Source organism: Rhizobium sp. NFR07, assembly GCF_900111905.1.
Taxonomy (GTDB): Bacteria; Pseudomonadota; Alphaproteobacteria; order Rhizobiales; family Rhizobiaceae; genus Neorhizobium.
In genome coordinates this window covers 575,992-691,334 of record NZ_FOKM01000001.1, presented here as the reverse complement: position 1 = coordinate 691,334, position 115,343 = coordinate 575,992, and the positions used below count along the sequence as shown (strand labels likewise).

Sequence of the window (115,343 nt, the reverse complement as noted above, 5' to 3'; positions counted from 1 at the left end):
AGAGGCGATTACGGGGCAGGATCTGGTGGAATGGCAGATCCGTGTTGCATCGGGTGAGCCGGTGCCGCGCAGGCAGGAGGAACTTGCGATCGATGGCTGGGCCATGGAAGTGCGGCTTTATGCCGAAAACCCGGCAACCGGCTTCCTGCCCTCCATCGGCTGCCTGGAGCATCTGCGCATTCCGGAAGGCGTTCGCATCGACAGCGGCGTCGAGCAAGGCGACGAGATAACGTCCCATTACGACCCGATGATCGCCAAGCTGATCAGCCATGCCCCTGGCAGGCAGCAGGCCGCGCGCATGCTCGCCGGCGTAGCGGCGGGCGTGGAGGTCTGGCCAGTACACACCAATGCCGCCTTTCTGGCGCGAACGCTGAACCACCCGGATTTCCTTTCGGGTGCCATCGATACCGGCTTCATCGAACGCCATCTGATGGATCTCATGCCATCCACCGAGCCGGATGAGCGGGTGCTGCAAGCCGCGGCCTCCGCGCTTCTTGGCGCCGTGGCGCAGGAGCCATGGACCACGCTCACCGGTTTTCGCATGAATGCGGAAGCATCCCGGCAGGTGAATATCGAAGTCGCCGGCCGGCCCTATATCGTAAACCTCGACCAACCGGCGCGAGGGAGCGGCAGCGTCATAAAGGACATTGTCTTCATCGACGGCGAGGCATGGCCCTTCGGCTCGCGTCGTGCCGATCACGCAGGGGGCGGGCAGAACCTGACGGACGGCTCGATCATCGCTCCGATGCCCGGAACCGTGATTGCGGTGTCGGTCAGGCAAGGCGACCGCGTTTTGCGGGGACAGCCTCTCGTTATCCTTGAGGCCATGAAGATGGAGCAGGCGCTCAACGCGCCTTTCGACGGCACCGTTGCAGAACTCAGGGCAAGCCCCGGCGCACAGGTTACCGAGGGTGTCCTGCTGGCGCGCATCGAAGGAGAGGACTGATGGCCGGACGCTGTTTCGAGGACTGGACCGTCGGAGACAGGATCATCCACGAGATTCACCGCACGGTGACGGAAACGGATAATCTCCTCTTTTCCACCATGACCCATAACCCGCAACCGCTGCATCTCGATGCCGAAGCGGCAAAGGCGAGCGAATTCGGCCAGATCATCGTCAACGGCACTTTCACCTTTGCCCTGATGGTCGGGCTTTCCGTCAGCGACACCACACTTGGCACGCTGATCGCCAATCTCGGTTACGATAAGCTTGTCATGCCCAAGCCTGTTTTCATCGGCGACACCATGCGCGCCGAGACGGAGGTGACCGAGCTGAAGGAAAGCCGCTCGCGCCCCACGGCCGGCATCGTGACCTTCCGCCATGAGTTGATCAACCAGCGCGACGAGGTCGTCTGCCGATGCCTTCGCTCGGCACTCCTCACCCGGAGGCCGCAATGAGATTGCGCTCGTTGCTCTTCGTGCCCGGCGACAGGCCGGAGCGGATGGAAAAGGCGCTCGGGCTAGATGCCGACGCACTTATCCTAGATCTTGAGGACGCCGTGGCGCCTCAGGCAAAGCCCGAGGCAAGGAGGATGACGGCTGCCTTTCTGCGCTCGTCCGAGCGGCGGACGAGACTTTTCGTCCGCGTGAATCCGCTCGACAGCGGCCTTGTCGACGACGATCTCGCAGCAATTCTCGATGCGAAACCCGACGCGCTCATCCTGCCGAAGGCCGAAGGCGCCGCGAGCGTCGAGGCGCTCGCGGCAAGGGCGCCGGGTATTCCCATCCTGCCGATCGCCACCGAGACACCTGCGGCGATCTTCGAGATCGGCAGCTATCGTAGCGTCCGGAAACTGATTTTAGGCCTCACCTGGGGTGCGGAAGATCTGCCGGCGGCAATTGGTGCGACAAGTTCTCGCGAGGAGAATGGCCGCTATACTCCTCCCTACGAGATGCTGCGCTCGTTGACATTGTTCGGAGCGCATGCCGCCGGCGCCCAAGCCATCGAAACGGTCTATCCGGCCCTCCAGGACCTGGAGGGCTTGAGGGCATTTGCGCGGCGCGCAAGACGGGACGGATATGGGGGCATGCTGGCGATCCATCCGAAACAGATCCCGGTCATCAATGAGGCCTTCACTCCGACGGCCCAGGAAATGGAAGAGGCCCAGGCGATTGTCGATGCGTTCGCAGCCCATCCCCAGACGGGAGCACTGCAGCTCAACGGGCGCATGATCGATGCGCCGCATCTGAAGCAAGCACGGCGTTTGCTCGACGATGCTGAAGAGTGAAGGACAATGTGAGCCCTGAGAAGCGGTCCGCATGAAAACCCTCATGTCGAGCGATGACGTGCTGGTGAGTATGTAAACTCCATGGCACGAAACTTGCTTAATTACCGCCGTCGAAAGGGATCGCGGTGGAACTCAAGCATATTCGTTACTTTGTAAGCGTCGCCAAACATAAGAGCTTCAGCAAGGCAGCGTTGGAATTGACGATCGCTCAGCCCGCGATCAGCCGCCAGATACAACTCATCGAAGAAGAGCTCGGGGTAAAGGTTCTCTTTCGCACGACGCGAGGCGTCGAACTTACCGAAAGCGGCGAGGAATTTTACCGAAGAGGTATGGAAATACTTGAGAGTGTAGATGACCTGTGTCGATCGGTCCGCTCACGGGCGGGGACGCCCAAGGGCAAGGTGGCGATCGGCATCCCGCCTTCCTGCACCGAGCTCCTGGCACCTCTGATCGTCAGCCATTGTCAACAACGGTTGCCGGAGGTCGAGTTGCGGATCATCGAAGGGCTGACGGTTTTTCTAGAGGATCTACTCGGTGCCGGGCGCATTGATATTGCAGTTCTTTCCGGGATACCGGCCAAGACGTCGACCCTTTATTCAGCTTTTGCCGAGGAAGAGATGGTGCTTGTCGGAACCGAACGGCTGCTCGGCAAAGACGGCGAAGGCGATATCGGTCTGGAAGAGCTCTGCCAGCTCAGCTTGATCATGGCCAAGTCGTTCAGGGCAGGGGTTGCTGAGCAACTCGGCATCAAGAACGATCTGCTGCGTTGCGCGATGGAGATCGATAGCGTCCCCGCCACGAAAAAGATCGTGGCCTCAGGGCATTACGCAACCATTCTACCGCGCTCCCTGATTACCCCGATCGATCGAGAATGCGGGGTCATGGTGCGCAGCATTGCATCCAGACCAAGCCGTAGCCTTTTTATCGGCGCCCATCCACGGTTGGCGACGTCCTCGGCAATCAAGGGAGTGCGCGACGTCCTGCTCGGTTCCGTGCGAAATGCCCTCGACGAAGAGTTCGGAGAAGAGCGCCCTTATCGCGCGCGGCTGTGATCAGCAAAAGCGTTCCTCGCTCAGACTGCCCCGGCATAAGACTTATATCGGGAATGTCTTGGCGAGGTTTTGAAAACGTCGCTACCGTTAACTCCAGTCGGCGGGCCGGGTTCGACAGAAGGTAACCAGGCTGCTCGATCACGTGTCCACCGCTTTGGATTTCTTCAAGCCACGATCGACATCGCGCCTTCCTCCTAAACAAAAAAAGGGAACAGCAATGAAAATGAGCCGCAGGACAGTGATCGGTGTAGGTGCCGCATTGTGGTTAGGCCTAGGCACGGCGGGATACGCGCAGGACGCCGACAAGGTCACAATTGCCCTCAGCACCACCGATCAGGACATTTCCTACGAGCCCTACGGGCCTCTTCCCGCACAGCTCGGCCTTTTCAAGGATCAGGGGCTCGACGTGGACGTGCAAACCGCTGCGAGCACGGGCCAGGTCATTCAGCTGCTGCTGTCCGGAAAGGCGCAATTCGGCCAGGTGTCGCCGGACGCGCTGCTGCTGACTGCAGACAACGGTGATGTTCCGCTCAAGATGGTCTTTATCCTGGTGCGCAAGATGATCTATTCGGCCGCTGTGCTGCCGGATTCCAAGATTGCCAACTACGGCGACTTCAAAGGCAAGACAATCGGCTACCCCGCCTACCTGCCATCGCTGGTTTCCTACATGGATAATCGCATGGCCGACTACGGGACCTCGACGAAGGACACCAAGGAAGTCGATGCCGGATATGGCGTTACCTCCATGGAGGCTCTGAAATCCGGAACCGTTGACGCCTTTGTCGCCTGGCCTGGCCTTTTTGCCGCATATGAGAATGCCGGTTATAAGTTCCGCGTCCTGCCCGAAGCGGAATGGCAGTCGCAGTATTATGGCATCGGCCTCGTGGCCCGTGCCGACTTCATCGAAAAGAACCCCGACGTCGTTGCCAAAATCGGACGCGGGCTGGCGCAGTCATCCGTTTTCCTCAAGCACAACGCTGCAAGCGTCGTCGACACGTTCTGGAAGGCTTATCCGGAACGCGCTCCGCTGCCGGGTGAGGACAAGGAGACACGGCATAAGCAAGAGCTCAACATCCTGTCGGCCACGATGAACCAGATGCGCATCGACAGTCTGGCCGACGATTTCAAATGGGGCTCCCAAGACAAGGAAACCTGGGATCGCCATTTGGCGCTCCTTAAAAAGACCGGACAGGTCAAGAACGATATCGACGTCACCAAGTATTTCACCAATGAATTCAGTGACAAGTATAACGACTTCGATCGTGCCGCGATCGTCGAGAAGGCAAAGTCGCATTAGGACATGACCACGCTCAACACTCTCGACAAGCCCGTGTCAAAAACTGCGGCGATCAACGTCTCGGCGATATCGAAAACGTTCAAGTCGCGTAACGGCGAAGATGTCGTCGCTTTGGCCGACACCGACTTCAAGCTCAACCCGGGCGAATTCGTGTCGATCGTCGGCCCGAGCGGATGTGGCAAATCAACCGTCATGCGCATTATTGCAGGCCTGATCGAGCCGACCAAAGGTGCGGTCTTCCTGAACGGTGCGGTCATAGACGGGCCATCCGAGAGTGTCGGTATTGCATTCCAGCGACCGGTTCTGCTCCCTTGGCTGACAGTTGCGCGCAACATAGCTCTGCCTGCCGAACTGGCGGGAAAGATGCCGAAAAACAAAATCGAGGAGCGGGTCAACTCGCTTCTCGAAATGATCAAGCTTCCCGGTAGTGGCAGCCGGTATCCATCCGAGCTGTCCGGGGGCATGCAACAGCGTGTCTCCATTGCCAGGGCGCTGATGGCGGAGCCAGCCGTACTTCTCATGGATGAACCGTTCGGCGCGCTCGATGCCCTGACCCGCGAGCACATGCATGACGAACTGCTGGCTATCTGGAGCCAGAACCGGTCCACGGTGGTGTTCATCACCCACGACATTACCGAAGCTGTCTATCTGTCCGACCGGGTTCTGGTGATGGCGGCGAAGCCCGGCAGGGTGATCGCGGATATCAATATCAATCTCCCGCGACCCCGCAGGGCCGACTTGAGAGGTGATCCCGAGTTCGCACGCATGAGCGCTGCCATACGCGAACTGATACCTCATTGACGACACGCTCGATGTCAAACCTGCACCACCGAAAGCACAGAAAAGAGCCGTCGTGTCTATAAAAGCTGCAGCAAACTTCGTCTTCATCAAGGTCATTCAGGTCGTGGCGGCGGTCATCGTCTGGGAATTGACCGTCACGGCCCTGGATGTGGATCCGCGCATCGTACCCGCGCCGGACGCCGTCGCCTCCATGCTATGGGCACAGCTCATCAGCGGCGCGATAATCCAGGCCGGCTGGATCACCCTGCAGGAGACCGTTATCGGTTTTGTCATCGGCGCGACGCTTGGAATTGTTCTGGCCGTGCTGTTGTCGGAGATCGACATCCTGAGAAAGATCCTGCAGCCTTATATCGTAGCGCTGCAGGCTGTACCGAAGGTGGCGGTGACGCCGCTTTTCCTGATCTGGTTCGGCTTCGGGATGGAATCGAAGATTGCGCTCGTCGTCACCATCCTGTTCTTCCCCGTCCTGGTCAACACCATGGCCGGGTTGGCAAGCACGAGCGAAGACCAGATTGAACTGATGCGGGCTTACGGTGCCACGCGCTGGCAGATGCTGACCCGCCTGAAGGTCTATGTGGCAATGCCTTATGTCTTCGCGGCATTCGAGGTCAGTCTGGTCCTGGCACTGACCGCCGCAGTGGTGGCTGAATTGCTCGGCTCCGGAACGCTCGTCGGTCTGGGAACGCTGATCAAGATCTACGACGCAAGGATGAATTCGGCAGGCATGTGGGCCGTTCTCATTGTCCTGTCGCTGCTCGGGGTCATGCTGCACGGCACCGTCATGCATGCCTCCAAATGGCTGATCCGCTGGGATCGCAAGGCCTAGTCGCACTTTGGCGCGGCTTGCCGCCGCGCCTGCCCACAACCGGAAATGAAATCAACAGGAGATAAGATCATGGCAAAGCGAGCAATCGCTGTGGGAGACGTGTTGTCTGCCTTCGAAGCCTATCCGATTGCAGTCGAGGCTGATGGCCTCCTTTATATCAGCGGGCTGCGCGGTGGCCGCGCTGACGCGGCGCCGACGCGTTTCGATCAACTGCCGGCCGACTTCCAGACGCAGGCTCAGGGCTTCACCATGGCTGATGCCATGGAGGGTGCTTTCTCCGCGGATGCCTGGACCGTGCACGAAAACCTTGAGAAGGTCATGGTTGCCGCAGGCAGCGATGGAAGCCAGGTGCTTCGTCAGCATGTCTGGCAGAAGGACAAGCGCTTTTTTCCGCAATATGAGCGCGTTCGTATCGAATGGCAGAAGGTGCCGTCACCGAGCTCGGGTCTCGGCGTAGCCGACATCGCGGGCCGCTTCGGCCGCTATTACGGCATCGACGCACTCGGCGTCGTGCCCGGCCTGAACGCACGGTATCCCGAGCGTGCGACGGTCAGAACCTTCGACAACAAGGATCTGCCGAGCGCCTCCTACTATTCGCAGGCCGTGCGTTGCGGTCCCCTTGTCTTCCTTGCGGGCCATATACCGATCCAAACCGACAAGCCCGGCAAACCGGTCGTGCGCTCCTACGACGACGTGCCGGAAGAAGGCCGCGTGCTGATGACCGGTCGCAGCCATCCCGACAGCCGCCACGGGCCGATCGCAACCCAGACGTGGTACACCTACGATCGCATTCGCGCCAATCTTGAGGCGCAGGGCCTGTCGATGAACGACATGATCCAGGTGACGATCTTCCTGCAGGACATCCGCGACTTCGGGGCCTTCCACAAGGTGCATCGTCATTTCTTCCCCGAGGGCGGGCCGGCGATGACAGTGACCGGTTTCGACGAGGTCGGGCACCGCGGCACACTGATCGAGATCGAGCCGACCGCGCTGGATCCCGAATACCAGATCGAAGCCAGACCCGTGTCATGGCCGGTTGCGGCGCCTTTTGCCGGCCCCGCAGCGGTCGTCAGCGGAGATGTGGTGTTCTTTGCCGGCATGCTCGGCCTGAACGGCCATGGCCATCTCGTCCGCGATGCGCGTGACATCGAGGATGATGCAGGCCAGAGGATTGTTGCCGATCTGGAAGCGCGCGAGCGCGTCCCGGGTCTTGCGGCTCAATGCTGGGCTGCCTGGACCTTGCTCAAGGATACGATGAAACTTGCGGATCTACCGCTCGAGGCATTGACCAAGACGACTGTCTATCTTGCCGATGCGGAAGACTTGGCAATCTACGAAGCCGTTCGCTCGTGTTTCATCAGCAAAGATCTACCTGCGTTCGACTGCGTCGTGGTCCACGGTCCAGGGCCGGTCGCTGAGGCATTAATCCAGATTGAAGCGATCGCATCGACAAATCCCTGATGATCGATCTTTCGCATTTTGCAACATGGGCCTTCGTTCTGGCGAGTGTCGTTGTCTTCGCCGGGTCGATGCTTCAGGCGGTGACGGGTTTCGGTTTCGCGATGTTCGCAGCACCCCTGCTTGCGGTCATCTCGCCTGAACTCGTTCCTGGCCCGGTTCTCCTCTTGACCCTCATCTTCACGATGGGGGTCATCCGGCGTGAGTGGGAAAATGTCGATTGGCCGGGCGTCGGCTGGATCCTGCTGGGTCGCCTTCCGTTCACGCTGTTAGCGGTTTTGGTCATGGGATACATCTCCAAGGATACCACGACTGTTGTATTCGCGATTTTCGTCCTCTCGGGCGTAGTGCTCAGCCTCACGCCTGTCCGAATTGCCCCAAGCGCTCCCGCGCTCATTATTACAGGCGGTTTGGCTGGGTTTTTCGGCACGATCACATCAATCGGCGCGCCGCCTCTGGCGTTGATTTACCAGCATCAGAAAAGCAGCACTGTCCGCGGAACTTTAGCCGTCAATATCGTTGTTGGCTGTGCATTCTCGCTGGCGATGCTTGTCGTGTTCGGCAATCTTAGTCGGGAGGACCTGCTGCAAGCGTCTGCGCTTGTGCCTGCATCACTGATTGGACTGTTCGCATCATCCCTTATCGTCCGGCGGGTGAATGATGCGATCTTGCGCCGTCTATTGCTTGCGATCGTAGCGTCGGCTGCCGTATTCGTGCTCTGGCGCTCGGTGTGAAAGGGAATGCACGGCCAAACAGAATGCCGGCGTTTCCGCGCAGCGCTTCTACAAACGAAGACTAGCCGCCCTTCGGCTGGCGTGGGTCGTTGTGGCATTTTACCAAAAGGTGCGGTCTTCGGGACGTCCTTATGGCGTCGATATCTTCCTGGGTTGAATAGTCTCAACCGCAAAGCGTTCGAATATATCGACCTGTCCCATCTGTCCGCCCTTCAGCATCAGGTTGATCCCATCACGGTCGGGGTCGTCGCTGCGGCCGATCGAGACTGCCACGCCAGGCGATATCTGGCCACCATAGGCGAGGCCCCAGAGGTTGAGGCTCTGGGCAATGTGGCTTGAGGTATCGCCGCCCGCCGCAATCAATCGACGAACCGGCACTTCTGACAGCAGGCGGTCGGCCAGGCGGCCAACCGCCTGCGCCAGCCTGGGATCGGCCCCCGATATGGACGTTGTCGTGTCGGGCATTGTCGTGAGAAGCACATTGCGTTCGCCCCGCAACAGACGAGTGGCCTTGGCCGTGATTTCTTCTCTGTAACGTTCTTCGGCAACCAAACGTGCAGCATCCAACTTGATGCGAACGAAGGATGTCGCTGCATCGACCTGCTGGCGGGTCAATGGTGAGAGCGAGCCGGCTATGCCGAGCACCGGCCCCTCACCGGGAAAAAATAGCGGCGAGGTGACCTTGTTCTGGTCACCATACATTGCCTCGACAACGCTGCTTGCCCCGACGACCAGCAGGCTCTCGTTTCGGGTTCGCCGTCCAAGCTCCTGGCCGATGATCCGGATATGAGACTCCTTGAGCGCATCGAACAGGATGTTCGGCTGCTCGCCGGTGGCGATTTTGCCTTCATCCAGTGCCATCCAGTCGACGAGCCCGACGTCATCAGCGCCGAGCGCCTCCAGATGGTGGCGCAGGTCCGCCTCCATCATCGGCGTTGACGGATGCCGGCTCATCGTTGGATGGCGATCGAGGCGATAGATGTTTTCGCCGGAACCTGCTGCGGCGAAAAGATTGCCGAAGGCGCAGAAGCGGCCAAGCGACGGTTGGCCGCCGAGGATCAGGACCTGTTTCTGGCTGATGAAGGCGCGAAGAACCTGTATGGCCGTCGCGATGTTTCCGACCCCGGCGGCGCTGTCAAAGGTGGAGCAGCATTTGTAGTGCAGGAGCCTGACGCCCTGGGCGGCGAAGAATTCTCCGACGGGGCGTAACTCCTGCTCCATCTCGCCGGGGCTCATGGACCTGGCTGCACCCGCGATGCCAATCGCTTCAAGCGCGCCGGCCTGCGCGAGATGGGACGCAGTTGGTGGTCCGAGAAAAAGGAAAGCCTTCACCCCTCGCGTGGAAAGCGAAGCGAGTGTGTCCGTGGCGCCAGTAAAGTCATCTCCATACCAGCCGTAAAGCGCAGGCGGCGGCTGGATGCTCATGCTGCTTGTCCGAAAAACTCTAGCGCTTTGTGCAACGGTTCCGAGTTCCGAGCGGCATCTTCCAACGTTCTGCCATCCTTCATGGCGCGGAACGCGGCGCGAATGCTTTCAATCCCATCCGCCGGCCCGCCGGGATGTCCCATGATGCCGCCACCTGCCATGAACAGGAAATCGTCGCCGGCGGCCGCCTTCCAGGTGGCTGGAACCGTTCCTGCCCATTGCCCGGAGGAAAATGCCGGCAGGACGCGGTCGTCGGATCTGTCATCGAGCGGTGCAAGGCACATCGCGGTGCTATCGATCACCTCGCGGTTTTCCTGTGCGAATTTTCCGTCGAGTCCATGCACATGCATGTGATCGACACCGGCAAGCCGCCACAGAACCTGATAGGCACCGAAGCCGATCCCCAGAGCCTCACAACGCGACAGTGCGCCAAAACCGTTGCGATGGCCATGCAGCGCGAGATCGGTCGAGCGACGCAGCGTCTCGACGGCAGAAAAACCGCACCAGTTGAGATTGGCCATGACGCAGGTGCCACCGTTCTGCGCAACGAGATCGGCATGGCGGCGCATAGCGTCGGTCTCGTCGGTGATGTTGAAGGCAATCATCACACGGCGCCCGAGCTTGTCCTGCGCACGTTCGACCGCCGCCATGACCGCGGGGATCCGCCCCGCGAGCGGGGCATGGAGCGGATCGGCGCATATCTCGTCATCCTTGATAAAGTCGATGCCGGCTGCGCAGAGCCGCTCCACCAGTTTAGCCGTGTCCTCTGCCGTCAGCCCGACATTGGGCTTGATGATGGAGCCGATCATCGGACCCTCATTGACGCCCGTCAGCCGACGCGTGCCGGCAATGCCTTGCCTCGGCATCGCAAATTGCCGGCGCCAGGAAGTGGGCAGGGTTATGCTTTCCAGCCGCATCCCGGTGACTTCTCCGAGATCGTAGAGGTTGCCGGCGACGGTGGAGGCGAGCGCCGCGAGATTGACGCCGACATTGTCGATCGGGAAGCGGATCTTCACCGTCGCGCGATGCGGTCTTGTCGTCACGCCGCGGCGGGTAAGCCATGCGCTTGCCAGCGTCGTATGGTCGATCTCCCCCAGATCGACCACCTCAAGCACCTCTGCACGCGCGCGGCCCCTCAGATCGTCAGTCTCTCCCTCGACCCGGATGAATGTGCCGGACGATTGTTCCCCGGCCATGATCTCGGCTACCTTCATCAGCGAAAGCGGCGTCTCGATCAGATAGTCGGCGGTGAAATGCGTGTCCGTCACTGTCGTGCTCAAATCTTGGAGAGATCGGGGAAGGGGCGCACCGGCTCGTTGCCGGTCCAGTCTTCCGATGCCTTGCGGATCGCATCGAACATGCGACCTTTCGGACCGGCGACTTCGGAGAGTTCGATGACTGTGCCCGGATGATAGTGGGTGTCGAAATAGACGAAGCGGCCGTTCTCACCGACTTCGCCCTCCATCACCACCTTGAAGCCATCCCTCGTCAGCCGATCAAGATCGGCATCGAACGTATCGGTCCAGTAGGCGACGTGCTGCAAGCCGAGATGGCCGGCATCGCGGAAGTCCTTGTACATGGAGGGCACGTCGTTGCGGGTCTGGATCAGCTCGACCTGCAATTCGCCGGAATTGGCAAGCGCGACGGAATTGTGCGGCTCGTATCGCTCTCCACGATACCGATAGTTCTCGATCGGTACCCGCTCCTTGTAGAAAAAGGGACCGACGCCGAGCGTGCTGGTCCAGTAGTCCATTGCCGCCTCGATATCATCGACGACATAACCCGCTTGGCGAATTTTCCCGAAAAAACGGCTCATCTGATGTTCTGCGCCCGACTTATTGATGGATTTTGATGGGCGGCGAGCGCGACCTCGCCGCCAGTTAGGCTCAGGCGAGCGACCCTACGACGCTTTCAAGCGCGCCCCAGGCTTCGTCACCGAATTCCTTGCTCCACTTGGCATAGAAGCCGCCTTGTCTCAGTTTGGCGCGGAAGCTTTCCGTATCGACCTTGTTGAAGGTCATCCCGGCCTTTTCGAGATCGGCCTGAACCCCGGCATTCAGCGAGGCAATGTCCTGGCGCTGCTTCAGGCCCGCCTCATTCAGGGCTCCTGCGACGATAGTCTTGAGGTCGTCCTTGAGATCCGACCACTGGCGGCCGTTGGCAATGAACCAGTAGCCGTCCCAGATATGGTTCGAAAGCGCGCAGTTCTCCTGCACTTCGTAGAGCTTGGCGACCTGGATGATCGGCAGCGGGTTTTCCTGCGCGTCAACCACCTTCGTCTGCAGTGCCGAATAGACTTCGGAGAACTGCAGGCTGGTCGGCGATGCGCCGAGTGCGGAGAACATGTCGATCGACAGCGGGCTGACCGGGACGCGGATCTTCAGTCCCTTCATGCCGTCGGCGGTGGTGATGGGAACGCCGCTCGTCGTCGTTTGACGAAAGCCGTTGTCCCACATGGTTTCCAGCGCGTAGAGGCGCGAGCCCTCGATCTTCTGGCGAACCAGCTTGCCGACCGGCCCGTCCATTGCCTTCCACACCTGCTCGTAACCGTTGAAGGCGAAGCCGACCGCGTTCAGTGCTGCGGTCGGGACTAGTGTCGCGATGACCAGCGAGGACGGCGTGAAGAAGGTGAGTGCGCCACCGCGAACCTGCGACAACATATCGGTATCGCCGCCGAGCTGGTTGGCCGGAAAGATCAGCATCTCGACCTTGCCGTCGGTCTCCCTGGCGATCCGATCCGCAGCCTCCTTGGCACGGACATTCAGCGGATGGCTGAGCGGCAGATTGTTGCCATAGCGCAGCTGGATCTCGGCAGCGCCTGCAAGGCGCGGAATCGAGAATGCCGCACCTGCGATTGGAGCTGCGGCAATGCCTTTCAACAGGCTTCTGCGATTGAAATGAGTGACCATCATTTTCCCTCCCAAGAAAATCCTCTTCCCAAGTCAGAAATTCGATCATATGAATGATGAAGTCAAACATGATTTATGATGTAAAATGATGTGATTGCGATGCTGCAGGAAGGTATTGAGCCATCCGAAATCAGCCGTCGGCCGACAATCGTCGACGTCGCGCGCCAGGCCGGGGTATCGACCGCGACCGTTGACCGCGTCCTGAACGGCCGGCAGGGGGTGCGCGTGCCGACGGTGCATCGCGTGATGAAGGCGGCAGCCGATATCGGCTATGTCGATGCGGACAGCATCGGCACGGGCATTGAGGCTGCGCCCTTGCAAATATCGTTTCTTCTGCCGGCCGGCACCAACCGGTACCTGGCGCATCTTGGCAGGCTGGTGATCGAGCAGACCGCACTTTTCCAGAGGAACGGCATCAAGCCGAGCGTCGAATACATCAAGAGCTTTAACCCGGAGGCTCTGGCTGCGGCGCTTCTACGTCACGGAAGGTCGGCGGACGGCATTGCCTTCATGGCGCTCGAACATCCGACCGTGCGCGAGGCTGTCAACAAACTGGCCGAGCGTGGCGTGCCGACCGTGACGCTGATATCCGACATCGCCAATGCGCAACGCTCTGCCTATCTCGGCCTCGACAATCGCTCGATCGGCCGGCTCGCCGGGGACCTGATCGCCCGCTTCGTCGGCAAGGCGCCAGCCAAGGTTGCGATGATCGCCGGCAGTCTCAGCTATCGGGCCCATGAGGAACGCGAGATGGGCTTTCTCCATGTGCTGCAGGAAGGCCATCCGCATATCGAGGTCGTCGGCATCCGCGAAGGCCAGGACGACGAAGCGCTCAATTTTCGCCAGATGCGCATGCTGCTCAGTCAGCACCCTGATCTCGCCGGCATCTACAATATCGGCGGTGGTGCAAGCGGTATCGGCAAGGCAATCAAGGATGCGAGGCGCGAACAGTCGGTGATCTTCATCGGTCATGGCCTGACGCCGGATACGCGGGCTTTCCTAATCGACGGCACGATGGATGCCGTCATCACCCAGAACCCGCAGGATACGATTGGCCGGGCCATCCGCGTCTTCGCCAACCTGCGCGATGGTCGGCCGGCGGAAGAGGATGTCGAGCCGCTGCGAAGCGAGGTGATCTTCCGGGAGAACCTGCCGTAAGGCTTGAAATATGAAATCTTGATCTGCGCCTGGAGGAGGCGGTGGCGGCGAGGAGGCTGCCATGAGGAGGAGACAAATGGCCATGAGTTCCGAAATAGTGGACGATCTGCCGGCAATGGAAATGCAGCAGGTGATGCCAGGTTCACGCTGGATGCGTCCGGTCGAGGTGATCTGTGCGAGCTTGCTAGCCTTTATCATCGTCATCCTGCTGATCGGCGTCGCGGCGCGTTACCTCTTTTCCTCGCCGATCATCTGGGTGGACGAGACCGCTTCCTTTGCGTTTCTCTGGCTTGCCATGCTGGGTGCGGCAATCGCCATCGATCGGCATGAACATCTGCGCCTGACTGTCTTTCTTCACCTGCTCGGCGAACGCAAGCAGGCATTCGTGGCAACCGTCGGGCTCCTTCTGACCGCGGTTTTCCTGGGCAGCCTTCTTTACCCGGCAGTGGATTACGCGATGGAGGAGAGCTACGTCACCTCCGCGTCTCTGCTGATCCCGATGAGTTTTCGCGCATCGGCCCTGCCGGTCGGACTCGGCCTCATGTTGGCAATCGTCATCACGCACGGCGTGCGGATCGGCAGCGTTCGGATGCTGCTTGCGGCGGCCGCCCTGGTCGGGGCGGTGGGCGGATTACTCTTTGCGCTCGAACCCGCGTTCTCCTTTCTGGGCAACTGGAATATCGTGCTCTTTCTGGTCTTCGGCGTCGGCTTGCTTCTTGCGATGGGCGTGCCGATCGCATTCTGCTTCGGCCTCGGTGCCCTTTCGTTTCTGACCTTCACCACCTCCATGCCGACCTTCGTCATCATCGGGCGCATGGACGAAGGTATGTCGAGCATCATCCTTTTGTCGGTTCCGATCTTCGTCCTGCTTGGCTGCGTTCTTGACGCGACCGGGATGGGCAAGGCGATTGTAGAGGTGCTCGCTTCGTTGCTCGGCCATGTGAGGGCCGGCATGTCCTATGTATTGCTCGGCTCGATGTTCCTTGTCTCCGGGATTTCGGGATCCAAGGTTTCAGATATGGCGACGGTTGCACCGGCGCTCTTTCCGGAAATGAAACGCCGTGGGCACAAGCCGCCGGAAATGATCGCGCTTCTCGCCACCGGTGCCGCCATGGCCGAAACCGTCCCGCCCTCGATCGTGCTGATCGTGCTCGGTTCGACGGCGGGCGTGTCGATCGCCGGCCTCTTCACTTCCGGATTCGCCATCGCCATGGTGCTGCTTCTGGTTCTGGCCGTCCTCGCCCGCTGGAAGTCGCGACATGAATCCATGGAGGGTGTCCGTCGCGCCTCGCTCAAGACGGTGTGGAAGGCAGTCGTCATCGCGGCACCGGCGCTGCTTCTTCCCTTCCTGATCCGCAGCGCCGTCGGCGGCGGCGTGGCGACAGCGACCGAGGTATCCACGATCGCTGTGCTCTACGCACTGATCATCGGCGCAACGCTTTATGGCGGCATCAGCCTGAAGAGGCTCTACGGTATGCTGGTCGAGACGGCTGCCCTTTCCGGCGCCATCCTCATCATCCTCGGTTGCGCCTCGGCCATGGCCTGGACGCTGACACAGACAGGCTTTGCTTTTAAGCTGGCCCAAGCCGTTACGGATCTTCCGGGCGGCTGGCTGACTTTCATGGGTGTGACGGTGTTGATCTTCATGGTGCTCGGTTGCGTCCTTGAAGGCTTGCCTGCGATAGTCCTGATGGCGCCCATCATGTTCCCAATCGCAAAAACGCTCGGCATCAACGACGTGCATTACTCGATGGTGGTGGTGACGGCGATGAATGTCGGCCTGATCGCGCCGCCGATCGGGATCGGTTTCTATATCGCCTGCAAGATAGGCGGCGTGCCCCCGGACGATGCGATGAAAGCGATCTGGCCGTACATTGGCGCGCTACTGATCGGCCTTGCGCTAATCGCCGTCTTTCCGCTTCTTTCGACTGCGCTTCTTTGAGCGGCAAGCTTGCGTCTTCGCTAGGTCGCGGGCGTTAATGTGTGGGAGTGGGCAGATAACGCGACCGAAGTCTCGGATTCCGGTCGCCTTGAGTATTTCTGGCCCGTTTCGTCAGGAGCAGATCGCCTCAGCCTCGATCTCGACCTCGTAATTACCGACCAGATTGCCGGCTTCGATCAGAGTATTGGCCGGCAAGACGGCTGAAAATGCTCGACCATGCGCGCGCGAAACCGGTTCCCACTGGTCGGCGTCCCGCAGATAGACCCGCGTCCGCACAACATCCTCCATGCTCCCGCCGAGCGCGGAGATCGATGCGGCGATCTTATCGAGAATATAGGTCGCCTGCGCGCCCGGATCGCCCGGCGCGACACAGCGGTCAGAGGAATGGGTGGCTGTCGTGCCCGATACGAGGATCCGGTCGCCGATCCTCACGGCGCGACTATAGCCTGCGATCGATTCCCATATGCTGCCGGAAGACACCCGAAGCCGGCCCGGCCGGCCGGGGACGGCTTCGGGTGTGTAGATGGACGGGATCGCGTCGAGATGGTGGCTGAGGTCGCCGGAGGCGGTGAGAAAGGGCGGCTTGCGATATTCGTCGCCGCAATCACCCGGGATCGGCGTCGTATCCGCAAAGGCGGTGGCGAGCGCTCGCCTGTCCTCGTCGTCGAGCCTGAACGAGAAGACCTTGAGGTTGTCGTTGCGATGTTCGTTTTCTCCAAGCCGCGCGCCGATGATTGTGGCTGCAACAGACCTGTGTTCAAGTATCCAGCGGCTGGCGACATTCGAGACGGAGACCCCGTGTTTCCGGGCGATTGCGCTCGCGGCGAGAAGAATGCCCTGAAAGGCGTCCCAACCGCCAGCGGTATCAATGAACCGCTTGTATTTCGAGCGGCTCCAGTCAGTAATCTCGGTCGGTTCGGGTTTGCCGACCCATCTTTCCGAAAGAAAACCGCCGCAAAGCGTGCCGTAGGCGAGAAGCTTGACGCCGCTCCTGTCGCAAAGATCGGAGAGCTGGCCGGATGCACGCCGGTCGACCAGCGAGAACGAGACCTGGTTGGTGGCAATCTCGATACCGTCGGAAAGCGCTACGGCGAGATGTGCGGCATCGAAATTGGTGAGGCCGAGCGCCGAAATCAGGCCCTCTTCCTTCATGCGCTGCATCTCGTGCAGGGCGTCCAGCCATGCGGGATGTTCGAAGCTCCACCAATGGAACTGCAGCAGGTCGATCCGATCGACATCAAGCCGCCGCAGACGCTCCTCGACGCCACGGCGTACCACCTCGCGGGTCATCGGCCCCGGTTCCGGGCACCATTTGGTGAAGGCGACCGGACGCTTCGGAGCGTCCGAATAACGGGAGAGAAGTCGGCCGGTGATCAGTTCCGCCGAACCGTAGTGGTCGGCCATGTCGAACGTATCAAATCCCGCTTCAGCATAGGCCTGCAATGCATCGGCGCCGGTCTCCGGATCTATCACCGTACCGTTCTTCTCGATATCGGCCACCTGCCACAAGCCGCAGACCAGGCGGCTGATCGACAGGCCGCCGGCAATCGAGATACGTTCGGGGGACTGGCTCATGAGATCACTCCTCGGATTTCGGTTTGATGCGTCCGGCAATTGGCGACCGGCCTTCGCCGATAATGCCGCGGGGACGCAGAAGCAGGATGAGGCACAGGCCGACACCGATCGCGACGATCTGGAACGACGAGGCGCGTGCCTGCTGCTCCGGTGGCACGAAGGCTGAGACTGCGGCAGCGGTCAGAGCCCAGAGGCCCCAGACCAGGATAGCACCGAGAATGGCGCCTCGATTGTTGCCCGAGCCGCCGACGATCAGCATGGCCCAGACCTGGAACGTCAGGATCGGCAGGTAATTGTCCGGCGCGATGAAGCCGATGAAATGCCCTTGAACCGCGCCCGCCAGCCCCATGATCGCGCCACCAATCGCAAAGGCCTGCAGGCGGAAGCGGATCGGCCGCTTGCCGAGCGCCTGGGCGGCGATCTCGTCCTCGCGGATCGCCCGCAGGACCCGCCCCCAAGGGCTTTTTGCCAGATGTTCGAGCGCGAGATAAAGGCCGAGAACAACGACGGCCGTCAGGGCCAGATTGGCCAGGCTGAAGGCAAGCGGACTTGCGGCGAGGCCGCCGAAGGGACGGGGGATGAAGCCTATGCCGAAAGCGCCGCCTGTAAGCGGCTGGATATTCAGAACGCAGAGCTGGACGGAAACGGCGACGCCGAATGTGGCGATTGCCAGGTAGTCTGAGCGAAGCCGGATCGTCAGCGCCCCGACCAGCCAGGCGGCAAGACCTGCGACAAGCACGGCTCCCAGCCAGCCGACAGCGATCGGCAAGTCGAACCCACCGAGCCGATCCGGCGTTTCCGGCGTCGTCAAAACCGCGGAGACATAGGCCCCGATCGCGACGAAGGCTGCGATGCCGACATTGAAGAGGCCCGTCTGACCCCATTGAATGTTGAGACCGAGGCACATGATCGCATAGGTCAGTGCCATGGTGAGGAAGAAGGCGCCATAGGCGAGGAGGTCGAGGCTCATGCCGCCCTCCCGAACAGGCCACGCGGCCGTACGAGAAGAACGATCACGAGGATGACGAATGAGACGGCAGCGCGCCATTCCGCGCCGACGAGCTGCACGGCAAGCGCTTCCGAAAGGCCGACGATCAGGCCAGCGAGCATGGCGCCCGGCACGCTGCCAATGCCGCCGAGGATGGCCGCTGCAAACAACGGCAGAAGCAGGTCGTGTCCGAGATAAGGCCGGATCTGCACGAGAAGCCCGGTCATGATACCGGCGATGCAGGCAAGCGCTGCACCAAGGAACCAGACGACACGGATCATCTTGCGCACATCGACGCCGGCAATGCCGGCCAGCGCAGGGTTTTCGCTGACAGCCCGCATTGAACGGCCGATGCTCGTTCGCGTCATCAGGAGGTGGACGGCGATGACGGCGATCAGGGTCATGCCAAGCGACAGAAGCTGGTCCGGCGTGGCGCGCAGGCCGCCGCCAAGCTTGATCGCGATCTGCAACGCCTTGGTGAAATAAGCGGGCTTCGAGGTGAAGATGAATTCAAGCAGGCTGCGCAGCGCCAACGACGCACCGAAACTCGCCATGACGAGAATGATAACGGCGCTACCGCGGCGCCTTAGCCGGCCGAACAGAAGCGCATCGACGGCGAGCGCCAGCAGCCCGGTGAGCAGTATTGCAAGAACAGTTGCGATCGGCAGCGACCAGCCGAAAGAGAATGGTGCTATCGGCTTCAGGAGCGTGGTCGAGACCATGCCGATCGTGCCGCTGATCGCCATGGCGAGATAGGCGCCCCAGGAGAGAAGCTCGCCATGGGCGAAATTGGCAAAGCGCAGGATCGAGTAGGTCAGCGTGACGCCGATCGCGCCGAGCCCGATCATCGCACCTGCGATAAGGCCATCCATCACGAATTGCGGGGTCATGGCAGCTCGGCCTCCCGGGAATGGTTTCGTGCATGCCCCGTACCGAGATAGAGCTTCGCGAGTATCGGATCGTCGAGCAGCGCGGTGGCTGCGCCCTCATGGCGGATCTGACCCTCGACCAGAATAACGGCGCGGCTGGCGATCTTCAGCGCCGCCTTGACGTTCTGCTCGACCAGAATGACGGTGACGCCGGTGGCATTGATACGCTGCAGCATCTCGAAGACCTCCGAGACGATCTTTGGCGATAGCCCTGCAGATGGTTCGTCGAGAATGATGAGTGGCGGATCGACGATCAGTGCCCGGGCTACGGCCAGCATCTGGCGTTGCCCGCCGGAAAGGGCGCCGGCGAGCCGCGACGGAGCGATTGCAAGATCGGGAAAACGGTCATAGAGCGCCCTGATCCTGTCTGGTCGAACGGGCTTCGGCAGAACCGCTGCCGCAAGCTGCAGGTTTTCGTGGATGCTGAGTGTCGCGAAAATGTTCTCCGTCTGTGGAACGAAGGCAAGGCCCTGCGTGATCTTGCGATGCGCGGGCACATCCGTGATGTCGCGACCGGCAAGTGTGACGCTGCCGCCATGGATCGGCGCCACGCCGGCAATAGCCTTGACGAAGGTCGATTTTCCGGCACCGTTCGGGCCCAGAACGACCAGAAGCTCGCCCGGTGCGACGGAAAGATCGACGCCGCGGACGATCGGCAGGTCCGGTTCGTAGCCGGCGACAAGTGCGCGCGTTTCTAGCGCTGGCGTGGTCGTAACTAGGCCGGTCATGCCGCGCCTCCGAGATAGGCCTCGATCACGGCCGGATTGGCCGAAACAGCTGCCGGGGTGCCCTCGGCAAGCGGCTTGCCCAGTGCCATGGCGACGACGCGGGAGCAGAGGCGCGAGACCATATCCATATTGTGCTCGATCAGCAGGATGGACGTGCCCTGCCCATTGAGCATGATGACCCGTTCCATGATGGTTTCAAGCAGAGCCGGATTGACCCCGGCGGCGGGTTCGTCGAGCAGGATCGCCTGTGGATCCGCCATCAGGATCCGGGCGAGTTCGAGCAGTTTTCTCTGCCCGCCCGACAGGACCTTTGCCGGCTGGCTTTCGAGGCCGGAAAGCGTGACGAAGTCCATCAATGCGCGGGCTTTCTCCTTGGCCGCCTTTTCCTGTTGGCGTACATGCCCGGGGCGCAGAAAGTTGGCAAACAGCCGCTCTCCATCCTGCCCCTGCGCACCGGCGAGAACGTTGTCGAGCACGCTCATCTCCAGAAACGGGCGCGGGATCTGAAACGTACGGCCGATGCCGCTCTCGATGCGCCTTTCCGGGCTGTCTTGCGATACGTCGCGCCCACCGATCCAGATCTCGCCGGAGGTCGGCTTCAGCGAACCGGCAATGAGATTGAAGAGCGTCGTCTTGCCGGCGCCGTTAGGGCCGATCAGCCCGACCATCTCGCCGGCGCCGAGCTTCAGCGACATGCCTGAAACGGCCGTCATGCCCTGGAAACGCTTGACCAGGTTGCGCGCGTCGACGACGGCCGCTTGGGGGACGGCTCGATTTTCATGAGGATCGGACAAAGGCAGCGACATCGACGAAGAAAGGTTCTTGATTTGATGATTGATGTTTGATCAAACTTTACTGCCGGCGGAAAAGCAACCGGAAAAAAAACATTCCGGCCGAGGCAAAAACAGGGAGAAGTGGATGGCGGTTCTGGCACGGCAGCCGCGACAGAGAGGCAAGGGTGGCGCTGCACGCGATGCGCTGGCGCCTGTCGGCCGGGAAACACTTCATGAGCGCGTCTACACCCGGCTGCGCCGCTCGCTGATAATGGGCATGTTCGATGCCGGTGACGTGCTGCGCATCGTTGACCTTGCCGAACGCTTGCAGACCAGCACGATGCCCGTGCGCGAAGCGCTGGGCCGGCTTGTCTCGGAACAGGCGCTGGAAGCGCTGCCGAGCCGTTCAGTGCGTGTGCCGCTTATCACCCGCGACAAGCTCGACGACCTTGCGCGGGCGCGCGTCCTCATCGAAGGGCAGATGGTGGTGCTTGCGCTACCCAACCTGACGGAAGACGATTTCGCCGTTCTCAAACAGATCAATCGCGATTGTGACGCAGCCTTCGAACGGCATGGCAAGGATATCGGCCAGGTCACGTCGGAGCTTAATCAGCGGTTCCATTTTCACATCTACGAGGCGGCGCGTTCGGCCGTGCTGATCCCGATCGTCGAAAGCCTGTGGCTGCAGTCCGGGGCGATCATCCGCAAGGCCGCCCATATCCATGACGAGCATGGTGGACTGGCGGCGACCGATCACCACTGGGCGCTGATAGAAGCGCTGGAACGGCGCGATCCGACAGCTGCGCTGCAAGCCCTCACCAACGATATCAGCCGTTCCTTCGACCTTATCCGTGGCCGATTGAATGAGGAAGAGGCAACGAAAGAGGTAAGCGATGGTTGACCGGGGCGACGAGTTCGAGCTCTTTGACCTCAGGGTCGATGTCATTATCCCGGAAGGCGGCGCTGTCTATTGTGGCGCAAGACCTGGTGATCATTTTACCCTTGAGGGCGAGATGCTGCATCTGCCACCGGGGCAGGGGATCTCGATCTATTCACTTTCATCCGTCTTGCCGCTTCTGGCCGCCAAGCAGCGCCCGACCCACAGGAATGACTGGATGACGACGGACGGGGACATAGCCTGCCCGGACCCGAATTGCTCGACGCGTTTGAGGATCACCCGTACGGGCCTGCGTCGCTTCAGCCATGCCGAGACCACGGCAGTGCCGTTGTCCGCTCCATCGCAAACACCGTTAAACGACGAATAGGTAAGACGACATGCAACGCATCACCATCGCGCCGAATTACGAGATCTCGCGGGTCATCCGCGGTGGATGGCAGATGGCCGGCGGCCACGGGCCGATCGATGGCGAAACGGCCTTGGATGACATGGTTGCCTTTGCCGATGCAGGCATCACCACATTCGACTGCGCTGATATCTATACCGGTGTCGAGGAACTGATCGGCAGGTTTCGGCTACGTTACGCCGATCTGCGAGGGCAGGAGGCTTTGTCGAAGATCAGGGTTCATACGAAATTCGTGCCCGATCTCACGGTCCTGCCGAATATCAGCAAGGCCTATGTCGAAGGCGTCATCGACACGTCGCGCAAGAGGCTCAACCTGGAGCGGCTCGATCTCGTGCAGTTTCACTGGTGGGCCTACGACATTCCCGGTTGGCTGGAGACCGCCGTCTGGTTGAAAGAATTGCAACAGGCAGGCAAGATCGACAAGGTAAGCGGCACCAATTTCGACAGCGACCATGTCGAGGCAATCATCGGCGCCGGCGTGCCTTTCACCTCGCTGCAACTGCAGTATTCGCTGCTCGACCACCGCCCGGAAAAGCGCATGGTTCAGCTTGCTGCGGCAAACGATTTCGCGCTTTTCTGCTACGGGACAGTGGCTGGCGGCTTCCTTGGCGACCGGTGGCTGGGCAAGCTGGAGCCTGAACACCCGCTCGAGAACCGCTCGCTCACGAAATACAAGCTGATCATCGACGATTTTGGGGGCTGGGACCTGTTCCAAGCCCTCCTTTCAACGCTCCGAACGATCGCCGATCGGCACGGCGTTGATATCGCCACGATTGCAAGTGCGGCGATGCTGACGCGACCGGGTGTTGCCGCTGTCATCGTCGGCGCGCGCAATCGCGATCATCTCGATTCCAATCTCGCGATCGCGGATATCCGCCTGACGGCGACGGATCGCGCCGAAATCGATGCGGTTCTTGCCGAGGCAATGCCGCTTGAGGGAGACGTCTACACGCTGGAGCGCGACCGCGAGGGGCGCCACGGCAGCATCATGAAATACAATCTCAACAAAGGGGAATGACAATGAGAAAATCAATTCTGCTTTCCACCGTGATCGCCAGCCTTGCCGCCTCGACGGCACCTGCGCTTGCCGCCGATTGCGACATCACCGTCGGCCTCGTCATGGAACTGACTGGCCCTGCCGGCGAATACGGTCAGGCCGGTGCCAAGTCTGTCGCCATGGCATTCAAGGATTTTAACGATGCCGGCGGCGTCGGTGGCTGCAACATCGTCGCCGATACGCGCGACAGCCAGAGCCAGGGCAATGTGGCCGTCGACCAGGCGACGCAGCTCGTCAACATCAAGAAGGTGCCGGTCATCATTGGCGGGATCATCTCATCCGTGTCGATACCGATCCTGACCTCCGTCACCGCGCCTGCCGGCGTCGTACAGGTCTCGCCGGCTTCGTCCTCGCCGACGCTGACAGCGCTCGGCCGCGACGGCAAGACCAATGGCGTGTTTTTCCGTACCATCACGTCGGATGCGCTGCAGGGTACGGCGGCTGCGAAATTCGCTATCGACCAGGGTCTCAAGAAGATCGCGATCATCAATGTCAACAACGACTTCGGCGTCAACATGGTGAAGGAGTTTTCGACCGCCTATGAGAAGCTCGGCGGTACGATCACCACCACGACGCCCTATAACGAAAAGCAGTCGAGCTATGCGTCGGAAGCAAGCGCCGCCATGGCGGGAGATCCCGATGCGCTCTATCTCGTCAGCACGCCGGTCGATGGAGCGACGATCGCCCGCGCCTGGGTGTCCGGCGGTGGCGAGCAGACGTTTCTCTTGAACGATGGCATGAATTCGAAGGATTTCATCGAAAGCGTCGGTGCGCAATATCTCGAGAATGCCTACGGCACCTCTTCCGGTACCAGCCCGACCGCCTCGACGGAATATTTCAACACCCATTATTCAGCCTTCTCGGGCGGAATTTCGCCATCCGCGCCGGCCGCTGACCGCTCCTATGATGCGGGTGCGATCGTGGCTCTGGCGATCGCCAAGGCCGGCAAGTCGGATGCCGCTGCCATCAAGGCAGCCATGCCGCAGGTCGTTGCCGAAGGCGGCACACCGATCCATGCCGGCAAGGCGGAATTCGAAAAGGCGCTTGCCCTGATCAAGGAAGGAAAGCCTATCAAATATGAAGGCGTCATCGGTCCAGTCAGCTTCGACCAGTACGGCGACATTACCGGCCCGTTCCGTTTGTGGAAGATCGCCGATGGTGAAGTCACCACAGTCGGCGAGATGAGCGCCGAGGAGGTCGGCAAGATCAAGGCGGCTCAGTAATTCTAGATCCGGGCATGGCCGGTACCATGCCCGGTATTCCGGCTCGGCTCGGCACGTGCCGGGCGATGGCTGTGGAAACGATGGACGTGATCGCGAGGTCTCACGCATCAAGACCCGCAGTACAATTCAACATTCGTAATTTAGACATATCTCAGGTTGTAGTAATAATTAATTATACTATAAAGTGGTATTTATTCCGCGCAGACAGAAAAACGTGGCCATGAGGGCAAAGCACCTCTGTCGTATTTGAGACTTCTGTCGATTTTCAAAAAAATGATTGCTCGCGTCGAACAGCAAGCATTCGCCAGTGGTCTCGCAATGCCGTTTTTAATCGAATTTGCGGGGATACAATGTCTTTTTTGAAGAATACCAGCATCCGTTCCAAGATCCTGTCGGTAATAATTCCGCTTTGCGTTGTCGGGTTCGGGGCATCGAGCCTCCTGTCCTTCAACTACAAGGCGGCTGATGCCGACTATACGAGATTCATTTCGACCGACAACGCCACGGCTGTCGATATCGGTCGCGCCAATCGCGCACTGGCCGCTACGGTTTATGGCGCCAACAGGGTGATGTTCTACCAGGCAGGTAGCCCCGAATTCAAAGCCGCAAGTGAGTTCTACAGCAGTACCGCAACGACGCTGGTGAAGCGTCTGGCGGGCATCAGGTCGGCTCTGCCGGGCAAGGGCGCCGAGCTCGATGCGATGATCGCCAGGGTCGATGAACTCGTTGCACTGACGAACGCGTCCCTGAAATTTGCCGCCGACGGCAATGGCGAACAGGCGAAAGTTACGCTCGCACAGGTGGACAAGTTGTTCGTGCCGCTTTCCAAGGATATCGCCACCTTTCTGGACAATGTCAGCGCCGAAATTGTCGATACAAGCAAGACGCTGACGACGAACACCGACAAGACGATCGTCACGTCGATGGCAACATTGTCCGTTGTTTTCGTACTCGGCATCATTGCTGCACTTCTGATAGCGTCGAAGGGGATTACCACCCCGATCGCCCGGCTTCGTGCGCGGATGAACGCGCTCGCCGAGGGAGATACGGAGGCTGCCGTCGAGGGACAGGATCGCCGCGATGAGGTCGGGCAGATGGCAGCAGCAGTTGCTGTTTTCCGCACCAATGCGATCGAGCGCGCCCGTCTGGAACGAGAGGCTGGTGAGAACCGCTCGCTGTCGGAACGCGAGCGTACCGAGCGCGAGGCCGAGAGGGCGAGGGAAACCGCGGATATTCAATTCGCCGTCGACCAGCTCGCAATGGCTCTCGGTCGTCTCGCCGACGGTGATGTCGCCTACCGGATCGACAATCCGTTCGCGCCCCATCTCGATACGTTGCGTACGGATTTCAACGGCTCGGTGAGCAATCTGAACGACACGCTTCGTGCCGTCGGCAACAATGCTCGCGGTATCGACGCGGGTGCCAGCGAAATCCGCACCGCCGCAGATAACCTCTCGAAGCGCACCGAGCAGCAGGCGGCCTCGGTCGAGGAAACGGCAGCGGCGCTCGAGCAGATCACCACAACGGTCAAGGACGCCAGCCGGCGTGCCGACGAGGTCGGCAATCTGGTCGCAAGAGCACGTGAGGGGGCGGAAAGATCCGGTCAGGTCGTGGGCAGCGCCGTGACCGCGATGAATGAGATAGAGCGCTCTTCGGCAGAAATCACAAACATCATCAGCGTCATCGATGATATCGCGTTCCAGACCAATCTTCTGGCGCTGAACGCCGGTGTGGAGGCCGCGCGTGCAGGAGATGCCGGCAAGGGTTTTGCCGTCGTCGCGCAGGAAGTCCGGGAGCTGGCGCAACGCTCTGCGCAGGCCGCCAAGGAGATCAAGGCGTTGATCAATACGTCAGGCGAGCAGGTGCGTGTCGGCGTAACCCTCGTCGACGAGACGGGTGAGGCTCTGAAGGTGATCGTTGCTGAGGTTCAGGAGATCAATCGGCACGTCGCCGCCATCGTGGAGTCATCCCGCGAGCAGGCGACCGGACTACAGGAAATCAGCAACGCTGTGAACACGATGGATCAGGGCACCCAGCAGAATGCCGCAATGGTGGAAGAGTCCACTGCTGCAAGCCACGGTCTGGCACGGGAAGCCGCTGCACTGAATCAGTTGCTGTCGCGTTTCAATCTCGGCGAAGGTACGTCGGTTTCCGTCGCACCTGCCATGAAGCCCGCTCCGGTTTCTGCTGCATCTCAACCTGCCGTGTCGCCGGCCCGCGCACTCGGGCGCAAGCTGAGCAACGCCTTCGGTGCAGGATCTGCGGCTGCTGTTCAGCCGGCTTCCTGGGAGGATTTTTAACCGCGATAGGCATGCGACGTAGAAATCAGACGGGCGGCCAAGGCTGCCCGTTTTTCGTTTCAACAGGGACCAGGAGAACGGATGTCGCGGACAACGCCCGCCTGCAGCTCTTTACCGCCCACGAAAAAGGCCGGCGAAGTGATCAGACTTCGCCGGCTTTAAATAGCACTAGTCGGTCGCGTCCCGCTTATTCAGCCGCGAAATAGCCGATCATGTAGCTTTCGGAGCCGATTTCGGTGACCCGACCCTTCACCTCGTTCGTCGTCAGATCGACGATCCAGACCATGCTGGAGTTGTGACCGTCCTTCGGCGGCGCTCCGGTAATTGCCGCATATTGGCCGTCCGGTGTGATCGCAACGCCGCGCGGGCGAGATGGCTTGTCGCTACCGGTCGAAAGCGGAATGCGGGCGAGGGTGGCCTTTTCGCCTGCAAGAGCCTTGGCGACATCGATGATGTCGATGTTATTGGTACGGAAGTTGGTACTGACGATTTTTGTACCGTCCGGAGTGAATGCGCCGACGAATGGCCGTGAGGACTCGTTTTCGTCATCGGTACCAACACGCACGCGGGCGACTTCTGCCGAGGCCGGGTCGGTCCCGGCTTTCAAAACGTCGATGATCGAAATGGTATTCGCCTCCTTGCCGTCCTGCGGATTTTCGCGGGAGGCCTGCGCGACCAGTTTGCCGTCCGGGGACGTGCTGATGCCGAAACCGCCGGCCTGTACCGGGATGCGGCCGATTTCCGCATTCGGCTCACCGGCGATCGCTTTGGCAACGTCGATCACGGACACGTCATTGCTGCCGCCGTTGGCGGTGAAGATCAGGCCGGACTTTCCGCCTAGCGGGCTCGCTGTCACACCATTCGTATCCGGGAAGCAGCCGAACCGTGCGTCGGGCGCCGACTTGGCCATGTCCGCGGGTGGGCAATCGTGCCCAGGCTTTCCATAGGCCTGCTCGACCTTGTGGACGACCTTGCCTTTGGCGAGATCGATGATGTTGATATGCCGTCCGCCGTCCTCCAGGCCCTGCGCTTCTGCGTGGGCGAGAGCCGCGTGAGTTCCGCCCGGCAAAATAGTGAAGCCGGTGGCGCCGTAACCTTCGCTGTCGATCCAGCCCTTGACTGCGTGAAGCGTTTCGTCCGCCTCCTCATCCAGTGCCTTCGTCAGGTCGACGACCGTGACGGATCCGCGATGGCCATGCTGGAACTTGGCAGTGTCCGCAGCCGCGGTGGCGCCGGAATGGTTGGATATGTAAGCCGTGCGGTAATCGGGTGCGATCGTGACGATGATCGGCTGGCCGCTGGCAATCTGCTTCTCGCCGTTCACGACGATATCTGGAGTTACCCTCAGGCGGTTCACCACCGCCTTGGATGTACCGTCATTTGCCGGGTCGATCGCCTTCTCGAGGTCGATGACCAGAACGATATTGTCCCACCGGCCGCTCGCTAGAAAATAGTCCTTGGACATTGCAGGTGTCGTTCCGATAAGCATTCCCATGCCTAAACTTGCTGATTTCCAGAATAAATTCATCTCAAGAATACCCCTTTAAAAAGCCGTCCTGCCGAAAGGCAGGGGGTAAAAAGACCGGATCAGGGCCGGCCGCCTTCTATCCGGCGAGAAATGCAAACCGGACAGAGTAGCCGGGAGGTCAGGGGGCGAGTGTGAATGTCCGCCTCACGCCTCTACAGCCAACCCAAACCTAATCTTAAGATGATCAAGTGTCATATTTGATTTGCTGTGCGGCGAGCTACGTCGGGATGCGGTTAACGCCCCCGTATGTCTGAGGTGGCAATTTGATCGAAACCGCGGCTACCCGGAATGATGTGAGCGTTCGCTCCGTCTCGCTCGGCTCTGACCGCCCTTGTGAGGCTTAACTGAAACGACTTATCCTTATTGTTGCATTTGTGGCAATAAATTCGAAACAATTACCATAATTGTGTGAGGGGCAGGCTGACGGCAATATCACTCCTGTCAGACGAACACAGCGTCGCCTGAAATTTTCAATCACGAAATCGCAGGACGCGGGATGACCAAAACTTTCACTTCCATGACACGCCGGAGTGCTCTGATGTCAGCAGGCACCATGGTCGCCATGGCGATTTCACCTTCTCTCAGCTTTGCAGCCGATACTGCTCAAACAACAAACTCAATCGAAGGAACCAAGACAATGGCATATGTAACCACCAAGGACGGCGTCGAGATCTTCTATAAGGACTGGGGTCCGAAGGATGCTCAGCCGATCGTTTTCCACCACGGCTGGCCGCTGTCGTCGGACGATTGGGATGCCCAGATGCTGTTCTTCCTCTCGAAAGGGTTTCGCGTTGTAGCCCATGACCGTCGTGGCCATGGCCGTTCCGCCCAGGTTGTCGACGGTCACGACATGGACCATTACGCTGCCGACGCCTTTGCCGTCGTCGAAGCGCTCGACCTGAAGAATGCCGTCCATATCGGCCATTCCACCGGTGGTGGCGAAGTCGCCCGTTACGTTGCCAAGCACGGCCAGCCTTCCGGCCGTGTTGCCAAGGCGGTTCTCGTCTCCGCGGTCCCGCCGCTGATGCTGAAGACGGATGCAAATCCTGAAGGCCTGCCGATCGAAGTTTTTGACGGCTTCCGTTCGGCGCTTGCCGCTAACCGCGCGCAGTTCTTCCGCGACGTCCCGGCCGGTCCGTTCTACGGCTTCAATCGCGAGGGCGCCAACATACAGGAAGGCGTTATCCAGAATTGGTGGCGTCAGGGCATGATGGGCGGCGCAAAGGCCCATTACGACGGCATCAAGGCCTTCTCGGAGACCGACCAGACCGAGGACCTGAAGGCAATCACCGTCCCGACGCTCGTCCTGCATGGCGAAGACGACCAGATCGTGCCGATCGCCGACTCGGCGCTGAAATCGGCCAAGCTTCTGAAGAACGGCCAGCTCAAGACCTATCCGGGCTTCTCGCATGGCATGCTGACGGTGAACGCCGACGTGCTGAACGCCGATCTGCTGGCCTTCGTCCAGTCCTGACCAATCCCGGAGCCGCGACGCGAGAGCGACCGCGGCTCCGATCCTTTGCCATTCGTGCCTAACTTCGGAAGATGACGATAATGCTGCTGACCCCCGAGCTTGTTGCCCTGACGTTGCGTGACGTTCAAGACGATGGCCCGGAGCCGGGCTGGACGCCGCTATCAGATGCGGAACTTGAGCTTCTCGTCGATAGAATAGAGCAGGAAGCGGGCAGCGAGCCGGTCCGGGTCTTCGCCTATGGATCGCTGATCTGGAATCCCGAATTCGAGCCGGCGGCCCGAATGCGCGCGACGGCTTACGGCTGGCATCGCTCGTTTTCGTTGAAGATCGAACGCTGGCGGGCGACCAGCGAGCAGCCCGGCCTGATGATGGCGCTCGAGCGTGGTGGACGATGTGACGGCGTCCTGCTCCAATTATCAGGGAAGCGCCGCCGCCAAGATCTGCGTGCGCTCGTTGCGCGCGAGATCAAGTACCACGAAGTTGCTGACATGGTGCGCTGGGTCCGGGTTCAGACAGCTGAAGGCCCGAAACGGGCCCTGACGTTCTGGGCAAGCACCCGGCGATCCGGCCTCACCGCGCCATTGTCGACGGAAATCACTGCGACCCTGATCGCCAAAGCCTGCGGGGAGGGCGGATCGTGCGCGCAATATCTGCGCAACACGATTGTCGACCTCGAAGCGGAGGGGATCCGCGACCGAAACCTCTGGCAGTTGCAGGCGTTTGTCGCCGAACGGATCAAAGCAGGGCAGGCGGGCTGACGCGGCCGGCCGGATCGCGCTTCAATCCAGCATGACCATGTGCGCCGGAACCTGTTCTTCAAAGAACTTGGAGAAGGAGGCGATCCGGGGCGGCAGGGCCTGATAGGGCGGATAGTATAGGGTCAGCCACAAGTCCGGCGGCGCCCAACCCTTAAAGACATGAACCAGGCGCCCGGTATGCAGGTGCTCGGAAATATGGAACCCGGGTAGCATGGCAACGCCCGCGCCGCTCGCGGCCATGTCGGCCAGCACTTCGCCATTATTGGCGCTGAAGGCCCGTCCGGCCGAAATCGTCATGCTCGATCCGCCGTCCGACAGAACCCAGTTCTCCCGCCGGCTTTCGCCGCTATAGGCGAGGCAGTCGTCGGGCGTCAGCTCGTTCGGGTGCTGCATGGATACGAACCGGCTTCCCGGCGCGGCGACGAGGATGCGCGGCACCACCCGGATCTTGCGCCAGATCGTGAACTTGTCCGAAGGCTGCGACGAGATGCGGATCGCCAGATCGTAATCGTCATCGACGATGTTCACCAATCCATCCGACAGCGAGATCTCGAAGCTCATCTTCGGATAGCGTTCCTTGAAGCCGGCGAGAATCGGCGGAAGCACGGCCTTGCCGAACCATGTCGGCGCGCTGATCCGCAGTCGCCCCTCATCGCCCTTATGGGCATTCATCACATCCCGTCTTGCCTCTTCGAGCGTCTTCACCGCCGGCTGAACCTGCGCGGCGAAGATCGCACCATCGGTGGTGAGGGAAACCTGCCGCGTGGTGCGCACGAAGAGTTGCACGCCCAGTTCGGTCTCAAGTGCGGCAATCGCACGCGTGACAGCCGCGGGCGTCATGTCGAGCTCGCGGGCCACCTGAGCAAAATTCCGCTTTTCGGCAGCGAGCAGGAAGATTCTGAGAGCTTTGTAATCGTTCATCGTGATTGTTTCGAAAAATGCAATTCAGTCGCGAGAAATATTGCAATTATCGGCGCTGATCAACGGGATTATCTTCATACCAACACATGAAACATGGTTCAATTGAAAGGCATCGACATGATCAAGGATATCAAGGGACTGCATCACGTGACCTCCATGGCATCTGATGCGCGGCAGAACAACCGTTTCTTCACCGACACGCTGGGCCTGCGCCGCGTCAAGCAGACGGTCAATTTCGACGACCCGAGCGTCTATCACCTGTATTATGGCGATGAGAATGGTTCGGCCGGGACGGTCATGACCTACTTCCCGTTCCCGAACATGATGCTGGGTCGTCCCGGGGTCGGTGAAGTCGGCGAAACGCAGTTCTCCGTGCCGGCCGGTTCGCTGAAGTTCTGGCAGGACCGCTTCACTGCCCAGGGTGTCAACGGACTGGAGATCGATACCGTATTCGGCGCCAAACGGCTTCGCTTTATGGGACCAGACGGAGACAGCCTTGCGCTGATCGAAACGGCCGACGACAGCCGCGCGCCATGGCTCGCCGACGGCATCCCGGGCGATGCCGCCATTCGCGGTTTCGCCGGCGCCCGCTTCAACCTGCACGATACGGCGGCTACCGAGGAGCTGCTCGGCTTCATGGGCTATGAGCGCGCCGAAAAGGAGGGCGACGTCACCCGCTTCATCATTCCGGGCGGCAACGGGGCAGATACGATTGATCTCGTAGCGCTGCCGAAGACGCCTTTCGCCCGTCAGGGGGCCGGTTCGGTCCATCATATCGCCTTTGCCGTCGACAATCGAGAGAAGCAGCTCGAGGTGCGCAAGGCGCTGATGGATACCGGCTACCAAGTTACGCCGGTCATCGACCGGGACTATTTCTGGGCAATCTATTTCCGCACGCCCGGGGGCGTGCTGTTCGAGGTGGCTACGAACGAGCCGGGCTTCAACCGGGACGAGGATACCGCGCATCTCGGCGAGGCGCTCAAGCTCCCGAGCCGATACGAGGATTTCCGCGATGAGATCGAGGCCAATCTCGTGCCGCTGGCAGCCTGACCTCCGGCGTGAAATTTTTGCGGGAAGATGAATTCGGAGCGTCGCGATCCTTTGATCGCGGCGCTTCAGTGCGTCCTGCGCGAACGGCCGTAGTGATGGACTATGTGAGCTTTCAGGGCGATGGCAACTACAGATTTGGCGAATTCACAAGGCCCGGCACGCACTTAGCGCGAAAACCTCTCACAATATGGGAGCGGCAAGCGCTTCCGAAAAGGAAACAGCGGGCTCGTTGCTGATTGTTGCCAATATCGAAATTCAATCTCAATTAATATTGCAATTCCGCGCCATAAGCCACTGCGTTAGATTTCCCTTCAGCAGCCAAGACAACGAGTGAACGGCTCCCCTCAAGGAACCGGGAACACTCCAAGGATTGCAGAACGAGCGTCGTGCCACGGCGTCCGATCGACCGCTGCTGCCCATTCCAGACACCGCAGAGGCGGTCCAACAAACGAAGAGGAATTGACCATGTCCAAGCTCGAAGTCCTGACCCCGGCAAACAGCCAGCTCATCTTCATCGACCAGCAGCCTCAGATGGCATTCGGCGTCCAGTCGATCGACCGTCAGACCCTGAAGAACAATGTCGTCGGTCTCGCCAAGGCTGCCAGGATCTTCAACATCCCGACCACGATCACCACCGTCGAGACCGAAAGCTTCTCCGGCAACACCTTCCCGGAACTTCTCGCCGTCTATCCGGAAAATGACATCCTCGAACGCAGCTCGATGAACTCCTGGGACGACCAGAACGTCCGCGACGCGCTTGCGAAGAACGCCGCCGACGGCCGCAAGAAGATCGTCGTCTCCGGCCTGTGGACCGAAGTCTGCAACACCACGTTCGCGCTCTCGGCTCTCCATGACGTTCCGGAATATGAGATCTACATGGTCGCCGACGCCTCCGGCGGCACGTCGTCCGACGCCCATAAATACGCGATGGACCGCATGGTGCAGGCCGGCGTGATCCCGGTCACGTGGCAGCAGGTTCTCTTGGAATGGCAGCGCGACTGGGCCCGCCGGGAAACCTACGATGCTGTCACCACGCTGGTGAAGGAACATTCCGGCGCCTACGGCATGGGCATCGATTATGCCTACACCCACGTCCACAAGGCAACAGAGCGCGTCAGCCATGGCAAGCGCATCGGCCCGAACCCCGCCAAGTAAGGGCCTGACCAGACCGCTCCGAGAACCCCGTCGGAGCGGTCCTTTCTTAACCGTGGAGGACAACCCCATGAAAATCTATCTGATGTCTCTCGGTGCAGGCCTGCTGGTCGGCATCGTCTACAGCCTGCTGAACGTCCGCTCTCCCGCCCCGCCGGTCATCGCGCTGGTCGGCCTGCTCGGCATTCTGGTCGGCGAGCAGATCATTCCGCTCGCGAAAACCCTGTGCAGCAAGGAGCCTGCAGCAATCTCGTGGATCAACCAGATCAAGCCGCACATGTTCGGCCATCTGCCCAAGGGCAGTGAACGGACCGCCGATCTGGCCCGCAGCCAGAGCGCATCTACAGAGGAGAGAAGCTGATGCCGACACGTAGAACCCTTCTCGGCGCGGCGTCCAGCCTCGCCTTTCCCTCGCTCTTCTCGTCGGCCCGCGCTGCCGATCCCGTTAGAACCGGAGCCGCCACCATGCATCCCGACACCATCCTTCACAACGGCCGCGTCACCACGCTCGACCGCGCCAACCCCAATGCCACGGCAATCGCCATCAGGGACGGCCTGTTCCTGGAGGTCGGGTCCGACAACGAGATCATGCGTCTTGCCGGCCCGGATACGAAGATCGTCGACCTCAAGGGCAAGCGCGTCCTGCCGGGCCTCATCGACAACCACACCCATGTCGTCCGCGGCGGCCTGAACTACAATATGGAACTGCGCTGGGACGGTGTGCGCTCGCTTGCCGACGCGATGGACATGCTGAAACGGCAGGTCGCGATCACGCCCGCACCGCAATGGGTCCGCGTCGTCGGCGGCTTTACCGAACATCAGTTTGCCGAAAAGCGCCTGCCGACGATCGAGGAGATCAACGCGGTTGCGCCCGACACGCCGGTCTTCCTGCTGCATCTTTATGATCGTGCGCTGCTGAACGGAGCCGCCCTGCGCGCCGTCGGCTATACCCGCGACACGCCGAACCCGCCGGGCGGCGAGATCACCCGCGATGTCAATGGAAATCCGACCGGCATGCTTCTCGCCAAGCCGAATGCCGGCATCCTCTATTCGACCCTCGCCAAGGGGCCGAAACTGCCCTTCGATTACCAGGTCAACTCCACCCGCCATTTCATGCGCGAACTCAATCGTCTGGGCATTACCGGCGTGATCGACGCCGGCGGCGGGAACCAGAACTATCCGGACGACTACCAGGTCATCCAGAAGCTTTCGGACGAAAACCTGCTCACCGTTCGCCTTGCCTACAATCTGTTCACCCAGAAGCCGAAGGAAGAGAAGGAGGACTTTCTCAACTGGACGCAGTCGGTGAAGTACAAGCAGGGCAACGACTATTTCCGGCACAATGGCGCTGGCGAGATGCTGGTATTCTCCGCCGCCGATTTCGAGGATTTCCGCCAGCCGCGCCCTGAAATGGGCCCGGAGATGGAAGGCGAACTGGAAGAGGTCGTGCGGGTCCTGGCCGAAAACCGCTGGCCCTGGCGCATGCATGCCACCTATGACGAGACGATCTCCCGCTCGCTCGATGTGTTCGAGACGGTCAACAAGGACATTCCGCTCGAGGGCCTGAACTGGTTCTTCGACCATGCGGAAACCATTTCCGAGCGCTCGATCGACCGTATCGCGGCGCTTGGCGGCGGTATCGCCACCCAGCATCGCATGGCCTACCAGGGCGAATATTTCGTCGAGCGCTACGGCCACGGGGTGGCGGAAGCGACGCCGCCGATCCGCCGCATGCTCGACAAGGGCGTCAACGTCTCGGCCGGTACGGATGCGACCCGCGTCGCCTCGTATAATCCGTGGGTATCGCTCTCCTGGATGGTGACCGGAAAAACCGTCGGCGGCATGCAGCTCTATCCGCGCGCCAATTGCCTGGACCGCGAGACGGCGCTCAGGATGTGGACGGAAAAGGTCACGTGGTTCTCCAACGAGGAAGGCAAGAAGGGCCGCATCGAAAAGGGCCAGTTCGCCGATCTCGTCGTGCCGGACAAGGATTTCTTCTCATGCGCCGAGGACGAGATCTCGTTCCTCGTCTCGGAACTGACCATGGTCGGCGGCAAGATCGTCTATGGCGCGGGTGACTTCAGGGCGCTCGACGAGAACGCCGTTCCGCCGGCGATGCCCGACTGGTCTCCGGTCCGCAAATTCGGCGGTTATGCGGCCTGGGGCGAACCGGAGGGCGCCGGCGCCCGCTCGCTGCGCCGCACGGCAATCTCGACCTGCGGCTGCGCCAGCGATTGCGGCGTGCATGGCCATGACCATGCCGGTGCCTGGACATCGAAGCTGCCGGTCGCCGACCTCAAGGGCTTCTTCGGCGCGCTGGGCTGCTCCTGCTGGGCAGTCTGATCTGTCTTCCCGCCCGGGCGGCCACGCCGCCGCCCGGGCGCGTTCTATAATTTCAATAATCGCAATTAAATCGAAATTATTGATGCAATTGTTGGTGGCGCGGCAAGCAGCCAATATCGCTCCATCAACCGCAGCCGCTCGATCAGAGCGGCGAATATGGAGGAGCAGATTTGACCTACCAATCCCCTATATCGAATCCCGTTCGAAGCAGTCTGGCCCGCCTTATGGGCTCCCCGGCCGTGCGAACGGTATCGCTGCTGGCGCTCTGCGCCGCCTATATCCAGGGCCCACTCACCAAGATCTCCGACTTTGGTGGCGCGCTCGCCGAGATGGATCATTTCGGCCTCCATCCGGTGGCCTTCTTCGCCGTCACCGTCATCGTCTTCGAACTCGCGGCATCCGCCATGGTGGTGTCGGGCTTCCTGCGCTGGGCCGGGGCCCTGGCGCTTGCGGGCTTCACACTTCTTGCGACCTTCATCGCCCTTCGCTTCTGGGAAATGGCCTCCGGCATGGACCGCGTGATGGCGATCAATGCCTTCTTCGAACATCTCGGTCTCGCCGGTGCCTTCGTCATCGTCGCTGCAATCGATCTTACCAAGGGAGCAGGCAAATGAGCGCTGCAAAATCCTCCGGGGGCAGCTTTGCTCCCCTCGCACAGCCCGTCTTTGCGGTCCTCTGGGTCGCAACCGTCCTCGGCAATACCGGAAGCTTCATGCGCGACGTCGCGAGCTCGTGGCTGATGACGGATCTTTCCGCATCGCCTGCCGCGGTCGCCATGGTCCAGGCAGCCGGCACCCTACCGATCTTCCTTCTCGCCATCCCGGCGGGTGTGCTCACCGACATCCTCGACCGTCGCAAGTTCCTAATCGCCGTCCAGCTCCTGCTGGCCTCCGTCAGTGTCTCGCTGATGGTTCTTGCCCAGACCGGCATGCTGTCGGTCAGCGCGCTGATCGGTCTAACATTCCTCGGCGGCATCGGTGCCGCGCTGATGGGCCCGACCTGGCAGGCGATCGTGCCGGAACTGGTCAAGCGCGAGGATGTGAAGAGTGCCGTGGCATTCAATTCGCTCGGCATCAATATCGCCCGCTCGATCGGGCCCGCCGCCGGTGGCCTGCTGCTCGCGGCCTTCGGAGCGGGGGTCACCTATGGCGCCGACGTTGCCAGCTATTTCGTGGTGATCGCGGCTCTCGTCTGGTGGCCGCGGGCGAAGAATGTCAATGACGCGCTTCAGGAGAACTTCTTCGGTGCGTTCAGGGCCGGGCTTCGCTACACCCGCTCCAGCAGGCCGCTCCATGTCGTTCTCCTGAGGGCCGCGATCTTCTTTGCCTTCGCCAGTGCCGTCTGGGCGCTTCTTCCGCTGGTTGCCCGGCAGCTGCTCGGGGGTGACGCGAGCTTCTATGGCATCCTGCTCGGCGCGGTCGGCGCGGGTGCGATCGGCGGAGCCCTGGTCATGCCGAAGCTGCGCGAGCGACTGAGTTCAGACGGACTGCTTCTTGGCGCGGCGCTGACCACCGCAATCGTCATGGGGGTGCTCTCGCTCGCCCCGCCGAAGTTCGTCGCCATCATTGCCCTCCTTTTCCTCGGTGGCGCATGGATTACCGCGCTCACCACCCTCAACGGTGCGGCACAGGCCGTTCTTCCCAACTGGGTGCGCGGTCGCGGCCTTGCCGTCTACCTGACCGTTTTCAACGGCGCGATGACCGCCGGAAGCCTGGGCTGGGGTGCAGTGGGCGAAGCCGTGGGTATCCAGACGACGCTCATCATCGGAGCGGTTGGTCTTGTTGCCGCGGGCTTCATCATGCACCGCGTGAAGCTTCCCGCAGGCGATGCCGACATGGTGCCATCCAACCACTGGCCCGAGCCGCTCGTGGCTGAGCCGGTCGCCCATGATCGCGGTCCGGTCCTGATCCTGATCGAGTACAGGGTGGAAAAGCAGCACCGCAGCGCCTTTCTGCACGCGATCGATCACCTGTCCAGCGAACGCCGCCGGGATGGTGCCTATGGATGGGGTGTGACGGAGGATTCGGCCGACCCGGAGAAGATCGTCGAGTGGTTCATGGTGGAATCCTGGGCCGAACATCTTCGCCAGCACAAGCGGGTCTCCCACGCCGATGCCGACCTGCAGGGCAAGGTGCTGAGCTTCCATATCGGCCCGGACAAGCCTGTTGTCCGCCACTTCCTGACGATCAACCGGCCCGGTGCCGCATAACCGAAACAGAAAGGGCAGGGCGGTTTCGGCCGCCCGTTCCTTTAGGTCGAAAAGCGCAATTAATTCCCAACAACTGATGCGATCGTGGCCGCACGCATAGGGCTGCAAGACAGAGGCTGATCCGCGCGGCACACGATCGCGGCATCATCACCATTTGGGATCTTGACGATGAAACTTCCTTCTCTTCCGACCCTTTTGAGCTTCAACGGCGGCTATGTTGACACGCTCGGCTTCCTGTCCCTATCGGGATTGTTCACGGCGCATGTCACGGGCAATTTCGTGACCTTGGGCGCAACCATGGCCCATGGCCTGGATGGGGCTTGGTCGAAACTGCTGGCGCTCCCGATGTTCTGCCTTGTCGTGTTCACATCGCGGCTGGTCTGCCTCAAGCTGCAAAGCCGGGAGGTCTCGCCCATCCGTCCCATGCTTGTGTTCGAGCTGATGCTGCTTGCCGCCGTTGCCGTCATGGCGCTCATCTATGGACCATTCCGCGGCGACAACAGCAACATCACCTTTGTGGTCGCGCTGACCCTTGTATCGGCCATGGCGATCCAGAACGGCCTGCACAAGGCACATCTCGCCAAGGCTCCGCCGTCAACACTTATGACCGGAACGACGACGCAGATCATGCTCGATCTCGCCGACATCCTCGCAAACTCGAAATCCGGCGAGATTGCTGCAGCGAAGGCGCGGGTGAAGAAGATGGGAACCGCCGTGTTTACGTTTGCCGTCGGCTGCGGCGTCGCCGCTGCCGGCTTCATCTTCGCTCCGGTGGCGGCGTTCAGCCTGCCGGTCATCCTCGCGGTCATCACTCTGTTTGCAAGCAGCGCCGAGGCCGAGTCCTGACTGCTGCAAAGAACATTCACACCTTGCTAGCCTCCTTTAGGCATCTCGGTCTCAGAAACCGTATCAAGTCGAGCCGCATCACGATTGCCGTCGGGGTTCTGCAGGTGGAAAGCCCACCCAATTACAACGACGAAGGCGAGTGTCACAAACGAGCAGGATTGAAAGATCGACATATCGATAGGCTCCAATGACAGCAAAATGACGGTCAAGGTTGAGCATAGGGAGGTTTGAAGCACGAGCTGCGCACTTCCTATCATTGGATAACCTCCCGCTCTCAATCGGTGCCCGGACAAGGCGTGATCGGTCAGCGGTAAACAGAGCGTCGTCCGTGCGGCGTGCCAACCTGCTCGGCTGTACTCGTTTGATTAGTTCGTGCGCGATCTTGAGAGTATCTGCATAGCGGCAGTCCGGCCGATCGCGTGAAATGAATCCCATGCGTTGCTTGAACAAAGCTCGGCGAAGTCGTCGAGGCTAAGGGATTATCCCGGGGTTCGTACATAGGCGCAGGAGAGGACCGCTATGACCGATACGCGAGACATATGTACATCACCGTCGACCCCGCGCCGGCGGTTCCTGATCGGATCAGCCTTGACCGGAGCCGCGCCGCTGATTGCGCGGAGCGAACCGGTCGCAGCCGCAGAACCCGCTGATACAAGTGATCTACGCAAGCCCACGAGCGTTGATATTCATGTCAATGGCCGTCCGTTTCACCTTGAGCTCGACACGAGATTGACGTTGCTCGACGCGCTGCGCGAAGAGATTGGGCTGACAGGCGCCAAGAAGGGATGTGATCACGGGCAGTGCGGTGCATGCACGGTACTGATCGATGGTCGGCGCGAACTGTCCTGTTTGACACTCGCGGTTTCGGCCCAGGGCCGTGACGTGGTCACGATCGAGGGATTGGACGGCGGCGGCGGCGATCTGCACCCGATGAAGCAGGCGTTCATCGACCACGATGCGTTTCAGTGCGGTTACTGTACGCCCGGCCAGATCCTCTCCGCAGTCAGCTGTGTCCGCGAGGGGCACGCCGGCAGCCCCGAGGAAATCCGCGAATATATGAGCGGTAACATCTGTCGATGCGCAGCCTACCCCAATATCGTCGCTGCGATTTCGCAGGCAAGCGAGCAGATGGGAGAGTGATGGCATGCAACCGTTTCATTATTCCCGCCCGGTATCGCTCGCCGAAACGATCGTTTCGGGCACACAGAAACACTCACGGAATGCCGAGGCAACCGCAACTTTCCTTGCTGGCGGAACGACGCTCATCGATCTGATGAAGCTGGATGTCATGCGGCCGAGCCATGTCGTGGATCTCAATTCGTCAGCTCGCGAATTCTCGGCGATCCGCTTCGATGGTTCGACATTGCGCCTTGGTGCTTTTGCCAAGATGGCGACCGTTGCTGACCATCCCGACGTCATCAGCCACTTTCCCGTTATCGCTCAGAGCCTTTCGCTTGCCGCCAGCGCCCAGTTGCGCAACATGGCGACGCTTGGCGGAAACCTTCTCCAAAGGACCCGCTGCGCTTATTTCCGCGATCCGTCATGGGCAGCCTGCAACAAGCGATCGCCTGGCAGCGGCTGTGCCGCGATTGGCGGCGTTAACCGCCAGCATGCCGTGCTGGGAACCAGCAAACACTGTATCGCAACCTATCATGGCGATTTTGCACAAGCCCTCATGGCGCTGGACGCGGCCATCATGTTGATCGGTCCGGATGGGGCCAGAAGCATGCCCTTTGCATCGCTCCACCTTCAACCCGGCAACACGCCCCACCTTGAAACCAGCCTCCGCCCTGGCGAAATCATCACGGAAATTCTCGTTCCCGACGGCCCTTGGACCCGTCGTTCACGCTACGTGAAGGTTCGCGATCGCCAATCCTACGAATTCGCTGTCGCATCGGTGGCTGTAGCATTGGCGTTGGAGGGCAGTATGGTGACGGATGTCAGGATCGCTTTGGGCGGGTTAGCAACCACGCCTTGGCGCGCAGTCGATGCGGAAGATCTCTTGCGCGGTCGGAGGTTGAACGAGGCATCCGCAACAGAAGCGGCCAGAACTGCTTTTGCAGGCGCGGTGGCCCAGGCTCACAATGCATTCAAGATAAGTGTCGGGCAGTCTGCGATTGTGCGGGCATTGCTCGAAACCGCAGCAATGGAGGCGCACCGTGGCTGATACCCGATTTCCGCAGGCGACCGGGACGATGGGGCAGCCCTATCGCCGCTATGAGGCGCTTGAGAAAGTGAACGGCTCGGCGACTTACGCCAGCGACGTGAAACTTGCGAAAACAGCGCACGCCTATCTTCTGACGAGCCGGATTGGGCGCGGCGTGATCCGGTCGCTCGATCTGGTCGAAGCGAGAGCTATCCCCGGTGTCATCGAGATTCTGACACATCAGACTGTCGGCGAAAGCATCAGACAGACCCAAGCGCTGTATACAGGCGGATATGTGGCGGATTCCGTCCGGCCGCTCGGTTCCGCGGAGATAGCCTATTGGGGCCAGCCGATCGCCATGGTCCTGGCGGAGAGTTACGAGATCGCACGCGAGGCGGCGCGAAAGATCGGTGTCTCCTACGATGTCTCTGAACCGGCATCCAGCTTCGATTCCGCCGGGGTGGATATGACCGCGCTGGAGCCGATGAACTTGGGCGTTGGCGATTTCAAGGCTGCATATGCCAATGCTGCAGTGAAAATCGACGCGCGTTACTCAACTCCTGTGCAGCACCACAATGCGATGGAGTTATTTGCGACCCAGTGCGTCTGGGATGGTAATCGTCTCACCGTTTATGAGCCAGGGCAGTATCTCAACAACATCAAATACGGACTGGCGGAGCAGCTTGGCATTGATCCGGAGCTCATCCGGGTCGTCAATCCATATGTGGGTGGTGCTTTCGGAGCAAAGGGATTTCTGACGCAACGCACGGCGTTGGTCGCCATTGCCGCGCGCAGGATCGGCAGACCCGTCAAGCTGGTAGCAACCCGCGAGCAAGGCTTTTTCCTGTCGGCATACCGGGCAGAGACCCGACATCATGTGCAATTGGCCGCCGATTCGACGGGTCGGCTGATCGCCAGCAGCCATGAAGGCTGGGAAGTCACTTCGCGTGCGGACGTGCTGGCGCTCGGCGGAAATGCCATCACCCTGAGGCTTTATGGGTGCCCGAACATCGAGGGCCGTGTGAATGTTGCAAAGACGGATCGCTCCACGCCGGGCTTCATGCGAGGTCCGGGAGAAGTTCCCTACGCCTTTGCATTCGAATGTGCGCTCGACGAGCTCGCTTATGCGCTCAAGATGGATCCTGTCGAGTTGAGGCGTGTCAACGACACCAAGGTCGAACCGATCGCCGGCCTGCCCTATACCAGCAGGTCGTTGATGCAGTGTTTCGATGCCGCAGGCGCGGCGTTCGGGTGGGCAGGAAAAACCGCTGCGCCAGGGTCGATGCGCGACGGCGATTGGCTCCTTGGCTGGGGATGCGCAGCGGCTTTCTATCCCACGCAGGCGGGTAATTCCGCAGCACGCGTGCGGCTCAGTTCCGATGGGCGGGTTCACGTGTCCAGCGCCGGCCACGAGCTTGGACAGGGCATGTACACGATGATGGCGCAGGTCGCGTCTGAGCAACTCGGCGTGCCGATAGAACACGTCACCGTCTCCCTTGGAGATACCGATCTGCCGCCGACCATCGTCGCCGGCGGGTCAGCCGGAACGGCAAGCCTTGCCCCAGCGATCATGTCGGCTTGCGATGCGATCCGTCGACGGTTGCAGACCGGCGGTTCTCCGGCCGCAGATGTGATGACTGCAATGCGGGCATCGGGGCTCGGAAATATTGAGGAATTCGCCGAGACACGTGCCCACGGACTGCCGCCGGAAAGCGTTCAGGGCATGTATCGAGGAAGGGTTGCGATGAGCGGTGGTGTTCATTTGCCGGATCGCGTTCAACTGGCCTTCGGGGCACAGTTCGTCGAGGTCCGGATCCACGCACGTACGCGCGAACTGCGCGTATCGCGCGCGGTGGGCGCATTTGCTGCCGGGCGCATCATCAATCCGCGCACTGCCCATGGGCAGCTCGTGGGCGGCATGATCTGGGGCATAAGTTCCGCGCTTCACGAGCAGACGGAAATCGATGAACGTAATGCCAGTTATATCAACGCAAATCTTGCTGATTATCTTTTGCCCGTGAACGCGGATATAGCCGATGTTCAAGCCATCATGGTTCCGGAAGAGGACAATTTGGTCAACGCCGCCGGCGTCAAGGGTGTCGGTGAAGTCGGAACGGTCGGGATGGCTGCGGCAATCGCGAACGCAGTCTATCATGCGACCGGAAAACGGCTGCGCGATCTGCCGCTGCGTATCGAGCATGTTTTGGAGGAAGTTTGATGCCAATGCAGAAGCCGAAATTCTCCGACCTGCTTGAGGTGATCGAACATCACGCGCGCTATGACTATGTGACGCCGATCCCCGGCTTGAAGGTGGGACGCACGGATTCTCCGTCCGAGGTGGGACATTCGATCTATCAGCCGTCGTTCGGACTGGTCGGGCGAGGGGTCAAGGAAATGATGGTGGGGGAAACTCCCTTTCATTATGCAGCAGGTGAGTCATTGCTGTGTGCTGCCGATGTTCCGGTAACTTCGCAGGTCACCGAGGCCCATCCCTCGTCTCCGTATCTCGCAATTCATCTGGAGATAGACCCATCCGTTGTCGCTGATCTCGTTCGCGAGCAATCGGGTCACCGCCCGAAGGCGCCTGACAATCAGGTCGCGGGCAAATACACGCTCGATCCGGACCTCTTCGACCCGCTTATTCGTCTTGTGTCTTTGATCGAGCGACCTCGTGATATTCCGGTCATGGCGCCACTGATCCGGCGCGAGATTGTGTGGCGCCTGCTTCATACCGAGCATGGCCCTCTTCTAAGCCAGCTTGCCTTTGCAAACGGTCATGCCGCGCGCATCGGTAGAACCACAGCCTGGATCAGGGAGAACATATCCGAGGTACTCAGCATCTCTGACCTTGCGGCGCAGGCGAACATGAGTGTTCCCAGCTTCCATAGGCATTTCAAGGCGGTGACATCGTTGTCGCCGGTGCAGTTCCAGAAGCGCGTGCGGCTGCAGGAGGCCCGGCGTGTCCTGTCAGGCGCGAATACGATCTCTTCCGTTGCCTACGACGTTGGATACGAGAGCATCTCCCAATTCAATCGTGACTATCGTCGTTTGTTCAATCTGACGCCGAGCGATGACGCTGCGATCTTGCGGGCGACCCTGAAACGCGAACTGGGCCAATCCGCCCAGCAATAACATCTTAATTACGAACAGACGGATGCAGCTCGTTCCCACTGCCGATGCGCGTGAGAATGCCTGCGTGTGAAAAAGTCAGAAAAGGAGAGTGACCAATGCTCGCTCGACCAGCATTTCGTTTCGCATGGATTGGCTTTGTTCCCTTTATCGTCATCGCCGGATTCTCCGGCGAGGGAGCGCGGGCGCAGGACATCGAGAGCGATGACTTCAGCTCCGACAGCGGAATTATCAGCGTCGAGCAGGTTCAGCAGATGAGTGTTGTGATCAGGACGCCAATCGGCGTCATCTACACCGATCCGACCGGAGGCAAGTCCAGGTACGATGGCCATCCCGCGCCCGACATCGTTCTTGTCTCCCATGAGCACCATGAACACTACGATGCGGATACGCTGGAAGAGATCGTCGGTGACAATACGCAGCTTGTCGTGCCGCCGTTCGTCATGGAGCAGCTCCCTCCCAAGCTGAAAGGCAGGGCAATTTCGCTCGCGAACGGGACGTCGTCGGAACTCGGTTCGATCCATATCGAGGCGATCCCGGCCTATGGGCTTACCGGTCAATCCGCGCAATGGCATCCCAGAGGACGCGGCAACGGTTATGTCGTAAGCATCGATGGCCGACGAATTTATATTGCCGGATCTTCGGATGCGGTGCCGGAAATGCTGCAACTGAAGGATATCGATATCGCATTCCTGCCGCTTTACCCGCCGTATGCACTGGGCGTCGACGAGGCCATCGAGGCTGTCTCGTCGTTCAAACCCGAGATCACCTACATCTACCAATACGACAGCACGCGCACTCGTGACGCGTTTGTCGAGAAAGCGAGAGACAACAATCCGGGCGGGACGAGAGTGATTGCCCGGGACATCGGCATCTGCCTAGCTCTGTCTCTCCTCTGCTCGGATTAAGTCGAGAACTGAATTCGATCCATCCTGTCGTCGGGAAATCCTGCTGAGTTGCGTATCGGCTCAGAGATCAGAGATCGTGTTCAAGACACGCGGCGGTCGGCAAGTCCGAAAAATCCAGGTTCCGATCGCCGGCTACAGGCCGGCGAAACGGTCTCCAAACCGGACAATCCGCGTAAATGGTCGTGGCTCCATAGGCCTCAGGATGCTTTACCCGACGACATCAAAGCGGTAACCGCGTCTGCGATGGGTGTCTCGCCACCGGTAACCTCCAGAATGGAGCGACGGATTTCCGGGCGTTCCATCAGCGCTATCAACGTATCCGCAACGTCGTCACGGCGGATTTCCTCGTGCACTTTGGCGAGCCCCAGATCGACCGTCCCGACGCCGGGTTCATTGATCAGCGCGGAGGGTCGAAGAATGATCCAGTCTAGGTCGGTGAGGGTGATCTGGGTTTCCGCCTTTTTCTTTTCGACCATGTACTGTTCGAAATCCTCGTCCATTCGCCGTTCGCGCCAGGCTTCCGGAAAAACCGAAACGAGATAGAAGCGGTTCACGCCGGCAATCTTCATGGCCGCGACCACCTTTGCCGGTCCATCACCGTCGACCGCGACCGTCGCCTCCGGGCCATCTCTACCGCCTGCGCCCGCCGTGAAGAGAACGATGTCATGACCTCTGATGAAATTTGCGAGTGTCTCAACTGCATCTGTCGCAACGTCGCCGACGACAGCTGCAATTCCCTCACGCTCGAGACTGCTCGCCTGCCCGGAACGGCGGACCATGCCGGTCACCTGATGACCTCGAGCGGTCAGACCTCTCGCGACCCGGACGCCAACGCCACCGGTGACACCTACAATTATGACCTTCATGATGCGCTCCTCTTGAAGCCGGATAAAGATAAGCCAGGATTGGGCTTCGCGACGGGTCTGGCGGAAACGATTTTCAGAGATCTTGTCCGACGCCAAGATGAGTGCGTAGGGACGTGAAATTATAGGATATCTCTGCCTGCATGCGCGGTTCCTGCGCCCTGTGCCGGTCGATTGATTGACCGGTACGGCTGGCGTTCGCTGCAACCGTGGACACCAGCCATTTCCCGTCATCTGAAGGAGTAACTGCCGAATGAGGTTGGGGATGGCTATTCCTGATGAGGGAGCTACTGCCGGTGTCGGCCGACAGTAGCTCAGGGACTGCCCTTGTAATCAGGCGTCATTCGTTGATTGCTGGCCTACTGCAGCCAAAAGAGCTTCCGCAGCTTCGCCGGAGGATGCCGGGTTCTGTCCGGTGATAAGCTGACCGTCCACGACCGAGTGGACACCCCAATCCTTCACCTTTGAAAACACTGCACCGAGGCCGATGAGCTCGTCTTCAACGAGGAACGGCACTACCTTGTCCAGCCCGACTGCGGTTTCCTCGGTATTCGTAAATCCGGTCACATGGCGACCTTCAACGAACGCAGTGCCGTCTGGTTTCTTGACGTGGCGCAGCACGCCCGGGGCATGGCAGACGAGCGCGATCGTCTTGCCGGCGGCAATGAAGGATTCGATCAACCGGACAGAGGTTCGGTCTTCCGCCAGATCCCACATCGGGCCATGGCCACCGGGGTAAAATACCGTGTCGAAATCCTTCTGATCGATGCTTTCGAGGCGCACGGTGCTGGCCAATTGAGCATTGGCTTCTGTATCCGCGGTGAACCGTCGCGTCAGATCGGTCTGGAACATGGGCTCGTCGCTCTTGGGGTCGAGCGGCGGCTGACCTCCCTTGGGCGAAGCAAGCGTGATTTCGGCACCAGCGTCCTTGAAGACGTAATAGGGGGCAGCGAGCTCCTCCAGCCAGAAACCCGTCTTCTTGCCTGTATCACCGAGTGTGTCGTGGGACGTGAGAATCATGAGAACTTTCATCGTCTTATCCTTGCATAGTAGACGCGCCATCATATCGCGCGACAGGGGTTGAACTGTTTTCGAGAGGCCATCTCGGCTTCCCTATGACGAGAACATGCCACGGAGACAGACATTCAAGAAATTTACTTCGTGGATTTTAGATATTCATGTGGCAGTATATCTGTATGAAGTACGATCTGAACCTCTTGCCCGTGTTCATGGCCCTCATGGAAGAGCGCAGCGTCACCCGTGCCGCCAATCGGCTGGGTATCACGCAACCAGCGCTGTCGAATTCGTTGAACCGGCTGCGGGATACGCTCCGTGACCAACTCTTCATCCGGGAGAGGTACGGCATCAGGCCGACGCAGCTTGCCGAGGAAATCGCCCCGGCGATCGAAGCGGCTTTGAGCCAGTTGGATCATGTTGTTGCTCACCAGCAGGAGTTCGACCCCGGCAAAGCGAAGCGCCTGTTTCTCATCGCACCCAACAGCTATGCCGAACTTGTCTTGATGCCGGCTCTGATAACGAGGCTTCAGCAACAGGCACCTGGGATCAGCTTGCGGATGACGCCGTTCGGCAACGATCTCGGTGAAACCGGTGTGATTTCGGGAACAACCGCTTTGGTGTTGGGCAGGGTTGTCGACCCTCCAGACAATCTCGTGGTCCAGCATCTGATGGACGACGGTCTCGCCTGCGTCGTGCGCGCTGACCATCCGACTGTCGGCGAGACATTGTCCAGAAAGCAGTACGAAGCGCTGAGACATGTAAACGTACTTCCTCCCGGACGCATCCGGGCCGGTGTGTTCCAGGCACTGTCCAAGCAGAACCTCAAGAGAGAGGTCGCGGTTTCGGTCACGCATTTTCTTGCCGTCCCCGAGATGATTGCCGTTACCGACTATTGCGCGACACTACCCAAGCTGATCTGTCGCAGCCTTGAGCGGGATCCGCGGTTCAAGGTGGTTGAAGCTCCAGTGGATCTTGGCACGTTTCCGGTCGAAATGGCCTGGCATGTGCGATATCGTCAGGATCCGGCCCATCGTTGGCTGCGCGAGATCGTCAGCGACACTGCTTCCTCCCTGACGAGGTGGCGCGACTGAGACCGAAGCTTCCGTTGTTTCTCTGCTGTCGTTTAATCAGGATCAGCATCCAGACTCTGCGCATGTAGGATCAGAAGCCAGGCGGATGCGCTCAGTTTTATTCAGCAATCTCGCGGCAAAGGTTAACTGCTACGGCTTTTCCCGCAGGCCCCTGCATTCGTCTGAAGCACCGCAACGAGTTGCAGGATCCACCCTGGATTGCGCGTAACATACATCGATTCTCTGCTCGCCACGCCGCCATGGCTGTACTCTCCACCCCTGAGAGTTCGAGGCTGGCAGGTCTCGGGGGCTGAGTGATGACGGGCATCGAGTTGCGGAAGATCGCATGGAGTTCCGGGGGGCATTCCTGATTGTCTGATGTCGAAAATCTATTGAGGGATGCGCGATATCACAGCGCGGAACTGTACTCACGTGGCACATGGTTCAACGATGTCTGTACGCTACGGGGTCATTAGCTTCGCTGAACATCTTTGCAGGGTTGGGAGGAAGATGATGAGGTGGAACGCGGGCATGAATAGGAACGGAATTTTCTGCTGTGCTGGGGCGCTTGTTTTGGCATCCGGTGCCCATGGTGCGGATGCCATCGTGGCGGCCGAGCCCGAGCCCATGGACTATGTCCGCGTCTGTGACGCGTTCGGCATCGGATATTTCTATATCCCAGGCACGGAAACCTGTCTGAAGGTCGGCGGGCGCGTTCGGTTCGATGCGGTTTACGGCGACGCGTCTGCTCCCGATGCCGATGGCACGTATACAAACACCCGTGTCGAACTCTATTTAAGCACCGCATCCGATACCGAATACGGCGCGCTGAAAACCAATATCACGGCGCGCTTCGACTACGATCCGCATAATGACGACGACAATGGCGGCAACTTCCCGGACGCAACGCGCACCCGCCTGATGGTGGCGACGATCGAACTCGGCGGCTTTACCGCGGGGCTGCAGAATTCTCTCTACGAATCCTTCATCGATTACGCAGGCAATGTCGAGAATGACGATATCATCAACTACGGTCCGAGCGAGGTTCCCATGCTCGCCTATACCTACAATGCCGGCAATGGCTTCTCAGCGTTTATTGCATTGGAGGATGACGGACAGAACGACGATGATGTTCCAGGTGGAGCGAGCGATTGGGTCAATGTCGCGGGCGGGGTGAAATTCGACAACGACAGATGGTTGGTCGGACTGACCGCCGGCTATGATGAATCCGCTGAAGAGGGCGCAATCAAGGTTCGCGTCGGGGGCACGTTTGACGCCTTCAGCGCGTTCGTCATGGCAGGTTGGAATTCCGACGGAGACAGTTTCCATAGTTATGCCCCGGAAATTACCGACGGATTTGGCTGGGGGGATTGGGCCATATGGGCCGGCGCCGCGTACAAGTTCACCGACAAGCTTGCCGCCAACACCCAGCTTGCTTATTCGGACAGCGACGTCCTGTCGGTCGTTGCCAACCTGCAATGGACCCCGGTTTCCGGCTTTCTCATCCAACCGGAATTGGCCTACACGAAATGGGACAACTCAACTCTCGATGACGACGCCTGGTCGGGAATGCTCCGTTTCCAGCGTACGTTCTGAGCGCGTGCAGCCCGCTTCTGTCGCCATGGGCTGCATGGCGCTCATCGTCGACCTGGCAGCCGCGCGCGTGGGGCCATTGCCCGTCAGTCGAGATCAGGATGCGGTCGAACGTAAGATACCGTAACCTACTGAAACGAGCGCGTATATTACTGGGTTAGGCATGTCGCGCGACGTAAGGTTTCCCCATGCTAGGGAGGGCGTAACGATGACAACACCTGAACCCGTCACCAATTCCATGACAAGCGCCGCGGATCTTCGGAAGCATGCGTTGGAGCAGCAGCTTCGCGAACTTGAGCGCAATGAGAGTACCAAGGCTGGAGACGCGGTGAAGCACGCGGAATTCCTTGAGGCTTTCCTCCATGAACAGATCGGTGATGATGAACGCGCGCTGATGAAGCGCCTAGTCATGAAGGCTGCAATGGATGGAAAATACGAAGCTTTGATATTCAGCTTTCCGTCCGACCTGTGCACCGACAGTGGTCGAGCCATAAACAACAACCTCCCCGGATGGCAGGACACGTTGCAGGGAAAGGCCAAGGAACTGCTTGAGATCTTCCAGCAGGTGGCCAAGCCGCAAGGCTATGGGCTCAAGGCGATGATCATCAATTTCCCCGGGGGCATACCCGGCGATGTCGGCTTCTTCCTCACTTGGGAGGCCCCCATAGCATAGACACCCGACAGCCGACGAACGTCACACGAGACGTGACCGTCTGGCACTGGCGTCGGAAATTTGTCGGTTCAGGGGCGTGTGATTTTTACCCGTCCGGTGAGCTTGAGGGTCCTGTCCGGATTGACGATGTAGCTTTCGACGTATTGATCGCTTCCGGAGAAGAATTCGTGGCGGAATCGACTGCCGACGGGAGCTTTTTTTAGCCTCACCTTGTTGGGCTGATCATAGGTGAGGCTGCCTTTGATGGGTTCGATCGGATAAACCGGACCGGCGAGCGCCGCGCTCATGATCAGCGCGGGAAACCAAGTGATTGGATGCTTGCCCATCTGCACTCTCCAAAGCATTTCACGCCAACGCTATTCGTCGCCGAGTTCAAACGGTGAGCCGGTAGTGACGCGGTTTCATCCTATCGCTTCAAGTCGAATGCCTGGCCGGAGGCGCGGAGTTCCTTCAGGGTTTTCCCGGCGCAGCTTCCGGCCCCTTCGTTGCTGCCGATTGCTTTTGCCTCCCCACTTAAAGAGATCGTACCGGCAATTCGATCCGATGCGACATAGGTTGCGGTCCCGTCGGGGGAAAGGCGCGAGGCATAGAAGGCGTGATAGGTGTCCTTGAACTTGCAGTGAATGACGAACGGGAAGTCGGCCATGGAGCCGCTTTCGGCTCGCAGATCGGAGACATTGCACAGCAAAGCCGCAGCAAGGATCGTTGCGGCGAAAGCACCGTTCAATCGAGTGCGAGCCATGGCCGAAATCGGGGTAGTTGTCATAGATCAGCCTCCTGTGGTTTCGTGCTGACGGTGATCGGAAGCACCTTGGTGACTATGGCTGCGCCGTTTCCCCTTGGGCTGCGCGATAGGCCTGGAGATAACCCCGCGCGACGGCCCGGATGCCTCGACCGATCGAGCTGTAGGAGGCGTCCGGGAGATTGGCAAAGGACACCCGCACAGACCAGTTCGGCGCCTCAAACCCTGAGCCGTTCAGCACAACGATCCCGTGGTCTTCGGCAAGCTTGAACGCGATATCCAGCGGGTGGACATTCTTCTTCACCCAGTCCGTCACCTCATCGCCGACATATTTGCGCGCCCAGTATTCGTAGTCGATAACGCCATAGTAGCGATCGAAATAAGGGCGGGCAGCAAACTCGATCCCCATGCCGTCCATGAGCAGTTGGAACCGGCGTTCGCAGATTTCCATGCAGGCCTTCTGGTAGAGCTTCTTTTCATCCATCATTTCCACGAGGCCGAACAGAGACATCATCACCTGCTGCGGCAATGACAGGCCGGCAGTGTGATTGAGCGCGACGTCGCGGCTGTCTGCGACGATGCGATCGATGAATTTGATCTCGCGAGGCTTTGGAGTGAGGGCTTTATACCGGGCATCCAGAAGCTTCAGCGTGGCCTCGGGCAGCGACTGGATCGTCTTGTCGAAGATATTGTCCTGGGCAACGGCGACGACACCCAGCCGCCATCCGGTGCAACCGAAATATTTGGAGAACGAATAAACGCCGATCGTGTTGTGCGGCAGGTGCCCCATCACGGATTCGAAATTCGGCACGAATGTCCCGTAGACATCGTCCGTCAGGATCATCAAGTCGGGTCTTTTCGTCTTTACGAAGGATACCAGGCGTTTTATCGATTCAGGATCCATCGCAACCGCGGAAGGGTTGCCTGGATTGACGATGAACAGCGCCTTGACCGTTTTGTTTTCAAGAGGCTTCAGATCCTCTTCCGTGAGCTGGAAGCGGTCTTCCGCCTCAGCCGAGATATGGATCTGCTTGAGCGCGTAATCCTCCAGATGCGGCATTTCCAGATAGGGCGTGAAGATCGGCGTCACGAGGGCGATCGTGTCGCCGGCGTTGAGCAGGCGGGCATTCTTCAGGGCCTTGAAGATGTAGCACATTGCCGCGGTGCCGCCTTCGACCGGGTAGAGGTCGAATTTCGCATGGGGCAGGTGGCCGGCGCACATCGCCCACATCAGATATTCGTGGGTGATCGCCTCGTTGTGCACCAGCGCGCGGTCGGGGACGGGATAGTGGTCGCCGATGATGGAATCCGTCAGCTCGTTGACGAATGCGTCGGGGTTGAAGGAGAACTTCATGATCGCGAAGTCCACAGCCGCCTCGAGGGTTTCGGCACCAGGCGTGTCGGGGTCCGACTTTCGCTTGCCGAGCCAAGCCTTGAGGCGATCGTAACATCCGCTCACAGGCGGCATCCCGGCGATCCCGGCTTCCTCGTTGGAGAATGTGCGCTTGGATTCGGTCAGAGCAAACTGGCCGAGAAGAAAGAAGGCCTCGCGAGCCCGCGTCGCAATCCAGTTGGGATTGCCCCGCCCGGCGTTGAGATAGACCTTGCCGGCCTTGTCGACCTGCGCGAGCCGGATAAGCTCATCCTTGATTTCGAAAGGGCTCAGCTCTTCGAACTTGGCGTAAATGCTCGCATCAACCATGACAGCCTCCTACCTCGTGGTTCAGCGGAATGTGTCTTTCAATGCCGATGGATCCGGGCCGTATGGATCCGGTATGGAACGGTCGCGTCCTGCCTGAGTATGCTCAGCTGACGTGAGCCGAAGGGCTGAGACACGAGCAAAGGCCCCGGCGGTCAGGATTTGCTTTTGAAAACGCCGAGATTGATGAGCTGCACGCGTCTGTTGTTCGAGGCATCCGCCTTGACGCCTTCGATAGGTAGATACTCGCCGACGCCGACCGCAAAGAGCCGTGCCGGATCGACGGCAAAGGTGGTGGAAAGCGCTTCCTTGATCGCATCCGCGCGTTGACCACTGAGTTCGAGATTGTGTTTCTCTCCTCCGGTCGAACTTGCATGCCCCACCACCAGGAAGCGGTAGTCCCAAAGGTTGGGGTGATGCAGCGCATCGGCAATCATGCCGAGGGTGCGATAGGAGCGCGGTTCGATTGCGATGGAATCGTTCTCGAAGTTTATCTCGACCACCATCTGCGGCAGCTTCGCGATCTTCTTCCAGTTCGGCAGAGCAGACATAGGCTTGCCGCCGCTGTTCACGGCTTCCTGCTGCAGGATGACGACATCGATCGCGGGGGCCGCCGCGGTCAACTTTCCGAGGCCCTTGATGATCCGCTCCTGCGATACGTCCTGGGCAAAGGCCACGCTGCAGGAGAATATCCCACCAGCGAGAAGAAGAGCCATTTTCGAAACAGAAACCGCCATCACATCATCTCCAACCCGCATCCGTAATTGCCTGGTTGCATTCCTCGCTGACGCGGCGTTCCTTTTTTGCCAGGCAGGCTAAAACGAAACCGTCGCCCTTGATGCCTCCGCAGCTTTTTATCGCGTCACGACGGCACAGCTGTTTGTACGAGGCCTGTGCGTGCTCTCGTTGCGCGATGGATTGGAGCACGCCGGCCAGCGACGTCTTGCAGCCTTGCGAGACCTCGGCGGAACGATCCTGAAGGCAGCCGTATATCCGTCCATTTCCGAGATTGAGGCCTTTGCACAAAGTCTTGATGTCCCGGCCGCAGGCGTCTGCCAACTGCGTGACCGCATCCGCATAGCTCAGCGTTTGCGCCGGGACCGGTGTGCCAAGTCCTGTCGATAAAAGTGCAGCGGCTGCCAGCCGTATTGCTATTTTCTGCATCCCAGCCTCTATCGTGCACCAAACGTGAAGACAGGTCAGATTTGCACGGGCAGGGAATGTTGAGCACGTATTTTACGGTAATTGACGCGTCCCTACGGTGGCGACGCGCCGGCTAATGCACCAGTTGCTGCGGCTTGAGGTCGGCGTCTAGCGTCTCACCAGGCGGCGGTTGCTTCTGGGCGCGCGAACGTGGTTGCTCCAAGATGACGGCCGGAGCGGCAACGGCCGTTGCAGCGACAGTGCCGATATTCGTCACCGTCCCGCCAACCACGGCGGTGATGCTCTGGCCCAACGTGACCGTGGAATCGGTGAGGGGCTGCCCCATCATCAGCCGCTGCCCTATGAGCTGCACGATTTCCGGGCTCTCGGAGAATTTGCCGTGGTTGAGGCCGTCTCCGGTTTTAACCTTGGTGAGATCGATCGCCGTGATGCCCGCCTTTTCGAGCCTTGAACGATAAGGCTCCTCGGCCGGATTGATTGCTCCGAGACGGGACACGCGGCCGGTAATCAGGCTGGATACGGCGAGCGCCCTGTCGTCCTGTGACGTGAAAATCGTGAACCGCGGGCGCGGTTCGCCCATTTCCACATATTGCTTGGCGAAAACCTGGATATCGATATCGGGAGAGGCGAGGATGACGTTGTGGATCTTCGGGTGAGCGTGGCCGTCCCGAATTCCCATCTGCCGCAATGCCTCCATGGCCAGCCATGCTCCCATCGAATGTGCGAGGATGGTTATGTCCTTCACGCTGGGATCGGCAGCAAGCGTACGCAGAGCCTGTTCCAACCCCGAGCGGGAGTAGTTGGTGCTCTCCTTGTCATATTGGTATCCGGTGATATTCGCTCGCGAAGGCCATGTGAATAAGATGGGGGTAGCGTGCATCCGGCTGTCATGAACGATCTGCGCCAGCCGGAAGACGGCATCCCCATAGGTGTTGTTGAAACCATGGATGAAAACCAGAGCGTGTCCATCATTGCGTTGTCGACTGAACCACGCGCGGCCTTCCGCGACGGTCTCCATCTGTCGGACATTCGTGACCGCGAAATCTCTTTCAGGATCGGGCGGCAGGCTATGGGGCCATTGAACCGAACCCGCTTCACGCCGGCGAGGGATTGAAACCGAAATCTGGGTGAGGCGTGGTTTGGAACTCCGTTCGCCGTCGAAGAGCGTGGCAGGTGAGCCTGAAGGTTCGCGTGTCGTAGCGACCAGCATGTCGACCCTGTCCGTCACTCCCGTGGTGGAGGGTGCAACCGGTGCCATGACACCTTCCGGACGCGCGCAGCTTCCAAGAAGCAGGACGAGTAGAACAGCAGAACGGCATCTCGGCATGCACGGGCTCCACTTGTCGTGCCGCATCGGTTCCGAATTAGCATGTGGTCTCCGCTGATGCCTGTAGTATCGTGTATCATCTGCCATCCAGACGGCGGCAGACTGCAGAAGGCCGAGGCGCCTATTTTGAGGCTGCCGCCTCGTCGATGATGGCTCCGCCGGCACGCAGACCGGAAAGAATCTTTTCCTGATCCTCCTGCCTTGCCAATCTCGTGGTTATTTCCTGTCTGATGTTTCGCATGAGCGTCGGGGCGTTGGCGTTCAGCCAATCCAGTTCCTGCCGGGCCTGGGCCGTCTTCCCCGATGCCCCGAGGATCGACATCAGGACCATCCTGTGCATGGGATTATAATCGAGATCAGACATGCGCGACCAAAGTTCCGCGGCTTGAAGATCTCCCTTCATAAAGGCACAGAGTGCCAATCCGACTTCGTAATAGCCCTTAGGCCCGGCATCCTTGCTGACGGCGTTGCTCACCAGATTGCAGCCGGTATCCCAATTTCCGCTCATGGATAGTCGCAGTCCGTATTCGCCGGCGACCTCGGTGTCGTTGGGATTGATAGCATAGGAAGCAGCGCCGGCTGCGAGAGCAGCGTCAATGTCGTGCCGGAAGAAACTGGTCAACATCACGGCCTGAAGCGCCCGAGCGTTGCGCGGGTCTATGCCGGCGGCGCGCTCTGCAAGCTGGGAGGCTGTTTCCAGATTTTCGGCGGATGGTGGTGTTCCGAATTTGTAGGCAAAACGCACCTGATCGAGGTGTGTTATCGCGAGGAAGGCCAGGGATGTTGCATCCTGCGGAAACTTGCGCGTCAACGCCGAAAGGCACGCCTGCGCCACGGCGAGCGTGGGTTGGGTTATTGCTCTGCGGTAATTGTAGTAGGACAGCGCACAATCATATGCCTCCCATCCGGGCGGGGACTTCATGCTTGATTGAAACAGCACGCCGAACGGCTGGGCTACGGCTGTTGCAATCATTTCCGCCACAGCGGTTTCTGCTTCGAAGACATCCTGGACACTGAGGTCGGTGTCATAGTTGCTTGCCCATATCACGGTACCATCCGAACGACGCACAAGACGTACGCTCGAGCGGATCCGATTGCCTTCCTTTCTGAGGGTCCCCTGCAGCACGTATCGCGTGCGCGAAAGCTTCTGATCTGTGCCTTCGGCACCCGTCTGCGCCTCGATGACCTGGATCTCGTTGAACTTGACCAGCTTCGCGATGATCTCGTCAGTGATGCCTTGCGAAAGTTTCGGCAGGTCTTTGTCGCCTTCGGGATGATCAAAGAGATCGACTGCGACTGTGGGGCGTCCGCTACCCTCGCTCAAGGACGGTTCGACCGGATTGGACGGGAGGAGAACGAGCGTTCCCAGCAGTAAAACCGCCCCCGCCAGCAGGCCTCCCGCCCCCAGCCAGTGCTGCGTCACTCCTGGCCTCAACGCCCCGTTGTCGGACTTCACGGACTCTTCCGGCGGCGCGGGTACATCCGATCCGGCTGGATTGTCCAACTTGCCTTCGCCGCCCGTAAAGCCGATGGAACGCTTGAATGTCGGCACGTAGCCGCCTTTGGGTATCGTGATGATGACGGGTTCGTTTGGTCCCGCCATGAGATAGTAGCGCTCGAGCTCGCGCCTGATGCGGCCTGCTTCTATCCGTACTGCGGGATCGCTTTGCGCATCGAAGTTCTTTCGGCCGAAGACGACATCCGCAATGGTGTAGGCCTTCAGGAAATGCGATCGACCTGCCAGAGTTTCCATCACGACGAACCGAAGAAAATTCCGCGCTCTCTCCGGAAGGTGGACACTCTCGCATGCGAGTATCCTGTCCAGCTGGGTTTCTACTTCAGTTTCAGATGGTTCCGAGGCAACGTGCCCATTTGATCTTGCACTTTCCATCGCCCGCCCCCTGGCACCCGATAGCGCTACTCGAGATCTCATTGGAACAAATTTAAGCACAAGCTAAGGTAAGTGACAATATGTCATATTAAACCCTGAGGGTCTGTGAAATCGGAGCATGACAACCTGCTTGTCACGCCCGCACCGAAGTCTGCGGGCTCAGTGACCACCAAGAACCAGGGTTTGAACCGGCAGCAACATTGCCTGCATTCTCAGTATCATCGCGTGCACCAGGCCGACCGCATCGACGGCATGCAGGAAAAACCATTCGACCACACCGATGTCGTCGCGGGCGAGCGCGTCGTGATTATTCGTATAAGCGTTGGCGATGCAGCTGCTGCCGGGTGGGATGTTGTCCAGGCCCCCCTTGTAGAGGGGCTGCAGAAATACGGTCAGTGTTCCGGGGCTGGCAAGCTGTTGGACATCGATGAGCTGATCCGTCGGACGCAGCTGTCCGGCCGCGATCACGTCCTGGACCTCTGTCACGACCAGCGGAATAATGGTGAAGGGTTTGCCGATACAGGTTGCCTCGGCGATCATTCCCGGCTTCATCACCTGGGCCTCGATCTGGCCGAAGCCTGCGATGAGGGTGCCACGCCCCGCTTCGGACGGGACGAGGATGCCCGCCGGGCGTATCATCGTGTTGACGACGTCTCCGACGCGAAGCGTGAACTGCTGTACCGTACCGGCGACGCCGGCGCGCACGAGTGTCTTGTCCAGTTCCACCTGCGCCTGCCCCAACGCGGCTTCCGCGCTCGCTCTCTGCGCCGGCAGAAGCACCCTGATCTGCGTGGACAGTGTTTCCTTCTTCGCCTGCGCTGCTCCCAATGTGCCTTTGCGTGACTCGATCGTATTGGCAAGCCGCTGAACTTCGCGACGAGCAACGGCATCCTTGGTCAGCAGCAGGGCCTTCATTTCATATTCGTCGACCGCAATCTGCAGGGCGCCTTGCGCCTCCTTTATCTGCGAGTCGGCTGTCGCCAGCTCCGTCTGGGCCACCTCGGCTTGGGCCTCGAGTTCCGCGACCGCTCGTCGTGCGGTCTCCACCGCGGCCTTCTGCTTCAAGTCGTCGAGGCGAAATAGCGGAGCACCGGCTTGGACCTTCTCGTTGATACCCACATAGACCTCATCAACGCGCCCGACCGCTTCCGGCAGGATGGTCACCGTGCGAAAGACGGCGGTCACGCTCTTGGTCGAGGGATGGAAGTAGAAGATCAGCGTGATGAGGGAAATGGTGAGCAGCAAACAGGCCGAAATGCCCCAGCGCAACTCGTACCACATCGTGTAAAGGTTGATCTCATATCCGATGCGCTTGTGCTGTACGTAACGGCGATAGAGGTAATCGGGGAAAATCGTCAGCATGGAGCAGAGCATCAATTCCAGCATTGTCGATCTCCCTCAGTCCCTCGTCTCGTTTTCCAGAGCGGCTTTCTCGGAATGCTGCTCTTCCGGCGGATCGGGCTCACCACTCAACTCCCTCTCCACATCGCGGCCGGAAAGCCGTGCGAGTGACTGCGCGATCGAATAGAGAGGCGTTGAAAAATCGGGGATCTGGACGAAGGCCAGCAGCAGCCCCGCGATCCAGAAGAGATGGTTATGGGTGAAAAGCGAGATGAGGGCCAAAACCGCCACGATCTCCATCTGCACCTTGCTTGTCCGATGGGCCATGCGTTCGGGAACCGCATGAAGCTGGAAATAGAGGTTTCCGATAATCAGGATCGCCAGAAGCAGAAAGATGACGACACCGACAAAGAGGTAGTCGGTCTGGCCGGGCTCCGTGATGAAGACGGGCAGGTAATCGATAGCCGTAGGATGAGGAACTTGCTCCATCAGAACGTCCTTTCCATCGGATGAGGCGTTATCGAGAGCTGATGAGCCCGGAGAGACCGTCAGGCCGATAATCCGTTAAACATGGTTCCAGGTTCGGATCTGCGGCGCGAGGCGCCGCGGCGAGACCTGGCTCCGCGGCAAGCTGGACATTGCAATATTCCGCCCCTCGGTGGTCGGCCTGACAATACGCACCAATGCGGGGCTTTTGCTTGTAACATCGTGTAAAATACGGGAATTCGGCGGCTGACCAGCCGTTCACCGATGGATGGATGCCCGGTCGCCTAGGCGATCGCAGCGGGCATTCCGTGTTGATGATCATTTGATCCCGAACCTGCCGGGCGACAAATGCATGGCGGCAGCGTGCGGCCTTTGCGACATCAAAACTTATCTGACCGGGCAGCGGTGCCGCTGCTTAATCAGGCAAAAGTATAGTCGCGTAAGTTACGCCCCTCTCTGACTCAGACGGTCTATGTTTTGTGTGGTTGTTGTCCCGCTGCCAACAGCGGACGGCGTCGAGATGCATTGCTCTGCAAACGCGCCTTGAAAAGAAGAGCGTGATTTCGGCGAGTGCGCTCTCATCAGCCTCGTTAGTGCTGCTTGGTTCACCGCCATAAGGGGAACGGGTCATGAAATCAAAATCCTTCGTGCTGGTTGCCGGGCTTTCGGGGCTGGCGCTTCTGTCGACCTATCCCGGGCTGCCGGCTCATTCGCAGACCCCGACACCTCGGCCTGCCGCCGTAGAAAGCAACCTGCTGTCCGATGACGAGCTTGAGGTTCTGGTGGCCCGCATCGCGCTCTATCCCGACGAACTGGTCGCCGCAATTTCCGCCGCGTCGCTTCTCCCGTTGCAAGTCGTGGAAGCCGATCGCTTCCTGCAGGCAAGGCAGAAGGACAAGGATCTGAAACCCAATGACGGCTGGGACGGGAGCGTCATTTCACTTCTGAACTACCCGGACATCGTCAAAATGATGAGTGAGGATCTTGCCTGGACGCAATCGCTCGGCAACGCACTGACGTATCAGCAAAAGGACGTCCTGATCGCCATCCAGCAGCTTCGGGAAGAGGCTGTGGCCAAGGATGTGATCAAGACCGACGAGAAGATCACGGTGGTGGTCGAGAACGAGAATGTCGTCATCCGGCCCACCGATCCCGAAAAGATTTACCTCCCCCAATATCCGCCCCAGATGCTCTATGAGCCTGGATACGCAGCGCAGCCGATATCCTATCACGACGATTATTATGACAGCTATTATTATCCTGGTGCCGCATTTTTCGCGGGTGCCGTAACCGGCATTGCCTGGGCCGCCATCGTCAATTGGGATGACTGGGGCGTATGGGGCGGCAATTGGGGTGGCGGAGACCTCGATATCGACTGCAACAACTGCTTCAACGATCGGAATTTCAATGGAAAATTGAAATTGAAGGATGTCGATTGGAGCAAGGTGGACCGCAGCAAGCTCGGTATCGGGAAAGATACGCTCGCAGGTCTCGATCGATCGGCAATAAAGTCCGGGCTGGTGTCGGACAACCGCAACGCGCTGAAAAATCAGGTGCGCGATCGCAAAGCCTCCGACGGTTTGGCAAACAGACCGAACAGCATCCGTCCCGACGATGTTCGCAGGAACACCACAGAGGGCCTGAAGCAGAATGCGAGACAGGCAGGCAACCGGGCCGCCGAAAACCGACCGGCTGCTGCCCGCAACAATCAGGCTGCCAATCGTCCGGCGGCCAAGGCCCGCAACTCCTCGGCATCAGCGGCAAGAAGCACGAAGAAGGCGGGTGCGCCGAAAATGGCGGCGCGTCCGGACAATCGTGCGCGTCAGCCGAATGCGCTCGGCAATGTCCAGCCGGGACGCCGGGAGGCCGTCAGCTCGAAACGCGGAGCGCACAGCATGGGAGGCGGACAGCGGGGCGGGCCGCGTGCTGCACCCCGTGGCGGTGGTCGCCCGATGCATCATGGCGGTGGTGGCCGTGGCGGCCGCGGTGGTGGTGGTCGCAGATAGTCCAGGCTCGCCCTTTGGAGGATATCATGACAACAATCTCACGATCCCTGGCCGGCGTGGTCGTCGCAACCATCGCCATCACGGCGGCAGTGCCGTCGGCAGCGCAGAAGCAAACGGACCTGTCGGAATTCAAGGCCGGTACGCCGCCTTCGTTCATTGATCCGCCCGCAGCTCTGGGAGAGTTCAAGAACGTTCTGGCTGCAAATGATGTCGACGGGTTGGCGAAGCTGCTCGGCCTTGATGCGGCCAAGCTGCGTGCGAGCAACGAAGCGATGTTGAGCCTTGCCTTGATCCGCGAGGGCGCTGCCAGGCAGCTGCGCCTGCAGGATGTCGACGAATTCAAGGTGGTGGCCATCGGGGAGGTCATGTGGCCCTTGCCCTTCCCGCTCTCCAAGCAGGAGGATGGGCAGTGGACCTTCGACACGGATGTCGGGCTGGAGGAAATCGTCAATCGAAGAATAGGCGAGAATGAACTCGTCGCGATCACCACCATGCGCGATTACGTGGACGCTCAGGAAGAATATGCCGTCATCGACGAGGACGAGGATCGCATTCATGAGTTTGCGCAGCGGCTTATCAGCACGCCCGGCAAGCATGACGGCTTGTACTGGGATCCGAAGGAGGACGAGGAAGAGAGCCCCGCCGGCCCCATGCTCGAGAATGCTGCCTTCAACAAGGCCAAGCAGGGCGAGGGCTATTACGGCTATCGGTTTCGAATTTTGACGGGGCAGGGCCCAAACGTGTTGGGCGGCGAGCATAGTTATATTGTGAACGGCAATATGACGAATGGATTTGCGCTCATTGCATGGCCCGTGACCTACGGGGTCACAGGCGTCCAAACCTTCCTGGTCGACCGTTCCGGTATCGTTTACGAGAGGGATCTGGGCGAACAGACGGAAAAACGCGCAGCGGCGATCCGGACGTTCAATCCCGACGACCGCTGGGACATCACGATGGACTAGCTCCTGCTTGGGGCCCCTCGACCTCCGAAGGTCGCGGTGCGATCTTGCTGTGAGAGGCCGGTGTGGATGCCCAGGCGACGAGAAGATCATAAAACACGCCGAGAATGATGGGGCCGATGAAGAGCCCCACCAGCCCGTAGGAAATGGTCCCGCCAATCACGCCCAGAAGAATGACCGGGATTGGCGTCGAAAGCCCCCGTGAGATCAGGATCGGCTTCAGAATGTTATCGATGAGCACGATGGGTATGGTGATCGCGGTGAATAGTAGCGATGTATCGAAGGGCCATGAAAACCAGGCCCAGGCGATCACCGGCAGCAGGATAAGACCCGGCCCGATCTGAATGAGGCAGAGAACGAAGATCCCGTAGGTCAAAGCTCCCCGCGCAGGAACGCCGAAGGCGGCGAACAGAAGCCCGCATAAAAGCGTCTGGAATAAAGCCACCCCGATCACGCCGCGGGATACGTTGCGTACTGTCGTGCCCGCGAGCTTGGCGAACCCCACGCCCCGGTCTCCGGCGATGCGGTCGGCCAGCAGCTGGATAGCCGATGAAAGGCGAGGGGCGATCGTCAGGAAAAAGCCGCACAGAAGAACGGAGGCGACGAAGCTGAGAATGCCGCCCCCGATGGAGAGCGCCTTTGCCAATATCGTTCCGCCTGCCTGCCGCAATGGAGCCTGAAACGAGACGATGGCATCCGCGAGGTTGCTGGCAGCACTATTCCACGCCGAATACAGATACGTGCCGATCACCGGGAGATCATTCAGCCGTTCCGGCGCTTGCGGAATTTGGAAGTCGGATCCGTCCGCGAAGAACGATTGTACGGTGCGAACGAGGTCTGAGGCAGCCAACGCCAGCGGGCTGATGATCACGAGCAGGCATGCGGCAACAAGAATGATCGCTGCCAGCACGGGCCGGCCACCAAGAAGACGGCTCAGGAAATCAAAAACCGGATAGAGCGCAACGGTGAGGATCGCCGCCCAGACACAGATAAGCGCAAAAGGCGCTACGATCTGCGCGGACCAATAGGCGAACGCGGCGATGATCCCTATGCGCAGCAGCTCACTTACCCGCCCCTCTACCGAGATATGCTTCAGCTCCGCAGGAGGCGCGCCGTCGTTTTCGTTCGAAGGTGCCGCGATTGTCATGGCCGGGCTCACTGACTGAAGCAGGTCAATCACTGCCGTGCGCTGATCGCGTGATGTCAGGAACGACGTGTCGAAGGCTCTGGTCTTCGACATAGTCATTCGGTCGTTTCTGGCGTTTGCCGAGGTCGGGTGCCTTGAACGCGATGTGCTCGTACGGAATTGAGGAGAGGAGATGGGCGATGCAGTTCACCCGCGCCCGCTTCTTGTCGTCCGATGGGACGATCCACCACGGCGCGTGATGGGTATCGGTCATGCGCAGCAGCTCGTCATATGCCCGGCTGTAGTCCCACCAGCGGCGATAGGATTCGATATCCATCGGGCTGAGTTTCCATTGCCGCAGCGGATCTTCGATGCGCTTCCTGAAACGGCGCTCCTGCTCGTCTTCGCTGACCACGAGGAAATATTTCAGGAGCAGGACGCCGCTTTCGACGATTGCGGCTTCGAAGCGGGGAGCCAGTTCGAGAAAGCGGCGGGCTTTCTTTTCGCTGCAGAAACCCATGATCCGATCGACGCCCGGCCGGTTATACCAGCTGCGGTCGAAGATGACGATCTCGCCGGCAGCGGGAAGATGGGCGATGTACCGCTGCATGTAGATCTGCGATTTTTCGCGATCGGTGGGGGCGGGAAGTGCCACCACGCGAAACACCCGAGGGCTGACCTTCTCAACGATCCGCTTGATTATTCCACCCTTGCCGGCCGCGTCGCGACCTTCAAAGATGATGACAACTCTCAGCCCGGAATCTTTTACCCAGGTCTGGAGATGAGCCAGCTCGATCTGGAGCTTCTTCATCTCCTTTTCGTAATTCCACGACTTCTTTGAGCTTTTCTCTTCCGTTTCCGTTCTATGGCTGACGTCATGTCCGTGGTTCATATCATCCTCCGCCGTTGCTCGGTGCCGCGTGCCGCCCAACCGGGGACCACGTTATCGAACACACGCATTGCTTGAACCGCCCGAGCGGTGCTCAAAATCGGAAAACCCGTACGATGCCCCGCGCCAGTATGCTGTTCCGTTCGCGGTTTCAGGCTTCACGTCGGATCAAGGCGGTTCACTGCCTGCCGCGATGTTACATCCGCGGCCGGTCGGACGCCCGTAAGTTCCCGTAGTCTCTGTGTTACGGCTGACCAATTCGCATATGCTTGGTGACCGTCTCCGCAGCCCGAACCGACTTCCCGCGACCGAACTTTCAGTTCCTCGTTCAATCGCGGCTCAAAAGCACCGGCTGGGTTCTGGATAAGAGGCGCCATTCATCTGGGGGACAGCGATAGGATTGCCAATCTTTTGCCATCGAGAGGTCTGTGAGTGCGTAATGGGATCCCGCTCAGACAAACCATCATCTTCGCCCGGCCTTGCTGCAGCGCTTGACAGATTTCCGACCCTGTCGCGACAAGTGGAGGGCCTGTTCGAGCTCGATGAGGATTTCCGCGGGCTCTGTGAGGATCTTGCAGACGCGCAGACCGCACTGGAGGCAAGCAAGGGATTGCCCGCCGACATCAGAGACGCACGGCGGCTCGAATATGAAGAGCTGGTCACCAGCCTTTCGGGTGAGATCAAAGAGATCCTGTCCCGCGCCAACGTAATCCTTCTGCGTCCTCCTCGTACCTAGTCTCCCGCAGCCGCGGTCAGGCGAAAGCGCACCTGCCGGATCTGCCTATTGCCGGCTCCATTCCGTACCTCCCCAATGTCGATGGCCGGCTTCTCTGTTGGCGGGAGGCAGCGTGCAACGCCCGATCTGTTGCGCCAACAGGATGCGTCGGTCCCGGTATGATACCGTATTCTACTTCGCGATTGACCTTGATTGAGCGACCTTGGGTTCGGCGCACCGCAACCATGGCGGGAGCGAACAAGAGCCATCCGGGTGCATTTCGAGCGCAGGATCGACCTCCTCTTATGCACTAGCGATCAACCGAGAGAGGGACCGATGGTCGACTGGTTCGTAAGCACGCTTCGCACCTATCCCGAAATAGCGATCTTCCTGTCGCTTGGGCTCGGCTATTACTTCGGCTCCTTCACCTACAAGGGGCTCGGGCTTGGGGCTGTCACCGCAACGCTCATTGCCGCGGTTCTGATCGGCCAGCTCGGCATCACCATTTCCCCGCCGTTGAAGCCGACCTTTTTCCTGATGTTCCTTTTCGCGATCGGATATGGGGTTGGTCCCCAGTTCGTGAGAGGGATCGCGAAGGACGGAATTCCGCAGGCGCTCTTTGCCGCCGTTGTCTGCGTCTTCTGCCTTGGAGCGGCCTATTTCGGCGCACTTATCGCCGGCTATGATATCGGCTCGGCGGCCGGGCTCTATGCGGGCTCTCAGACGATCTCGGCTTCCATGGGGCTCGCGACGGATGCCATCAACCGTCTGGGGCTGCCGCCGGAGCAGACCAAGGCCATGCTGGACGCCATGCCTGTCGCCTATGCCGTCACCTATATTTTCGGCACGGTTGGTTCGGCCATCGTCCTTGCCCTGATCGGCCCGTCCCTGCTGGGGATAGACCTGGAAGCGGAATGCAAACGTTATGAACTCGAGCATGGCGGCAAGAAGGCTCTGGGTGGCGCCGGCACGGCCTGGCACCAGTATGAATTGCGCGCCTACCGGGTAAAGGAAGGCGGCAAGGCCGTTGGCCTGACCGTGCTCGAGGCGGAACGTCTGCTGCCATCCGAGCGGGTGTTTGTCGAACGTATCCGGCGTGCCGGAACCGTGCATGACGCTACCGTCGACACCGTGATCGCGGCGGGCGACATCGTTGCCGTTGCAGGGCGACGGGAGGTTCTGGTCGATCTTATCGGCAGCGTGGCGGAGGAGATAAACGATCAGGAACTGCTCGCAGTCCCGGCCGGCGGCGTCGATGTCTTCGTCACCAACAAGGCGGTGGACGGCAAGACGCTTGCGGAGCTCGCGTCCATGCCGCTCGCGCGTGGCGTCTTTCTGCGCAAGATCGTTCGCGGCGCGACCGCAACCGAAATCCCCATCCTGCCGAATACGCAGGTCCAGCGTGGCGATATCCTGACGATTGTCGGGCGCACGCAGGATACGGCTGCGGCAACGAAGGCACTCGGTCGGCCGGACGCACAGACGGACATCGCCGATGTCGCCTTCATCGGCGCGGCAATCACGATCGGCGCATTGATCGGGGCGATAACCTACAAGGTAGGCAGCGTGCCCCTGACGCTTTCAACATCCGGCGGCGCATTGATTTCCGGCCTCTTCTTCGGATGGCTCCGATCGGTTCGTCCGACATTCGGGCGCATACCATCGCCTACCGTCTGGTTCATGAATTCCGTCGGTCTCAACGTCTTCATCGCCGTGGTCGGCATTTCGTCGGGACCGGGCTTTGTCGCTGGCCTGCAGCAACTCGGATTCAGCCTGTTTCTCTGGGGTGTCGCGGTGACGACCGTGCCGCTCATCCTCGCGATGTATGTCGGCAAGTATGTCTTCCGCTTTCACCCGGCAATCCTGCTCGGATGCTGCTCCGGTGCACGCACCACGACGGCCTCGCTCGGGATGATCAACGACCGGGCAAAAAGCCAGATTCCGGGCCTGGGCTACACTGTCACATATGCCGTCGGAAACACGTTGCTGACCATCTGGGGCATGGTTCTGGTCCTGCTTCTGTCGTGAAGCAGGCAGCCTGCCGGAGATGGCGTATGTCGTCGCTTCCGGCGGTGCGCACGCCTTTGCATCTGCAGTGTCTTCAATCGCCGGCGGCGGAACGTGTGACGCGGCTCGACTGGTGCCGTTCATCACCGGAAAATATCGGGAGCACGAAATGTCAAATCGAAGCGTACAGATCGATCAGTTCCTTCTCCTGCATTCGGCGCGTGCGGACAAATGGCGCGAGCTGACGACACTTGCCGATGGCTTTGCGAAACAGCCGGGTGACAGGTCGAAGCTGGAGGCAGCTTTGAGTGAGGTGGAGGCTGTCGAGGAATATCATGCCTATCCGGGGCCGCAGCTTCTTGCGGCCCTGCGTGAAAGCATAGCTGCAAACGACGCCGGTGGCGCGGCGCGGCTGGCCCGGCGCATCTCCAATGGTCTGCTGACCGACGCCTATCGCAGCAGGCCCGGCGAATGGGACGTTCACGACGAGATGTCCTCGTCCGAAGTCCCCGACGTACTGCCGCCCTCGACAAACGAGGCGGGCGAGCGGCGCCCCTATTTCGAGGTCCTGTTCGTCAACAGCCAACCGGCGGCAAGATGGCCGGCCTTTGCCCGGGAAATACGCCGGCTGCGGCGCCGCGAGGATGCGTTCATTTACGAGCCGGTCATGGTCAGTTCCTTCGAGGATGCGATCTGCGCCACGATCCTCAATCCCAACATCGTCGCCGTCGTTCTCGCCGAAGGGTTTCCCTACCGCTCGCGTCACGATGCGCCGGTGCTACGTTCCGTCCTCGATCCGCTCGGCGAGGCAGAGAGCGCCGACGCCTCGGCCCTGCGTCTTTCCCGTGCCCTGCGCAGGCTTCGCCCGGAACTCGACGTCTACCTGCTTTCCGATCGTGAGGTCGAGAAGATCGCCGGCGACCCGAACGCGAAGGGCGTGCGGCGGGTCTTCTACGCGGTCGAGGAGATGCTCGAATTGCACCTCGCGGTACTGGAAGGCGTCTATGCGCGCTTTGAGACGCCGTTCTTCGACAATCTCAAGAAATATGCCCGGCGGCCGATCGGCACGTTTCACGCCCTGCCGATCGCCAGGGGCAAGTCGGTCTTCAAATCGGACTGGATCAGGGATTTCGGTGAATTCTACGGGCTGAACTTGTTTCTCGCTGAAAGCAGTGCGACGACCGGTGGGCTCGACAGCCTTCTGGAGCCGACGGGCAATATCAAACGCTCGCAGGAGATGGCGGCAAGGGCGTTCGGCGCCGACCATGTCTTCTTCGTCACCAACGGCACGTCCACCTCCAACAAGATGGCCGTTCAGGCGCTTCTGGCCCCCGGCGATATCGCCGTTGTCGATCGTAACTGCCACAAGTCGCACCACTACGGCATGGTCCTGTCCGGGGCGCAGCCCTATTACGTGGAAGCCTTCCCGATGACGGAATATTCCATGTACGGCGCAGTGCCGCTGGCAACGATCAAGCGGGCGTTGCTGACGTTGAAGGCGGAAGGCCGGCTCGACCGCCTTAAACTGCTGGATCTGACCAACTGCACGTTCGACGGCCATATGTACAATGTCCGGCGGGTGATGGAGGAATGCCTCGCGATCAAGCCGGACCTGGTCTTTCTATGGGATGAGGCCTGGTCGGGTTTCGCCCGCTTCTCGCCCTTCCTTCGCCCGCGAACCGCGATGGGTGCTGCGGCGGAGATTGAAGACTGGTTGCGTGATCCGGCATCCGTGAAGGCATTCGAGGCGCAGAAGGCGCAACTCGGCGAAAAGCCCTCAGATGAAACTTTGCTTGCGGCCCGTCTCATTCCCGATCCCCGGCTCGTCCGGCTTCGTGTCTACCAGACGAATTCGACCCACAAGTCGATGTCGGCCATCCGGCAAGGCTCGATGCTTCTCGTCAAGGACGTCGATTTCCATACAGTGGCTGCGCAGTTTCGCGAGGCCGTGTTCACCCATGCCTCGACGAGCCCGAACCAGCAACTGATCGCAAGCCTCGACGTCGCGCGCCGCCAGATGGAGCTGGAAGGGTATGGACTGGTGATGAACGCGATCGAGATCGCGCTCAAGATCCGGCGCGGCGTCAACGAGCACAAGCTGATCTCGAAATATTTCAAGGTGCTCGATGCCGACGCGATGATCCCCAAAACCTATCGCCAGTCAGGGTTCGAAGGGTATATCCGCGATGGCACGACCTGGGCGAATGCGGCCAGGGCAATGCAGGAGGACGACTTCTATCTCGACCCGACGCGCATCACACTCGTCTGCGGCACGGCCGGGTTCGATGGTACCCAGTTCAAGGGCCTGCTGGCCGAGAAATACGGCATCCAGCTGAACAAGACGTCGCGAAACAGCGTGCTGCTGCAATCCAACATCAACAATACCCGCAGCGACGTCGCGCATCTCATCCGGGTTCTCGTCGAGATATGCCAGGCGATCGAGGAGCGGCTGGCCGATGGCGGCGAGGGGGAGCGCAGCGCCTTTGCTGCACGGGTGAAGTCGCTGATGACCGATGTACCGGACCTGCCTAATTTCAGCCATTTCCACGACGCCTTCCGGCAGGATGCGGGCCGCGACACCCCGGAGGGCGATATCCGGACGGCGTTCTTCAAGGCCTATGACGCCTCAATCTGCGAATATGTGCCGCTGTTCGGCACCGAGTGCGACAAGCGGCTCAGGGACGGACCGGAAATGGTATCGGCCAATTTCGTCATTCCCTATCCGCCTGGCTTTCCGATCATGGTGCCGGGGCAGGTCCTGACCCAGGAGACGATCGATTTCATGCGCAAGCTGGATGTCAAGGAAATCCACGGCTTCGAAAAGGCGAGGGGGCTGAAGCTCATTCGTCCCGACGCGATTGCGGCGGTGAGCGAAAAACCGCGAAAAGTCAGGGATGCCAGAGGATCGCACTGAAGAGCGGATTGCATTGAAAAAATGATGCCGGACGTTCTGCTTCGGGCTTGTCTGCCCGGCCCGCTCCGGGAAAAGACGAGGCTGGTTTCCAATGGTCTGGACCGAGCAATTCCTCATCAGGTATCCGGAACTCGCGGTCTTTCTCGCGATCAGCACCGGCTACCTGATCGGAACATTCAAGATTGCCGGCTTCAGCCTTGGACCGGTGACCGGTTCGTTGTTCGCCGGCATAGCGATCGGGCAGTTGGCGGACGTGCCGATTGCCGCGATGGCGAAATCCTTCCTGTTTCTGCTCTTCCTTTTCGGAACCGGCTATTCCGTCGGCCCGCAGTTCATGAAGTCGATCAGGAGAAACGGGTTGAAGCCGATGCTGCTCGCCATCGTGGTCACCGTCACGGGGCTGGGCATTGCGATCATCATCGCCGAGGTGCTCGATCTCGACCCAGGCTTTGCGGCAGGCCTTCTCTCCGGATCGCTGACGGAAAGCCCTGCAATCGGTACGGCAGCCGAGGCGATCAATGCATTGCCGCTGCCCGACGCGGAGCGCCAACGTCTGGTTGCCCATATCGCGGTTGCGGATGCCGTTTGTTATGTCTTCGGCGCCCTGGGCGTGATCCTCTTCTGCAGCGTCGTTGCCCCCCGGCTGCTCGGGATCGATCTTTCCGCCGAGGCGCTGAAACTTGAACACGAACTGGGTATCGTCCGCCGGTCCGAGGGAGTGGCATCCGCATGGCGCCGGTTCGAGTTGCGGGCATACCGGGTTGCCGAAAACGGGCTGGTCGCGGGCCTCTCGGTTTCGGCGGCCGAACAGCATGCCGCGGGCGAGAGGTTTTTCATCCACCGGCTACGTCGAGGCGATGTGCTGATGGAAGCGACACCTGCAACGGTGATCATTCCTGGCGATGTCCTTGCCGTTTCGGGTGAGCGAGCAAAGCTCGTAAGGTTGATCGGTCCGCATGCCGAAGAGGTTGAGGACAGGTCCCTGCTGGACATGCCTGTCGTCTCCGCCGACGTCATACTGACAAACCGCGGTCTCGACGGGAGAACGATCATGCAGCTGGGTGAGGGTAGCCTTGCCCATGGCCTCTACCTGCGCGGGGTGACGCGCGGCGGAAGCGAGGTGCCTATCGCGCCCGGTGTTGCACTGGAGCGCGGCGATATCGTCGGGCTTGTCGGCCCGGAAGCGGCGGTCGGGAAGGCCGCCCGGCAGATCGGAACCGTGATATCTCCTGCACCGACGACGGATTTCTTCGTTCTGGGGCTCGGAATTTTCCTGGGCGGGCTTGTCGGCGCCATCGTGACGTTTCCGGTCGGCGACATGCGGATTTCGCTTAGCACCAGCGTCGGCGCCTTGCTTTCGGGGCTGCTGGTCGGGCATTTGCGCACGCGCTTCCCGCTTTTCGGGCGTATCCCGGATGCAGGCGTATCGCTGATGACCGGCCTCGGGCTCTCGGCTTTCATCGCGATGATCGGCCTGCATGCCGGACCTGTCTTCTTTTCGGCGATCGCCGAGGTGGGGTTGGGCCTTCTTTTCGGGGGCATGATCGTCACCCTCACACCGATGGTCGTCGGACTTTATTTCGGTCGCTACGTGCTGCGGATGAACCCGATCCTGCTTCTCGGCGGACTTGCGGGGGCGCAGACGATGACGGCTGCCATGGCGGCAGTTCAGGAGCGTTCGGGAAGCACCGTCGCGGTGCTTGGCTACACGCCGGCAGTGCCGCTCGGCCACATCCTGCTGACGACATGGGGAACCGTGATCGTCAACGTGGTTGCCGGTTGAGCACTCTGTCTCCCCGGCGGCGAAAGCGGAACGTTCCCGCCAACCCGGAAGGGGGAGGATAGGATGCAACGGTTGAATGACGGCAGGGCCGCTTCCATGGGCCAGACGATAAGGGCGGACGCGATTGCCGGCCTGACGGCTGCTGCGGTCATTCTCCCCAAGGCCATGGCCTATGCCACGGTCGCCGGCCTGCCCGTCATCGTCGGGATCTATACGGCGTTCCTGCCGACGATCATCTATGCATTTCTCGGCTCGTCCCGGGTCCTGAGCGTCAGCTCGACGACAACAATCGCGATCCTGACGGCGGCGGAACTGCAGGCCGTCGTGCCGGATGCTGACCCGGGCAGGCTGCTCGTCGCCACGGCGACCTTCACCGCCTTGACGGGCCTGCTGCTTGTGCTTGCTGCCGTCCTGCGCCTCGGTTTCGTCGCCAGTTTCATCTCGCTGCCCGTGCTGACCGGTTTCAAGGCGGGGATCGGGTTGGTCATCATTCTCGACCAGCTGCCCAAGCTATTCGGGCTGCATCCGGCAAAGGAGGGTTTCTTCAGGGACCTGCTGGCCTTCCTGCAGCACCTGCCGGAAGCTTCGACGAACACCGCGGTGGTCGGAATTGTCGCGCTTGTTCTGCTTCTGGTCATGGAACGGCTATGGCCCCATTCTCCCGCACCGCTTGCCGTTGTCGGCGGGGCCATCCTCGGGTCCTGGCTGTTTAACCTCAGCGGGCAAGGTGTCGCTATTGTCGGTCACATTCCCCAGGCGTTGCCGAGTGTGACATTGCCCGATCCGGATCTTGTTCTCATTCTGCTTCCGGGTGCGGTCGGTATCGCGCTGATGAGTTTCACCGAGACGGTTGCCGCCGGCCGCGCCTTTGCCATTCCGGCCGACCCGCCGATCAGGGCGAACAGGGAACTGGTTGCCATCGGCGCGGCGAATTTCGGCGGCGCCTTTTTCGGCGCCATGCCGGCGGGCGGCGGCACTTCGCAAACGGCCGTAGTGCGTGCCCTGGGCGGCAGGTCGCAGGCGGCATCACTGTTTACCGCTGCCGTTTCCGTCGCGACGATGCTGGTGCTCGCGCCGATCCTGGGTCTTCTGCCGCAGGCCGCCCTTTCGGCCATCGTCATCGTCTATTCGGTCGGCCTCATCCAGCCTGCGGAATTCACAGCGATAAGGCACGTGCGAAGGATGGAGTTTCGCTGGGCTTTGGCTGCGCTTCTTGGCGTCCTGTTCTTCGGCACGCTTCAGGGCATCGTCGTTGCCATCGCCGCATCGCTGCTTGGACTTTCCAGCCAGTCGGCCAACCCGCGCATACACGTGATGGGTCGCAGCCGCGGAGAGGCCGCCCTCAGGCCCGTCTTCGACAGCCATCCCGGCGACGACATGCCGGAAGGGCTGCTAGTCCTGCGGCCGGAGGGCAGGCTGTTCTTCGCCAACGAACAACAGGTTGCCGACCGCATCCGCGAGCTTGTCCATCGCTACAGGCCGAGAGTGCTGCTTCTCGACCTCAGCCGCGTCTTCGACATCGAATATTCGGCGATGCAGATGGTGATCACGAGCGACAGGAACCTCGAGCAGCAGGGGGTGACGTTATGGCTGGCGAACCTCAACCCGGATGTTCTCGACTACGTACGCGCGTCGGGTTTCGCGGCTCAACTGGGCGAGACGCGCCTGTTCGATACCGTCGATGCGGGTCTCGACCGCTACCTGACAGGTGCAAAAACGCGCCCTGCGACTATGCCGACGGGTTTCAGGCCCGACGATAGCTGAGGTCGTACAGGCAGGCGCGTGTACGGACGCCGAGACCCGGGAGGGTGAGGTTACGGTATTATACGTACACGCAGGAGACCCGGCTGATATTGTCCCGACAGAGGTCGCCGCGAAAATGAGATGGTTTATCGTATTACTCTTCACGTTTCTTGCGGTCGCGCCGGCCCATGCGCAATCACCGGATTCTGCAGCACAGAAAATCGATGCGCTTTCAAAGCTGCTCGCGGACCCCGAGGTTCAATCATGGGTCAAGCGCGAGACCCAGCCGGCTGTTGCGCCGCAGCCCGCGCAGGCTGACATCTCGCCGATAGCGGCTTGGGAGACGGAAACGCGTGCGCGCATCAATGGCATTGCCGGCGCGGTTCCCCGAATTCCCGCAGAGGTGTGGAACGCCGCAAGACGCGTGCGCGAGGATGCCGTCTCGCGCGGCTACGCGCCGGTCTTCGTCATCTTCGCCGGACTGATCGCGGTCGGATTGATCGGGGAGGGGTTCTATAGGCGGACCCGTCGCGCGGGCAGCGGCTTTATGGTCGGTATATTGCCCGTCATCGTGTTCGCCTTGTCGATGTCGGTCGTCTTCTTTGCCGTCAACTGGCCGCCCCTGGCCCGTATCGTTCTCCTTGTCTTCCTCACCGCCTTCGTGTGCTTCCGTCTGGTCTCGGCGGTTGTCGCCGCGAGCGATCCGCCCGCGGGCCGTCTGCGGATACGCCTGCTTGCGGCCATCGCCATCCTGGCCCTTGCCAGCGCAATCACCGGGCCTCTGATCGGGCTCGATGAGAGAGTTGTCGACGCCATTTCCTATCTCTTCTCGATCATTCTTCTCGGGCTGTCGCTCGAGGCCATCTGGTCGGTTCGCACCCGCAGCGTGTCGCGCAGGCTGCTGGTCATGGCGGCTGCCGTTCTGGTCTGGGTGCTCTGGTGCCTTGGCTTCAAGGGGCTGTTCTGGATCGGCATCTATGTGCTGATCCTGCCGGGCCTCCTGCGGGCGGCGGGCGATGCGACCTCGAACCTCGCGGCACAAGCGACCGGTTGGCGCAGGGTGCTGGTCGTACGCGGCGTGCGGGCCGCAATCATCGTGCTTGCGGTGGCCTGGCTCACGATCGTGTGGAAGATGAATCCGGAAGGGCTCGCCCAGCGCGACCCGGCCTTGTCGGCCATTTTCTACGGTCTTCTGAAGAGCGTGGTGGTGCTGCTTATGGCCGATCTGCTCTGGCATATGGCGAAATTCTGGATCGATAACCTATTGGCGAGCGGAGAGACGGCGGGGCAGGCGCCGCAGGAAGTGGCGCGCCAGGGGCGCCTGCGCACCCTTCTGCCTATCCTGCGCAATGCAATTGCGGCGGTCGGCCTGACGATCACGGCGCTTCTCGTGCTTGCCGAACTCGGTGTCCAGATAGGCCCGCTGATCGCCGGTGCCGGCGTCTTCGGCGTCGCGATCGGCTTCGGCTCGCAGACCCTCGTGAAGGATATCATCAGCGGTGTGTTCTACATGCTCGACGATGCCTTTCGGGTCGGAGAATATATCCAGGCGAAGAGCTACAAGGGGACTGTCGAGGGGTTCAGTCTCCGCTCGGTCCGCCTGCGACATCATCGCGGGCCCATATTCACGGTTCCGTTCGGGGAACTTGGCGCGGTTGAGAACATGAGCCGCGACTGGGGCGTGGTGAAATTCCGGATCTCCGTTTCCTTCGACGCCGACCTCGAAGTCGTGCGCAAGCTCACAAAAAAGATAGGCGCGACGCTTGCCGAGGATCCTGAATTCGAGCCGCTCTTCATCGAGCCGCTCAAGCTGAAGGGCGTGGAAGAGTTCGGCGACTACGGCCTCGTGCTGAGCTTCGGGATGATGCTGAAGCCTTCTCCCATGCAATCCTTCATTCGCAGGCGTGCCAATCTCCTTCTGCGTGAGGCGTTCATCGCAAACGGCATACTCTTCGCGCAGCCCATGCTCCAGATCGGCGGAGACAATGCGCCCAAAAATCAAGTCGTGGCGTCTCCCTAGACGGCGGCAAAAACTCGAAGCCGATGTCGCGGCGCAAGAAAAAGGATCGTCAGATGAAAATCTTCGTCTTTGGAGGCGTGTCCGCTACGGCAGATCCGGAGCTTCTCCACCTCGGCGAGAGGATCGGTTCCGCAATAGCGGTCGCCAAGCACACCATGTTGTGCGGAGGAAGGACGAACGGCGTGATAGGAAGCGCTATCAAGGCGGCGATTGCGGAAGATGGTGCGGTCATTGCTGTTCTCGATCGCTCGATGATGAACAACGAGCGGCTTTATCGCGGCATCCGGGATGTCCAATCCTTCGAGACCACTGAACAGCGCAGGAATTACGTCAACCAGGAAGCCGAACGCTTCATCGCGTTGCCAGGAGGTTTTGGCACTCTGTCGGAACTGACCGACATCATCGAGAGGCGGCGCATTGCCTCAGATCAAAAGCCGCTGATGCTTCTCGGGCCCGCAGGTTTTTGGCAGGGACTGCAGGTCATGGTCGACAGCATGTATAGCGGCAGCCTGATCTCTTTAAAGGATAGGTCGCTTTTCCGATATGCGAGCACTCCGGAACAAGCGCTTGACGCATTTTGACTGATGCCGAGTTTGGCGGCATTTCACCGGATGCCTCCAGCCGGACAGGCTTCTTTGAGCACGCGCCGTCGGTTCTGGATGCAGAGGCGACATCTGCCGCCGTCTTCACCAATATTTTCCTTGACGGGTATCCCGGGGTGCCTGCCGGCAGTGGCTGCCGGCCATGCTCTGTAACGGCCTCCTCGAGAGGTCGATGCATGTCCACAACCCTTCGGTTTGAGAGAGCTTGGCCATCACCGTAGTGATGACCAAGCCCAAGTTTGATGGTTCTGATTTGTCCGGCAATCGCGGTCAGGAAACCTTAAAGGCGACCTCATCGACCCCGTCTACATGGGCAATCATCTCGTCGCCCCTGACAATGGCGCCGACGCCGGCCGGCGTGCCGGCGAAAATCAGGTCGCCCGGCTGCAGCGTGAACAGGCGCGAGAGATAGGAGATCATTTCCGGCACCTTCCAGATCATCTGGTTGAGATCGCCATCCTGGCGGGTCGCGCCATTGACCTTGAGCCAGATGGCGCCCTTGTCCGGGTGGCCGACGGCGGAGACCGGATGAAGCGGGCCGCAAGGGGCGGAGTTCTCGAATGCCTTGCCGGTTTCCCAGGGGCGGCCGAGCTTCTTCGCCTCGCCCTGCAGATCACGGCGGGTCATGTCGAGGCCGACGGCATAGCCGTAGACGCAGTCGAGTGCCTTATCGAGCGGGATGTTGTCGCCGCCGCTCTTCAGCGCCACGACGAGTTCGACCTCGTGATGCACGTCCTTGGTTTCGGCTGGGTAGGGGAAATCCTTGCCGGCAAGCACGAGCGTGTCGGGGTTCTTCTGGAAGAAGAAGGGCGGCTCCTTGTTGGGGTCGTGGCCCATTTCGATCGCATGGTCGGCGAAGTTTCGGCCGACGCAATAGATGCGGTGGACCGGGAAAAGCGCCTGGCTTCCGGAAACCGGCAGGGTGGGGACCGGTGCCGGGGTAAAGACGTAGGCGTTCTTAAGAGACATGTCGTTCATCAGCGTGCTCCTGCGTAATATTCGATGCGTTTTTCGAAGAGTTCCACACCCGCGGACAACAGCATGGCCGCCGCGAAGAGGATGATTGTCAGAGCCCAGAACCGCTCCATGTCGAAGCTGCGGGAGTAGAGCTCGAAAAGTTCGCCGTAACCGATGATCGACACCAGGATCTGGCCGATCACCACGCCCTTGACGCCGCGGATAAGGCCGATGCGGATGCCCGCCAGGATCTCGGGAAGGGCGGAGAGAAGAATGATCTTGGTGAAGATCGCAAGGCGCGATGCGCCGTAACTGCGGCCCATCTCGATCAGCGACACCGGCACCTGCATGACGCCGGCCCTGGCATCGAGAACGATGATCCAGACGGCAAACAGGAAGACGGTGACGAAGACCGTGGTTTCACCCAGCCCGAACAGGATCATCAAAACCGGTACGAGGGCGGAGAGCGGCGCGCTGACGAACATGTTGACCCACAGGCCGAAGATGTTGTCGACGATCCTGAAACGGCCCATGGCGATGCCGAGCGGCACGCCGATGCCGATGGCGAGCGCCATGCCGAGGACGAAGGACCGGAGCGTCACCATTGATGCCGCCTGCCAGGAGTTGGTGGCGACGAGATCGAAGCCCGTGGTGATGATCGAGCTCATCGGCGGGATGAGGAAGATCATGTCCAGCCTGCCGACGATCTCCCAGAGCAGCGCCCAGAAGAGGAGTGATGCCATCATCGGGATTTTCATGCCGAAGAGTGTCATGGCGCGTCACTCCGCATATTGCCGGAGACCCTGCCAGATCTCCTCGACCACATCGAGATAACCCTTGTCGCGGCGGATCACATCCGGCGCGGCGGAGCGGTCGATATTGGGTTCGATGATCTGCGAGACCCGGCCGGGGCGGGGCGAGAGCAGAACGATCCGGTCGGAGACATAGACCGCCTCCTCGATCGAATGGGTGACGAAAAGGAAGGTCTTGCGCTCCTTTTCGACCAGCTGGAGCAAGTCCTCCTGGAATTTGCGGCGGTTCTGCTCGTCAACGGCCGAGAAGGGTTCATCAAGCAGCAGAACATCGGCGTTCACCGAAAACGCCCGGGCAATGCCGACACGCTGGCGCATGCCGCCGGAAAGCTCATGCGGGTATTTTTCCTCGAAGCCGTTCAGGCCCACCTCGCCGATATAATGCTTTGCTACGCGATGCCGCTCGGCCTGGGACACGCCCTTGAGTTCGAGGCCGAAGGCGACATTGCGCAGGACGGTTGCCCAGGGCATCAGGGCAAAATCCTGAAATACGAAGGCGCGTTCCGGGCCGGGGCCGGTGACGACCTTGCCGTTGATGCGGATCTCGCCCGAGGTCGACGGCACGAGACCGGCGATGATCTTCAGAAGCGTGGTCTTGCCGCAGCCAGAGGGGCCGAGCAGCGTCGTCAGCTTGCCGCGCTCGAACTCCAGATTGATGTTGCGCAGGGCTTCGAGGTCGCCATAGCGCTTGCAGATGTCGCGCACCTCGACGATGGCGTCGGGCTTGCTCGTGGTTTCAGCCACACGGGCCGTCATTGGGCTCGCCATGTCACTTTCTCCTCTTTTCGGGGCGCAAGAAGCGCAACTCGACATATTGCAGGGCGGCCAGCGTCAGCGTCGACACGGCGATGATCGAGGCAACGGCCGCATACATGTGTGCGTAATTGGCGATCGAGCGGTGATAGGTGATGAGATCGCCGATGCCGGTGGGTGTGATCAGCAGTTCGGCCAGCATGACGCCGATGAAGCCGGCGGCGATGCCGAGGCGAAGGCCGGCAAACAGGACAGGCGTCGCGTCGGGAATGATGATCTTGAAGATCTGCTGGAAGCGATTGCCCTGGAACGAGCGGCACATGTCGACCAGCGACGGATTGACGTGGCGTACCGCCTTGTAGGAGTTGAGCACGATCACCGGCAGGGCAAGCATGATGACCGCGAGCGTCTTGGCAACGAGGCCGATGCCGTAGACGAAAGTGACGAGCGGCACGAGGGCCGCCATCGGTGCCGCCTGCAGCACGATAAATACTGGCGCCAGAAGCCATTCCGCCTTGTCGGACAGGCCCATGACGATGCCGAGCGCGATGCCGAGCACCGCCGAGACGGCGACGCCGATGACAAGCGGCTGGAAGGTGATCAGGTAGGCCGGCAGCAGCGTCCCGTCCAAGGCCATCTCGACGAGCGCCGAGACGGTCTCGAGAAAGGTCGGGAAAGCGAAGCTGATCGGCACGCGGCCGGCGATCTCCCATGCGGTGAACAGTGTTGCGAGCGACACGAAGACCCAGAAGCCTTTGCGACGACCTGCAAATTCGATGAGCGTATCGACCAGGCTGGAAGAGCCGCTACCGGCTCCTCCAGCGGCGCTCACCTTGTGAGGGGAAGCGGTCATGTGCATCTACTGTGTCCCGATTTTTGCAAGGGCGGTGTTGAGCGGACCGAGATCCCAGAAATCCTCGACCTTGAGCTCTTCGGCTTTGCCCTGAAGCGCGCCTGAGATGGTATAGAAATCGAAATCGTCCTTGGCGGCATCCTCGCCGCCGCCATTGACCGGCAGGGCCGGCGCGGCCTCGGCGAAATAAGGCTCGATATCGGCCACCATGTCCGGGGTCGCGTCCGGCAGGAGCTTGTACTTTTCACGCAGCGCGATCGCCGCCTTCGGGTCCGCCGCGACCTCGCGCCATGTCGTCAGGATGCTCTCGACGAGGATCTCGACGTCCTTCTCGTTTTCAGAGAGATAATTGGTATTGGCAAACAGTGCCTCGTCCGTCGCCGAGACCTCGCCGAGCGGCAGGAAGGCGAACTTGCCCGGCGCCTCCTTTTCCAGCACGCGCTTGCCGGAGGAGTCGACGATCGTCGCCTTCACATTGCCTTGGAGCAGCGCGCCGGTGCGGACTTCTGCACCCGGCACGTAGGATATGCCGGAATAGGAAATGCCGCTCTTGTCGGCCATCAGTTTCATGATTACCTCGGTGCCGGAACCGCGTGAATGAACGGCGATTTCCTGGCCGTCGAGATCCTTCCAGTCCTTGTAGAACTCTGTGTTGACAACAGGATAGAACTGCAGCTTGGAAAGCTGCATGAAGATACGGATCGGCGCCTTGACCTTCTGGAGCAGGGCGTAGGGTCCGCCGATGCCGATATCGGCCTGGCCGCTGACCACAGCCTGGGCGGCGATATCCTCGCTCTTCAGGAAGGTCACCTCCACCTCGACGCCCTTTTCCTTGGCGCGTTCGATGGCTGCGAGAAGATGAAGGGATTCGACGGTCGCGATATCGCCGAAGGCGATACGCATCGGCTCGGCAAGAGCCAGGCCGGGAATTGCAGCGGAAAGGCAGAAGGCGGCAGCAAATGCAGACGCCTTCAAACGTCTGGCAAGCATGGTCATTGTCATTCCTCCTCCAATCGGGTTCCTCCAACCCAATGTGAAACCAATTCTTCATTAAACGGATATCGTGTCAACCAATGAAATGTGCTGCGGCGCCGTCGAGAGCGTTGGTGCAGCGCATGAATTGCAAGTCATATCACTGATTCAAATGAATAAAATGTCTCGCATCAAAGTTTCGTGGCGTCGCGTTGACAGCTGTCGAAACCTCGCATATATCTCGAACCAATCGGAAATTGGTTGAAAATGGATGATCGAAGATAGGCATTCAGTCGTTCTGTCCAGGCTGCGTGATTTCGTCGGAGGGGCCGAGCTTCCCGATGGCGGGCGGCTGCCGCCCGAGCGGGAATTGGCGGAATCGCTCGATGTGGGCCGGACGGCTCTGCGCAAGGCGCTGGCCACCCTGCAGGCGGAAGGCGTGGTCTGGCGGCATGTGGGGAAGGGGACCTTTGCCGGTGAGCGCCCGATGGATACGGTCGCCGACATCAATGCCATGGTGCAGCGAACCAATCCGTTGGAGGTGATGGGCGCCCGCATCGCCTTCGAGCCGGAAGTGGCGCGATGTGCGGCGCTGAATGCGACGCCGAGCCAGATCGCCGAACTGCGCAGTTGCATGGTCAAGGCGCAGCAGGCGCCGACCTGGCGCCTTTACGAGCAATGGGACAATCGCCTGCATCGCCTCATCGGCGAGGCATCGCAAAATTCCCTGCTGCTCGGCCTTCTCGACACGCTGAACGCAGTGCGCCGCGCCGTGACCTGGGGGCGTCTGCGCGACACGCCGGTCAGGCCGCCGGCCGACCATCATTCCTTCGAGGAACATGCCCGCATCGTCGAAGCCATAGCAAACCGCGACGGTGCGGCGGCTGCGGACGCAATGAGGAAGCACCTGCGGAGCGTCGAAAGCCATCTGCGCGACGCCCGGGGTTAGGTCCGGCCCGACGCGACAGTTCCACGGCCAACACAAACTTGTTGACCTATTCGGCCTCACTTGTAGTATCTCCTTCGTCATCATGTATGACAACATAGTGGCGACATGCACGATCGCCGATCCTGGGAGGGTTCATGCTGAAGAAACTGCTGCTGACGGGCGCCGCGGGCGGTGTTGGTCGAAGCATACGTCCGTTGCTATCTCAGCTTGCGGAGAATGTCGTTCTCTCGGATATCGGCGAGATCACCGATCTCGCTGCCGGCGAAACCTTTGTCAGGTGTGATCTTGCGGATGCCGATGGCGTTTTCCGCCTGTTCGAGGGCGTCGATGGCGTCATCCATCTCGGCGGCGTGTCGGTCGAGCGTCCCTTCGACCAGATCCTGCAGGGTAATATCGTCGGCCTCTACAATCTTTACGAGGCGGCCCGCCATCACGGCCAACCGCGCATCGTCTTTGCCAGTTCCAACCATGTGGTCGGTTTCTACCGGCGCGACGAGCATATCGACAACACCGTCTATCCGCGGCCGGATTCGCTTTACGGCGTCTCGAAGGTCTTCGGCGAGGCAATCGCCAGCATGTATTATGACAAGTTCGGCCAGGAGACGCTCTCGGTCCGGATCGGCTCCTGCTTCGAAAAGCCCGCCAATCCCCGAATGCTGGCGACATGGCTCAGCGTGCGGGATTTCGTTTCGCTCTGCGGACGGGCATTCGATACGCCGCGCCTTGCGCATGCGATCATATACGGGGCCTCGGCGAACGGCGAGCAATGGTGGGACAACCGCAATGCCGCCTTCCTCGGCTGGCGCCCGCAGGACAGTTCCGCCAAGTGGCGCGTCGAAGTGGAAGCCGCGGCCGGCAGGCAGGATCCCAACGACCCGGCCGTGATCTATCAGGGCGGCGCCTTTACCAGCGCTGGTCATCCGGCCGACACCTGATAGGATCATCATATTTTCAATCATATATTGCGACGGCCAGTTGGGTAGCCGCAGGAGGATTTCACCATGACCATCCGTCAGAACCTGATCGCCGGCGAGTGGGTCGGCAGCAACGGCTCGGAAAACATCAATCCCTCCGACACCAAGGACGTCGTCGGCATCTATGCCCAGGCGACCACCGATGACACGCGTCAGGCGATCGCAGCAGCGAAAGCCGCCTTTCCGGCATGGTCGCGATCCGGCATTCTGGAGCGCCACGCGATCTTGAGAAAAACCTCCGACGAGATCCTTGCGCGCAAGCAGGAACTCGGAGAGCTCCTGTCCCGCGAGGAAGGCAAGATCCTGGCCGAAGGCATAGGCGAAGTGACGCGCGCGGCGCAGATCTTTGACTTCTTTGCCGGGGAAGCCCTGCGCCTGGCGGGCGAAGTTCTGCCTTCCGCAAGACCCGGCATCGGCGTCGAGATCACCCGCGAACCGCTCGGCGTCATCGGCATCATTACCCCGTGGAATTTTCCGATCGCCATCCCGGCATGGAAGATCGCGCCGGCGCTCTGCTACGGCAATACGGTCGTGTTCAAGCCGGCCGAGTTGGTGCCCGGCTGCTCATGGGCGATCGTCGATATCCTGCATCGGGCAGGCCTGCCGAAGGGCGTGCTCAATCTCGTCATGGGGCCGGGCTCCGTGGTCGGCCAGACGATGCTCGATAGCCCCGATCTCGCTGGCATCACCTTCACCGGCTCGACCGGAACCGGGAAGCGCGTTGCCGCCGCGTCGATCGAGCATAACCGCAAATTCCAGCTGGAAATGGGCGGCAAGAACCCGATGGTCGTGCTCGATGATGCCGACCTGAAGGTCGCGGTCGAGGCTGCCGCCAATTCCGGCTTCTTTTCCACCGGCCAGCGCTGCACGGCGTCCTCCCGCCTGATCGTCACCGAAGGTATCCATGACCGGTTCGTCGATGCCCTGACGGAGAAGCTGAAGACCATTCAGGTCGGCCACGCCCTAAAGCCTGAAACCCATGTCGGCCCCGTTGTCGACGCCCGCCAGCTGAAGCAGGATACCGACTATATTGATATCGGCGTCAAGGAAGGCGCAAAGCTGGCCTTTGGCGGCGAGCGGGTCGAGCGGGACACGCCCGGCTTCTTCCTTCAGCCGACGCTGTTCACCGAGGCGACCAATGCGATGCGGATCTCCCGCGAGGAAATCTTCGGCCCTGTCGTGAGCGTCATCCGCGTCAAGAACTATGACGAGGCGCTGGCTATGGCGAATGACACGCCATTCGGCCTCTCGGCCGGCATCGCCACGACAAGTCTGAAATACGCGACCCATTTCAAGCGGAATTCGGAAGCGGGCATGGTCATGGTCAACCTGCCGACCGCCGGTGTCGATTTCCACGTGCCCTTCGGCGGGCGTAAGGCGTCCTCCTTCGGTCCGCGCGAACAGGGCAAATATGCGGCCGAATTCTTCACCGTGGTGAAGACCGCCTATACACAGGCTTGAGGCAAAGTGGCCGCCCGGAAGAATCCGAGGCGGCCGCTACCTCTGAAATCAATAGGATTTCGGCCGTTCATAGCACCGCGGCCATGGACGGAACTGCATCGCGCCTTATCTCCCCGACTGGACGGTTTCACAACAGGGCAGGGATAGTGGTTCAACGCGTCAGCTTTTATGTCTTGCTGGTTCTGGTGACTCTGGCGTTCATCGCCGTCATTCTGCCCTTCTATTCCGCGATCTTCTGGGCCGTCGTCTTCGCCATACTTTTCTTTCCGCTGTACAGCTGGCTCGAAGCAAAGCTCGGCGGGAGACGCAATGTTGCGGCCGTCCTGTCCGTCATTATCTGCCTTTGCCTCGTCATCCTCCCGGGCCTCGCGATCCTCAGCTCGCTCGTGCAGGAAGGCGCAAGCCTCTATCAGAGGATCTCGAGCGGGCAGATCGATCTCCCCCGCATGCTGAACCAGGTCGTCGATGCGCTGCCGATATTCGTCCAGGATCGCCTGCGCAGCCTGGAGACCGGTGGTTTCGCGGACCTGCGGGAGCGGTTTTCCTCATCGCTCATGCAGGGTGGAAGCTTCTTTGCCGGCAGGGCACTGACCTTCGGCCAGAGCACAGTCGAGTTCTTCATCGCCTTCGGCCTGATGCTCTACCTGCTCTTCTTCCTCTTCCGCGACGGGCGAGCACTGGCGAAGACGATCCGCAGCGCGGCCCCCTTGAGCGACGAGCATACGAACCAGTTCATGGCGAAATTCGCCTCCGTCGTCAGGGCGACGGTCCGCGGCAATATCATCATCGCGATCATCCAAGGCGCGATCGGCGGCGTGACCTTCTGGGCGCTCGGCGTGCAGCCAGCATTGCTTTGGGGCGTGCTGATGGTCATCCTGTCGCTCGTCCCGGCCGTCGGCGCGGCGCTGGTCTGGGTACCGACAGCTATCTATCTGGCCGTGACGGGAGCCGTGCTGCAGGCCGTCATCATCGCCGCGGTTGGCGTATTCGTCATAGGGCTGGTCGACAATCTTCTGCGACCGCCGCTGGTGGGCAAGGAAACGAAGATGCCGGATTACGTGGTGCTGATCTCGACGATCGGCGGCATTTCGCTGGTCGGCGTCAACGGTTTCGTCATCGGACCACTGATTGCGGCACTGTTCATCGCGGCCTGGTCCCTGTTCGAAAAGGAGCGGGAGCGCGGGCCTGAAGACGGCATTTCGCCCGACTGAAAGCAGACGCAGCCAATTATGGTCAGACCATGGTCTGGTTGGCGCCTTCGCAAAGGTCCTATGGCGGAACTATGGCCTTGGTTCGGGTGTTGCCTGACCATACGAATGTTCAACCCGATATGCGCGATGGAGGCTTCCATTCACTCCCGCCGACAGATCATTGCAAATCTGACCCTCTCCACATTGGCGATCCTGTTGCCGTTCCGGGCCGATTCCGCCTTGGCCCGAAACGGCCATGGTGGCGGTGATGGAAACGGCAACGGAGGTGGCCGCGGTGGCGGAAACAGCTCCGGTGGTGGTTCCGGAAAGGGCGGCGGTGCCGATGGCGGGCGTGGCGGAAACAAGGGCGGCAACGGTGGTAATGCGGGTGGCGAGGAAAAAGGCGGCGGATCCCGCGGTGTCGCCGACGGCCAGTCTTCCGGAACTCAGGAGAACGCACCGTCGCAAGGCGTCAACATGACGCCGGGACAGGCAACTGATCGCAGCCTCAGCGTAAGGCACAGCAACGGCATAGCGGAAGAGATCGACAGCCAGGGGCGTTATGTGATGCGAGATAATCGGGGTCGGACGATCGTAAATCGCCCGGCCGCCAAATCCGATGTCGATCGGCTGCGCTCGCTGGTAGATTGAGGCGTCGGCTTACGACGCCGCGCGCATCGACCCTTCGCGCATCGCCTCGTTCCAGGCGATCGCGGCAGCCGTGCGGTTGCTGACATTGAGCTTGGTGAAGATCCGCGTCATGTGATGCTTTACGGTCTTTTCATGCAGGTCGAGCTCGATCGCGATCAGCTTGTTGCTGAGCCCGTTCGCAGCCAGTTCCAGCACCTCGCGCTCCCGCGTCGTCAGCTCGTTCATTCCGGCAAGCGACGCGTCGTCGTTTGCGGCCGATTGCGGCTCTGCCAGAAGCTTGGCGGAAAGCGACGGCGCCACATAACCTTCGCCCTTTGCCACCGAATGCAGGATTTCCGCCAATGAAGCAGACCCGATGCCCTTGAGCACGTAACCTCTGGCGCCGTCCTGCAGCGCGCGGCGAATGTCGTCGCTCGTTTCCGACACGGTCAGCATGACGATCTTCTGGTCCGGACAGCCGGAAAGAATGGGCGCGATGGCCTCCAGTCCGCTGCCGGGCATGGAAATATCCATTAGCAGGATATCGGGGCGATGCTGCTGTGCGATATGGATAGCATCTTCCGCGCTGCCACCTTCGGCAATGATGTCGAAGCCCAATTCCGTCAAAGTGCGCGTCACGCCCTCCCTGAATAGGGGGTGGTCATCGCATACGGCAACCCGTAGATCTGCCATCAAGCCTTCTCCGTCTCACTTATCTTCAGCGACATCGTTACCGTTGTCCCGTGTTTCCCCGAGTTGATCTCGAACCGTCCGCCCAGGCTTTCGACCCGTTCGCGCAGTCCGGCAATGCCGAGGCTCGTCGATTTGATCGACGAGGGGTCAAAACCGGGCCCGCCATCAATGACGTCGATAACAACGCAGCCGTCCTCCAAACGTTGCAAAACCTGCTGGTCTACGCCGCCGGCATGTCGCCAGCCGTTGTTCAGTGCCTCCTGCACGAAACGGTAGATGCAGATCTTTTCCGCAGGCGTCGGTTGCCACTCAATGGCGGCAAGTAAAAGGCGAACATCGAAACCCGTGCGATCTCGGTATCTTTGTACCGCCTGCTTGATCACCTCATGCGGGTTTGCGGCCTCGATCTCGGGAAGGATGAGATCGTGGCAGATGCCGCGGATCTCGCGCATCGCCTCCTGGAGGCTGGTTTTGATCGATGCGACCTCCGCTTCGCGCTTCTCCGGCAGCGCCTGCGCCCCGAGAATGGCGGGGCTGTCGATGCGCAGCGACGCATAGGCGATGAGCTGTGCCGGCCCATCGTGCAAGTCGGCGCCGAGACGCCTGAGAAAGCGTTCGTTGAGCGCCGTCGTGCGCTGGCTGGCATTTTTCACGCGGGCATGGAGCGCGCGGTTCTGCTTCAGGAGATGCGACAGCTCGCCGACGCGGGCGTTGAGCAGGCCGCGCTGCAGGTCGATAAGCCGGCTGCCGCGCAGGACGATCAGCGACAGCAGGGAGAATATCACCGCAATCACCGCCGCGACGGCGAGCCATGCCCTCAGCCGCGCATTATAGAGACTGTGCTCGAAATCCGTCGCGATCTCGTAGAATTCCGAGACGGCCACGACTTCGCCGGACCATGGCTGCAGCACCGGATTGTAGATCTCGAGCAGCGGCGGCGGATCGTCACCCAGAGCCGAGGCCTCTTCCGGGTCGATCTGGTTGAATTCGGACACCATCTTTCCGGAAAAGGCGGTGTTGAGATCCTCGCTCGGTGTGAGCTTCTTGCCCATCAGCGTCTTGTCGTTGGCATAAAGGATGGTGCCATCCTTGCGCCACAGCCTGAAAGAGACGAGGCGACGGCCGAGCGCGCCCTGCGACAGGGTCTCGTCCAGCGCCCGCTCGATCGTTTCGTCGAGTTTTTCCGTCGTCGTCATGTCCGGAAGGATCGGCGCGATGATGCTGTCTACATAGAGCGCCGTCGAGGCTGCCGAATTGCGGGTGACGGCATCCTCGATCAGGCTTGCGACAAAGGCGCCGACGACGAGGATGGCAGCAGCCGACACCAGCCCGCCGGCGATGAGAAACTGGCGGGCGAGCGATTGGCTGTTCCAATGAGCGATGACGTTGGGTAGCCGCACGTAAGCCTCGGATGAATGCAGTTCGCGCGAGGTAAGTATGGCTCGGTTTCCGCCGGTCAATGGGCGCGACAGCCTCTGTTTTTCATGGATCGGGACCAAAGTCGGATAGGGCGCCGCAAAGGTCCGAGGCCGGAACCGCTTTATCGGGGCCGCGTTCTTTGCCCATCACAAACAGGGAGTTGTGTCATGAAAAAGATCATTCTGGTATCTGCCGCCTTCGCGGCGCTCGCAACCGGTGCCATGGCCCAGCAGAGCACGGTAAACGGTGCCGTCGGCGGCGCCGTGACCGGTGCAATCGTAGGTGGTCCCGTGGGCGCTGCCGTAGGCGGCATTGTCGGCGCCGCTGCCGGCACGGCCATCGATCCGCCGCCGCAACGTGTCGTCCGTTATGTCGAGACCCAGCCCATGCCGGCCCAGCGCGTCGTGATTCAGGAACACGTCGTCGTCGGCGAGCCGATCCCGCAGCAGGTCGTGCTGACGCCCGTTCCGGAAGATCCGGCTTATGCCTATGCCGTCGTCAACGAACAGCGCGTGATCGTCGATCCGCGGACCCATACGGTCGTCCAGATCATCGAATGATCCACTGCCACCGTGCGAAAAGGCGTCTGGAGATATCTCCGGGCGCCTTTTTGTTATTCGCCGTCAGCCGCCCTGCTGGCGCGCCGCGGCATGGCGGTTTACCGGCATGGAAAGGCCGAGATTTTCTCGTAGCGTCGAGCCTTCATATTCCTCGCGGAACAGTCCGCGGCGGCGCAGTTCCGGCACGACCAGTTCGACGAAATCGGTGAGGCTGGCGGGCAGTGTCGGGAACATCAGGATGAAGCCGTCGGCGGCGCGCGCCTCGAACCATTCCTCCATGAAGTCGGCGATTTCTTTCGGCGTGCCGGTAATGCCGTTGCCGGTGCTTTTTTCCGCATAGTGGCGGATCAGGTGGCCAAGCGTATGGCCCTGTTTGATGAAGTCTGTCAGTTCCTCGAATAGCGCCTTGGAACCCTTCGGCTGCTCAGGCAGGCGCTCCATCGGGAATGGCTTGTCGAGTTCGGCGCCGGAAAGATCGGTTTCGAGAAACTCGCCCAGCATCCAGCGGCCGACATCGGGATGCAGGTTGTCGATGAGGAAATCGACCTTGGCCTGCGCTTCCGCCTTCGTTTCCCCGACATTGACGACGATGCCCGGCATCATCTTCAGGTCATCCTGGTGACGGCCATACTTTGCCATCCGGCTTTTGACGTTGTGGTAGAAGGCGCCGTTGCGTTCGATGCTGGAGGCGAGGCTGAAGACGATTTCCGAGGTCCGCGCCGCCAACTCCATTCCGGCTTCCGAGCCGCCCGCCTGGGCGATGACCGGCCGACCCTGCGGCGTCGAGGCGATGTTCAGAGGACCGCGCACTTGGAAATGCTTGCCCTTGTGGTTCAGCGTGTGGAGCTTGTCCTTGTCGTAATAGACGCCGTTCTGCCGGTCGAGCAGCAGCGCATCCGGCTCGAAACTGTCCCATAGGCCGAAGACGACGTCGACGAATTCCTCGCCGCGCTCGTAGCGGATCGCATGCGGATCGAGCCCCTCGCGATTGAAGTTATAGCCCGTCTCGTCGTGGTCGGATGTCACGACGTTCCAGCAGGCCCGCCCGCCACTCAGGTGATCGATGGACGAAAAGATGCGGGCGATGTTGAACGGCTCGTAATAGCTGGTCGAGGCTGTGGCGACGAAGCCGAGCTTCTCGGTCATCGCGGCCAGTGCCGTGATCAGCGTCAGCGGCTCGAAGCGGTTCATCTTGGTCGGCGAGCGGGAGAGTGCCTCCGGATCGCCGATGGCAGCGGCCGGTGAATCCGCGACGAACATGAAGTCGAGTTTCGCCTGTTCCGAAATCCGCGCGACATTCAGTAGATGGTCGATCTTGTTGGCGCCATTGATATCGGCCGCCGGATGCAGCCAGCTCGCGGGGTTGAAGCCGAATGTATAGACAAATGTTCCAAGTTTCAGCTTGTCTTCGCGGGCCATGATTGTCAGCTCCTTTGCGTCGAATGTCGTGTCAGATTGCCTGTGACGGGGTGAAACGGGCGGTCAGCGTGTGGCTGCCGCCGGGATAGGTCAGGCGCACCGCCGTGACCGATTGATCGAGCCGCCATGTCTGGCGCTCGACGACCATGACGGGACTGCCCGCAGGGACGGCCAGATGCGCAGCCTCGGTCGCGCCCGCGCCTTGGGCCGCAATCCGGTGCTCGGCGGCGCTCCAAGGCACATGGTCGAGAAGCCAGGGACCGGGCGACAGAAGTTCGAAGCTTTCCGTTTCCGCATCGGGTACCACGTCGAGATTGATCAGGCGCTGCTCTAGGCAGAAAGGGGCATCGCCCGCATGGTGCAGGCAGGTGATATCGACGATCTTCTGCCCGGCAAGCAGCCCGAGAATTTCAGCCTCTTCGCTGCTTGCTGGTCGCACGGTGCGGGCAAGGATGCGGTGGCTGTAGCTTCTGCCCGCAGCCTTCACCTCCTCGCGGATATCGTAGATCTCCAGGATCGCGCTCTGCGCCTTCTGGGGCAGGACGACGCTGCCGATCTTGCGGCGCCGCTGCACGAGGCCGGCGCGGGCAAGCTGGGTCACGACCTTGTTGACGGTCATGCGCGAGCATCCGTACTGCTCGGCAAGCTGCTGCTCTGAGGGAATGCGATAACCGGGCGGCCAGCGGCCGGTCAGGATATTCTGCTCGATATCGGAGAGGATCCGCTGGTGAAGCGAGATGGGCGGATCGGCGATATCGTGGGCAGTCACCTTCTCCTGAATCATGCGAGCATGCTGGCTCCGCGATCGAGATAGGTATCGAGGAACTGTTCAAGGCGCGGGTGCCGCGGCTTGGCGAAGATCTCCGCCGGCGGACCGGAAAACAGCAGGCGTCCATGATCGAGGAAGCTGATCTGCTGGCCGACGCTTGCCGCAAAGCCGATCTCGTGGGTGACGACCACCATGGTCATGCCTTCGGCCGCCAGATCGCGCATGACGTTCAGCACTTCGCCAGTGAGTTCCGGATCGAGCGCCGATGTCGGCTCGTCGAAGAGCATGATCTTCGGTTCAAGCGCCAGCGCGCGGGCAATCGCGACACGCTGTTGCTGGCCGCCGGAAAGCTGCGACGGGTAATGGCCCGCGCGATTTTCCAGCCCGACCTTGCGAAGCTGCGTCATGGCGCGCTCTTCCGCTTCCGCCTTAGGCACCTTGCGGACGATCTTCAAGGCCTCGCTGACATTGCCGAGCGCCGTCATATGCGGCCAGAGATTGAATTGCTGGAAGACCATGCCGGTCTTCGCCCGCACCGCGCGGATCTGGGCCGCCGGCAACCGTTCGCGCTTGCCATTCGCATCCTCGAAGAAGCCGAGCGCTTCGCCGTTGATGGTGATCATGCCGCTGGTCGACTCTTCGAGGAAGGCGAGGCAGCGAAGCAGCGTGCTCTTGCCCGAGCCCGAAGGGCCGATGAGGCAGGAAACCTTGCCCTCCGGGATTTCCAGGTCGATGTCCTGCAGCACGGTGGTTTCCCCGAAGCGCTTGACCAGTTTGCGGATGGTGATCGCGGGTACACTCATGCTTTTGAAAACCTCAGTCGGGAAAGACGTTTTTCGGCCTGGCGGCCGAGCCGATCCGTCAGTTCAACGATGATCCAGTAGGTGACGGCGAGGACGAAGATCGCCTCGAGGAACGCATATTGCTGCGAGCCGATGGCGCTGACGGTCGCCGTCAGTTCCGGGACGGTGATGATCGACAGGACAGCGGATTCCTTCAGGAGAATGATCGCCAGGTTGATGGCCGGCGGCAGCACGATCAATGCCATTTCCGGTATCTGGATGCGGGCTATCGTCTGCAGCCGCGTCATGCCGAGGCATTCGGCCGCTTCCACATGGCCATGCGGCACCGACGCATAGCCGGCGCGAAACACTTCGCTGTAATAGGCTGCGCTATAGACGGTGAGGCCGATCAGCCCGCAGGGAATGGGATCGAGCATCAGCCCGACGAACGGACCACCGTAGTAAAGAAGGAATATCTGGATCAGGAACGGCGTGCCGCGCAGCACCTCGACGACTGCGCCGAGGAGGGTGTTTACAACGAAACCACCGAAGCGCCGTGCCGTCGCGACGATGAAGCCCGCGACCACACCGCCAAGAACGCCCGCGACCCACAGCCACAGCGTGACGAACAGACCACTGCCGATCTCCGGCAGCTTCTGAATGATGACCTGCGGATCGAACATCATGCCGAGGCTCCCTTCAGGGATTTCTCGGCATAGCCCCCCAGAAGCGCGATGGCGGAATTGATGACGAAGTAGATGAGTGCGGCGCTGGCGAAGATCGGGATCGGCATATAGGTGCTGGAGGCCAGATCCTGCGCCATCTTGGTGATCTCGATAATGCCGACGACCGAGACCAGCGACGAGGCCTTGAGGATCATGATCGCCTCGTTGACCAGCGCCGGGAATGTCAGCCTGAGCGCGATCGGCGCGCGGATGCGCAGAAACGTCTGGATGCCGTTGAAGCCGGCGACATCAGCCGCCTCGACCAGTCCGCGCGGAACGCTGGCAAATCCGCCGCGCAGGTTTTCCGCCTGATAGGCTGCGGTACAAAGCGACAGGCCGACGATGGCGGCCACGATACCCGGGACGTTGATGCCGATCACCGGCAGCAGCGTGTAGATCAGAAGCAGTTGCACGAGCAGCGGCACACCGCGGAAGAAGCTGATGAACAGCCGTGCGGGGAGGAGATAGATCGATTTTCCCGACTGAATTGCGGCAGACAGCAGCATGGCGATCACGAAACCGATCGCGATCGAGACCAGGCTGATGCCAAGCGTCTTGAGGGCCGCCTCAAGCAGGAGCGTAAAAAGTTTCAGCGTCATCGGCTACGTATCATCCGTCGCCGGTTCCAAGTCCACCGGCCGCAGAGAACGGGAGAGGGGATGCGCGAGGCGCATCCCCAGCTTTTAGGTCCGGATCAGAATGCCGGGTCCGGAACGGAATCCGGCGTATCGAAGGTCGTGCCGAACCACTTTTCCTGCAGCTTGCCGAGACGGCCGTCCTTCTTCATCGCAATGATTTCATTGTCGATATAGTCGAGCAGCGCCTTGTGGTCGTCGTCCTTGGTACCGATGAAGCCGAAATAGGTCTTCTTGCCGAAGGCGGGCGTCACGACCTCGAACATGCCATTGCGCTGCTTGGCGACGAAGGCGATGTTCGGCAGCGAGTTGGCGACGGCAACGACGCGGCCGGCGGCGAGATCCGCATAGGCATCGTTGAACGACACGTATTCGCGGACGTTGACCTTTTCCGACAGCGTTGCCGAATATTCCTGCAGCTGGGCGAGCTGCGCGGTCGCCTTGCCTACGCCGACGGCCTTGCCGGCAATGTCTTCCGGCTTGGTGATCGAGCTGTCGCCGGCCTTCTTCAGGATCGCGACGGAAGCTTCGGCAACCGGGGCGCTCATGCGGTAACGGGCGATACGGGCCTTGGTGATGGTGGCCGGGCCTGCGACGACATCGAACTTGCCGGCTTCAAGGCTCGGCAGGACGCTGTCCCAGGGAAGCTCGACCCATTCGATCTTGACGCCGAGGTCCTTGCCGAGCGCTTCGAAGAAGTCGACGTTGAGGCCCTTGTGTTCGCCGGCATCGATGAAATCGAAGGGGGCGAATGCGGTCTCGGTGCCGACCTTCAGCACGCCGGCCGCCTTGGCCTTGGCCAGCACGTCTTCGGCATGGGCCGAAAGCGAAGTGGCAAGCAGAAGGGCGCCGGCGGCGACAGCCTTCATCAATTTTCTCTTGAGCATTGGTGATTTCTCCGCTTTGTTTAGTCTCAAATCCGCAGTCCGGCTGTTTCCCATCCATGTCGGCGATTTTTCGCCGCTCTCGTTATTGACTATACAAATAGACCGATGTTCGCTGGCTGGTCAACGGCGCACATCGATGGCGGTTGGGCATAAAGTTTGGCGGTTGGTCGTGGTCCGGACGGCGTGTGTCGGGATCGGGATATCGGCGGCGCGCCGCCATGGTGAGGCTTCGACTTTGCCGTTACGGCACGATGAAAACTGCAAGCAGGGAGCACAGCCATGTCCGATTTCGATCTCGTCCTCAAAGGCACGCTGATCCTGCCCGATCGCATCGTGCCGGGCGGTTTCGTCGCGGTTCGCGATGGTCTGGTCGCGGCAGTCGGACAGGGCGAAATGCCGGCGGCACGAGAAAGCCATGATCTCGGCGAATCGCTGATCCTTCCCGGCGCGATCGACGCCCAGGTCCATTCCCTGTCGCAGAAGAACCAGGAGGATTTCATCTGGTCGACCCGCTCGGCAGCCGCTGGCGGCGTGACCACGATCGTCGACATGCCCTATGACCAGGGTGATCTCGTCTGTTCGGCCGAAGCCGTGCGCGGCAAGGCGCTGCACGGCGAGAGCCAGGCCCGCGTCGACTTCGCGCTCTATGGCACGGTCGATCCGCAGGAAGGAGCGAAGCGGATCCTCGAGCAGGTTGCGGCCGGTGTCTCCGCCTTCAAGTTCTCCACCTTCGGCACCGATCCGAAGCGCTTTCCACGCATCTTCGCGCCTCTGATGGCCGAGTGTTTCGCCGCCATCGCGCCGACCGGCCTCACCGCCGGTGTCCACAACGAAAACGACGAATATGTCCGCTGGGCGATGGAGCAGGTGAAGGCATCCGGCATCACCGATTACCGCGCCCACGAAATGTCGCGCCCGCCGCTGACCGAACTCTTGGCGATGACGGAAATCTACGAGATCGGTGCCGCCACCGGCTGCCCGGCGCATGTCGTCCATTGCTCGCTCGGCCGCGGCTACGAGATCGCCGCCGGTTACCGCGCTCAAGGCCATCGCGCCACGGTCGAATGCCTGATCCACTACCTGACGCTCGATCAGGAGACGGATGCGAAACGGCTGGGTGGCAAGTCGAAATGCAATCCGCCGATCCGACCGCGCGCCGAGGTGGAAAAGCTCTGGCGGCAGCTGGCGGCCGGCAATGTCACGCTTTTGTCCACCGACCATGTCAGCTGGTCGCTCGACCGCAAGACCAATCCGGACATGCTCGCCAATGCATCAGGCCTGCCGGGGCTGGAGGCGATGGTGCCGCTTTTCGTCAAGGGTGCGCTGGAACGCGGCGTGTCGCTCACCTGGGCGGCCAAGCTGATGACGCTCAACCCCGCCCGGCATTTCCGCATCGACCATATCAAGGGCGCCCTCGAAGTCGGCAAGCACGCCGATATCACCGTGCTGACGAAGGAAGACCATGTCTTCGACGCATCGAAGACCGGCAACAACGTCGTCGGTTGGTCGCCCTATGACGGCATGACCTTGCCTTACAAGGTGGCTGGAACCTATCTTCGCGGCACGCTCGCCTATGACGGCACGACCGTGCTCGCCGAACCCGGCACCGGCCGCTTCGTCCGTCCTCCCATCAGTCTTGCAATTCAGGAACATGCCGCATGACATCGAATATCGCCGTCAACGCCGATCGGATCGCAACCGATATCGACGCGCTTGCGGCCATTACCGAGCCCGACAAGCCCTGGACCCGCCGTGCCTTCACCCCGATGTTTCTGCGCGGCCGTGACTATGCGGAGAAGATTTTTCGCGAGGCGGGCCTAAAGACTCGCATCGATGCCGCCGGCAATCTGATCGGGCGCCGCAAGGGCAAGGTGGAAGGCAAGGGCACGCTGATGCTCGGCTCCCATACCGATACTGTGCCGAACGGCGGGCGCTTCGACGGCATTGCCGGCGTCATTGCCGCGCTCGAAGTGGCGCGTGCGCTGCGCGACGCCGGCATCGAGCTGGAGCACGATCTGGAAATCGTCGATTTCCTCGCCGAGGAAGTGTCGATCTTCGGCGTCTCCTGTATCGGCAGCCGCGGCATGACCGGGGTCAGGCCGCAGGAATGGCTGGAGCGCACCGCCGATACGGAGGACGGCAACGTCGACCTCGCCGAAGGCATCCGCAAGGTCGGCGGTGATCCGGCCGATGCCGGCGGCCGCACCGATATCAAGGCCTTCCTCGAACTGCATATCGAGCAGGGCACGGTGCTGGAGCGCGAAAAGGTCGATATCGGCATTGTCGGCGCGATCACCGGCATTTCCCGCTACGAAATCCTGATCGAAGGCCGCGCGGATCACGCCGGTACGACGCCGATGAATGCGCGCTACGATGCGCTGAGCGCGGCCTCGCTGGTCGTGCTCGGCATCGAACGCATCGCCCGTGAACTAGCAGTAGGGCCGAGCTATTTCGCCGGCACGGTTGGGGAATTCTCGATGGAGCCGAATGCCGCCAACGTCATCCCCTCCCATGTCCGCATGCTGATCGATGCCCGCGCCGTCGAGCCGGCCGTGATGGAGAGTTTTGTCGCCCAGCTTTCCGAGCTTTGCGCCGAGACCGCTACCGAGCGCCATGTGACGATCGCCGAACCGCGCCGGGTCTCCAATGCCGCGCCGACGCCGATGTCGGAGATGATGACGGACCTGCTGGCCTCGAGTGCGACCCGCATTGGCGCCACCAGCCGGCCGATGGTGTCCGGCGCCGGCCACGATGCGGCCTTCCTCTCCAAGGTAGCACCTGCCGCGATGATCTTCATCGCCAGCAAGGATGGCCGCAGCCATGCCGCGGAAGAGTGGTCGGAAAACGATGCCATCACACTCGGCGCCGCCGTGCTCTACGAGGCGTTGCTCGAGCTGGACAAGAAATAGGAGAAACTGCATGGGTCGCATATTGACGGAAAAGGATGTCGAGGCTGCGGTCCGCGGGGGCTCGGTCTATGCCGCTGGCGGCGGCGGATGGTCGGATCACGGCCGAATGCTGGGTTATGCCGCCGTCTCGATCGGCAAGCCGGAGCTGATCTCGATCGACGAACTGGACGACGATGACTGGGTCGCGACGGCCGCCGCAATCGGCGCGCCGGCCTCGACCACGGCCTGGGAAATGCAGGGCATCGATTACGTCAAGGCGGTGCAACTGCTGCAGGACGCGCTCGGCGAGAAGGTCTCGGCGCTGATGATCGGCCAGAACGGCAAATCCTCGACGCTGAACGGTTGGCTGCCCTCGGCCATCCTCGGCACCAAGGTTCTGGATGCGGTGGGCGACGTCCGCGCCCACCCGACCGGCGACATGGGCTCGATCGGCATGGCCAATTCCCCCGAACAGATGATCCAGACCGCCGTCGGCGGCAACCGCAGTGAGAACCGCTATATCGAGCTCGTCGTGCGCGGGGCCACAGCCAAGGTCTCGCCGGTCCTGCGCACCGCATCCGACATGTCCGGCGGCTTCATCGCCTCCTGCCGCAATCCGTTGCACGCTTCCTACGTCCGCCAGAACGCCGCCCTCGGCGGCATAAGCTTGGCACTCAAGCTCGGCGAGGCGATCATCGAGGCGGACAAGAAGGGCGGTCACGCGATCATCGATGCCATCGTCAAGACGACGGGCGGCACGATCATCGGCGAGGGGCATGTGACGGACAAGTCCGTGGTCTACACGAAGGAAGCCTTCGACGTCGGCACGATCACCCTCGGCAGCGGCGACAGCGCCGTAAAGCTGCATGTGATGAACGAATACATGGCGGTGGACGATGCAGGGGGCAAACGCCTGGCGACCTTCCCCGATATTATCGCCACTCTGTCGCCCGATGGCGAGCCGATGAGCGTCGGCCAGCTTGAGGTCGGCATGCCCGTCTTCCTGCTGCATGTGCCGAAGACGATCATCCCGCTGTCATCGAGCGTCAAGGATCCGTCGGTCTATCCGATCTGCGAGAAGGCGCTGGGGATCAGCATTGCGGACTATGCTTTGAAGGGCGCATGATGCAGCGGCTCTACAACATCGTAGTGTATTTTTGTGGAATTCTTGCGGCCTTGCTTGTATCGAAACCTGCATTCGCAGCTCCCGACAGCAATTGCCTTTCTGCGTTGATGGCAGCCTTTGAAGGACAGGCCGATGCTTCTAGCTGTCCCTTCCAGCGCATGCAGGATGGCCGATTTATTGGCGTCTCAAGCGCGCAAGGTATTTTCTTTGTCAGCACTGAGGGCAATGAAAGCATATACGTCAGGCTGGACGTAAACTCTGAAACCATACTGTTGAAGAAGCTCGCTCGTTCTCTGAGGCCTAACGGGATATCGGGTCGCCAGACGGCACCGGATGCGAAGTACTTTTACTATCCTTTCTTCGGTCCGGCTGGCAGCGTCAGCAAAAAGAACCACCCTGACAGGATGCAGTTTATTTGCCCCCAACCGAACACGTTGTCCCTCACCGAGGTCGAACGTTGTGAAGACTGGGGCTGATCAAAGACTTGGATTTCGATTATCGACTGCCCGCATCCTAAAATCAGCCACGGTACGAATAGGGAGAACACCATGCCGAAGCCGAACCCGCGTCATCCGAAATTTCCGATCCCCGGCGGTTCGGAACTGCGCGCCAAGGGCTGGCGGCAGGAGGCGCTGCTGCGGCTTCTCGAAAACGTGCTTTCGGTCGGCGAGGATCCGGACAATCTCATCGTCTATGCCGCGCTCGGCAAGGCGGCGCGCAACTGGGCGGCACATGATTCGATCGTCAAGGCGCTGAAGGAGATGGACGAGGATCAGACGCTGATCATCCAGTCCGGCAAGCCGGTGGGCCTTCTGAAAACCCATGCCAAGGCGCCGCTCGTTATCATGGCTAATTGCAACATCGTCGGCCAATGGGCGAAGGCCGAGTATTTCTACGAGCTGCAGGAAAAGGGCCTGATCTGCTGGGGCGGGCTGACGGCCGGCGCCTGGCAGTATATCGGCAGCCAGGGCGTCATCCAGGGCACCTACGAGATCTTCATGCGCATCGCCGAAAAGCGCTTCGACGGCACGCTGGCCGGCCGCTTCGTGCTGACGGCCGGTCTCGGCGGCATGGGCGGCGCCCAGCCGCTTGCCGGTTGCATGGCGGGTGCTGCGATCCTGGTGGTCGACATCGATCCGGACCGGGTAGCGAAGCGCAGGGAAATCGGCTTCCTCGACGAAGTGGCCCCCGATCTCGATGCCGCGCTCGCGATGATCGACGCGGCGGTGAAGGAGAAGCGCGCCGTCTCCATCGGCCTTGTCGGCAATGCCGCGGATATCTATCCGCAGATCGTCAGGCGCGGCATCGTGCCCGATGTCGTTTCCGACCAGACATCAGCGCATGATCTCGTTTATGGCTATGTGCCAAAGGGCATGAGCCTTGAAGAAGTGCGCCGGCTGCGAAAAGAGGGGCAGGGGCAGCTGATGGCCGCAAGCCGCGCCTCGATCGCAGATCACGTCAGTGCCATGCTGACGCTGCAGGAAAAGGGCGCAGAGGTCTTCGACAACGGCAACCTCATCCGCACCCAGGCCAAACAGGGTGGCGTCGAAAACGCCTTCGACATCCCGATCTTCACCGAGGCATATCTGCGGCCGCTGTTCTGCCAGGCGATCGGGCCGTTCCGCTGGATGGCGCTGTCGGGCGAAGAAAGCGATATCGCCCGCATTGACGATCTGGTTCTGGAGCTTTTCCCGGACAATCATATCGTCACCAACTGGATCCGGCTGGCGCGAGAGAACGTGCCGTTCGAAGGCCTGCCGGCGCGCATCGCCTGGCTCGGACATGGCGAGCGGACCAAACTGGCGCTGGCGGTCAATGATCTCGTGGCGAAGGGCGAACTTAAAGGCCCGATCGCCTTCTCGCGCGACCATCTCGATGCCGGCGCAATGGCGCATCCCAACATCATGACCGAGAACATGAAGGACGGGTCGGACGCGATCGCCGACTGGCCGCTGATCAATGCGATGACGCTCTGCTCGTCACAGGCCGATCTCGTCGTGATCCATTCGGGCGGCGGCGGTTATGCCGGCTACATGACGAGCGCCGGCGTCACGATCGTCGCCGACGGCACCGAGGCTGCGGCCGAGCGGCTCGACATGGCGATCACCAACGACACCTCGCTCGGCATCATCCGCTATGCGGATGCCGGCTATGAGGAGGCGGAGAAAGCCGCCGAACGCGGCGACGTCCCGCATATACGGCTGGGCTGACGCCCAGCCGTAGCTCACAGAAGGTCAAACCTTCTTCAGGGCGGAATAGGCGACGGCCATCTTGGCCGCCAGCGCCGCATTGTTCTTCACCAGCTCGATGTTGGATTTCAGGCTCTCGCCCTTGGAAAGCTCGTTGATGCGGGCGAGCAGGAAGGGCGTCAGTTCCTTGCGGCCGATGCCTCGCTCGTCCGCTTCGCGCACCGCGTCGGCAATCGTGCCGTCGATGAATTCCGGTGTCAGGGCTGCCGCTTCCGGGATCGGGTTGGCGATCAGCAGGCCTGTGCCGGTGCCGAGCTGGTGATGCAGCCACATGGCCTTGGCGATCTCGGCGGCGCTGTCCAGTTTGTGGTCTGCCTTATAGCCGCTCTTGCGGGTGAAGAAGGCCGGGAAATCCTCGGTGCCATAGGCGATCACCGGAACGCGCTGGGTTTCCAGATATTCGAGCGTCTTGGCGATATCGAGGATCGATTTCACGCCGGCGCAGACGACGGCCGTCTTGGTGCGGCCGAGCTCGGTCAGGTCGGCGGAAATATCAAAGGTCTGTTCGGCGCCGCGATGCACGCCGCCGACGCCGCCCGTGGCAAAGATCTCGATGCCGGCGAGATCGGCGAGCAGCATGGTGGCCGACACCGTGGTGCCGGCCGTCTGGCCGCGCACCATGGCGACGGCGAGGTCACGGCCCGAGGCCTTCACCACGTTCTTCGCCTGTGCGAGCGTTTCCAGCTCCTCCGGGTCGAGGCCGGCGCGCAGCTCGCCGTCGATCACCGCGATCGTCGCCGGCACCGCGCCGTTTGCGCGTACCACCGCCTCGACGGCCTTCGCCGTTTCAAGATTGGCCGGATAGGGCATGCCGTGGGTGATGATCGTCGATTCCAGCGCAACGACCGGGCCGCCCTTGGCGACGGCATCGGCGACTTCCTTGTTGAGCTTCGGCTTCATGAGCTGCATGTCGGCATGTCCTTTCAAGTTTTGAGCCTGTACCGATGTTCCTCGAGGAACGCGGCGGAGAGGCCGGGATGCACACTCGATGCGCATTCCGTTGTCAGTGTGGCAGCGAGTGCGCCCGTGCGCGCCGCATCGAAAATGTCGTCGCCTTCGAGAAGGCGGTGAAGCGTCGCCGCGATCATCGCGTCGCCGGCGCCGGTCATGTCGACGGGCACGGCCGCGACCGCGTCGATGAAGGCGACGGTTTCAGGTCCGGCAACCGCCATGCCCCGTGGCCCGGCGCTGACGACGGCCATGGCGGCACCGGCCTGCTGCAACGCGCGCGCAGCCTGCCCGGCGCCATCCGGCGTAAGCTCGTTCGACAGGCCGAGAATGGCATTGGCCTCGTCGATATTCATGAACAGAAGATCGATGCCGGCAAGGTCCTTCGGCAGGCGGGCGGCCTTGTGGGTGGAAACCGCGTCGATGGCGAGCCTGCAGGATGCTGATCTGCACTTGGCAATCAGCGTCGAAAGCGCATCGGCCGAGAGATTGCAGTCGGCAAACACCCAGCCTGCCGAGGCCAGATGCGGCCAGGCGCGCTCGATGTGATCGGGCTGGAACAGATCGAAAATGCTCATGTCGGCAATGCCGAGCACGAGATCGCCGGCGGCATCGAGGATCGCCGCATATTCCGCCGTCGGGCGCTCTTTCGTCGTCACCACCTGGCTGACATCGATGCCGATCTCGCGCATGTATTTGAGAAGCGCGTGCCCGCCGTCATCGTCACCGACGATCGAAATGAAGCCGGTGGAGGAGCCGAGCCGGGCAAGGTTTTCCGCGACATTGCGGGCGACGCCACCGAGGCTGCGGGTGCTGTCGACCGGATTGGAGGTTTCGAGCACGATTTTTGCCCGCGCATGATATTTGCGGTCGAGAACCGCGCCGCCGATGCAGACCACCCGCGCCTCCGAGGCGAGTAGATAACCGCGCCCGAGAATGTGTCCCTTGTTCATCAGCTGGACGATATGCGCCGCCACCGTCGAGCGGGCAAGGCCGAGCGCATCGGCGATTTCCTGCTGCCCGACAAAAGGGTTTTCCCGGATCAGGTTGAGGACGGCGCTTTCCTGCGGTGCAAGCGGCTGGTTCATGGCATGGGCCTCGGCACGTCGCGGCGAGGGCGGTCTCGCGATGACATGCGCAGAAACAAAAATCGGAGCGAAAGGATAACCTCCGCTCCGATCATTCATGCAAACATCTGACTAGTGTGTCAACAGTTGTTTATTCAGGCGTCACTTGTTATGCGGCTTTTCGACATGGCCACCGAAGGCCTTGCGCATCGCCGACAGCATCTTGTTTGCATAGTCGGCATTGCCCTGGCTGTCGAAGCGGCTGAACACGGCGGCGGACAGAACCGGCACCGGAACGCCCATGTCGATAGCAGCCTTCATCGTCCAGCGACCTTCGCCGGAATCCGAAACGCGCCCGCTGAACGCGCTGAGCGACGGGTCGCCCTTCAACGCATCGGCGGTGAGGTCGAGCAGCCAGGAGCCGACGACGCTGCCATGGCGCCAGACTTCGCTGATCGCCTCGATATCCATGTCGAACTGGTAATACTGCTTGTCCGGCAACGGCGTGGTTTCGGCATCCGCCTCGCGGTGGCTGTGGCCGGCATTGGCCTGCTTCAGCACGTTGAAGCCCTCGGCATAGGCCTGCATCATGCCGTATTCGATGCCGTTATGGACCATCTTGACGAAGTGGCCGGCGCCGCTCGGGCCGCAATGGAGGTAGCCGCGCTCGGCCGGGCGAAGCGAAGGATCGAGATCGGCTCCGGGTGCCAGCGCCGCGAAGATCGGGTCGAGTGTCTGGACGGCCTTGTCCGGTCCGCCGATCATCAGGCAGAAGCCGCGTTCGAGGCCCCACACACCGCCGCTCGTCCCGACGTCGACATAGGAAATGCCCTTGTCTGCAAGCTTGGCGCTCTGGTCGACCGCTTCGCGATAATTGGAATTGCCGCCGTCGATGATGATGTCGCCCGGCTCCATGAAGGCGGCGAGTTGATCGACGATGGCTGGCGTGATCGCTGCCGGCAGCATCACCCAGACGGCGCGCGGCGGCGTCAGTTTTTCGAGGAACTGTTCGACGGACGAAATTCCGGTCGCGCCTTCGCCGACCAGCGTCTGAACGGCTGCCGGGTTGACGTCGTAGACGATGCATTCATGGCCGGCGCGCATCAGGCGACGCACCATGTTGCCGCCCATGCGGCCCAGTCCCATCATTCCGATCTGCATGTGTAAGCCTCTCGATGCAGTTTTAGAGTCGGCAGGACACTAGGGCGATGTGTCGCAGGTCTCAAGTTTTTAAATCGATTTACTTTTTTGTTGTGTGATGCCGTCGCGATTGTCACAAAAATATGACGGAAAATATCAAGGTTTTGCCAGGCGTCCGCCGGTTTGCGCCTGCGGGACGCCGGTCGTGGTGGGAAAGCTGATCGGCAAGCCGCGCGCCACGCGCACGGCAAGAAACGCGAAACACTCGGCTTCGACGGCATCGCCGCGCCAGCCGAATGTGTCGGCCGACACGGCTTTGACCCGCGCCCGGCTCTCCAGCATCCCCACGATCGTCGGGTTGTGCCGACCACCGCCACTGACAATCAGCTGCTTCGGTCGCCGGGGCAACAGATCCAGCGCCTTGCCGACAGCAGAGGCGGTAAAGGCGGAAAGCGTCGCTGCTCCGTCGGCAGCATTCAGGCCATCCGCCATGGCCGCGGTGAAATCGAACCGGTCGAGCGACTTGGGGTAGGGCGCGGTCAGATAAGGATGTTGCAGCAGGTGTTCGAGCCTCTCTTCATCAACCGTACCGGAGGCGCCGAGCGCGCCGTCGCGGTCCATGTCGCCAAGTCCGAGCCCCTTGATGAAATCGTTGAGCGGCGCATTGGCCGGCCCCGTGTCGAAGGCGACGAGCAGATCCCCGCCGTCCCACCATGTAATATTGCCGACCCCGCCGAGATTAAGGATGGCGCTGTCGCCGCTCCGGTCGACGCCGCGTAGCAGCGCCGTGTGATAGATCGCCGCCAGCGGCGCGCCCTGTCCCCCGGCGCGGACATCGGCGGTGCGGAAATCATAGGCCACTTCTGTGCCGAGGATCTGCGCCATTAACTGTCCGTTGCCGAGCTGGCGCGTATCGCCGAGCCTATCCTTGGTCGGCGCCCGGTGCAGCACTGTCTGGCCGTGAAAACCGACGATACGGATCTGGTCCATCGCAAGGCCTGTACTTGCCACAAGGTCCTGCACGGCCTTCGACTGGGCGCGGGTCAGTGCCTCCTCCGCTTGCGCGAAGATCGTCGGCTCAGGCCCGTCGAAATTCCACTGGCGGGCCTGGCGTAGGCTTTCCTCCAGCATGCGCAGCGTCTCGGCCGAATAGGGAGAGAGCCTGTAGTCACCGAAGGTCTCGACGCTTTCGCCATCCGTCTTGATGAGCGCGACATCGATATTGCCGTCGAGCACGGTTCCCGTCATCAGGCCGACTGCCCAAATTGGCTCCATTTGCTGATCTCCACCTCAAGCCGCACCGAATCACATTCTTCTTTATAGTGCGAACCTCGTCGCCGAGGCAGCCGAACGGGTGCGGGTTTCGATCGAGCAGGGTTGTCCAGAGGGAAAATTCGGCCGTTTCGGGACTTCTGACGCCATCAAGGCGCAAATGTGACAGAAATTTCTTGACGCGACTCACGCATGCGTCCACCGTCCGTAACGGTTACAGGCGAATATCTTGCTTTTTGGCGTAACCGGATCGCTCCGCTGTTAATTTAAGTTCGGAGCGTATGGCGCCTGCAAGGTCGCTGTCTGTCAATGTCCCTTCGCATCCGCGGTCCATGGTGGTCACGGATAAAGGAGGGGCTGATGGACATCAAGGAGACGTTGGGAATGGCCGTATCGGCTAAGAAATCTGGAGCGCCCAAGGGCGCGGGCATGCTGGAGGAGCGCCAGCTCGCGGACGAAACGATCGCCCGTGACGCACGCGCGCTCTCCGAGCAGCTGAAGGCGATGCGCGAGCGGCTTTTCCCGCCGCTGTCGAGCAAGACGCTGCGCAGCTTCTCCTCGGGCGAGGCGGCCAAGCTCATCGGCGTCTCGGACGGGTATCTGCGCCAGCTTTCGCTTGCCGGCGAAGGCCCGCAGCCGGAGACCGGTGCCGGTGGCCGCCGTTTCTATTCGCTGTCGGATATCAATGCGCTGCGCGCCCATCTCGCCGACCAGGCGATCGCCAAGGGCAATGTCGCCAAGGCGAAGGGTTACCTGCCTCGCCGCGACGCGGCCGCGGGCGAACATCTGCAGGTCATTTCCGTCACCAACTTCAAAGGCGGCTCCGGCAAGACGACGTCGGCTGCCCATCTTGCCCAGTATCTGGCACTGACCGGTCACCGCGTGCTGGCGATCGATCTCGATCCGCAGGCTTCGCTCTCTGCCCTCTTCGGCTACCAGCCGGAACTCGACCTCACCGGCAATGACACGCTTTATGGCGCGATCCGCTATGACGACGAGCAGCGCGCCTTGTCGGATATCATCCGGGGCACCTATTTCCCCGGCCTCGATCTCGTGCCCGGCAATATCGAACTGCAGGAATTCGAGCATGTGACACCGCAGGCGCTGGCCGATCGGCAGAACGGCAAGGATCGTGGGCCGATGTTCTTCGCCCGCATCCAGGCGGTTCTGGCGACGGTCGAAAACGACTACGACATCGTCATCATCGACTGCCCGCCGCAGCTCGGTTACCTGACGCTGTCGGCGCTCTGCGCCTCAACCTCGGTCATCGTCACTGTTCATCCGCAGATGCTCGACGTCGCCTCGATGAACCAGTTCCTGTTCATGACCTCCGACCTTCTGTCGGTGGTGCGCGAGGCGGGCGGCACGCTCAATTTCGACTTCCTCCGTTATCTCGTCACCCGCTTCGAGCCCAATGACGGGCCGCAAGCGCAGATCGTCGGCTTCATGCGCTCGCTTTTCGGCGACCGCGTGCTGACGGCCCCGATGCTGAAATCCACGGCCGTCTCCGATGCGGGCCTGACGAAGCAGACGCTCTACGAGGTCGGCCGCGAGAACTTCACCCGTTCCACCTATGACCGCGCGGTCGAGGCGATGAACGCGGTCAATGGCGAGGTCGAGACACTCATTCATGCGGCCTGGGGCCGGTAAACGGAAGGAAGGTTTTCGGACATGGCAGGCAGCCGCAAGAACGAGTTGAAAGCGCTTTTCGGAGGCGGGCTTGCGCCCGGCGCCGATCCTGCGCCCGAGACCACGTCGGTGCCGAAGCCGGTTGCCGAAACGCCGGCCGTGCAGACCGGACCCGGCGCCAATCAGGGCGCGCGGACCTCTTCCGGCGCGGTCAAGGCCATGGGTCTGTCGCTCAACGCCATGAGCCGCGAGGTGGAAGAAGCCCGTCTTCTTCGTCAGGCGCTGAGCGAAGGCGAACGCGTTGTCACCATCCATCCCGACAAGATCGACTCCTCCTTCGTCGAAGACCGGCTGCGGCTCGGCGAACAGGATGACGAGGATCTCGCGGCGCTGATCGACAGCATGCGCGAAAGCGGCCAGCAGGTGCCGGTCCTGTTGCGCAACCATCCGGAAAAACCGGGCCGCTACCAGACCGCCTACGGCCACCGCCGTATCCGTGCCGCATCGCGGCTCGGCATCGAGGTCAAGGCGATCGTCCGTGCCCTGTCCGATGACGAGCTGGTTCTGGCGCAGGGCAAGGAAAACGCCGAGCGCCGCAACCTCTCCTTCATCGAGCGCGCGGTCTTTGCAAAAAACCTTTTGACCCACGGTTTCGACCGCAAGGTCATCGGCGATGCGTTGTCGGTACAGAAAAGCGAGCTGTCGCGACTGCTGCAGGTGGTCGAAAGCGTGCCGGACACGGTGATCCGCGCCGTCGGTGCAGCCCCGAAGGCCGGACGCGATCGCTGGATGAAACTCGGTGAGCTACTCGGCTCCGCAAAGGCGCAGACTTCGGCCGGTGAGGAGACCGAGAGCCGGGCTTTCCAGATGGCCGGCAGCGACGAGCGTTTCCAGCGCCTGTTCGACCGGCTGTCGTCCAAGCCGAAGGTGGAGCGCGCCGAGCCTCTAGCGCTGACCGACAGCAACGGCAAGGTGTTTGCCCAGCTGCGCAAGGACGGCAAGTCCAGCCGCATCGAGTTCGCCGCAGGCGTGGACAGAAGTTTCGTCGACGAGGCCACCAAGGCGCTTGTCGAACACTATAACGCATTTCTCGCCGGCCGATCCCCGAACAAGGGATAGGGCGGAGAAAACGAAGGTTTATCGAGAGAAAGAAAAGGAAGCCAAGAGAGCAAGAAAAAAGGCCCCCAAAACGTCACCGTCCTGGAAGCCCTCTTCAATCTAAGCAGTTCAAGAGAATCACTTCCGATGCCCAAAGTCAAGAGTCGACGGCAGTAATGCCGGCTTCGGCGCGATGATTTATGGCTGAAAGGTACGTCTGCCGGGCACTTGCCTCCGCACGGAGACGCACATGGTAGAGAGAATGGCAACGACGCCTTTCGGCGGCGCGCGCTTTACTGCGCGGAATTTTGCCCTCCAGGCCGAAGTCGAGCGCCGGCAGGAAAGCCTGCGCTCGGGCGATGCCGGAAATTACAAGGGCAAGGCTGAGAAGTGGCAACTGATACGGGCGCTGAGCGAGGCGCGTGAGGTCTACGGTCTTTCCGACCGGTCGATCTGCGTACTCGAGGCGCTGACCAGCTTCCACCAGGACAGGGAGCTCGACGGCAGCAAGCCGATCATCGTCTTCCCCTCCAATGTGGAACTGTCGATCCGCTCGCGTGGCATGTCGCCGCCGACGCTGCGCCGGCATCTGGCGGCGCTTGTCGATGGAGGCTTCATCTTCCGCCGCGACAGTGCCAACGGCAAACGCTTCTGCCGACGTGACGGCGAAGGAAAGGTCGAGGACGCGTTCGGCTTTGACCTCGCGCCCTTCGCATTGCGCGCCGAGGAGATCCTGGCATCGGCGGAGAAGGTGAGGGAAGAGACCAAACGTCTTGCGGCGCTGAGGGCCGAGATGACGCTTCACCTGCGCGACGTGGCAAAGATCATCGAGGCGGCTCTGCACGAAGAGCGTTCAGGCGACTGGATGGGGTATCACGAGCGACTGGCCGCATTATCCGGACGCTACATGCGCCTGCTGGACCATGAAACACTCAAGGCACGCTGTGCAGAGCTCATCCGTCTTCGTGCGGAGGTGGAGACCGAATACCTCAATTCTCTTTCGGAACAAGAAATGAGCGCCAATGAGGTACTTTTTGAGCGCCATATTCAGAATTCAAACACAGACCCAAATCTTGAATTAACCGGCAAAGAGCAAAATACGCGGGCGGCGGCACCTGCATCCCCCAAGCGGAAGCCGAAGGAAGAGGCGATCCTGCTGGAGGAATTCCTGCAGCGCTGCCCGCAGATAGCCGATTACGTGAAGGGTGGCGTCAAGGATTGGCGTGATGTGCTGTCGGCGGCGGAACTGGTCCGCTCGATGCTGGGGGTCAGCCCGAGCGCCTGGGCGGATGCACGCCAGGCCATGGGGGATAGGACCGCGGCGATCGTCATCGCGGCCATGCTCGAAAAAGCTGATTCAATCCGGTCTGCCGGCGGATATCTGCGCGAACTGACCCGCAAGGCGCAGCTCAACCGCTTCTCGATCCGGCCGATGCTCAATGCGCTGCGGGTTTGAGGCCCGCGGCGTCCACCCGATCGGCCGGCGTCATTGTTGACGTTGATCAAGGCCGGGGTATCGGGTCCATGTAGAGATGGCGCATCGTCAATCGGGCAAGACCATGATCGAACATCGCATACGTCGTCCCGAACTGCTTGACCGCATCATGAGCCCGGCGGCGGCGGCATCCTTGATCAAGGACGGTATGATCGTCGGGATGAGCGGCTTTACCCGTGCCGGAGATGCAAAGGCAGTGCCCTTGGCCATGGCCGACCGGGCAAAGGTCGCTCCGTTCCAGATCACGCTGATCACCGGAGCGTCGCTCGGGCACGATATCGATCGGGTTCTGACCGAGGCAAAGGTCCTGGCGCGGCGTATGCCCTTCCAGTCGGATGCGGTCTTGCGCGCGGCTATCAATCGCGGCGAGGTCATGTTCATCGACCAGCATCTGTCGGAAACCGTCGAGCATCTTCGCTCCAACCAGCTCGGGCCGATCGACTATGCGATCGTCGAGGCGGCGGCGATCAACGAGATGGGCGGTATCGTGCCGACGACGTCGATCGGCAATTCGGCAAGCTTCGCCATTCTGGCGAAAAAGATCATCGTCGAAATCAATCTCGGCCAGTCGGCAGGGCTCGAAGGTCTGCACGACATCTATATTCCCGGCCGCCGTCCGACGCGCGTTCCCATCCCGGTCGTCGCCTGCGACAGCAGGGTCGGGTTCAACTATGTGCCGATCGACCCGGACAGGATCGCGGCAATCGTCGTCACCAACGAAAAGGACAGCGCCTCCGCCGTCGAACCGGAAGACGACAAGACCCGGATGATCGCGGCGCATCTCGTCAGCTTCTTCAAGAAGGAGGTCGCAGCTGGCAGGCTGGACCTGACGCTGCAGCCCTTGCAGGCCGGGATCGGTACGGTCGCCAACTCGGTCCTGAAAGGACTGGCTGCCGGGCCGTTCCATCATCTGCGGATGTATAGCGAAGTCTTGCAGGACAGCACGTTCGATCTGTTCGACGAGGGAAAGCTCTCGTTTGCCTCCGGCTCGTCCATCACCTTGTCATCGGCCTGCGCGGAGCGGGTATTCGGAAATTTCGAACGCTACAAGGACCGGCTCGTCCTCAGACCCCAGGAGATCAGCAACCATCCGGAAGTAATCCGCCGGCTCGGCGTGATCGGCATCAATACAGCGCTGGAAGTGGATATCTACGGCAACGTCAACTCGACCCATGTCAACGGCACCCACATGATGAACGGTATCGGCGGATCGGGTGACTTTGCCCGCAACGCCTATGTCTCGATCTTCGTCACCAAGTCGCTTGCCAAGGACGGCCGGCTTTCCGCCATCGTGCCGATGGTTCCGCATGTCGACCACACGGAACACGACGTCGACATCATCGTGACCGAACAGGGGCTTGCGGATCTGCGGGAACTGGCGCCGCGAGAGCGGGCCTCGAGGATTATCGAAAACTGCTGCCATCCGGACTTTCGCGCCGAACTCGAAGACTATTTCGTTCGAGCCTGCGCGCGCGGCGGGCATACGCCGCATCTTTTGGAGGAAGCGTTGTCCTGGCATGAGCGCGGGCGGCAGACCGGCACGATGCGTCATCCCGTCCCGGCGATCTGAAACGAAATAGCTGGCCGCTGGCGCGAGCCGACTATTCCCGCCAGTTGTCGGCGACCCACGGGGCCGGGCGGATATAGTGGCGCAGGTGCCTGAAGGCGGACTTTTTCGGGCGCTTGGCCTTGTCGAACACATTCATGATGTGCGTGAGCGGCGACACGACCTGTCCGCTCTGGCCGAAAACGCCCTTCGCGGCATTCTGCGGATGGAAGTTCCGCGGGAAGAGAACGATCCTCGCTTTCTTCGGCAGGGAAGGGGCGAAGAAATAGTTCAGCGGGAAAGGCCAGCGGCAATCCTGCTTGAAGTGAAGTACCGAACGGCGCGGGAAAAGCGTTATGCCGCCCGGCGCATTGCGCGTGACATAGCGCTGCTCGAACTTGAACTCGTCTGCCACCGCCTGCGGATTGGCGCGGAACTTTTGCTGGATCGGTACCAGTTTGCCGACGGGGAAACGGAAAACGGATGTCTGTCCGAGACGCTCGAACGGCGTCGTCTGGTTACGGGCGAGAACCACGTCATCGGCCTTGCCGACGGTGAAGAAATCATCGAGCGAGCCGACGATCACCAGATCGAGGTCGAGGAACAGAACCGGGCCGCGCAGCGAGCCGAGCGTCGGCCCCCACAGGCGTGACTTCTGCCAGATGCCCTTGGTGTTGGTCGGCATGTTCTCGATGCCGAGCGGCGGCAGGTCCTCGCAGAGGATTTCCGGGTGCAGCCCTTCGCGGGTATCGGTGAAGCAGGTAAAGGTGAAGGGTGGCGTGATGTTGCGCTTCACCATGCCGTACAGCTTGTTGATGAAAACGGGGCCGTATTTGGTGCCCCAACTGATGCAGATGACCTGCTTGACGCCGTTGCTTGCAGCCAGAACATCACTCATGAACGCACCCGATACCTGGATTGTTGTTACGCCGAACTTTGGGCATCAGCGATGCGTGCCACCTGCGACAAGCCGCTATTTAGGCGCGGCGGAAGCGTGGCGCAAGCTTTGCCGATGCAGCTCACCTATGAAGAAATGTGTCGGCAACCCTGCAATGGCGGGAAACGCCGGCTGATCTTTGCGTGCCGATGCGCTAAAGCCATGGTACATCATGTCGACAAGAGGGGAAACATATGGCCGACAATGATCCGGGTCTGACGTTGGAGCGCAAGCGCGGCTCCGGGGTAAAGCTCGTCTACGATCTCCTGCGTGACGAGATCCTGGACCTGAAGCTCGCACCCGGCAGCGCTATAGACGAGGTGCAGCTGGCATCCCGTTTCGGCATGTCGCGCACCCCGATCCGCGAGGCATTGGTCCGGCTTGCCGGGGAAGGGTTGATCGAGACGCTGCCCAACCGCTCGACCATGGTGTCGAATATCGACTTCCTCGGCATGCCCGCCTATTTCGATGCGCTCGTGCTGATGTACCGGGTGACCACGCGGCTTGCGGCACAGCATCACCGCGCGGAAGATCTCGAAATCATCCGCGAGCACCAGGCGGAATTCACCGCGGCCGTCGAGGCGCAGGATGCGCTGGCGATGATCGCAACCAATGCCGCCTTCCATTCCGCGATCGCGGCTGCCGGCCGCAACAGCTATTACGCCGCCTTCTTCGATCGGCTGCTCGGCGAGGGGCGCCGCATGCTGCGGCTTTATTACCAGTCTTATGAAGACCGGCTGCCGCCGCGTTTCGTCGACGAGCACGAGGAAATCATCGCAGCGATCGAGGCCCGCGACGTCACGGCCGCCGACCGGTTCGGCAAGGCCCATGGCGAACAGATCGTCGAGCAGATCGGCCGTCTTCTCACCCGCAACGATAGGGTCGATATCGATCTTTGATTTCTTGTATTTTTTTTGTCGACAACGTTTCTGGAAGGAGTATTCTCCTTTCCAGAAACGCGGGATGCCATGCCCGCCAGTTGCTTCAAGGAGTTCTCACAGATGAAGGCCAGTATCTTTTCCGGCGTCGTGCCGGCCCTGATGACCCCGTGCAAGGCGGACCGCAGCCCGGATTTCGACGCGCTGGTCGCCAAGGCCAAGCAGCTGATCGCAACGGGCATGTCGGCCGTCGTCTATTGCGGATCGATGGGTGACTGGCCACTTCTGACGGATGCACAGCGCATGGAAGGCGTCGAGCGCCTGGTCAAGGCCGGCATTCCGGTCATCGTCGGCACGGGCGCGATCAACTCCGCTTCCGCCGTCGCCCTTGCCGCCCATGCCCAGAAGGTCGGTGCCCAGGGCCTCATGGTCATCCCGCGCGTTCTTTCCCGCGGTTCGGTGATCTCGGCCCAGAAGGCCCATTTCAAGGCGATCCTCTCGGCCGCCCCGGATCTGCCGGCCGTCATCTACAACAGCCCCTATTACGGCTTCGCCACCCGCGCCGACTTGTTCTTCGCGCTCCGCGCCGAGCACCCGAACCTCGTCGGCTTCAAGGAATTCGGCGGCCCTGCCGACATGCGTTATGCGGCTGAAAACATCACCAGCCGCGACGATAACGTCACCCTGATGATCGGCGTCGATACCGCTGTCTTCCACGGCTACGTCAACTGCGGCGCGACCGGTGCGATCACCGGGATCGGCAACGTCCTGCCGAAGGAAGTGCTGCATCTGTGCAATCTGGCTCAGGCGGCTGCCGCCGGCGACGCCGATGCGCGCGCCCGTGCCAAGGAGCTCGAAGAGGCGCTCGGCGTGCTTTCCTCCTTCGACGAAGGCCCGGATCTGGTTCTCTACTTCAAGCACATGATGGTGCTGAAGGGGAATAAGGAATTCGCACTGAACTTCATCGAGACCGACGTGCTCTCCGACAGCCAGCGTGGCTATGTCGAGGCGCAGCTCGCGCTCTTCGACAAGTGGTATGCCGACTGGAGCAAGTTGCCCGGCGCGGTGCAGGCCTACAAGGCTGCTGCCTGATCTTTGAAGCCCTCCTTGCGGAGGGCTTTTTCTATCCGTATCGAAATAGTGCACATGCCGTAGCCGGATCTGCCGGCCGGCATGACAGCCGGGAAGCATGAGAGAATGAAGAGATCGGATGTCGTGGTGATCGGGGCAGGCGTGGTCGGCCTGTCGGCGGCAATCGCCGCGCAGATGCGCGGCCTCAGCGTCACCGTGCTTGATCGTGAAGGCCCGGCGGCAGGGGCTTCGGCCGGCAATGCCGGTGCCTTCGCCTTTACCGATATCCTGCCGCTTGCCTCTCCGGGAATCCTGAAGAAGGCACCGAAATGGCTGCTCGATCCGCTCGGCCCGTTGTCCATCCCGCCGGCCTATGCGCTCAATATCGCGCCTTGGATGTTCCGCTTCTGGCGGGCCTGTCAGCCGTCGCGGGTCGATCATTCGGTCGCGGCGCAGACCTCGCTTATGGATCTGTCGAAGGCGGAACTTGAAGGCTTTCTGTCCGCTACCGAAACGCTGTCCATGCTGCGCAAGGAAGGCAATCTGCAGGTCTATGAAAGCCATGCCGAGCTGCAGGCTTCGATGCCCGGCTGGGAGGCGCGCGCCCGTCACGGGATCGAGTTCAGCCATATGGACGCGGCGGAGATGGCAGCGATTCAGCCGGGTCTCGCCCCGCGCTTCACCCATGGCACCTTCACGCCGGGATGGTATTCGATCGCCGATCCGAAATTTTACACGCTCGCGCTGGCCGATAATTTTCGCACCCGCGGCGGCACGATCGAGATCGGCAACGTCAAGGCGCTGCGGCCGGTCGGCGACGGCGTCGAGATCGTCACCGCGAACGGCACGGTGGTGAAGACCGGCAAGGTCGTACTCGCTGCCGGTGCCTTTTCCCACCAGATTGCCCGTTCGCTCGGTGAAAATATCCCGCTGGAGACCGAGCGCGGCTATAACACGACGCTGCCGGCCGATGCCTTCGACCTGCGCACCCAGGTTACCTTCGGCGGCCATGGCTTCGTCGTCACCCGGCTGACAAGCGGCATCCGCGTCGGCGGCGCGGTCGAACTCGGCGGTCTCAAACTGCCGCCGAATTTCACCCGCTCGGATGCGATGCTGAAGAAGGCGCAGGATTTTCTGCCGGGCCTGAAGCCGCATGGCGGTACGCAGTGGATGGGCTTTCGCCCGTCACTGCCCGACAGCCTGCCGGCGATCGGCAGGTCCGAGGCGACGGCGAGCGTCATTTACGCCTTCGGGCATGGTCATCTCGGCCTCACGCAATCGGCCGGAACGGCACGGCTCGTCGCCGATATTCTGACCGGCCAGACGCCATCGATCGAACTGGTGCCATTCTTGCCACAGCGGTTCGGCTAAGGCCTCAGCCGCCGATCTTCGGCCAAGTGTCCGACAGGCGATAGCCGCCCGGCCACGGATCGGACGGGTCGAGCATCAGTTGATGCGTGCCGGTAATCCAGGCGCGGCCGGAAATCAGCGGATAGATCGCATCCCGTTCGCCGATCTTCGTCACCGCATCGATGCTGCAGCGGAATTCCGAGCCGATGATCGAGCGGCCGATATAGGTCTCGCCGACCGCCATCTCGCCCCGGGCATGCAGCACCGCCATTCGCGCGGAGCAGCCGGTTCCGGTCGGTGAGCGGTCGATTTTGCCGGGCTGGATGACGACGGCGTTGGCGCCGCTCAAAACGCCGTTCTCGCGGGTGAGGGGAGCGGCGATCTGGCAGAAGGAAATGTGGTCCCAGCCGGCATTTTCCGGATGGGTAAAACCGAGCTGCTCATTGGCCGCATTGGTGATCTTCACGCCCGCTTCCGCGATCTCGCGGGCCTCGTCCGGCTTCACCTCGAAACCGAGTGCTTTCGCATCGACGATGACGAAACTGTCGCCGCCATAGGCGGTGTCCACCGTCAGCGTCCCGAGCCCGGCAACCTCCAGCGACACACCGAGCTTGTCGGCGAAGGAGGGCACATTGCGCACCGTGATCCGCTCGGCCTTGCCGTTGCGGCATTCGGCGGTGACATCCACCAGCCCGCCCGGTGCCTCCAGCACCATCTTCGTCACCGGTTCGGTCATCGGGATGATGCCGCTGTCGAGCAGCACGGTGGAGACGCAGATCGAGTTGGAACCGGACATGGGCGGCGTGTCGGCCGGTTCCATGATGATCCAGCCCATCTGCGCCCGCGGGTCCTTCGGCGGCACCAGCAGGTTGACGTGACGGAAGACGCCGCCGCGCGGCTCGTTCAGCACGAAATTGCGCAGCGTCTCGTCCTTGGCGATGAAGCGCGACTGTTCCCAGATCGTGTCGCCCGGGGGAGGGACGACACCGCCGACGATGACATCGCCGACCTCGCCTTCCGCATGGCAGCTGACGACATGGATGATTTTTGACGTGCGCATCACGGCTTCTCCCGAAATCGATCGATCAGGCTTCGGCCAGCGCCTTCAGCTTGTCGTAGTTTTCCGCCGAGAGCGGAATGCCGTCCTTTTCCGCCTTGGCGCGGGTCACATGGCGACGGTCGCCGGGCAGGCGTTCCTGGCCGGCTTCCAGCACCAGATCGCAAATGCCGGCGACGCGTTCGGCAAACACGTCGTTTCCTCCGCGCGCCGGATCGATGAGGATGAAGAACTGGCCGGTAAACGGCGTCTGCGCGCCTTTGTGGCCGCTCCAGTCGAACTCGCCGGAGAAATAGCCGCCGGTCAGCGCCGCACTGAGTATCTCCACCATCAGCGCGATCGAATTGCCCT

The 115,343-nt window shown here is 60.9% G+C and carries 104 protein-coding genes (2 of these 104 only partly in view); 60 read left to right on the top strand and 44 right to left on the bottom strand.

What is annotated here, in order from left to right; translation table 11 throughout:
- The 9 genes from BM216_RS03060 to BM216_RS03020 form a co-directional block, all read left to right on the top strand.
- Positions 1–946: the 3' portion of an acetyl/propionyl/methylcrotonyl-CoA carboxylase subunit alpha gene (locus tag BM216_RS03060; protein WP_092994668.1), read on the top strand. The gene continues 914 nt to the left of window position 1, outside the view; the window shows 946 of its 1,860 coding nt (coding positions 915–1,860); the start codon falls outside the window, past its left edge; it ends in the stop codon at positions 944–946.
- Complete coding sequence (locus BM216_RS03055; RefSeq protein ID WP_092994665.1) at positions 946–1,398, top strand: MaoC family dehydratase; 453 nt, start codon at positions 946–948, stop codon at positions 1,396–1,398. The genes BM216_RS03060 and BM216_RS03055 overlap by 1 nt, the downstream gene beginning before the upstream one ends.
- Positions 1,395–2,228, top strand: coding sequence for an HpcH/HpaI aldolase/citrate lyase family protein (locus tag BM216_RS03050; RefSeq protein WP_092994662.1), 834 nt, complete (start codon positions 1,395–1,397; stop codon positions 2,226–2,228). Before BM216_RS03055 ends, BM216_RS03050 begins: the two co-directional genes overlap by 4 nt.
- Positions 2,229–2,353: 125 nt before the next feature.
- Positions 2,354–3,280: a LysR family transcriptional regulator gene (locus BM216_RS03045; protein ID WP_092994659.1), complete on the top strand. Its 927-nt coding sequence runs from the start codon at positions 2,354–2,356 to the stop codon at positions 3,278–3,280.
- Between the two features lie 223 nt (positions 3,281–3,503).
- The gene (locus BM216_RS03040) at positions 3,504–4,577 is read left to right on the top strand and encodes an ABC transporter substrate-binding protein (RefSeq protein ID WP_177230693.1); all 1,074 of its coding nucleotides are present in this window, start codon (positions 3,504–3,506) and stop codon (positions 4,575–4,577) included.
- A 3-nt stretch (positions 4,578–4,580) separates the two neighbouring features.
- Entirely contained in the window at positions 4,581–5,378 is a 798-nt protein-coding gene (locus BM216_RS03035) for an ABC transporter ATP-binding protein (protein ID WP_092994653.1), read from the top strand.
- Between the two features lie 52 nt (positions 5,379–5,430).
- Positions 5,431–6,204, top strand: coding sequence for an ABC transporter permease (locus BM216_RS03030; protein ID WP_092994650.1), 774 nt, complete (start codon positions 5,431–5,433; stop codon positions 6,202–6,204).
- Between the two features lie 69 nt (positions 6,205–6,273).
- Positions 6,274–7,665 carry a Rid family hydrolase gene (locus BM216_RS03025; protein WP_177230692.1) on the top strand — a complete coding sequence of 464 codons (1,392 nt, stop codon included), beginning with the start codon at positions 6,274–6,276 and terminating at the stop codon, positions 7,663–7,665.
- Positions 7,665–8,396: a sulfite exporter TauE/SafE family protein gene (locus BM216_RS03020; protein ID WP_092994644.1), complete on the top strand. Its 732-nt coding sequence runs from the start codon at positions 7,665–7,667 to the stop codon at positions 8,394–8,396. Before BM216_RS03025 ends, BM216_RS03020 begins: the two co-directional genes overlap by 1 nt.
- Before the next feature lie 129 nt (positions 8,397–8,525).
- Here BM216_RS03020 and BM216_RS03015 read toward each other — a convergent pair whose 3' ends face one another.
- The 4 genes from BM216_RS03015 to BM216_RS03000 all read right to left on the bottom strand — a co-directional run bounded on the left by BM216_RS03015 (position 8,526) and on the right by BM216_RS03000 (position 12,733).
- A complete protein-coding gene (locus BM216_RS03015) occupies positions 8,526–9,821 on the bottom strand; it encodes a four-carbon acid sugar kinase family protein (protein WP_092994641.1) in 1,296 nt (431 codons plus the stop codon).
- Positions 9,818–11,089, bottom strand: a complete 1,272-nt coding sequence (locus BM216_RS03010; RefSeq protein ID WP_092994638.1) for a RuBisCO large subunit C-terminal-like domain-containing protein — start codon at positions 11,087–11,089, stop codon at positions 9,818–9,820. Before BM216_RS03010 ends, BM216_RS03015 begins: the two co-directional genes overlap by 4 nt.
- Before the next feature lie 8 nt (positions 11,090–11,097).
- Complete coding sequence (locus tag BM216_RS03005; protein ID WP_092994637.1) at positions 11,098–11,637, bottom strand: VOC family protein; 540 nt, start codon at positions 11,635–11,637, stop codon at positions 11,098–11,100.
- A 70-nt stretch (positions 11,638–11,707) separates the two neighbouring features.
- Complete coding sequence (locus tag BM216_RS03000; RefSeq protein WP_210217014.1) at positions 11,708–12,733, bottom strand: TRAP transporter substrate-binding protein; 1,026 nt, start codon at positions 12,731–12,733, stop codon at positions 11,708–11,710.
- A gap of 96 nt (positions 12,734–12,829) precedes the next feature.
- Here BM216_RS03000 and BM216_RS02995 point away from each other — a divergent pair, with 96 nt between their 5' ends.
- Together BM216_RS02995 and BM216_RS02990 are read left to right on the top strand one after the other, a co-directional pair.
- The gene (locus tag BM216_RS02995; protein ID WP_092994631.1) at positions 12,830–13,888 is read left to right on the top strand and encodes a LacI family DNA-binding transcriptional regulator; all 1,059 of its coding nucleotides are present in this window, start codon (positions 12,830–12,832) and stop codon (positions 13,886–13,888) included.
- Between the two features lie 76 nt (positions 13,889–13,964).
- Positions 13,965–15,830: a TRAP transporter large permease gene (locus BM216_RS02990; RefSeq protein ID WP_092994628.1), complete on the top strand. Its 1,866-nt coding sequence runs from the start codon at positions 13,965–13,967 to the stop codon at positions 15,828–15,830.
- A 111-nt stretch (positions 15,831–15,941) separates the two neighbouring features.
- Here the strand turns inward: BM216_RS02990 and BM216_RS02985 are convergent, their stop codons facing one another.
- Genes BM216_RS02985 through BM216_RS02965 form a run of 5 tightly spaced genes read right to left on the bottom strand, consistent with a single transcriptional unit; the run spans position 15,942 to position 20,844 of the window.
- Positions 15,942–17,405 (bottom strand): aldo/keto reductase, encoded by a 1,464-nt coding sequence (locus BM216_RS02985; RefSeq protein WP_092994625.1) that lies wholly within the window; start codon positions 17,403–17,405, stop codon positions 15,942–15,944.
- Positions 17,406–17,409: 4 nt separating this feature from the next.
- A complete protein-coding gene (locus tag BM216_RS02980; protein ID WP_092994622.1) occupies positions 17,410–18,375 on the bottom strand; it encodes a branched-chain amino acid ABC transporter permease in 966 nt (321 codons plus the stop codon).
- The gene (locus tag BM216_RS02975; protein ID WP_092994619.1) at positions 18,372–19,283 is read right to left on the bottom strand and encodes a branched-chain amino acid ABC transporter permease; all 912 of its coding nucleotides are present in this window, start codon (positions 19,281–19,283) and stop codon (positions 18,372–18,374) included. Before BM216_RS02975 ends, BM216_RS02980 begins: the two co-directional genes overlap by 4 nt.
- On the bottom strand, positions 19,280–20,050 hold the full coding sequence (locus BM216_RS02970) for an ABC transporter ATP-binding protein (RefSeq protein WP_092994616.1): 771 nt from the start codon (positions 20,048–20,050) through the stop codon (positions 19,280–19,282). The genes BM216_RS02975 and BM216_RS02970 overlap by 4 nt, the downstream gene beginning before the upstream one ends.
- Positions 20,047–20,844 carry an ABC transporter ATP-binding protein gene (locus BM216_RS02965; RefSeq protein WP_244530045.1) on the bottom strand — a complete coding sequence of 266 codons (798 nt, stop codon included), beginning with the start codon at positions 20,842–20,844 and terminating at the stop codon, positions 20,047–20,049. Before BM216_RS02965 ends, BM216_RS02970 begins: the two co-directional genes overlap by 4 nt.
- A 124-nt stretch (positions 20,845–20,968) precedes the next feature.
- On the opposite strand from BM216_RS02965, the gene BM216_RS02960 reads away from it, so the two are divergent.
- From BM216_RS02960 to BM216_RS02940, 5 genes are all read left to right on the top strand, one after another.
- Positions 20,969–21,724, top strand: a complete 756-nt coding sequence (locus BM216_RS02960) for a GntR family transcriptional regulator (RefSeq protein ID WP_092994610.1) — start codon at positions 20,969–20,971, stop codon at positions 21,722–21,724.
- Positions 21,717–22,088 (top strand): TIGR04076 family protein, encoded by a 372-nt coding sequence (locus BM216_RS02955; RefSeq protein WP_092994608.1) that lies wholly within the window; start codon positions 21,717–21,719, stop codon positions 22,086–22,088. Before BM216_RS02960 ends, BM216_RS02955 begins: the two co-directional genes overlap by 8 nt.
- A gap of 10 nt (positions 22,089–22,098) precedes the next feature.
- Entirely contained in the window at positions 22,099–23,145 is a 1,047-nt protein-coding gene (locus BM216_RS02950; RefSeq protein ID WP_092994605.1) for an aldo/keto reductase, read from the top strand.
- Between the two features lie 2 nt (positions 23,146–23,147).
- A complete protein-coding gene (locus tag BM216_RS02945) occupies positions 23,148–24,407 on the top strand; it encodes an ABC transporter substrate-binding protein (RefSeq protein ID WP_092994602.1) in 1,260 nt (419 codons plus the stop codon).
- 350 nt (positions 24,408–24,757) lie between these two features.
- Positions 24,758–26,707 carry a methyl-accepting chemotaxis protein gene (locus BM216_RS02940; RefSeq protein WP_092994599.1) on the top strand — a complete coding sequence of 650 codons (1,950 nt, stop codon included), beginning with the start codon at positions 24,758–24,760 and terminating at the stop codon, positions 26,705–26,707.
- Positions 26,708–26,894: 187 nt separating this feature from the next.
- Here the strand turns inward: BM216_RS02940 and BM216_RS02935 are convergent, their stop codons facing one another.
- On the bottom strand, positions 26,895–28,202 hold the full coding sequence (locus tag BM216_RS02935) for a YncE family protein (protein ID WP_092994596.1): 1,308 nt from the start codon (positions 28,200–28,202) through the stop codon (positions 26,895–26,897).
- 670 nt (positions 28,203–28,872) lie between these two features.
- Here BM216_RS02935 and BM216_RS02930 point away from each other — a divergent pair.
- A complete protein-coding gene (locus BM216_RS02930; RefSeq protein WP_348271989.1) occupies positions 28,873–29,709 on the top strand; it encodes an alpha/beta fold hydrolase in 837 nt (278 codons plus the stop codon).
- 80 nt (positions 29,710–29,789) lie between these two features.
- The gene (locus BM216_RS02925; RefSeq protein WP_092994590.1) at positions 29,790–30,467 is read left to right on the top strand and encodes a gamma-glutamylcyclotransferase; all 678 of its coding nucleotides are present in this window, start codon (positions 29,790–29,792) and stop codon (positions 30,465–30,467) included.
- Positions 30,468–30,488: 21 nt separating this feature from the next.
- On the opposite strand, the gene BM216_RS02920 is transcribed toward BM216_RS02925, so the two are convergent.
- Complete coding sequence (locus BM216_RS02920; protein WP_092994587.1) at positions 30,489–31,388, bottom strand: LysR family transcriptional regulator; 900 nt, start codon at positions 31,386–31,388, stop codon at positions 30,489–30,491.
- Positions 31,389–31,505: 117 nt separating this feature from the next.
- Here BM216_RS02920 and BM216_RS02915 point away from each other — a divergent pair, with 117 nt between their 5' ends.
- From BM216_RS02915 to BM216_RS02855, 12 genes are all read left to right on the top strand, one after another.
- Positions 31,506–32,438 carry a VOC family protein gene (locus tag BM216_RS02915; RefSeq protein WP_092995114.1) on the top strand — a complete coding sequence of 311 codons (933 nt, stop codon included), beginning with the start codon at positions 31,506–31,508 and terminating at the stop codon, positions 32,436–32,438.
- A gap of 465 nt (positions 32,439–32,903) precedes the next feature.
- The gene (locus tag BM216_RS02910; protein WP_092994584.1) at positions 32,904–33,593 is read left to right on the top strand and encodes a hydrolase; all 690 of its coding nucleotides are present in this window, start codon (positions 32,904–32,906) and stop codon (positions 33,591–33,593) included.
- A gap of 67 nt (positions 33,594–33,660) precedes the next feature.
- On the top strand, positions 33,661–33,951 hold the full coding sequence (locus BM216_RS02905) for a XapX domain-containing protein (RefSeq protein WP_092994581.1): 291 nt from the start codon (positions 33,661–33,663) through the stop codon (positions 33,949–33,951).
- A complete protein-coding gene (locus tag BM216_RS02900) occupies positions 33,951–35,933 on the top strand; it encodes an amidohydrolase (protein ID WP_092994578.1) in 1,983 nt (660 codons plus the stop codon). The genes BM216_RS02905 and BM216_RS02900 overlap by 1 nt, the downstream gene beginning before the upstream one ends.
- 170 nt (positions 35,934–36,103) lie before the next feature.
- Positions 36,104–36,547, top strand: a complete 444-nt coding sequence (locus BM216_RS02895; RefSeq protein ID WP_092994575.1) for a DoxX family protein — start codon at positions 36,104–36,106, stop codon at positions 36,545–36,547.
- Positions 36,544–38,142, top strand: a complete 1,599-nt coding sequence (locus BM216_RS02890) for an MFS transporter (RefSeq protein WP_092994572.1) — start codon at positions 36,544–36,546, stop codon at positions 38,140–38,142. The genes BM216_RS02895 and BM216_RS02890 overlap by 4 nt, the downstream gene beginning before the upstream one ends.
- 168 nt (positions 38,143–38,310) lie before the next feature.
- Positions 38,311–38,988 (top strand): YoaK family protein, encoded by a 678-nt coding sequence (locus BM216_RS02885; RefSeq protein ID WP_092994569.1) that lies wholly within the window; start codon positions 38,311–38,313, stop codon positions 38,986–38,988.
- A 519-nt stretch (positions 38,989–39,507) separates the two neighbouring features.
- Positions 39,508–40,128 (top strand): (2Fe-2S)-binding protein, encoded by a 621-nt coding sequence (locus tag BM216_RS02875; RefSeq protein ID WP_092994563.1) that lies wholly within the window; start codon positions 39,508–39,510, stop codon positions 40,126–40,128.
- 4 nt (positions 40,129–40,132) lie between these two features.
- Positions 40,133–41,155 carry an FAD binding domain-containing protein gene (locus BM216_RS02870; RefSeq protein ID WP_092994560.1) on the top strand — a complete coding sequence of 341 codons (1,023 nt, stop codon included), beginning with the start codon at positions 40,133–40,135 and terminating at the stop codon, positions 41,153–41,155.
- Positions 41,148–43,352, top strand: a complete 2,205-nt coding sequence (locus BM216_RS02865; RefSeq protein WP_348271988.1) for a xanthine dehydrogenase family protein molybdopterin-binding subunit — start codon at positions 41,148–41,150, stop codon at positions 43,350–43,352. The genes BM216_RS02870 and BM216_RS02865 overlap by 8 nt, the downstream gene beginning before the upstream one ends.
- Positions 43,352–44,266 (top strand): AraC family transcriptional regulator, encoded by a 915-nt coding sequence (locus BM216_RS02860; protein WP_210217013.1) that lies wholly within the window; start codon positions 43,352–43,354, stop codon positions 44,264–44,266. Before BM216_RS02865 ends, BM216_RS02860 begins: the two co-directional genes overlap by 1 nt.
- Positions 44,267–44,361: 95 nt before the next feature.
- Positions 44,362–45,171, top strand: coding sequence for an MBL fold metallo-hydrolase (locus BM216_RS02855; protein ID WP_092994557.1), 810 nt, complete (start codon positions 44,362–44,364; stop codon positions 45,169–45,171).
- A gap of 197 nt (positions 45,172–45,368) precedes the next feature.
- On the opposite strand, the gene BM216_RS02850 is transcribed toward BM216_RS02855, so the two are convergent.
- Positions 45,369–46,037 (bottom strand): SDR family oxidoreductase, encoded by a 669-nt coding sequence (locus BM216_RS02850; protein ID WP_092995105.1) that lies wholly within the window; start codon positions 46,035–46,037, stop codon positions 45,369–45,371.
- A 330-nt stretch (positions 46,038–46,367) separates the two neighbouring features.
- Positions 46,368–47,066: a type 1 glutamine amidotransferase domain-containing protein gene (locus BM216_RS02845; protein ID WP_092994554.1), complete on the bottom strand. Its 699-nt coding sequence runs from the start codon at positions 47,064–47,066 to the stop codon at positions 46,368–46,370.
- A 164-nt stretch (positions 47,067–47,230) separates the two neighbouring features.
- On the opposite strand from BM216_RS02845, the gene BM216_RS02840 reads away from it, so the two are divergent.
- The 3 genes from BM216_RS02840 (at position 47,231) to BM216_RS02830 (ending at position 50,387) form a co-directional block, all read left to right on the top strand.
- Positions 47,231–48,142, top strand: coding sequence for a LysR family transcriptional regulator (locus BM216_RS02840; RefSeq protein ID WP_092994551.1), 912 nt, complete (start codon positions 47,231–47,233; stop codon positions 48,140–48,142).
- 510 nt (positions 48,143–48,652) lie between these two features.
- Entirely contained in the window at positions 48,653–49,717 is a 1,065-nt protein-coding gene (locus BM216_RS02835) for a porin (RefSeq protein ID WP_092995102.1), read from the top strand.
- Between the two features lie 205 nt (positions 49,718–49,922).
- The gene (locus tag BM216_RS02830) at positions 49,923–50,387 is read left to right on the top strand and encodes a hypothetical protein (protein ID WP_092994548.1); all 465 of its coding nucleotides are present in this window, start codon (positions 49,923–49,925) and stop codon (positions 50,385–50,387) included.
- Positions 50,388–50,455: 68 nt separating this feature from the next.
- Here BM216_RS02830 and BM216_RS02825 read toward each other — a convergent pair whose 3' ends face one another.
- The 9 genes from BM216_RS02825 to BM216_RS02785 all read right to left on the bottom strand — a co-directional run bounded on the left by BM216_RS02825 (position 50,456) and on the right by BM216_RS02785 (position 59,040).
- Positions 50,456–50,713 carry a hypothetical protein gene (locus tag BM216_RS02825; protein ID WP_092994545.1) on the bottom strand — a complete coding sequence of 86 codons (258 nt, stop codon included), beginning with the start codon at positions 50,711–50,713 and terminating at the stop codon, positions 50,456–50,458.
- 80 nt (positions 50,714–50,793) lie between these two features.
- The gene (locus BM216_RS02820) at positions 50,794–51,153 is read right to left on the bottom strand and encodes a hypothetical protein (RefSeq protein ID WP_244530044.1); all 360 of its coding nucleotides are present in this window, start codon (positions 51,151–51,153) and stop codon (positions 50,794–50,796) included.
- A gap of 52 nt (positions 51,154–51,205) precedes the next feature.
- Entirely contained in the window at positions 51,206–52,831 is a 1,626-nt protein-coding gene (locus BM216_RS02815; protein WP_092994539.1) for a bifunctional aspartate transaminase/aspartate 4-decarboxylase, read from the bottom strand.
- 152 nt (positions 52,832–52,983) lie between these two features.
- Positions 52,984–53,565 (bottom strand): OmpA family protein, encoded by a 582-nt coding sequence (locus tag BM216_RS02810; protein WP_092994536.1) that lies wholly within the window; start codon positions 53,563–53,565, stop codon positions 52,984–52,986.
- 4 nt (positions 53,566–53,569) lie between these two features.
- Positions 53,570–53,992, bottom strand: coding sequence for a cysteine rich repeat-containing protein (locus BM216_RS02805; RefSeq protein WP_092994533.1), 423 nt, complete (start codon positions 53,990–53,992; stop codon positions 53,570–53,572).
- 112 nt (positions 53,993–54,104) lie between these two features.
- Complete coding sequence (locus BM216_RS02800) at positions 54,105–55,319, bottom strand: alpha/beta hydrolase (protein ID WP_092994530.1); 1,215 nt, start codon at positions 55,317–55,319, stop codon at positions 54,105–54,107.
- Between the two features lie 121 nt (positions 55,320–55,440).
- Entirely contained in the window at positions 55,441–57,210 is a 1,770-nt protein-coding gene (locus tag BM216_RS02795; protein WP_177230691.1) for a hypothetical protein, read from the bottom strand.
- Between the two features lie 159 nt (positions 57,211–57,369).
- Positions 57,370–58,596 carry an HlyD family secretion protein gene (locus BM216_RS02790; protein WP_092994524.1) on the bottom strand — a complete coding sequence of 409 codons (1,227 nt, stop codon included), beginning with the start codon at positions 58,594–58,596 and terminating at the stop codon, positions 57,370–57,372.
- Between the two features lie 12 nt (positions 58,597–58,608).
- The gene (locus BM216_RS02785; protein WP_092994521.1) at positions 58,609–59,040 is read right to left on the bottom strand and encodes a hypothetical protein; all 432 of its coding nucleotides are present in this window, start codon (positions 59,038–59,040) and stop codon (positions 58,609–58,611) included.
- Between the two features lie 626 nt (positions 59,041–59,666).
- Here BM216_RS02785 and BM216_RS02780 point away from each other — a divergent pair.
- Entirely contained in the window at positions 59,667–61,043 is a 1,377-nt protein-coding gene (locus BM216_RS02780; protein WP_092994518.1) for a DUF3300 domain-containing protein, read from the top strand.
- A gap of 26 nt (positions 61,044–61,069) precedes the next feature.
- Positions 61,070–62,005, top strand: coding sequence for a DUF2950 family protein (locus BM216_RS02775; protein ID WP_092994515.1), 936 nt, complete (start codon positions 61,070–61,072; stop codon positions 62,003–62,005).
- Here BM216_RS02775 and BM216_RS02770 read toward each other — a convergent pair.
- Both BM216_RS02770 and ppk2 read right to left on the bottom strand, forming a co-directional pair.
- The gene (locus tag BM216_RS02770) at positions 61,992–63,149 is read right to left on the bottom strand and encodes an AI-2E family transporter (protein ID WP_092994512.1); all 1,158 of its coding nucleotides are present in this window, start codon (positions 63,147–63,149) and stop codon (positions 61,992–61,994) included. The genes BM216_RS02775 and BM216_RS02770 overlap by 14 nt on opposite strands.
- Positions 63,150–63,174: 25 nt before the next feature.
- Positions 63,175–64,020: a polyphosphate kinase 2 gene (ppk2, locus tag BM216_RS02765; protein ID WP_092994509.1), complete on the bottom strand. Its 846-nt coding sequence runs from the start codon at positions 64,018–64,020 to the stop codon at positions 63,175–63,177.
- Positions 64,021–64,456: 436 nt separating this feature from the next.
- Between ppk2 and BM216_RS02760 the strand changes: the two genes are divergently transcribed.
- The 7 genes from BM216_RS02760 to BM216_RS02730 all read left to right on the top strand — a co-directional run bounded on the left by BM216_RS02760 (position 64,457) and on the right by BM216_RS02730 (position 75,780).
- Positions 64,457–64,753: a hypothetical protein gene (locus tag BM216_RS02760; protein WP_092994506.1), complete on the top strand. Its 297-nt coding sequence runs from the start codon at positions 64,457–64,459 to the stop codon at positions 64,751–64,753.
- Positions 64,754–65,068: 315 nt separating this feature from the next.
- Positions 65,069–66,760, top strand: coding sequence for an aspartate-alanine antiporter (gene aspT, locus BM216_RS02755; protein WP_092994503.1), 1,692 nt, complete (start codon positions 65,069–65,071; stop codon positions 66,758–66,760).
- A gap of 148 nt (positions 66,761–66,908) precedes the next feature.
- Entirely contained in the window at positions 66,909–69,653 is a 2,745-nt protein-coding gene (locus BM216_RS02750) for an aminotransferase class I/II-fold pyridoxal phosphate-dependent enzyme (RefSeq protein WP_092994500.1), read from the top strand.
- Between the two features lie 91 nt (positions 69,654–69,744).
- Positions 69,745–71,436, top strand: coding sequence for an aspartate-alanine antiporter-like transporter (locus BM216_RS02745; protein ID WP_092994497.1), 1,692 nt, complete (start codon positions 69,745–69,747; stop codon positions 71,434–71,436).
- A 63-nt stretch (positions 71,437–71,499) separates the two neighbouring features.
- Entirely contained in the window at positions 71,500–73,200 is a 1,701-nt protein-coding gene (locus tag BM216_RS02740; RefSeq protein ID WP_092994494.1) for a SulP family inorganic anion transporter, read from the top strand.
- A gap of 115 nt (positions 73,201–73,315) precedes the next feature.
- Entirely contained in the window at positions 73,316–75,199 is a 1,884-nt protein-coding gene (locus tag BM216_RS02735; protein ID WP_092994491.1) for a mechanosensitive ion channel family protein, read from the top strand.
- Positions 75,200–75,222: 23 nt separating this feature from the next.
- Complete coding sequence (locus tag BM216_RS02730) at positions 75,223–75,780, top strand: LOG family protein (protein WP_092994488.1); 558 nt, start codon at positions 75,223–75,225, stop codon at positions 75,778–75,780.
- Between the two features lie 291 nt (positions 75,781–76,071).
- Here BM216_RS02730 and BM216_RS02725 read toward each other — a convergent pair whose 3' ends face one another.
- The 5 genes from BM216_RS02725 to BM216_RS02705 are packed head-to-tail and all read right to left on the bottom strand — an operon-like array spanning position 76,072 to position 80,172.
- Positions 76,072–76,779: a fumarylacetoacetate hydrolase family protein gene (locus BM216_RS02725; protein ID WP_092994485.1), complete on the bottom strand. Its 708-nt coding sequence runs from the start codon at positions 76,777–76,779 to the stop codon at positions 76,072–76,074.
- The gene (locus tag BM216_RS02720; RefSeq protein ID WP_092994482.1) at positions 76,779–77,531 is read right to left on the bottom strand and encodes an ABC transporter permease; all 753 of its coding nucleotides are present in this window, start codon (positions 77,529–77,531) and stop codon (positions 76,779–76,781) included. Before BM216_RS02720 ends, BM216_RS02725 begins: the two co-directional genes overlap by 1 nt.
- A gap of 6 nt (positions 77,532–77,537) precedes the next feature.
- Positions 77,538–78,338, bottom strand: a complete 801-nt coding sequence (locus BM216_RS02715) for an ABC transporter ATP-binding protein (protein ID WP_092994479.1) — start codon at positions 78,336–78,338, stop codon at positions 77,538–77,540.
- Position 78,339: 1 nt separating this feature from the next.
- A complete protein-coding gene (locus BM216_RS02710) occupies positions 78,340–79,182 on the bottom strand; it encodes an ABC transporter permease (protein ID WP_092994476.1) in 843 nt (280 codons plus the stop codon).
- Positions 79,183–80,172, bottom strand: a complete 990-nt coding sequence (locus tag BM216_RS02705) for an ABC transporter substrate-binding protein (RefSeq protein WP_092995099.1) — start codon at positions 80,170–80,172, stop codon at positions 79,183–79,185.
- Between the two features lie 247 nt (positions 80,173–80,419).
- On the opposite strand from BM216_RS02705, the gene BM216_RS02700 reads away from it, so the two are divergent.
- From BM216_RS02700 to BM216_RS02680, 5 genes are all read left to right on the top strand, one after another.
- On the top strand, positions 80,420–81,097 hold the full coding sequence (locus tag BM216_RS02700) for a FadR/GntR family transcriptional regulator (protein WP_092994473.1): 678 nt from the start codon (positions 80,420–80,422) through the stop codon (positions 81,095–81,097).
- A 134-nt stretch (positions 81,098–81,231) separates the two neighbouring features.
- Entirely contained in the window at positions 81,232–82,032 is an 801-nt protein-coding gene (locus BM216_RS02695) for an NAD-dependent epimerase/dehydratase family protein (RefSeq protein ID WP_092994470.1), read from the top strand.
- A gap of 66 nt (positions 82,033–82,098) precedes the next feature.
- The gene (locus BM216_RS02690; RefSeq protein ID WP_092994467.1) at positions 82,099–83,532 is read left to right on the top strand and encodes an aldehyde dehydrogenase family protein; all 1,434 of its coding nucleotides are present in this window, start codon (positions 82,099–82,101) and stop codon (positions 83,530–83,532) included.
- A 143-nt stretch (positions 83,533–83,675) separates the two neighbouring features.
- Positions 83,676–84,743 carry an AI-2E family transporter gene (locus BM216_RS02685; protein ID WP_092995096.1) on the top strand — a complete coding sequence of 356 codons (1,068 nt, stop codon included), beginning with the start codon at positions 83,676–83,678 and terminating at the stop codon, positions 84,741–84,743.
- A 126-nt stretch (positions 84,744–84,869) separates the two neighbouring features.
- Complete coding sequence (locus tag BM216_RS02680; protein ID WP_092994464.1) at positions 84,870–85,373, top strand: hypothetical protein; 504 nt, start codon at positions 84,870–84,872, stop codon at positions 85,371–85,373.
- Between the two features lie 9 nt (positions 85,374–85,382).
- Here BM216_RS02680 and BM216_RS02675 read toward each other — a convergent pair whose 3' ends face one another.
- Both BM216_RS02675 and BM216_RS02670 read right to left on the bottom strand, forming a co-directional pair.
- Positions 85,383–86,048 (bottom strand): response regulator, encoded by a 666-nt coding sequence (locus BM216_RS02675; RefSeq protein WP_092994460.1) that lies wholly within the window; start codon positions 86,046–86,048, stop codon positions 85,383–85,385.
- Positions 86,045–87,445, bottom strand: a complete 1,401-nt coding sequence (locus tag BM216_RS02670) for a sensor histidine kinase (protein ID WP_092995093.1) — start codon at positions 87,443–87,445, stop codon at positions 86,045–86,047. The genes BM216_RS02675 and BM216_RS02670 overlap by 4 nt, the downstream gene beginning before the upstream one ends.
- Positions 87,446–87,631: 186 nt before the next feature.
- Here BM216_RS02670 and BM216_RS02665 point away from each other — a divergent pair, with 186 nt between their 5' ends.
- On the top strand, positions 87,632–88,024 hold the full coding sequence (locus BM216_RS02665; protein ID WP_092994457.1) for a DUF1236 domain-containing protein: 393 nt from the start codon (positions 87,632–87,634) through the stop codon (positions 88,022–88,024).
- 63 nt (positions 88,025–88,087) lie between these two features.
- Here BM216_RS02665 and BM216_RS02660 read toward each other — a convergent pair whose 3' ends face one another.
- From BM216_RS02660 to BM216_RS02635, 6 genes are all read right to left on the bottom strand, one after another.
- Positions 88,088–89,443 carry an LLM class flavin-dependent oxidoreductase gene (locus tag BM216_RS02660; protein ID WP_092994454.1) on the bottom strand — a complete coding sequence of 452 codons (1,356 nt, stop codon included), beginning with the start codon at positions 89,441–89,443 and terminating at the stop codon, positions 88,088–88,090.
- A gap of 31 nt (positions 89,444–89,474) precedes the next feature.
- Complete coding sequence (hutC, locus tag BM216_RS02655) at positions 89,475–90,227, bottom strand: histidine utilization repressor (RefSeq protein WP_092994451.1); 753 nt, start codon at positions 90,225–90,227, stop codon at positions 89,475–89,477.
- Positions 90,224–91,015, bottom strand: coding sequence for an amino acid ABC transporter ATP-binding protein (locus BM216_RS02650; protein ID WP_092994448.1), 792 nt, complete (start codon positions 91,013–91,015; stop codon positions 90,224–90,226). The genes hutC and BM216_RS02650 overlap by 4 nt, the downstream gene beginning before the upstream one ends.
- Positions 91,012–91,680 carry an amino acid ABC transporter permease gene (locus tag BM216_RS02645; RefSeq protein WP_092994445.1) on the bottom strand — a complete coding sequence of 223 codons (669 nt, stop codon included), beginning with the start codon at positions 91,678–91,680 and terminating at the stop codon, positions 91,012–91,014. Before BM216_RS02645 ends, BM216_RS02650 begins: the two co-directional genes overlap by 4 nt.
- Complete coding sequence (locus BM216_RS02640; protein WP_092994441.1) at positions 91,677–92,318, bottom strand: amino acid ABC transporter permease; 642 nt, start codon at positions 92,316–92,318, stop codon at positions 91,677–91,679. Before BM216_RS02640 ends, BM216_RS02645 begins: the two co-directional genes overlap by 4 nt.
- Positions 92,319–92,413: 95 nt before the next feature.
- A complete protein-coding gene (locus BM216_RS02635) occupies positions 92,414–93,241 on the bottom strand; it encodes a transporter substrate-binding domain-containing protein (RefSeq protein ID WP_092994438.1) in 828 nt (275 codons plus the stop codon).
- A gap of 279 nt (positions 93,242–93,520) precedes the next feature.
- Here BM216_RS02635 and BM216_RS02630 point away from each other — a divergent pair, with 279 nt between their 5' ends.
- From BM216_RS02630 to BM216_RS02610, 5 genes are all read left to right on the top strand, one after another.
- The gene (locus tag BM216_RS02630) at positions 93,521–94,903 is read left to right on the top strand and encodes a dihydroorotase (RefSeq protein WP_092994435.1); all 1,383 of its coding nucleotides are present in this window, start codon (positions 93,521–93,523) and stop codon (positions 94,901–94,903) included.
- Complete coding sequence (locus BM216_RS02625; protein WP_092994432.1) at positions 94,900–96,150, top strand: Zn-dependent hydrolase; 1,251 nt, start codon at positions 94,900–94,902, stop codon at positions 96,148–96,150. The genes BM216_RS02630 and BM216_RS02625 overlap by 4 nt, the downstream gene beginning before the upstream one ends.
- A 10-nt stretch (positions 96,151–96,160) precedes the next feature.
- Positions 96,161–97,255 carry a DUF917 domain-containing protein gene (locus BM216_RS02620; protein WP_092994429.1) on the top strand — a complete coding sequence of 365 codons (1,095 nt, stop codon included), beginning with the start codon at positions 96,161–96,163 and terminating at the stop codon, positions 97,253–97,255.
- Entirely contained in the window at positions 97,252–97,731 is a 480-nt protein-coding gene (locus BM216_RS02615; protein ID WP_092994426.1) for a hypothetical protein, read from the top strand. Before BM216_RS02620 ends, BM216_RS02615 begins: the two co-directional genes overlap by 4 nt.
- Positions 97,732–97,803: 72 nt before the next feature.
- The gene (locus tag BM216_RS02610) at positions 97,804–99,465 is read left to right on the top strand and encodes a urocanate hydratase (protein WP_092994423.1); all 1,662 of its coding nucleotides are present in this window, start codon (positions 97,804–97,806) and stop codon (positions 99,463–99,465) included.
- A gap of 24 nt (positions 99,466–99,489) precedes the next feature.
- Here the strand turns inward: BM216_RS02610 and BM216_RS02605 are convergent, their stop codons facing one another.
- From BM216_RS02605 to BM216_RS02590, 4 genes are all read right to left on the bottom strand, one after another.
- Positions 99,490–100,413 carry a pseudouridine-5'-phosphate glycosidase gene (locus tag BM216_RS02605; RefSeq protein WP_092994420.1) on the bottom strand — a complete coding sequence of 308 codons (924 nt, stop codon included), beginning with the start codon at positions 100,411–100,413 and terminating at the stop codon, positions 99,490–99,492.
- Between the two features lie 14 nt (positions 100,414–100,427).
- A complete protein-coding gene (locus BM216_RS02600; RefSeq protein WP_092995090.1) occupies positions 100,428–101,540 on the bottom strand; it encodes a carbohydrate kinase in 1,113 nt (370 codons plus the stop codon).
- Between the two features lie 141 nt (positions 101,541–101,681).
- Complete coding sequence (gnd, locus tag BM216_RS02595) at positions 101,682–102,680, bottom strand: phosphogluconate dehydrogenase (NAD(+)-dependent, decarboxylating) (RefSeq protein WP_092994417.1); 999 nt, start codon at positions 102,678–102,680, stop codon at positions 101,682–101,684.
- 135 nt (positions 102,681–102,815) lie between these two features.
- On the bottom strand, positions 102,816–103,934 hold the full coding sequence (locus BM216_RS02590) for an anhydro-N-acetylmuramic acid kinase (RefSeq protein WP_092994414.1): 1,119 nt from the start codon (positions 103,932–103,934) through the stop codon (positions 102,816–102,818).
- A 426-nt stretch (positions 103,935–104,360) separates the two neighbouring features.
- Between BM216_RS02590 and repA the strand changes: the two genes are divergently transcribed.
- From repA to BM216_RS02570, 4 genes are all read left to right on the top strand, one after another.
- The gene (gene repA / locus BM216_RS02585; protein WP_244530062.1) at positions 104,361–105,581 is read left to right on the top strand and encodes a plasmid partitioning protein RepA; all 1,221 of its coding nucleotides are present in this window, start codon (positions 104,361–104,363) and stop codon (positions 105,579–105,581) included.
- A gap of 21 nt (positions 105,582–105,602) precedes the next feature.
- Positions 105,603–106,679 carry a plasmid partitioning protein RepB gene (repB, locus tag BM216_RS02580; protein ID WP_092994411.1) on the top strand — a complete coding sequence of 359 codons (1,077 nt, stop codon included), beginning with the start codon at positions 105,603–105,605 and terminating at the stop codon, positions 106,677–106,679.
- A 229-nt stretch (positions 106,680–106,908) separates the two neighbouring features.
- Positions 106,909–108,114 carry a plasmid replication protein RepC gene (gene repC, locus BM216_RS02575; protein WP_092994409.1) on the top strand — a complete coding sequence of 402 codons (1,206 nt, stop codon included), beginning with the start codon at positions 106,909–106,911 and terminating at the stop codon, positions 108,112–108,114.
- 103 nt (positions 108,115–108,217) lie between these two features.
- Positions 108,218–109,723 carry an acetyl-CoA hydrolase/transferase family protein gene (locus BM216_RS02570; RefSeq protein WP_092995084.1) on the top strand — a complete coding sequence of 502 codons (1,506 nt, stop codon included), beginning with the start codon at positions 108,218–108,220 and terminating at the stop codon, positions 109,721–109,723.
- A 31-nt stretch (positions 109,724–109,754) separates the two neighbouring features.
- On the opposite strand, the gene BM216_RS02565 is transcribed toward BM216_RS02570, so the two are convergent.
- The gene (locus tag BM216_RS02565; protein WP_092994406.1) at positions 109,755–110,597 is read right to left on the bottom strand and encodes a glycosyl transferase; all 843 of its coding nucleotides are present in this window, start codon (positions 110,595–110,597) and stop codon (positions 109,755–109,757) included.
- A 233-nt stretch (positions 110,598–110,830) separates the two neighbouring features.
- On the opposite strand from BM216_RS02565, the gene BM216_RS02560 reads away from it, so the two are divergent.
- From BM216_RS02560 to BM216_RS02550, 3 genes are all read left to right on the top strand, one after another.
- On the top strand, positions 110,831–111,535 hold the full coding sequence (locus BM216_RS02560; RefSeq protein ID WP_092994403.1) for a GntR family transcriptional regulator: 705 nt from the start codon (positions 110,831–110,833) through the stop codon (positions 111,533–111,535).
- 102 nt (positions 111,536–111,637) lie between these two features.
- Complete coding sequence (locus BM216_RS02555; protein WP_092994400.1) at positions 111,638–112,606, top strand: dihydrodipicolinate synthase family protein; 969 nt, start codon at positions 111,638–111,640, stop codon at positions 112,604–112,606.
- Between the two features lie 81 nt (positions 112,607–112,687).
- Positions 112,688–113,956: an NAD(P)/FAD-dependent oxidoreductase gene (locus BM216_RS02550; RefSeq protein WP_143102714.1), complete on the top strand. Its 1,269-nt coding sequence runs from the start codon at positions 112,688–112,690 to the stop codon at positions 113,954–113,956.
- A gap of 4 nt (positions 113,957–113,960) precedes the next feature.
- Here BM216_RS02550 and BM216_RS02545 read toward each other — a convergent pair whose 3' ends face one another.
- Both BM216_RS02545 and BM216_RS02540 read right to left on the bottom strand, forming a co-directional pair.
- Positions 113,961–114,995 carry a trans-3-hydroxy-L-proline dehydratase gene (locus BM216_RS02545; RefSeq protein ID WP_092994394.1) on the bottom strand — a complete coding sequence of 345 codons (1,035 nt, stop codon included), beginning with the start codon at positions 114,993–114,995 and terminating at the stop codon, positions 113,961–113,963.
- Positions 114,996–115,020: 25 nt separating this feature from the next.
- A protein-coding gene (locus BM216_RS02540) for an Ldh family oxidoreductase (protein WP_092994391.1) crosses the window boundary here: on the bottom strand, positions 115,021–115,343 show its 3' portion. 694 nt of this gene lie beyond the right edge of the window; only the last 323 of its 1,017 coding nucleotides appear in the window; its start codon lies off the right edge, out of view; it ends in the stop codon at positions 115,021–115,023.

Coding starts and splice junctions, on each gene's coding strand:
- BM216_RS02985 (WP_092994625.1), bottom strand. CDS start 17,405: ATGAGCCAGTCCCCCGAACGTATCTCGATTGCCGGCGGCCTGTCGATC.
- BM216_RS02740 (WP_092994494.1), top strand. CDS start 71,500: ATGCAACGGTTGAATGACGGCAGGGCCGCTTCCATGGGCCAGACGATA.
- aspT (WP_092994503.1), top strand. CDS start 65,069: ATGGTCGACTGGTTCGTAAGCACGCTTCGCACCTATCCCGAAATAGCG.
- BM216_RS02640 (WP_092994441.1), bottom strand. CDS start 92,318: ATGACGCTGAAACTTTTTACGCTCCTGCTTGAGGCGGCCCTCAAGACG.
- BM216_RS02950 (WP_092994605.1), top strand. CDS start 22,099: ATGCAACGCATCACCATCGCGCCGAATTACGAGATCTCGCGGGTCATC.
- BM216_RS02785 (WP_092994521.1), bottom strand. CDS start 59,040: ATGGAGCAAGTTCCTCATCCTACGGCTATCGATTACCTGCCCGTCTTC.
- BM216_RS02715 (WP_092994479.1), bottom strand. CDS start 78,338: ATGGCGAGCCCAATGACGGCCCGTGTGGCTGAAACCACGAGCAAGCCC.
- BM216_RS03015 (WP_092994641.1), bottom strand. CDS start 9,821: ATGAGCATCCAGCCGCCGCCTGCGCTTTACGGCTGGTATGGAGATGAC.
- BM216_RS02940 (WP_092994599.1), top strand. CDS start 24,758: ATGTCTTTTTTGAAGAATACCAGCATCCGTTCCAAGATCCTGTCGGTA.
- BM216_RS03000 (WP_210217014.1), bottom strand. CDS start 12,733: ATGATGGTCACTCATTTCAATCGCAGAAGCCTGTTGAAAGGCATTGCC.
- BM216_RS02600 (WP_092995090.1), bottom strand. CDS start 101,540: ATGAACCAGCCGCTTGCACCGCAGGAAAGCGCCGTCCTCAACCTGATC.
- BM216_RS02605 (WP_092994420.1), bottom strand. CDS start 100,413: ATGCAGCTCATGAAGCCGAAGCTCAACAAGGAAGTCGCCGATGCCGTC.
- BM216_RS02570 (WP_092995084.1), top strand. CDS start 108,218: ATGATCGAACATCGCATACGTCGTCCCGAACTGCTTGACCGCATCATG.
- BM216_RS02990 (WP_092994628.1), top strand. CDS start 13,965: ATGGCCATGAGTTCCGAAATAGTGGACGATCTGCCGGCAATGGAAATG.
- BM216_RS02725 (WP_092994485.1), bottom strand. CDS start 76,779: ATGAACGACATGTCTCTTAAGAACGCCTACGTCTTTACCCCGGCACCG.
- BM216_RS02710 (WP_092994476.1), bottom strand. CDS start 79,182: ATGCACATGACCGCTTCCCCTCACAAGGTGAGCGCCGCTGGAGGAGCC.
- BM216_RS02885 (WP_092994569.1), top strand. CDS start 38,311: ATGAAACTTCCTTCTCTTCCGACCCTTTTGAGCTTCAACGGCGGCTAT.
- repA (WP_244530062.1), top strand. CDS start 104,361: ATGCTGGAGGAGCGCCAGCTCGCGGACGAAACGATCGCCCGTGACGCA.
- BM216_RS02815 (WP_092994539.1), bottom strand. CDS start 52,831: ATGGTTGATGCGAGCATTTACGCCAAGTTCGAAGAGCTGAGCCCTTTC.
- BM216_RS03035 (WP_092994653.1), top strand. CDS start 4,581: ATGACCACGCTCAACACTCTCGACAAGCCCGTGTCAAAAACTGCGGCG.
- BM216_RS02705 (WP_092995099.1), bottom strand. CDS start 80,172: ATGACCATGCTTGCCAGACGTTTGAAGGCGTCTGCATTTGCTGCCGCC.
- BM216_RS02750 (WP_092994500.1), top strand. CDS start 66,909: ATGTCAAATCGAAGCGTACAGATCGATCAGTTCCTTCTCCTGCATTCG.
- BM216_RS02560 (WP_092994403.1), top strand. CDS start 110,831: ATGGCCGACAATGATCCGGGTCTGACGTTGGAGCGCAAGCGCGGCTCC.
- BM216_RS02970 (WP_092994616.1), bottom strand. CDS start 20,050: ATGACCGGCCTAGTTACGACCACGCCAGCGCTAGAAACGCGCGCACTT.
- BM216_RS02820 (WP_244530044.1), bottom strand. CDS start 51,153: ATGACAACTACCCCGATTTCGGCCATGGCTCGCACTCGATTGAACGGT.
- BM216_RS02905 (WP_092994581.1), top strand. CDS start 33,661: ATGAAAATCTATCTGATGTCTCTCGGTGCAGGCCTGCTGGTCGGCATC.
- BM216_RS02760 (WP_092994506.1), top strand. CDS start 64,457: ATGGGATCCCGCTCAGACAAACCATCATCTTCGCCCGGCCTTGCTGCA.
- BM216_RS02870 (WP_092994560.1), top strand. CDS start 40,133: ATGCAACCGTTTCATTATTCCCGCCCGGTATCGCTCGCCGAAACGATC.
- BM216_RS02695 (WP_092994470.1), top strand. CDS start 81,232: ATGCTGAAGAAACTGCTGCTGACGGGCGCCGCGGGCGGTGTTGGTCGA.
- BM216_RS02550 (WP_143102714.1), top strand. CDS start 112,688: ATGACAGCCGGGAAGCATGAGAGAATGAAGAGATCGGATGTCGTGGTG.
- gnd (WP_092994417.1), bottom strand. CDS start 102,680: ATGCAGATCGGAATGATGGGACTGGGCCGCATGGGCGGCAACATGGTG.
- BM216_RS02975 (WP_092994619.1), bottom strand. CDS start 19,283: ATGACCCCGCAATTCGTGATGGATGGCCTTATCGCAGGTGCGATGATC.
- BM216_RS02810 (WP_092994536.1), bottom strand. CDS start 53,565: ATGGCGGTTTCTGTTTCGAAAATGGCTCTTCTTCTCGCTGGTGGGATA.
- BM216_RS02980 (WP_092994622.1), bottom strand. CDS start 18,375: ATGAGCCTCGACCTCCTCGCCTATGGCGCCTTCTTCCTCACCATGGCA.
- repC (WP_092994409.1), top strand. CDS start 106,909: ATGGTAGAGAGAATGGCAACGACGCCTTTCGGCGGCGCGCGCTTTACT.
- BM216_RS02610 (WP_092994423.1), top strand. CDS start 97,804: ATGCCGAAGCCGAACCCGCGTCATCCGAAATTTCCGATCCCCGGCGGT.
- BM216_RS02735 (WP_092994491.1), top strand. CDS start 73,316: ATGAGATGGTTTATCGTATTACTCTTCACGTTTCTTGCGGTCGCGCCG.
- BM216_RS02955 (WP_092994608.1), top strand. CDS start 21,717: ATGGTTGACCGGGGCGACGAGTTCGAGCTCTTTGACCTCAGGGTCGAT.
- BM216_RS02825 (WP_092994545.1), bottom strand. CDS start 50,713: ATGGGCAAGCATCCAATCACTTGGTTTCCCGCGCTGATCATGAGCGCG.
- BM216_RS02915 (WP_092995114.1), top strand. CDS start 31,506: ATGATCAAGGATATCAAGGGACTGCATCACGTGACCTCCATGGCATCT.
- repB (WP_092994411.1), top strand. CDS start 105,603: ATGGCAGGCAGCCGCAAGAACGAGTTGAAAGCGCTTTTCGGAGGCGGG.
- BM216_RS02830 (WP_092994548.1), top strand. CDS start 49,923: ATGACAACACCTGAACCCGTCACCAATTCCATGACAAGCGCCGCGGAT.
- BM216_RS02840 (WP_092994551.1), top strand. CDS start 47,231: ATGAAGTACGATCTGAACCTCTTGCCCGTGTTCATGGCCCTCATGGAA.
- BM216_RS03020 (WP_092994644.1), top strand. CDS start 7,665: ATGATCGATCTTTCGCATTTTGCAACATGGGCCTTCGTTCTGGCGAGT.
- BM216_RS02875 (WP_092994563.1), top strand. CDS start 39,508: ATGACCGATACGCGAGACATATGTACATCACCGTCGACCCCGCGCCGG.
- BM216_RS02930 (WP_348271989.1), top strand. CDS start 28,873: ATGGCATATGTAACCACCAAGGACGGCGTCGAGATCTTCTATAAGGAC.
- BM216_RS02545 (WP_092994394.1), bottom strand. CDS start 114,995: ATGCGCACGTCAAAAATCATCCATGTCGTCAGCTGCCATGCGGAAGGC.
- BM216_RS03005 (WP_092994637.1), bottom strand. CDS start 11,637: ATGAGCCGTTTTTTCGGGAAAATTCGCCAAGCGGGTTATGTCGTCGAT.
- BM216_RS02860 (WP_210217013.1), top strand. CDS start 43,352: ATGCCAATGCAGAAGCCGAAATTCTCCGACCTGCTTGAGGTGATCGAA.
- BM216_RS02645 (WP_092994445.1), bottom strand. CDS start 91,680: ATGATGTTCGATCCGCAGGTCATCATTCAGAAGCTGCCGGAGATCGGC.
- BM216_RS02630 (WP_092994435.1), top strand. CDS start 93,521: ATGTCCGATTTCGATCTCGTCCTCAAAGGCACGCTGATCCTGCCCGAT.
- BM216_RS02680 (WP_092994464.1), top strand. CDS start 84,870: ATGGAGGCTTCCATTCACTCCCGCCGACAGATCATTGCAAATCTGACC.
- BM216_RS02650 (WP_092994448.1), bottom strand. CDS start 91,015: ATGAGTGTACCCGCGATCACCATCCGCAAACTGGTCAAGCGCTTCGGG.
- BM216_RS02625 (WP_092994432.1), top strand. CDS start 94,900: ATGACATCGAATATCGCCGTCAACGCCGATCGGATCGCAACCGATATC.
- BM216_RS02845 (WP_092994554.1), bottom strand. CDS start 47,066: ATGAAAGTTCTCATGATTCTCACGTCCCACGACACACTCGGTGATACA.
- BM216_RS02635 (WP_092994438.1), bottom strand. CDS start 93,241: ATGCTCAAGAGAAAATTGATGAAGGCTGTCGCCGCCGGCGCCCTTCTG.
- BM216_RS02910 (WP_092994584.1), top strand. CDS start 32,904: ATGTCCAAGCTCGAAGTCCTGACCCCGGCAAACAGCCAGCTCATCTTC.
- BM216_RS02960 (WP_092994610.1), top strand. CDS start 20,969: ATGGCGGTTCTGGCACGGCAGCCGCGACAGAGAGGCAAGGGTGGCGCT.
- BM216_RS02995 (WP_092994631.1), top strand. CDS start 12,830: ATGCTGCAGGAAGGTATTGAGCCATCCGAAATCAGCCGTCGGCCGACA.
- BM216_RS02800 (WP_092994530.1), bottom strand. CDS start 55,319: ATGCCGAGATGCCGTTCTGCTGTTCTACTCGTCCTGCTTCTTGGAAGC.
- BM216_RS02900 (WP_092994578.1), top strand. CDS start 33,951: ATGCCGACACGTAGAACCCTTCTCGGCGCGGCGTCCAGCCTCGCCTTT.
- BM216_RS02565 (WP_092994406.1), bottom strand. CDS start 110,597: ATGAGTGATGTTCTGGCTGCAAGCAACGGCGTCAAGCAGGTCATCTGC.
- BM216_RS02805 (WP_092994533.1), bottom strand. CDS start 53,992: ATGCAGAAAATAGCAATACGGCTGGCAGCCGCTGCACTTTTATCGACA.
- BM216_RS02790 (WP_092994524.1), bottom strand. CDS start 58,596: ATGCTGGAATTGATGCTCTGCTCCATGCTGACGATTTTCCCCGATTAC.
- BM216_RS02665 (WP_092994457.1), top strand. CDS start 87,632: ATGAAAAAGATCATTCTGGTATCTGCCGCCTTCGCGGCGCTCGCAACC.
- BM216_RS02945 (WP_092994602.1), top strand. CDS start 23,148: ATGAGAAAATCAATTCTGCTTTCCACCGTGATCGCCAGCCTTGCCGCC.
- BM216_RS02700 (WP_092994473.1), top strand. CDS start 80,420: ATGATCGAAGATAGGCATTCAGTCGTTCTGTCCAGGCTGCGTGATTTC.
- BM216_RS02615 (WP_092994426.1), top strand. CDS start 97,252: ATGATGCAGCGGCTCTACAACATCGTAGTGTATTTTTGTGGAATTCTT.
- BM216_RS02835 (WP_092995102.1), top strand. CDS start 48,653: ATGAATAGGAACGGAATTTTCTGCTGTGCTGGGGCGCTTGTTTTGGCA.
- BM216_RS02730 (WP_092994488.1), top strand. CDS start 75,223: ATGTCGCGGCGCAAGAAAAAGGATCGTCAGATGAAAATCTTCGTCTTT.
- BM216_RS03050 (WP_092994662.1), top strand. CDS start 1,395: ATGAGATTGCGCTCGTTGCTCTTCGTGCCCGGCGACAGGCCGGAGCGG.
- BM216_RS02935 (WP_092994596.1), bottom strand. CDS start 28,202: ATGGGAATGCTTATCGGAACGACACCTGCAATGTCCAAGGACTATTTT.
- ppk2 (WP_092994509.1), bottom strand. CDS start 64,020: ATGAACCACGGACATGACGTCAGCCATAGAACGGAAACGGAAGAGAAA.
- BM216_RS02620 (WP_092994429.1), top strand. CDS start 96,161: ATGGGTCGCATATTGACGGAAAAGGATGTCGAGGCTGCGGTCCGCGGG.
- BM216_RS03040 (WP_177230693.1), top strand. CDS start 3,504: ATGAGCCGCAGGACAGTGATCGGTGTAGGTGCCGCATTGTGGTTAGGC.
- BM216_RS02780 (WP_092994518.1), top strand. CDS start 59,667: ATGAAATCAAAATCCTTCGTGCTGGTTGCCGGGCTTTCGGGGCTGGCG.
- BM216_RS02925 (WP_092994590.1), top strand. CDS start 29,790: ATGCTGCTGACCCCCGAGCTTGTTGCCCTGACGTTGCGTGACGTTCAA.
- BM216_RS02890 (WP_092994572.1), top strand. CDS start 36,544: ATGAGCGCTGCAAAATCCTCCGGGGGCAGCTTTGCTCCCCTCGCACAG.
- BM216_RS02850 (WP_092995105.1), bottom strand. CDS start 46,037: ATGAAGGTCATAATTGTAGGTGTCACCGGTGGCGTTGGCGTCCGGGTC.
- BM216_RS02920 (WP_092994587.1), bottom strand. CDS start 31,388: ATGAACGATTACAAAGCTCTCAGAATCTTCCTGCTCGCTGCCGAAAAG.
- BM216_RS02590 (WP_092994414.1), bottom strand. CDS start 103,934: ATGGAGCCAATTTGGGCAGTCGGCCTGATGACGGGAACCGTGCTCGAC.
- BM216_RS02775 (WP_092994515.1), top strand. CDS start 61,070: ATGACAACAATCTCACGATCCCTGGCCGGCGTGGTCGTCGCAACCATC.
- BM216_RS02745 (WP_092994497.1), top strand. CDS start 69,745: ATGGTCTGGACCGAGCAATTCCTCATCAGGTATCCGGAACTCGCGGTC.
- BM216_RS03055 (WP_092994665.1), top strand. CDS start 946: ATGGCCGGACGCTGTTTCGAGGACTGGACCGTCGGAGACAGGATCATC.
- BM216_RS03025 (WP_177230692.1), top strand. CDS start 6,274: ATGGCAAAGCGAGCAATCGCTGTGGGAGACGTGTTGTCTGCCTTCGAA.
- BM216_RS02720 (WP_092994482.1), bottom strand. CDS start 77,531: ATGACACTCTTCGGCATGAAAATCCCGATGATGGCATCACTCCTCTTC.
- hutC (WP_092994451.1), bottom strand. CDS start 90,227: ATGATTCAGGAGAAGGTGACTGCCCACGATATCGCCGATCCGCCCATC.
- BM216_RS02555 (WP_092994400.1), top strand. CDS start 111,638: ATGAAGGCCAGTATCTTTTCCGGCGTCGTGCCGGCCCTGATGACCCCG.
- BM216_RS02660 (WP_092994454.1), bottom strand. CDS start 89,443: ATGGCCCGCGAAGACAAGCTGAAACTTGGAACATTTGTCTATACATTC.
- BM216_RS02690 (WP_092994467.1), top strand. CDS start 82,099: ATGACCATCCGTCAGAACCTGATCGCCGGCGAGTGGGTCGGCAGCAAC.
- BM216_RS02770 (WP_092994512.1), bottom strand. CDS start 63,149: ATGACAATCGCGGCACCTTCGAACGAAAACGACGGCGCGCCTCCTGCG.
- BM216_RS02855 (WP_092994557.1), top strand. CDS start 44,362: ATGCTCGCTCGACCAGCATTTCGTTTCGCATGGATTGGCTTTGTTCCC.
- BM216_RS02795 (WP_177230691.1), bottom strand. CDS start 57,210: ATGGAAAGTGCAAGATCAAATGGGCACGTTGCCTCGGAACCATCTGAA.